103 protein-coding genes (1 of these 103 running past the window's edge) are annotated in these 115343 nt (G+C 68.4%); 67 read left to right on the forward strand and 36 right to left on the reverse strand.

Going from position 1 to position 115343, the window contains the following annotated elements; genetic code table 11:
- Positions 1-377: 377 nt before the first annotated feature.
- On the reverse strand, positions 378-1937 hold the full coding sequence (locus ACFQ9R_RS25555; RefSeq protein WP_378993730.1) for an FAD-dependent oxidoreductase: 1560 nt from the start codon (positions 1935-1937) through the stop codon (positions 378-380).
- Positions 1937-2545 (reverse strand): TetR/AcrR family transcriptional regulator, encoded by a 609-nt coding sequence (locus ACFQ9R_RS25560; protein ID WP_378993732.1) that lies wholly within the window; start codon positions 2543-2545, stop codon positions 1937-1939. Before ACFQ9R_RS25560 ends, ACFQ9R_RS25555 begins: the two co-directional genes overlap by 1 nt.
- A gap of 196 nt (positions 2546-2741) precedes the next feature.
- Here ACFQ9R_RS25560 and ACFQ9R_RS25565 point away from each other — a divergent pair, with 196 nt between their 5' ends.
- Both ACFQ9R_RS25565 and ACFQ9R_RS25570 read left to right on the forward strand, forming a co-directional pair.
- Positions 2742-4370 carry an FAD-binding oxidoreductase gene (locus tag ACFQ9R_RS25565; protein ID WP_378993734.1) on the forward strand — a complete coding sequence of 543 codons (1629 nt, stop codon included), beginning with the start codon at positions 2742-2744 and terminating at the stop codon, positions 4368-4370.
- Positions 4367-5314, forward strand: coding sequence for a YegS/Rv2252/BmrU family lipid kinase (locus tag ACFQ9R_RS25570; RefSeq protein WP_378993736.1), 948 nt, complete (start codon positions 4367-4369; stop codon positions 5312-5314). Before ACFQ9R_RS25565 ends, ACFQ9R_RS25570 begins: the two co-directional genes overlap by 4 nt.
- Here ACFQ9R_RS25570 and ACFQ9R_RS25575 read toward each other — a convergent pair whose 3' ends face one another.
- On the reverse strand, positions 5315-6007 hold the full coding sequence (locus ACFQ9R_RS25575) for an AAA family ATPase (protein WP_378993738.1): 693 nt from the start codon (positions 6005-6007) through the stop codon (positions 5315-5317).
- Positions 6008-6306: 299 nt separating this feature from the next.
- On the opposite strand from ACFQ9R_RS25575, the gene ACFQ9R_RS25580 reads away from it, so the two are divergent.
- The 9 genes from ACFQ9R_RS25580 (at position 6307) to proB (ending at position 18719) form a co-directional block, all read left to right on the forward strand.
- Positions 6307-8985 (forward strand): valine--tRNA ligase, encoded by a 2679-nt coding sequence (locus tag ACFQ9R_RS25580; protein ID WP_378993740.1) that lies wholly within the window; start codon positions 6307-6309, stop codon positions 8983-8985.
- 107 nt (positions 8986-9092) lie between these two features.
- The gene (locus tag ACFQ9R_RS25585) at positions 9093-10463 is read left to right on the forward strand and encodes a bifunctional folylpolyglutamate synthase/dihydrofolate synthase (RefSeq protein ID WP_378664140.1); all 1371 of its coding nucleotides are present in this window, start codon (positions 9093-9095) and stop codon (positions 10461-10463) included.
- A 56-nt stretch (positions 10464-10519) separates the two neighbouring features.
- Positions 10520-10861, forward strand: coding sequence for a DUF4233 domain-containing protein (locus tag ACFQ9R_RS25590; RefSeq protein WP_378994037.1), 342 nt, complete (start codon positions 10520-10522; stop codon positions 10859-10861).
- Positions 10862-10913: 52 nt separating this feature from the next.
- Entirely contained in the window at positions 10914-11330 is a 417-nt protein-coding gene (ndk, locus tag ACFQ9R_RS25595) for a nucleoside-diphosphate kinase (protein ID WP_266298471.1), read from the forward strand.
- 533 nt (positions 11331-11863) lie between these two features.
- Entirely contained in the window at positions 11864-15049 is a 3186-nt protein-coding gene (locus tag ACFQ9R_RS25600; RefSeq protein WP_378993742.1) for a translation initiation factor IF-2 N-terminal domain-containing protein, read from the forward strand.
- 260 nt (positions 15050-15309) lie between these two features.
- Positions 15310-15621 (forward strand): 50S ribosomal protein L21, encoded by a 312-nt coding sequence (gene rplU / locus ACFQ9R_RS25605; RefSeq protein WP_067456085.1) that lies wholly within the window; start codon positions 15310-15312, stop codon positions 15619-15621.
- A 24-nt stretch (positions 15622-15645) separates the two neighbouring features.
- Complete coding sequence (gene rpmA, locus ACFQ9R_RS25610) at positions 15646-15912, forward strand: 50S ribosomal protein L27 (protein ID WP_056821498.1); 267 nt, start codon at positions 15646-15648, stop codon at positions 15910-15912.
- Positions 15913-16034: 122 nt separating this feature from the next.
- The gene (obgE, locus tag ACFQ9R_RS25615; protein WP_378993744.1) at positions 16035-17498 is read left to right on the forward strand and encodes a GTPase ObgE; all 1464 of its coding nucleotides are present in this window, start codon (positions 16035-16037) and stop codon (positions 17496-17498) included.
- Between the two features lie 105 nt (positions 17499-17603).
- Positions 17604-18719 carry a glutamate 5-kinase gene (proB, locus tag ACFQ9R_RS25620; RefSeq protein WP_378993746.1) on the forward strand — a complete coding sequence of 372 codons (1116 nt, stop codon included), beginning with the start codon at positions 17604-17606 and terminating at the stop codon, positions 18717-18719.
- Between the two features lie 106 nt (positions 18720-18825).
- Here the strand turns inward: proB and ACFQ9R_RS25625 are convergent, their stop codons facing one another.
- The 11 genes from ACFQ9R_RS25625 to ACFQ9R_RS25675 form a co-directional block, all read right to left on the reverse strand.
- On the reverse strand, positions 18826-20298 hold the full coding sequence (locus tag ACFQ9R_RS25625; RefSeq protein WP_378993748.1) for a hypothetical protein: 1473 nt from the start codon (positions 20296-20298) through the stop codon (positions 18826-18828).
- Positions 20295-20669 carry a hypothetical protein gene (locus tag ACFQ9R_RS25630; RefSeq protein ID WP_378993750.1) on the reverse strand — a complete coding sequence of 125 codons (375 nt, stop codon included), beginning with the start codon at positions 20667-20669 and terminating at the stop codon, positions 20295-20297. Before ACFQ9R_RS25630 ends, ACFQ9R_RS25625 begins: the two co-directional genes overlap by 4 nt.
- 36 nt (positions 20670-20705) lie before the next feature.
- Positions 20706-21437, reverse strand: coding sequence for an ESX secretion-associated protein EspG (locus ACFQ9R_RS25635; RefSeq protein WP_378993752.1), 732 nt, complete (start codon positions 21435-21437; stop codon positions 20706-20708).
- A gap of 193 nt (positions 21438-21630) precedes the next feature.
- A complete protein-coding gene (locus tag ACFQ9R_RS25640) occupies positions 21631-22581 on the reverse strand; it encodes a D-isomer specific 2-hydroxyacid dehydrogenase family protein (RefSeq protein WP_378993754.1) in 951 nt (316 codons plus the stop codon).
- A 151-nt stretch (positions 22582-22732) separates the two neighbouring features.
- Entirely contained in the window at positions 22733-23692 is a 960-nt protein-coding gene (gene ligD / locus ACFQ9R_RS25645; RefSeq protein WP_378993756.1) for a non-homologous end-joining DNA ligase, read from the reverse strand.
- Between the two features lie 63 nt (positions 23693-23755).
- Positions 23756-25930, reverse strand: coding sequence for an MMPL family transporter (locus tag ACFQ9R_RS25650; RefSeq protein ID WP_378993758.1), 2175 nt, complete (start codon positions 25928-25930; stop codon positions 23756-23758).
- A 29-nt stretch (positions 25931-25959) separates the two neighbouring features.
- Entirely contained in the window at positions 25960-26397 is a 438-nt protein-coding gene (locus ACFQ9R_RS25655) for an EXLDI protein (RefSeq protein WP_378993760.1), read from the reverse strand.
- Positions 26398-26613: 216 nt separating this feature from the next.
- Positions 26614-27003: a hypothetical protein gene (locus ACFQ9R_RS25660; protein ID WP_378637387.1), complete on the reverse strand. Its 390-nt coding sequence runs from the start codon at positions 27001-27003 to the stop codon at positions 26614-26616.
- A gap of 143 nt (positions 27004-27146) precedes the next feature.
- On the reverse strand, positions 27147-29270 hold the full coding sequence (locus tag ACFQ9R_RS25665) for a RecQ family ATP-dependent DNA helicase (protein ID WP_378993762.1): 2124 nt from the start codon (positions 29268-29270) through the stop codon (positions 27147-27149).
- Between the two features lie 62 nt (positions 29271-29332).
- Complete coding sequence (locus ACFQ9R_RS25670) at positions 29333-30556, reverse strand: RtcB family protein (RefSeq protein WP_378993764.1); 1224 nt, start codon at positions 30554-30556, stop codon at positions 29333-29335.
- An 81-nt stretch (positions 30557-30637) separates the two neighbouring features.
- Complete coding sequence (locus tag ACFQ9R_RS25675) at positions 30638-31513, reverse strand: ribokinase (protein WP_378993766.1); 876 nt, start codon at positions 31511-31513, stop codon at positions 30638-30640.
- Between the two features lie 154 nt (positions 31514-31667).
- Here ACFQ9R_RS25675 and ACFQ9R_RS25680 point away from each other — a divergent pair, with 154 nt between their 5' ends.
- The 12 genes from ACFQ9R_RS25680 to lexA all read left to right on the forward strand — a co-directional run bounded on the left by ACFQ9R_RS25680 (position 31668) and on the right by lexA (position 42316).
- Positions 31668-32933, forward strand: a complete 1266-nt coding sequence (locus ACFQ9R_RS25680) for a glutamate-5-semialdehyde dehydrogenase (RefSeq protein WP_378993768.1) — start codon at positions 31668-31670, stop codon at positions 32931-32933.
- Complete coding sequence (locus tag ACFQ9R_RS25685; protein WP_358071885.1) at positions 32930-33808, forward strand: MoxR family ATPase; 879 nt, start codon at positions 32930-32932, stop codon at positions 33806-33808. The genes ACFQ9R_RS25680 and ACFQ9R_RS25685 overlap by 4 nt, the downstream gene beginning before the upstream one ends.
- Positions 33805-35202 (forward strand): VWA domain-containing protein, encoded by a 1398-nt coding sequence (locus ACFQ9R_RS25690; RefSeq protein ID WP_378994039.1) that lies wholly within the window; start codon positions 33805-33807, stop codon positions 35200-35202. Before ACFQ9R_RS25685 ends, ACFQ9R_RS25690 begins: the two co-directional genes overlap by 4 nt.
- An 11-nt stretch (positions 35203-35213) precedes the next feature.
- Positions 35214-35555: an MmcQ/YjbR family DNA-binding protein gene (locus ACFQ9R_RS25695; protein WP_358071889.1), complete on the forward strand. Its 342-nt coding sequence runs from the start codon at positions 35214-35216 to the stop codon at positions 35553-35555.
- 239 nt (positions 35556-35794) lie between these two features.
- Positions 35795-36718, forward strand: a complete 924-nt coding sequence (locus ACFQ9R_RS25700; protein ID WP_378993771.1) for a hypothetical protein — start codon at positions 35795-35797, stop codon at positions 36716-36718.
- A gap of 44 nt (positions 36719-36762) precedes the next feature.
- Positions 36763-37404 (forward strand): nicotinate-nucleotide adenylyltransferase, encoded by a 642-nt coding sequence (gene nadD, locus ACFQ9R_RS25705; RefSeq protein WP_101463962.1) that lies wholly within the window; start codon positions 36763-36765, stop codon positions 37402-37404.
- A gap of 46 nt (positions 37405-37450) precedes the next feature.
- A complete protein-coding gene (gene rsfS, locus ACFQ9R_RS25710; RefSeq protein ID WP_056821472.1) occupies positions 37451-37867 on the forward strand; it encodes a ribosome silencing factor in 417 nt (138 codons plus the stop codon).
- Positions 37864-38523 carry a histidine phosphatase family protein gene (locus ACFQ9R_RS25715; protein WP_101463961.1) on the forward strand — a complete coding sequence of 220 codons (660 nt, stop codon included), beginning with the start codon at positions 37864-37866 and terminating at the stop codon, positions 38521-38523. Before rsfS ends, ACFQ9R_RS25715 begins: the two co-directional genes overlap by 4 nt.
- Entirely contained in the window at positions 38513-40219 is a 1707-nt protein-coding gene (gene octT, locus ACFQ9R_RS25720; protein ID WP_378993773.1) for a diglucosylglycerate octanoyltransferase, read from the forward strand. The genes ACFQ9R_RS25715 and octT overlap by 11 nt, the downstream gene beginning before the upstream one ends.
- A gap of 3 nt (positions 40220-40222) precedes the next feature.
- The gene (locus tag ACFQ9R_RS25725) at positions 40223-41065 is read left to right on the forward strand and encodes a DegV family protein (RefSeq protein WP_378993775.1); all 843 of its coding nucleotides are present in this window, start codon (positions 40223-40225) and stop codon (positions 41063-41065) included.
- A 72-nt stretch (positions 41066-41137) separates the two neighbouring features.
- Positions 41138-41632: a GNAT family N-acetyltransferase gene (locus ACFQ9R_RS25730; RefSeq protein WP_378993777.1), complete on the forward strand. Its 495-nt coding sequence runs from the start codon at positions 41138-41140 to the stop codon at positions 41630-41632.
- A 33-nt stretch (positions 41633-41665) separates the two neighbouring features.
- Complete coding sequence (gene lexA, locus ACFQ9R_RS25735) at positions 41666-42316, forward strand: transcriptional repressor LexA (protein WP_378993779.1); 651 nt, start codon at positions 41666-41668, stop codon at positions 42314-42316.
- Between the two features lie 5 nt (positions 42317-42321).
- Here lexA and ACFQ9R_RS25740 read toward each other — a convergent pair whose 3' ends face one another.
- Positions 42322-43284 carry a DUF2332 domain-containing protein gene (locus ACFQ9R_RS25740; protein ID WP_378993781.1) on the reverse strand — a complete coding sequence of 321 codons (963 nt, stop codon included), beginning with the start codon at positions 43282-43284 and terminating at the stop codon, positions 42322-42324.
- A gap of 180 nt (positions 43285-43464) precedes the next feature.
- Between ACFQ9R_RS25740 and ACFQ9R_RS25745 the strand changes: the two genes are divergently transcribed.
- The 4 genes from ACFQ9R_RS25745 to ACFQ9R_RS25760 all read left to right on the forward strand — a co-directional run bounded on the left by ACFQ9R_RS25745 (position 43465) and on the right by ACFQ9R_RS25760 (position 50456).
- On the forward strand, positions 43465-44490 hold the full coding sequence (locus ACFQ9R_RS25745; protein ID WP_378993783.1) for a ComEA family DNA-binding protein: 1026 nt from the start codon (positions 43465-43467) through the stop codon (positions 44488-44490).
- Positions 44491-45006: 516 nt separating this feature from the next.
- Positions 45007-47895, forward strand: coding sequence for a ComEC/Rec2 family competence protein (locus ACFQ9R_RS25750; protein WP_378993785.1), 2889 nt, complete (start codon positions 45007-45009; stop codon positions 47893-47895).
- 202 nt (positions 47896-48097) lie between these two features.
- Positions 48098-49069 carry a DNA polymerase III subunit delta gene (gene holA / locus ACFQ9R_RS25755; RefSeq protein WP_378993787.1) on the forward strand — a complete coding sequence of 324 codons (972 nt, stop codon included), beginning with the start codon at positions 48098-48100 and terminating at the stop codon, positions 49067-49069.
- Between the two features lie 178 nt (positions 49070-49247).
- A complete protein-coding gene (locus ACFQ9R_RS25760) occupies positions 49248-50456 on the forward strand; it encodes an LCP family protein (RefSeq protein WP_378993789.1) in 1209 nt (402 codons plus the stop codon).
- On the opposite strand, the gene ACFQ9R_RS25765 is transcribed toward ACFQ9R_RS25760, so the two are convergent.
- Positions 50457-50711, reverse strand: a complete 255-nt coding sequence (locus ACFQ9R_RS25765) for a hypothetical protein (protein WP_378637424.1) — start codon at positions 50709-50711, stop codon at positions 50457-50459. It lies immediately after the preceding gene.
- 110 nt (positions 50712-50821) lie between these two features.
- Positions 50822-51082, reverse strand: coding sequence for a 30S ribosomal protein S20 (gene rpsT, locus ACFQ9R_RS25770; protein ID WP_056821462.1), 261 nt, complete (start codon positions 51080-51082; stop codon positions 50822-50824).
- Between the two features lie 310 nt (positions 51083-51392).
- Here rpsT and ACFQ9R_RS25775 point away from each other — a divergent pair, with 310 nt between their 5' ends.
- The 4 genes from ACFQ9R_RS25775 (at position 51393) to ACFQ9R_RS25790 (ending at position 55682) form a co-directional block, all read left to right on the forward strand.
- Entirely contained in the window at positions 51393-53018 is a 1626-nt protein-coding gene (locus tag ACFQ9R_RS25775) for a circularly permuted type 2 ATP-grasp protein (RefSeq protein WP_378994041.1), read from the forward strand.
- A gap of 4 nt (positions 53019-53022) precedes the next feature.
- Positions 53023-54000 (forward strand): alpha-E domain-containing protein, encoded by a 978-nt coding sequence (locus ACFQ9R_RS25780; RefSeq protein WP_101463949.1) that lies wholly within the window; start codon positions 53023-53025, stop codon positions 53998-54000.
- Entirely contained in the window at positions 53997-54839 is an 843-nt protein-coding gene (locus tag ACFQ9R_RS25785) for a transglutaminase domain-containing protein (protein ID WP_378637428.1), read from the forward strand. The genes ACFQ9R_RS25780 and ACFQ9R_RS25785 overlap by 4 nt, the downstream gene beginning before the upstream one ends.
- A gap of 66 nt (positions 54840-54905) precedes the next feature.
- Complete coding sequence (locus ACFQ9R_RS25790; protein ID WP_378993791.1) at positions 54906-55682, forward strand: aquaporin; 777 nt, start codon at positions 54906-54908, stop codon at positions 55680-55682.
- Positions 55683-55737: 55 nt separating this feature from the next.
- On the opposite strand, the gene ACFQ9R_RS25795 is transcribed toward ACFQ9R_RS25790, so the two are convergent.
- A complete protein-coding gene (locus ACFQ9R_RS25795; protein WP_101463946.1) occupies positions 55738-56289 on the reverse strand; it encodes a type II toxin-antitoxin system PemK/MazF family toxin in 552 nt (183 codons plus the stop codon).
- A gap of 114 nt (positions 56290-56403) precedes the next feature.
- Between ACFQ9R_RS25795 and lepA the strand changes: the two genes are divergently transcribed.
- Entirely contained in the window at positions 56404-58278 is a 1875-nt protein-coding gene (lepA, locus tag ACFQ9R_RS25800) for a translation elongation factor 4 (protein WP_378993794.1), read from the forward strand.
- A gap of 21 nt (positions 58279-58299) precedes the next feature.
- On the opposite strand, the gene ACFQ9R_RS25805 is transcribed toward lepA, so the two are convergent.
- The 3 genes from ACFQ9R_RS25805 to ACFQ9R_RS25815 are packed head-to-tail and all read right to left on the reverse strand — an operon-like array spanning position 58300 to position 60679.
- The gene (locus ACFQ9R_RS25805) at positions 58300-59586 is read right to left on the reverse strand and encodes an ATP-binding protein (protein WP_378993796.1); all 1287 of its coding nucleotides are present in this window, start codon (positions 59584-59586) and stop codon (positions 58300-58302) included.
- Positions 59583-60275 carry a response regulator transcription factor gene (locus ACFQ9R_RS25810; RefSeq protein ID WP_378993798.1) on the reverse strand — a complete coding sequence of 231 codons (693 nt, stop codon included), beginning with the start codon at positions 60273-60275 and terminating at the stop codon, positions 59583-59585. The genes ACFQ9R_RS25805 and ACFQ9R_RS25810 overlap by 4 nt, the downstream gene beginning before the upstream one ends.
- 35 nt (positions 60276-60310) lie before the next feature.
- The gene (locus tag ACFQ9R_RS25815) at positions 60311-60679 is read right to left on the reverse strand and encodes a hypothetical protein (RefSeq protein ID WP_378993800.1); all 369 of its coding nucleotides are present in this window, start codon (positions 60677-60679) and stop codon (positions 60311-60313) included.
- Between the two features lie 285 nt (positions 60680-60964).
- Between ACFQ9R_RS25815 and ACFQ9R_RS25820 the strand changes: the two genes are divergently transcribed.
- Together ACFQ9R_RS25820 and ACFQ9R_RS25825 are read left to right on the forward strand one after the other, a co-directional pair.
- A complete protein-coding gene (locus ACFQ9R_RS25820) occupies positions 60965-63043 on the forward strand; it encodes a hypothetical protein (RefSeq protein ID WP_378993802.1) in 2079 nt (692 codons plus the stop codon).
- Between the two features lie 44 nt (positions 63044-63087).
- Positions 63088-64890 (forward strand): hypothetical protein, encoded by a 1803-nt coding sequence (locus tag ACFQ9R_RS25825; RefSeq protein ID WP_378993804.1) that lies wholly within the window; start codon positions 63088-63090, stop codon positions 64888-64890.
- A 64-nt stretch (positions 64891-64954) separates the two neighbouring features.
- Here ACFQ9R_RS25825 and ACFQ9R_RS25830 read toward each other — a convergent pair whose 3' ends face one another.
- Positions 64955-66922, reverse strand: a complete 1968-nt coding sequence (locus ACFQ9R_RS25830) for a glycoside hydrolase family 15 protein (RefSeq protein ID WP_378993806.1) — start codon at positions 66920-66922, stop codon at positions 64955-64957.
- Positions 66923-67062: 140 nt separating this feature from the next.
- Here ACFQ9R_RS25830 and ACFQ9R_RS25835 point away from each other — a divergent pair, with 140 nt between their 5' ends.
- Complete coding sequence (locus ACFQ9R_RS25835) at positions 67063-67299, forward strand: hypothetical protein (RefSeq protein ID WP_378993808.1); 237 nt, start codon at positions 67063-67065, stop codon at positions 67297-67299.
- A gap of 111 nt (positions 67300-67410) precedes the next feature.
- Here the strand turns inward: ACFQ9R_RS25835 and ACFQ9R_RS25840 are convergent, their stop codons facing one another.
- Entirely contained in the window at positions 67411-68460 is a 1050-nt protein-coding gene (locus ACFQ9R_RS25840; RefSeq protein WP_378993810.1) for a M48 family metallopeptidase, read from the reverse strand.
- 74 nt (positions 68461-68534) lie between these two features.
- Here ACFQ9R_RS25840 and ACFQ9R_RS25845 point away from each other — a divergent pair, with 74 nt between their 5' ends.
- The 7 genes from ACFQ9R_RS25845 (at position 68535) to ACFQ9R_RS25875 (ending at position 75599) form a co-directional block, all read left to right on the forward strand.
- A complete protein-coding gene (locus ACFQ9R_RS25845) occupies positions 68535-68624 on the forward strand; it encodes an Ms4533A family Cys-rich leader peptide (RefSeq protein WP_019045829.1) in 90 nt (29 codons plus the stop codon).
- Positions 68625-68834: 210 nt separating this feature from the next.
- Positions 68835-69887, forward strand: a complete 1053-nt coding sequence (locus ACFQ9R_RS25850) for a sulfate ABC transporter substrate-binding protein (RefSeq protein WP_378993812.1) — start codon at positions 68835-68837, stop codon at positions 69885-69887.
- Positions 69888-69979: 92 nt separating this feature from the next.
- Positions 69980-70831, forward strand: coding sequence for a sulfate ABC transporter permease subunit CysT (gene cysT, locus ACFQ9R_RS25855; protein ID WP_378637744.1), 852 nt, complete (start codon positions 69980-69982; stop codon positions 70829-70831).
- Entirely contained in the window at positions 70828-71634 is an 807-nt protein-coding gene (gene cysW, locus ACFQ9R_RS25860; RefSeq protein ID WP_378993813.1) for a sulfate ABC transporter permease subunit CysW, read from the forward strand. Before cysT ends, cysW begins: the two co-directional genes overlap by 4 nt.
- Positions 71631-72626 (forward strand): sulfate/molybdate ABC transporter ATP-binding protein, encoded by a 996-nt coding sequence (locus tag ACFQ9R_RS25865; protein WP_378993816.1) that lies wholly within the window; start codon positions 71631-71633, stop codon positions 72624-72626. The genes cysW and ACFQ9R_RS25865 overlap by 4 nt, the downstream gene beginning before the upstream one ends.
- A 360-nt stretch (positions 72627-72986) precedes the next feature.
- Positions 72987-74000, forward strand: coding sequence for a diiron oxygenase (locus ACFQ9R_RS25870; RefSeq protein WP_378993818.1), 1014 nt, complete (start codon positions 72987-72989; stop codon positions 73998-74000).
- A gap of 12 nt (positions 74001-74012) precedes the next feature.
- Entirely contained in the window at positions 74013-75599 is a 1587-nt protein-coding gene (locus ACFQ9R_RS25875) for an FAD-dependent oxidoreductase (protein ID WP_378657217.1), read from the forward strand.
- 57 nt (positions 75600-75656) lie between these two features.
- Here the strand turns inward: ACFQ9R_RS25875 and ACFQ9R_RS25880 are convergent, their stop codons facing one another.
- Complete coding sequence (locus tag ACFQ9R_RS25880; RefSeq protein WP_378993821.1) at positions 75657-76418, reverse strand: glucose 1-dehydrogenase; 762 nt, start codon at positions 76416-76418, stop codon at positions 75657-75659.
- A gap of 524 nt (positions 76419-76942) precedes the next feature.
- On the opposite strand from ACFQ9R_RS25880, the gene ACFQ9R_RS25885 reads away from it, so the two are divergent.
- The 3 genes from ACFQ9R_RS25885 to ACFQ9R_RS25895 all read left to right on the forward strand — a co-directional run bounded on the left by ACFQ9R_RS25885 (position 76943) and on the right by ACFQ9R_RS25895 (position 80564).
- A complete protein-coding gene (locus ACFQ9R_RS25885) occupies positions 76943-79261 on the forward strand; it encodes an Hsp70 family protein (RefSeq protein WP_378993823.1) in 2319 nt (772 codons plus the stop codon).
- Positions 79262-79433: 172 nt separating this feature from the next.
- On the forward strand, positions 79434-79580 hold the full coding sequence (locus ACFQ9R_RS25890) for a hypothetical protein (RefSeq protein ID WP_378993825.1): 147 nt from the start codon (positions 79434-79436) through the stop codon (positions 79578-79580).
- Positions 79581-79766: 186 nt separating this feature from the next.
- Positions 79767-80564, forward strand: a complete 798-nt coding sequence (locus ACFQ9R_RS25895) for an HAD family hydrolase (RefSeq protein WP_378993827.1) — start codon at positions 79767-79769, stop codon at positions 80562-80564.
- Positions 80565-80607: 43 nt separating this feature from the next.
- Here ACFQ9R_RS25895 and ACFQ9R_RS25900 read toward each other — a convergent pair whose 3' ends face one another.
- Positions 80608-81018, reverse strand: coding sequence for a VOC family protein (locus ACFQ9R_RS25900; protein ID WP_378993829.1), 411 nt, complete (start codon positions 81016-81018; stop codon positions 80608-80610).
- Positions 81019-81112: 94 nt separating this feature from the next.
- Between ACFQ9R_RS25900 and ACFQ9R_RS25905 the strand changes: the two genes are divergently transcribed.
- A complete protein-coding gene (locus ACFQ9R_RS25905) occupies positions 81113-82051 on the forward strand; it encodes a helix-turn-helix transcriptional regulator (RefSeq protein WP_378993831.1) in 939 nt (312 codons plus the stop codon).
- Positions 82052-82126: 75 nt separating this feature from the next.
- Here the strand turns inward: ACFQ9R_RS25905 and ACFQ9R_RS25910 are convergent, their stop codons facing one another.
- The gene (locus ACFQ9R_RS25910) at positions 82127-82822 is read right to left on the reverse strand and encodes an SGNH/GDSL hydrolase family protein (protein ID WP_378993834.1); all 696 of its coding nucleotides are present in this window, start codon (positions 82820-82822) and stop codon (positions 82127-82129) included.
- A gap of 16 nt (positions 82823-82838) precedes the next feature.
- Positions 82839-84257, reverse strand: coding sequence for an MFS transporter (locus ACFQ9R_RS25915; protein ID WP_378993836.1), 1419 nt, complete (start codon positions 84255-84257; stop codon positions 82839-82841).
- Between the two features lie 102 nt (positions 84258-84359).
- Between ACFQ9R_RS25915 and ACFQ9R_RS25920 the strand changes: the two genes are divergently transcribed.
- Positions 84360-84983 (forward strand): TetR/AcrR family transcriptional regulator, encoded by a 624-nt coding sequence (locus ACFQ9R_RS25920; protein WP_378993838.1) that lies wholly within the window; start codon positions 84360-84362, stop codon positions 84981-84983.
- Between the two features lie 51 nt (positions 84984-85034).
- Here the strand turns inward: ACFQ9R_RS25920 and ACFQ9R_RS25925 are convergent, their stop codons facing one another.
- The 6 genes from ACFQ9R_RS25925 to ACFQ9R_RS25950 form a co-directional block, all read right to left on the reverse strand.
- The gene (locus ACFQ9R_RS25925) at positions 85035-85994 is read right to left on the reverse strand and encodes a hypothetical protein (RefSeq protein ID WP_378993840.1); all 960 of its coding nucleotides are present in this window, start codon (positions 85992-85994) and stop codon (positions 85035-85037) included.
- Between the two features lie 339 nt (positions 85995-86333).
- Positions 86334-87191, reverse strand: a complete 858-nt coding sequence (locus ACFQ9R_RS25930; protein ID WP_378993842.1) for a sirohydrochlorin chelatase — start codon at positions 87189-87191, stop codon at positions 86334-86336.
- Positions 87191-88486: a sulfate adenylyltransferase subunit 1 gene (locus ACFQ9R_RS25935; protein WP_378993844.1), complete on the reverse strand. Its 1296-nt coding sequence runs from the start codon at positions 88484-88486 to the stop codon at positions 87191-87193. The genes ACFQ9R_RS25930 and ACFQ9R_RS25935 overlap by 1 nt, the downstream gene beginning before the upstream one ends.
- Positions 88486-89463: a sulfate adenylyltransferase subunit CysD gene (gene cysD, locus ACFQ9R_RS25940; RefSeq protein ID WP_378993846.1), complete on the reverse strand. Its 978-nt coding sequence runs from the start codon at positions 89461-89463 to the stop codon at positions 88486-88488. The genes ACFQ9R_RS25935 and cysD overlap by 1 nt, the downstream gene beginning before the upstream one ends.
- The gene (locus ACFQ9R_RS25945) at positions 89442-90161 is read right to left on the reverse strand and encodes a phosphoadenylyl-sulfate reductase (protein ID WP_378993848.1); all 720 of its coding nucleotides are present in this window, start codon (positions 90159-90161) and stop codon (positions 89442-89444) included. Before ACFQ9R_RS25945 ends, cysD begins: the two co-directional genes overlap by 22 nt.
- A 20-nt stretch (positions 90162-90181) precedes the next feature.
- Positions 90182-91966 (reverse strand): nitrite/sulfite reductase, encoded by a 1785-nt coding sequence (locus tag ACFQ9R_RS25950; RefSeq protein WP_378993850.1) that lies wholly within the window; start codon positions 91964-91966, stop codon positions 90182-90184.
- A 435-nt stretch (positions 91967-92401) separates the two neighbouring features.
- Here ACFQ9R_RS25950 and ACFQ9R_RS25955 point away from each other — a divergent pair, with 435 nt between their 5' ends.
- The 3 genes from ACFQ9R_RS25955 (at position 92402) to ACFQ9R_RS25965 (ending at position 94622) form a co-directional block, all read left to right on the forward strand.
- The gene (locus ACFQ9R_RS25955; RefSeq protein WP_378993852.1) at positions 92402-92830 is read left to right on the forward strand and encodes an SgcJ/EcaC family oxidoreductase; all 429 of its coding nucleotides are present in this window, start codon (positions 92402-92404) and stop codon (positions 92828-92830) included.
- Between the two features lie 84 nt (positions 92831-92914).
- A complete protein-coding gene (hemW, locus tag ACFQ9R_RS25960; protein ID WP_378994043.1) occupies positions 92915-94102 on the forward strand; it encodes a radical SAM family heme chaperone HemW in 1188 nt (395 codons plus the stop codon).
- Positions 94103-94379: 277 nt separating this feature from the next.
- Entirely contained in the window at positions 94380-94622 is a 243-nt protein-coding gene (locus ACFQ9R_RS25965; RefSeq protein ID WP_067456243.1) for a hypothetical protein, read from the forward strand.
- Between the two features lie 66 nt (positions 94623-94688).
- Here ACFQ9R_RS25965 and ACFQ9R_RS25970 read toward each other — a convergent pair whose 3' ends face one another.
- Both ACFQ9R_RS25970 and ACFQ9R_RS25975 read right to left on the reverse strand, forming a co-directional pair.
- Positions 94689-96137 carry a hypothetical protein gene (locus ACFQ9R_RS25970; RefSeq protein WP_378993854.1) on the reverse strand — a complete coding sequence of 483 codons (1449 nt, stop codon included), beginning with the start codon at positions 96135-96137 and terminating at the stop codon, positions 94689-94691.
- Positions 96134-96547 (reverse strand): hypothetical protein, encoded by a 414-nt coding sequence (locus ACFQ9R_RS25975; protein ID WP_378993856.1) that lies wholly within the window; start codon positions 96545-96547, stop codon positions 96134-96136. Before ACFQ9R_RS25975 ends, ACFQ9R_RS25970 begins: the two co-directional genes overlap by 4 nt.
- 356 nt (positions 96548-96903) lie before the next feature.
- Between ACFQ9R_RS25975 and hrcA the strand changes: the two genes are divergently transcribed.
- From hrcA to ACFQ9R_RS26020, 9 genes are all read left to right on the forward strand, one after another.
- On the forward strand, positions 96904-97938 hold the full coding sequence (hrcA, locus tag ACFQ9R_RS25980; RefSeq protein WP_378637503.1) for a heat-inducible transcriptional repressor HrcA: 1035 nt from the start codon (positions 96904-96906) through the stop codon (positions 97936-97938).
- Positions 97939-98068: 130 nt separating this feature from the next.
- Complete coding sequence (gene dnaJ, locus ACFQ9R_RS25985; RefSeq protein WP_378993858.1) at positions 98069-99223, forward strand: molecular chaperone DnaJ; 1155 nt, start codon at positions 98069-98071, stop codon at positions 99221-99223.
- Between the two features lie 4 nt (positions 99224-99227).
- Positions 99228-99968 (forward strand): 16S rRNA (uracil(1498)-N(3))-methyltransferase, encoded by a 741-nt coding sequence (locus ACFQ9R_RS25990; RefSeq protein ID WP_378993860.1) that lies wholly within the window; start codon positions 99228-99230, stop codon positions 99966-99968.
- Between the two features lie 199 nt (positions 99969-100167).
- Positions 100168-101232 carry a PhoH family protein gene (locus ACFQ9R_RS25995; RefSeq protein WP_378637749.1) on the forward strand — a complete coding sequence of 355 codons (1065 nt, stop codon included), beginning with the start codon at positions 100168-100170 and terminating at the stop codon, positions 101230-101232.
- A gap of 63 nt (positions 101233-101295) precedes the next feature.
- Positions 101296-101844 (forward strand): rRNA maturation RNase YbeY, encoded by a 549-nt coding sequence (gene ybeY / locus ACFQ9R_RS26000; RefSeq protein ID WP_364410399.1) that lies wholly within the window; start codon positions 101296-101298, stop codon positions 101842-101844.
- Positions 101841-103211, forward strand: coding sequence for a hemolysin family protein (locus ACFQ9R_RS26005; RefSeq protein WP_378993862.1), 1371 nt, complete (start codon positions 101841-101843; stop codon positions 103209-103211). The genes ybeY and ACFQ9R_RS26005 overlap by 4 nt, the downstream gene beginning before the upstream one ends.
- Positions 103204-103539 (forward strand): cytidine deaminase, encoded by a 336-nt coding sequence (locus ACFQ9R_RS26010; protein ID WP_378993864.1) that lies wholly within the window; start codon positions 103204-103206, stop codon positions 103537-103539. The genes ACFQ9R_RS26005 and ACFQ9R_RS26010 overlap by 8 nt, the downstream gene beginning before the upstream one ends.
- Positions 103532-104443 (forward strand): GTPase Era, encoded by a 912-nt coding sequence (gene era / locus ACFQ9R_RS26015; protein ID WP_358112172.1) that lies wholly within the window; start codon positions 103532-103534, stop codon positions 104441-104443. The genes ACFQ9R_RS26010 and era overlap by 8 nt, the downstream gene beginning before the upstream one ends.
- Before the next feature lie 90 nt (positions 104444-104533).
- Positions 104534-107374, forward strand: a complete 2841-nt coding sequence (locus tag ACFQ9R_RS26020; protein WP_378993866.1) for an ABC transporter substrate-binding protein — start codon at positions 104534-104536, stop codon at positions 107372-107374.
- A gap of 6 nt (positions 107375-107380) precedes the next feature.
- Here ACFQ9R_RS26020 and ACFQ9R_RS26025 read toward each other — a convergent pair whose 3' ends face one another.
- Positions 107381-108808, reverse strand: a complete 1428-nt coding sequence (locus ACFQ9R_RS26025; protein WP_378993868.1) for an amidase — start codon at positions 108806-108808, stop codon at positions 107381-107383.
- A 142-nt stretch (positions 108809-108950) separates the two neighbouring features.
- Here ACFQ9R_RS26025 and ACFQ9R_RS26030 point away from each other — a divergent pair, with 142 nt between their 5' ends.
- From ACFQ9R_RS26030 to ACFQ9R_RS26065, 8 genes are all read left to right on the forward strand, one after another.
- Positions 108951-109817 carry an alpha/beta fold hydrolase gene (locus tag ACFQ9R_RS26030; protein WP_378993870.1) on the forward strand — a complete coding sequence of 289 codons (867 nt, stop codon included), beginning with the start codon at positions 108951-108953 and terminating at the stop codon, positions 109815-109817.
- The gene (locus ACFQ9R_RS26035; protein ID WP_378993872.1) at positions 109804-110403 is read left to right on the forward strand and encodes a TetR/AcrR family transcriptional regulator; all 600 of its coding nucleotides are present in this window, start codon (positions 109804-109806) and stop codon (positions 110401-110403) included. Before ACFQ9R_RS26030 ends, ACFQ9R_RS26035 begins: the two co-directional genes overlap by 14 nt.
- 47 nt (positions 110404-110450) lie before the next feature.
- Entirely contained in the window at positions 110451-111233 is a 783-nt protein-coding gene (gene recO, locus ACFQ9R_RS26040) for a DNA repair protein RecO (RefSeq protein ID WP_101463905.1), read from the forward strand.
- Positions 111234-111286: 53 nt separating this feature from the next.
- A complete protein-coding gene (locus tag ACFQ9R_RS26045) occupies positions 111287-112102 on the forward strand; it encodes an isoprenyl transferase (RefSeq protein ID WP_378637531.1) in 816 nt (271 codons plus the stop codon).
- A 77-nt stretch (positions 112103-112179) separates the two neighbouring features.
- Complete coding sequence (locus tag ACFQ9R_RS26050) at positions 112180-112533, forward strand: YbjN domain-containing protein (protein WP_243655106.1); 354 nt, start codon at positions 112180-112182, stop codon at positions 112531-112533.
- A gap of 75 nt (positions 112534-112608) precedes the next feature.
- Positions 112609-113532 (forward strand): ABC transporter ATP-binding protein, encoded by a 924-nt coding sequence (locus ACFQ9R_RS26055; RefSeq protein ID WP_378993874.1) that lies wholly within the window; start codon positions 112609-112611, stop codon positions 113530-113532.
- 1 nt (position 113533) lies between these two features.
- Entirely contained in the window at positions 113534-114319 is a 786-nt protein-coding gene (locus ACFQ9R_RS26060) for an ABC transporter permease (RefSeq protein ID WP_378993876.1), read from the forward strand.
- Positions 114320-114411: 92 nt separating this feature from the next.
- Positions 114412-115343 carry the 5' portion of a sensor histidine kinase gene (locus tag ACFQ9R_RS26065; protein ID WP_378993878.1) on the forward strand. The gene runs 232 nt beyond the window's last position, so only the first 932 of its 1164 coding nucleotides appear in the window; its start codon is at positions 114412-114414; the stop codon falls past the right edge of the window.

A 115343-nucleotide genomic window follows, 5' to 3' on the forward strand; every position in this document is an offset into this window, starting at 1 on the left:
CCGCGGAATCGCTCCTTCGTCGCATCTCCGCGGCGCCTGACCGGCGACCCGGCCGCGGACCGGCCACTTCGTGGCCGTCCCTCCCTAGGGGTCGGGAGTGCGGTTGCTGGGTTGGGTGGGTTGTTGAAGAGGGGGACAGGCTGGGTTTGCGATGTGGTTGTTGAGGAGGGGGACTGGCTGGTGTGCGCGCAGTGGTTTTGACGAGGGGACAGGCTGGGTGTGTGTGGTGTGGTTGTTGACGAGGGGGACTGGCTGGTGTCCGCGCGGTGGTTTTTGACGAGGGGACTGGCTGGGGTGCGCGCGGTGGTTGTTCGAGACGGGGACGGGGTTGGGTGGACCGTGTGGTTGGGAGTGCGGTCGGGGGAAGGCTTGGTTGATCAGGTGGTGATGGCGGCGTGTCTGGTGAAGGCGGCTTCGGCGGCGGGGGTGGCGGCTTCGCGGTCGGTGGGGACCAGGCCGATGCGGGTGCGGCGGTCCAGGAGGTCGTCGACGGTGAGGGCGGCCTCGTGGGTGATGGCGAAGTCGAATTCGGCGGCGGTGACGTCGATTCCGGGGGCGACCGGTTCGGCGAGGGTGGGATCGGCCAGCCAGGCGGACACGATCTGGCTCGCCTCGCTGCCGTAGCGCTCGATGAGGACCGGTGGGGCATCGATCCGGTCGCGGGCGGCACCGGCGACCGCGCCGACCAGGGGGATCCGGGTGGTGCGGCAAGGGCCGGCCGTGAGGGCGGCCTGGGCGACCGCGGCGTCGACGGCGTCCTGGGCCATCTGGCGGTAGGTGGTGAGCTTGCCGCCGACGACGGTGATCAGGCCGTCGGGAGCGGTGAGGACCGCGTGTTCGCGGGAGATGTCGGCGGTGCTGTCGTCGGCGGTCTTCAGCAGCGGGCGCAGGCCGGCGAACCGGCCGCGGATATCGGCGCGGGTCAACGGTTCGCGCAGCGCGGTGTTGATGGTGTCGAGCAGGAAGTCGATCTCGGCCTCGGTGGGCTGTGGCTCGTCGGGGATCGGGCCCGGCGCGTCCTCGTCGGTGAGACCGAGGTAGACGCGGCCGTGCGCGGCGGGCAGCGCGAAGACGAACCGGCTGATGCTGCCGGGTACCGGCACCGTCAACGCGGCGCTGAGGCCACCGAACGCCGCGGCGTCGAAGACGAGGTGGGTGCCGCGGCTGGGCCGCAGTTCGATGCTGTGGTCGACCTCGCCCGCCCAGACTCCGGTCGCGTTCACGACCGCGCGCGCCCGAACCGTCAAGGTCTCGCCGGTCAGGCTGTCGCGCAGCTGGACCGAATCACCCTTCGCGGCAACCGCCTCCATACGCGTGAGCACTGTCGCGCCGTGCGCGGCCGCCGTGCGAGCCAGCGCGACGACCAGGCGGGCGTCGTCGACGAGTTGACCGTCCCAGGCCTGCAATCCACCGCGCAGCCCGTCGCGCCGCACGGTCGGTGCCAGGCGCAGGGCCTCGGCGGCGGCCACCCGGCGCGAGCGCGGCAACGTGTCGACCGAGGTGTGCGCGGCGATCCGGAGGGCGTCACCGGCGGCGAAGCCCGCGCGGATGAGTGAGCTCTGGCCGAGCTTGATGCCGGGCAGCAAGGGAACGAGCTGGGGGAGTGGGCGCACCAGATGTGGTGCGGTGGTGCGCAACAGGATGCCGCGTTCGACCGCGCTCTCGTGCGCGATCCCGACCCGTCCGCTCGCCAGATACCGCAGCCCACCGTGCACCAGCTTCGAACTCCAGCGGCTGGTGCCGAAGGCGAAGTCGTTGCGCTCCACCAGGATTGTGCGCAGTCCGCGCGCGGCGGCGTCGAGGGCGACGCCGGTTCCGGTCACACCGGCGCCGATCACCACCACGTCGACCTCGGGGTTCTCGCCCAGTGCGGTGAGGTCGGTGGTGCGGCGCGCCGCGTTCAGGGTGGCACCGGAAATGGGGAAGTCAGCAGGCATCAGGAGTCCTTCTCGGGTGGCGGGAGCAGATAACCCTCGATAGCCCTGGACAATTCGGCGTCGAACTCCGCACCGGCCAGCAGCGACTCCACCGTGCCCGCCGACTGCACCGCCGACTGGGTGATGAGCAGCAGCATGGTGGCCATGTGCTCGGCATCACCCGACCGGATCGACCCGTCTCGGTGCCCGAGCTCGATCACGGTCGCGAACAGCCCGATCAGCGTGCGCTGATTGCGGCCGAGCCGGCCGAACACATAGGTGAGCATCAGGTCGGTGTCGGTGCGGAAGATCTTGGCGAACACCGCGTTCGACCGAATCGCCGCCGAGCCCGTCACGATGCCGTGGACCAGCCGATCGCGGCCGAGGCCGGTGTCGGGCATGGTTTCGGCGACGATCGTGCGCAGTTCACGCACCAGCAGTTCGGCGATCAGCGATCCGGTGTCGGGCCAGCGGCGGTAAACCGTCGGCCTGCTCACCCCGGCCCGGCGCGCCACCTCGGTGAGCGTGGTTCGGCGAACCCCGAAGTCGACGACGCAGGCCCGCGTGGCATCGAGAATCGCCACGTCGGTGGGCGAAAGCTGGTCAGCGTGGGTCGCGAGATCGATCATCGTGCTTCACCGCCGGTGGGTTCGGTGGCGCCGGGACAGCTGCGCCGTGGTCGGGCTGGAACCGCCCAAGGGTATCGAGCGGACCAGCGGGGTTTCCGTCGCGAAGGGTCGGTAGTGACATCCGACAGCGGTACGGATGTCGACTCTGGGACATATCGTTGGTTACTGCTTGACACTATATGTCATTATGTAACGCATGGTCGAGACGCAACACGAACAAACCGTGTCCGCCACCGTGGCACCGAGCATGGTGTGGGACGCCTGGGGCGTAGCCGCCGGTCACCAGCCGCTGTCGGCGCAGATCCGTGGCCTGCTCGCGCAGGTGTTCGGGATCTCGGGTGAGCCGGTCGTGCGCCGCGACGAGAACGATGTGCCGCTGATCCCCACCACGCTCACGGCCGCCGATCGGGCAGGCCTGGCGGCGATCGTCGGTGACGAACATCTCACTACCGCCGATCTCGACCGGCTGCGGCACGCGGGCGGCAAGAGCACCCCCGACCTGCTGCGCCGACGCGCGAACACCCCGCAGGACGCCCCCGACGCCGTCGTCTTCCCCGCCGATCACCCGCAGGTCCTGGCGCTGCTGGAGTACTGCGCCGAACACGGCGTCGCCGTCGTACCGTTCGGTGGCGGAACCAGCGTGGTCGGTGGCGTCGATCCCGTGCGCGGGCAGTTCGGCACCGTGATCGCACTCGATCTGCGCAGGCTCGACACGCTCACCGCGGTAGATCCGGCCAGCGGCACCGCCACCCTCGGCGCCGGACTCACCGGCCCGCAGGCCGAGGAGTTGCTCGGTGCGCACGGACTCTCGCTCGGGCACTTTCCGCAGAGCTTCGAATTCGCCAGCATCGGCGGGTTCGCCGCGACCAGGTCGTCGGGTCAGGCGTCGGCGGGCTACGGCCGGTTCGACGACATGGTCGAGCGCCTGGTGATCGCCACCCCGCAGGGCACCCTCGACCTCGGGCGCGCGCCCGCGTCGGCAGCCGGACCCGACCTGCGCGAGTTGTTCGTCGGATCCGAAGGCGCGCTCGGCATCATCACCTCGGTCACCCTGCGGGTGCATCCCGTGCCGGAAACCGTGGGCTACCAAGCCTGGTCGTTCCCCGACTTCGCCACCGGCGCCGCTGCGCTGCGCAGCGTGGCGCAGGCCGGCGCCGCGCCGACGGTGATGCGGCTGTCCGACGAGGCCGAAACGGGTCTGAATCTGGCGCGCTCCGCCGACGTCGGCGGCAATCCGGTATCGGGCTGTCTCGCCATCACCACCTTCGAGGGCAGCCGGGCCCATGTCGCGGCCCGATCCGCCGAGGCGAGCGAGCTGCTCGCTGCCGCGGGCGGCACCGCACTCGGCGAGGCGCCTGCCCAGCAGTGGGAGCACGGCCGGTTCGCCGCGCCCTACATGCGTGACGCGCTGCTCGATGTCGGCGTGCTGTGCGAGACGCTCGAAACCGCTACCAGCTGGGCCAATCTGGCGAATCTCAAAGTGAAGGTCACCGGCGCGCTGATGGACGCGCTCGGTGCGCAGGGCACGCCCGCGCTGGTCATGTGCCACATCTCGCACACCTATCCGACCGGGGCGTCGCTGTATTTCACCGTCGTCGCCAAGCAGCTCGATGATCCGATCGCGCAGTGGTGCATCGCCAAATCCGCCGCGAGCGACGCGATGGTCGCCGCGGGCGGCACCATCACCCACCACCACGCCGTGGGCGCCGACCACCGGCCGTGGATGGGCGCTGAAATCGGTGACCTGGGGGTTCGGGTGTTGCGTGCGGTGAAGCGCGAACTCGACCCCACCGGAGTGCTCAACCCTGGGAAGCTGGTGCCGTGAGCGAACATTCGATGCGGCGCGTTGTCGTCGTCACGAACCCACGTTCCGGGTCGGGCCGGGGCGACGACGTCGCCGAGGCGGTGCTGACCGAACTGCTGGCGCGCGGTGTCGAGGTGGTCGAGGTGCGAGCCCCGAGCGCGGACGAGTCGGTGACACAGGTCAGGACGCTCGTGGCCGGCGAGGACCGGCCGGATGCGGTGATCTGCGTCGGCGGCGACGGGCTGATGAACGTGCTGCTGGCCGCTGTCGCGCACAGCGGGGTGCCGCTCGGGCTGGTGCCCGCGGGCACCGGCAACGACCTGGCGCGCGAATTCGGGATACCGACCGGTGACCCCCGGGCTGCCGTCGAGATCGTGCTGGGCGGTCGAGCCCGGACCATCGATCTGGGGCGGATCGAATCGGCGGACGCCGCACCCACCTGGTTCGCGACCGTGGTCGGCACCGGCTTCGACGCGCGAGTCACGCTGCGCGCCAACAAGATGCGCTATCCCCGTGGCCCGCTGCGCTACACCGCTGCCGCGGTCGTCGAGCTGATGCGTGGCTACACACTGCCGTTCCGGATCGAGCTGTCCGGCCTCGCGCCCGGTGCGCTGGACAATCCGCCCGACTCCCACGTGGTGATCCTGACCGACGCGGTGATGGCGCCGATCGGCAACACCCGCACCTACGGCGGCGGCATGCTGGTGTGTCCGGAAGCACTCGCCGACGACGGGTACCTCGACATCACGGTGGTCGGCGCGGTGTCACGGCTGGAGATGGCGCGGCTGCTGCCCGCGTTGTCGGCGGGCAAACGGATCGACCATCCGGCGACCAAGCGTTATCGGGCCCGGCGGATCACGGTCGGTGCCGAGGGCGGATACGCCACGGCCGATGGTGAGCCCGCGGGGATGTTGCCGGTGACGGTGCAGGCGATGCCCGGGGCGCTGAGCGTGCTGGTGCCCTGATCAGGCCGGGTCGAAGGCGATCCGGGACACCGCGTGCAGTGTCGGGCGGTCGATGATCACCACCGAGGTCGAGGACAGCGGTTGCGGGTCCGGCGCGAGGGCGGTGCCGCGGGCTCCGAGGGAGTCCATCATCGTTTCCCAGCGGCGGCAGTGTCCCGTGAAGGCCAGGCTGTTGACGCTTCTGCCTCGGCTGATCTGACCCGATCTGGCCTGCTCGGCGGGCACATCGATGAGCACCATGTGCAGTTCGCGGCGGCCCTGCTCGGTCCAGCGGGCGATCAGGCGACGGCTCCAGCGGAAGGTGGCGCAGTCGTGGATGGCGACCGGTCCGTCGCTGTCGCGGACCGCGTCGCGGATCGCGCGGTAGTGCGCGAGGTGGACCAGCGGGCGCCACAGGGAATACGGCGCCCAGCCCAACCGGTGACGCAGGCGATTGCGGGTGTGATTCGAGTCGAGGACGAGGGCGCCGGACGCGGTCCGCACCGGTTGCTCGGCATCGGGTCCCGACCCGAAGAAGCGGTGTAGTGCGGTGGACTTTCCCGCGCCGGGGACACCGGCGAAGACCAGAACGGTGGTGCTCGGGTAGCGCAGTTCTTGGACCTCGCTCGCGCGCAGGTCCAGCAGGGCGATCGGGGTGATGATCCTCGGTGCCGACGCGGGAACGGGAGACGAGGATTCGAGCGGGGGCGTCACCCTCTCCAGGGTCCGGTAAAACGGACAAAACGGCAATCGGGGGTTGCCCGGATATTTCGGCTGGAGGGTTGGGAGACAACGGTTTCCGCGTGTCGTCGTGGCGCGTCACAGACCGTGCTGACCAGGGCCGGGTAGAAGCTGAGAATTCCATATGGATTCTGCTGAGTGGGGTCGATCGCCGGTAGTATCAGAGCTGTAGACGGAGTCTTCGGTGTCCCTCATCCACCGAAGATTCCGTCTTTTTTTGTGCTCGGGTAGGCGGGGAAAAAGCTGGTTGCCGCTCCCCTTAGGATTGGGACGTGACCAGCGCAGCCCCTGACAACTCGCGTAATCGTGCCGATGCCCTGCCCAAGAGCTGGAACCCCGGCGAGGTAGAGGCCGACCTGTACGAGGGCTGGGTCAACGCCGGGTACTTCGCCGCCGACGCCTCCTCGAGCAAGCCGCCGTACTCGATCGTGCTGCCGCCGCCCAACGTCACCGGCACCTTGCACATGGGCCACGCGCTCGACCACACGATCATGGACCTGCTCACCCGCCGCAAGCGGATGCAGGGCTACGAGGTGCTGTGGCTGCCGGGCATGGACCATGCGGGTATCGCCACGCAGACGGTGGTGGAGAAGCAGCTCGCCGTCGACGGGAAGTCCAAAGAGGACTTCGGACGTGAGCTGTTCATCGACAAGGTGTGGGACTGGAAGCGCGAGTCCGGCGGGCAGATCCAGGGCCAGATGCGTCGCCTCGGCGACGGCGTCGACTGGAGCCGCGACCGCTTCACCATGGACGACGGCCTCTCGCGCGCCGTGCAGACGATCTTCAAGCGGCTCTACGACTCGGGGCTGATCTACCGCGCCGAGCGCCTGGTGAACTGGTCGCCGGTGCTGCAGACCGGCATCTCCGACCTCGAGGTCGACCACAAGGAGGTCGACGGCGAGCTCGTGAGCATGCGGTTCGGCTCGCTGAACGACGACGAACCGCACGTGATCGTGGCCACCACCCGCGTGGAGACGATGCTCGGTGACACCGCCGTCGCGGTGCACCCGGACGACGAGCGGTACAAGGCGCTGATCGGCACCACGCTGTACCACCCGATCACCGGCCGTCAGATCTCGATCGTCGCCGACGACTACGTCGACCCCGAATTCGGTTCCGGCGCAGTGAAGATCACCCCGGCGCACGACCCCAACGACTTCGAGCTCGGCCTGCGCCACGGCCTGCCGATGCCGACGATCATGGACAAGACCGGCCGGATCGCCGACAGCGGCACCGAATTCGACGGCATGGACCGCTTCGAGGCCCGCGTGAAGATCCGCGAGCGGCTCGAGGCCGAAGGTCGCATCGTCGGCCGCAAGTTCCCCTACAAGCACCAGGTCGGTCACTCGGAGCGCTCCGGCGAGCCGATCGAGCCGCGCCTGTCGATGCAGTGGTGGGTCAAGGTCGACACCCTGGCCAAGGCCGCCGGCGACGCCGTGCGTGAAGGCGACGTGAAGATCCACCCGGCCAGCCAGGAACCGCGCTGGTTCGACTGGGTCGACAACATGCACGACTGGTGCATCTCGCGTCAGCTGTGGTGGGGCCACCGCATCCCGATCTGGTACGGCCCCGAAGGCGAGATCGTGTGCCTCGGCCCCGGCGAGGAAGCGCCCGAGGGCTGGGTGCAGGACCCGGACGTGCTCGACACGTGGTTCTCCTCGGGTCTGTGGCCGTTCTCCACGATGGGGTGGCCCGACTCGACCCCCGAGCTGTCGAAGTTCTATCCGACCAGCGTCCTCGTCACCGGGTACGACATCCTGTTCTTCTGGGTGGCCCGGATGATGATGTTCGGCATGTACGTGAGCGACGATCCGGTGCTCACCGCCGGTAAGGGCGGCCGGAAGCAGGTCCCGTTCGAAGACGTGTTCCTGCACGGCCTCATCCGCGACCAGCACGGCAAGAAGATGTCGAAGTCGCGCGGCAACGGCATCGATCCGCTCGACTGGATCAACTCCTACGGCGCCGACGCGCTGCGCTTCACCCTGGCCCGCGGCGCCCAGCCCGGCGGCGATCTGTCCGTCGGCGACGCGCACGCACTGGCTTCGCGAAGCTTCGTCACCAAACTGTTCAACGCCACCAAGTTCGCCCTGATGAACGGTGCGCGCACCGGTGAGCTGCCCCCGCGCGAGACCCTCACCGACGCCGACCGCTGGATCGTCGACCGGCTCGACGCGGTCCGCGCCGAGGTCGACACCGCCTTCGACGCCTACGAATTCGGCAAGGCCTGCGAGGCGCTCTACCACTTCGCGTGGGACGAGCTGTGCGACTGGTACCTGGAGCTGTCCAAGGTGCAGTTCGCCGAATCCGACGCGCGCGCCGAGAGCACCGCGGTCGTGCTCGGCAGTGTGCTCGACGCGGTGCTGCGCCTGCTGCACCCGGTGATCCCGTTCGTCACCGAGACCCTGTGGCAGGCGCTCACCGGCGGTGAATCGGTGGTGATCGCCGCGTGGCCGCAGGCCAGTGGCGTGGCGACCGACGAACTCGCCGCGCAGCGAGTGGCCGATACGCAGCGGTTGATCACCGAGATCCGCCGGTTCCGCGGCGATCAGGGCCTGGCCGACAAGCAGAAGGTGAAGGCCACGCTCGTCGGGATCGAGGAGGTCGGGCTCGGCGGGTTCGCCGACTCGGTGGCTAATCTGGCCCGGCTCACCGAACCGGGCGAGGACTTCGCCACCACCGCCGAGGTGGAGGTGCGGCTGTCCGGCGGCACTGTCACCGTGCAGCTCGACACCTCCGGCGCGATCGACCTCGACGCCGAGCGTCGCCGGCTGGAGAAGGATCTCGCGGCCGCGCAGAAGGACCTCGACACCACCACGGCCAAGCTCGGCAACGAGGCCTTCCTGGCCAAGGCGCCGCAGCCGGTCGTCGACAAGATCACCGGTCGACGTGATGTGGCCGCGGCCGAAGTCACCCGCATCGGCGCCCGCCTGGCGGAGCTGAGCGCCAAGTGAGCGACATGGGCCCCGGTGACCTCGACCCCGAAGACGCCGACTTCGGCGGCAGCGACTACAGCGCGGCCCAGCTCAGCAAGGGGCCGTCGCCGGTCGACCTCGCCGAGATGGCGCTGGTCGAGGCCGAGCTCGACAAGCGCTGGCCCGAAACCAAGATCGAACCCTCGCTCACCAGGATCGCCACCCTGATGGATCTGCTGGGCAACCCGCAGAACAACTATCCGGCGATCCACGTCGCGGGCACCAACGGCAAGACCTCGGTGACCCGGATGATCGACGCCCTGCTCACCGCCCTGCATCGGCGCACCGGCCGGATCACCAGCCCGCACCTGCAGCTGGCGACCGAGCGGATCAGCATCGACAACGCGCCGATCTCCCCGGCCGGCTATGTGGCGACCTATCACGAGCTCGCGCCCTATATCGGCATGATCGACCAGCGTTCCGCCGAATCCGACGGCCCGGCGATGAGCAAGTTCGAGGTGCTCACCGGCATGGCCTACGCCGCGTTCGCCGAGGCGCCGGTCGATGTGGCCGTCGTGGAAACCGGGATGGGCGGCACCTGGGACGCCACCAATGTGATCCACGCGCAGGTCGCGGTGATCACCCCGATCGGCCTCGACCACACCGAGTACCTCGGTCCCGACCTCGAGTCGATCGCCAAGGAGAAGGCCGGGATCATCAAGCGCGCACCCGAGGCGCTGATCCCGACCGACACCGTCGCGGTGATCGCCGAGCAGGAACCCGAGGTGATGGACGTGCTGCTGCGCCGGGCCGTCGCCGAGGACGCCGCGGTGGCCCGCGAGGGCGCGGAGTTCCGGGTACTGGAACGGGGCGTCGCCGTCGGCGGGCAGCTGCTCACCCTGCAGGGGCTCGGCGGCGTTTACGACGAGATCTTCCTGCCGCTGCACGGCGAGCACCAGGCCCGCAACGCGGCCCTGGCCCTGGCCGCGGTGGAGGCGTTCTTCGGGGCGGGCGCGGATCGTCAGCTCGATATCGAGGCCGTGCGCGCCGGTTTCGCGACGGTGGCCAGCCCGGGGCGGATGGAACGGATGCGCAACGCGCCGACCATCTTCGTCGACGCCGCCCACAACCCGGCGGGTGCGCAGGCGCTGGCCGCGACGCTCACCGGCGAGTTCGACTTCCGCAAGCTGGTCGGGGTGGTCGCGGTGCTCGCCGACAAGGACGCGGCCGGGATCCTCGACGCGCTCGAACCGGTCTTCGACGAAATCGTCGTCACCAGCAACGGCTCGCCGCGGGCCATGGACGTGGACTCGCTGGCCGACCTGGCCGTGCAGCGGTTCGGCGATGAACGCGTGATCACCGCCGAGACCCTGCCCGACGCGCTGGAGTCGGCGATCGCGCTGGCCGAGCAGGCCGGCGACGAGGGCGACGTGATCTCCGGCGCCGGCGTGGTGGTCACCGGGTCGGTCGTCACCGCGGGCGCGGCGCGCGCCCTGTTCGGAAAGGCTCCGGCGTGAGTGAAGAACAAGTGCCTCCTCCCGCCAACGATCCGTGGAAGGGTCTGCGCGGCGTCATGGCGGGGACGTTGATCCTCGAGGCGATCGTGGTGTTGCTGGCTTTGCCGGTGGTCGCCGACGTGGGCGGCGGTGTCACGTGGTTCTCCGGAACCTATCTCGTGGTGCTCTCGGTGCTGATGATCCTGGGCGCGGGTGTACAGCGGAAGCCGTGGGCGATCCCGTTCAACCTGGGCCTGCAGGTGCTGCTGCTCGCGGGCGCCTTCATCCACCTGTCGATCGGCGTGATCGCGGTGGTGTTCATCGCGGTCTGGGCGTTCATCCTCGTCCTGCGCTCGGATGTCCAGCGCCGAATGGACGCGGGACTGCTCCCCAGCCAGCGAATGGGCACCAAGTCCTGACCGCTCGAGGGCCCGATCGGCGTCCTGACACGGCCGACGCTAGGGTTACCCCGTGACTGAGCAGACGTTGGTACTCATCAAGCCGGACGGTGTCTCCCGGGGCCTCACCGGCGAGATCCTCGCGCGCATCGAGCGCAAGGGCCTCACTTTCCAGGCCTTGGAGCTGAAGAACGTGTCCGCGGAACTCGCGGCCGAGCACTACGCCGAACATGCCGAGCGGCCCTTCTTCGGCTCGCTCATCGAATTCATCACCTCCGGCCCGGTCGTCGCGGCCGTGCTCGAAGGCCCGCGCGCGATCGCGGCGTTCCGTCAGCTCGCCGGTGGCACCGACCCGGTAGAGAAGGCCGTGCCCGGCACCATCCGCGGCGACTTCGGCCTCGAGACCCAGTTCAACCTGGTCCACGGATCCGACTCGCCCGAGTCCGCCAAGCGCGAGATCGCCCTCTGGTTCCCCGAATTCCCCGCCTGACCCGCAGCGGTCGGTAGCGCAGCAAAGGTAGCAGGACACCCGGTCAGGCGGTATCGAACTCCGCTCGGCCGGGGCGCCCTCGCTTGCCGGATCCACCGGGTGATACCACCGCCGTGAGCGGGGCGGAGTTCGCGTGAGTTGCGCCGATGGCGATCCCCGCGCGAACCGTATGGGATACTGATTACGGATGTGTTCGACGCCGACCTGTCGCGCAGGTACGTGACGCGGTGTCGGACATGACCGGATGACACCGCGGTTGATGCCGATCATCGCTGCCACGGATGGCCCTGTTGCTGGGGTCGCCCGCGCAGGCACGCTGGATGAGCGCTCGAAAGCGCGGTGCCACGCCGTACAGCCAGGCGCCGTGTGACCGGTTGGCCCGCCAGATGATCGATCAAGGTGCGACCGGACACGCGGGGCGAGACCAGATGACCCTCGTACCATCGGGTACGAGGTGCACGGACGATGCCCCCGCGTCGGCCGCGTCACTCCCGTACCGGGGAAGGACGCGCCCGGGGGCCCGAGGAGACTTCGTGGCCGAAAAAGAGCCGCTGGACACAACACAACAGGATGCCGATCAATTGCCGGAGCGAATTCGAGTTCATGCACTGGCCAAGCGGTTGGGAGTGACCAGCAAACGCATCCTGGCCAAACTGGCCGAGTTGGGCGCCGAGGCGCGCAGCGTTCAATCCAATGTCGACCGTTCGGTCGCCGAAACGGTGCGCGACGCGATCGCCGCCGCTGACGCCGAACCCGGCGAACCTTCAGCACCCGCACCCGCGACGCGCGCGAAGAAGAGCGCCGCGTCCACCCCCGTCGCCGAGCAGCCGGCCGACCCGTCCGCGTCGCTGTTCTCCGCGCCCCACGTCGCGCGCACAGACGAGGTGTTCGCCGCGATGCGCGAGGACGCGCACACGGATCTGTTCACCCACCGGGCGTCGGAATCCCCCGTGCGGGCCGAGCCGGTGACCTTCGAGGCGCCCGCCTCGGTGGATATGCCGTTGTTCCTCCCGCCGGACGCCACCGCCGCCGAGGAGACCCGCAAACGCCGTCGGGCCGAACGGGCCCCCAAGAAGATCGAAGAGCCCGCCGCGCCGCCGGTGGAGGAAACCGTCGCGCCCAAGGCCGAGGAGCTCGACGCCGAGGCCGAGGACGAGTCCGCCGATCAGTCCGGTGACAACGACGCCGACGGCCAGCCGCGCCGCCGCCGTCGTGGCCGTCGTGGCCGGGGCCGTGGTCGTGGCGAGCAGTCCGCCGACGGCGAGGACACCGACTCCGACAGCGATGACGACGACACCGACGAGGCCGAGCAGCCGGCCGAGCAGGTCACCGCCGAAGCCGAGCAGGCCGAGGACACCGAATCCGACACCGATGACGAAGACGGCTCCTCCGATGGCGCGAGCCGTCGTCGCCGTCGTCGCCGTCGCCGCAAGGTCGGTGGTGAGTCCGCCGACGCCGAGTCGGCGACCGAAGACGATCCGCCGAACACCGTGGTGCACGAGCGCGAGCCCCGCAACAAGAGCCGCGGTCGTTCCAGCGCGAGCAACCCCGACGAAGTGCAGGGCATCTCCGGCTCCACCCGGCTGGAAGCGAAGCGTCAGCGTCGGCGTGACGGCCGGGAAGCCGGGCGTCGTCGTCCGCCGATCCTGACCGAGTCGGAGTTCCTGGCTCGCCGCGAGGCGGTCGACCGGGTGATGGTCGTGCGCGAGAAGGCGTTCGACCCCGCCGAGCACGCGCCCGGTCACCAGACCACCACCCAGGTGGCGGTCCTCGAGGACAACATCCTCGTCGAGCACTTCGTCACCAGTTCCGGTCAGGCGTCGATGGTGGGCAATGTCTACCTCGGCAAGGTCCAGAACGTGCTGCCCAGCATGGAGGCGGCGTTCATCGACATCGGCCGCGGCCGCAACGGTGTGCTCTACGCCGGTGAGGTGAACTGGGAAGCCGCCGGTCTCGGGGGTCGTGAGCGCAAGATCGAGCAGGCGCTCAAGCCCGGCGATCAGGTGCTGGTGCAGGTGTCCAAGGACCCGGTGGGTCACAAGGGCGCCCGTCTCACCACCCAGATCTCCCTCGCGGGTCGCTTCCTGGTGTACGTGCCCGGTGGCACGTCCACCGGGATCAGTCGCAAGCTGCCCGATACCGAGCGCAAGCGGCTCAAGGAGATCCTGCGCGAGATCGTCCCGTCCGACGCCGGGGTGATCATCCGGACCGCGTCCGAGGGTGTCAGCGAGCCCGAACTGGCTCGCGACGTCGAGCGGCTGCAGGCCGCCTGGCGCACCATCGAAGACGCCGCCGCCAAGGAGACCAACGCACCGAAGGCCCTCTACGAAGAGCCCGACATGCTGGTCAAGGTCATCCGCGACCTGTTCAACGAGGACTTCGCCAAGCTGGTCATCGAAGGTGACCGCGCGTGGAGCACCGTCGAAACCTATGTCCGCACGGTGGCGCCCGACCTGCTGCCGCGGGTCAACCGGCACGAGAACAACGGTGTCGACGTGTTCGACGCTTTCCGGATCGACGAGCAGCTGGCCAAGGCGCTCGATCGCAAGGTGTGGCTGCCCTCGGGCGGCACCCTGGTGATCGACCGCACCGAGGCGATGACCGTCGTCGACGTCAATACCGGCAAGTTCACCGGCTCGGGCTCGTCGAACCTCGAAGAGACCGTCACCAAGAACAACCTGGAAGCGGCCGAGGAGATCGTGCGCCAGATGCGGCTGCGCGATATCGGCGGCATGATCGTCGTCGACTTCATCGACATGGTTCTCGAATCCAACCGTGACCTGGTGCTCCGTCGTCTCACCGAGGCGCTCGGACGCGACCGCACCCGCCACCAGGTGTCGGAGGTCACCTCGCTGGGCCTGGTCCAGATGACCCGCAAGAAGCTGGGCACCGGACTGGTCGAGGCGTTCTCCACCACCTGTGAGCACTGCCACGGTCGCGGCATTCTCGTGCACTCCTACCCGGTGGATTCCGGGTCCGGGGTCGAGGAGCCGCGGTCGAAGGAGGGCGGTTCGCGTCGTCGTCGCGGTAAGGATCGCGACAAGCCCGCGGCCGCCGCGGCGCCCGCGACCAACGGCACCGCACCGGCCGCCGAGCACGCCGAAGAGGACATCGCGGTGAAGCGGGCCCACCCGGTGGTACTCGCGATGGCAGGTCATCACGACGACGAGTCCAGCGACCAGCCCACCGAGGTCGTCGAGGAGGCGCCCGCCGAGCCGACGAGGTCGCGCTCGCGTTCGCGGTCGCGCCGGGCGGGGCGTGGTGCCGCCGCGGCGAACACCGAGCCGAGTACCGAGGGTCCACTCACCGGGGTCATCTCCGGCGAGGCGGAACCCGAGGCACCCGAGGTCGAGGAGGAAGCGGTGATCTCGGCAGCTGCCGATACCGCCGCTGTCGCCGAGACCCCGGTCGTCGAGACCTCGCAGCCCGAACCGGCCGCGGTCGAGACCGCGCAGCCGGCCCCGGTCGCTGAGCCCGAACCGGTTGCTGCCGCCGCGGAACCCGCACCGCGGGCACCGCGTAGGCGTCGCGTAGCCCGGTCGACCGCAGCGCCCGCGCCGGACAGCGCGGGAGCCGTGTTCGTCCTGTCGGCGAACGAGCAGCCGCCCGCGGCGGCCGTCGTGGACTTCGCGGCGGAGCCGGTGGTCGTCCCGGAGCGCAAGCCGCGTCGTCGCGCCGTGGGTCGTCCCGCGGGCGCGCCGGCCGCCGAATCGAAGTAACCCGATGCTTGCGTGCGCGGATCGCTCCGCGCACGCAAGCCCCGATTCGGCCCCTGACCGGCCGAATTGGGGGAGTGGTTACCATTCTGGTAACCTAGGTCGGTCGCTGCCCAGTGATTGAGCATCCAGCCGAGCAGGCCGGGTGATACCGCAGGCAGCAAACGTTCTTCCCCCGCTCGTGCGGGGATGAGCCCAGGAATACGCGTCGCAGCTGCGGCGTGGACATGTGTAGGACCAATGTGAGTGGAGGAAGCCGACCGATGGCAGCGTACGCAATCGTCAAGACCGGCGGAAAGCAGTACAAGGTCGCGGTCGGTGACCTGGTGAAGGTCGAGAAGATCGAGGGCGCGGTCGGCACCGCCGTGGCGCTGACCCCGGTTCTCGTCGTCGACGGCACCGATCTGACCACCGACGCCGACAAGCTGGCCAAGATCTCCGTGGCCGCTGAGGTCATCGACCAGACCAAGGGCCCGAAGATCCGGATCCACAAGTTCAAGAACAAGACCGGCTACCACAAGCGCCAGGGTCACCGTCAGCCGCTGACGGTCATCAAGGTCACCGGCATCAAGTAAGAATTTTCCCGAGGAGACGAAGCAATGGCACATAAGAAGGGCGCATCCAGCTCCCGGAACGGCCGCGATTCGAACGCCCAGCGCCTCGGCGTGAAGCGTTTCGGCGGCCAGAAGGTCAGCGCGGGCGAGATCCTGGTCCGTCAGCGTGGAACTCACTTCCACCCGGGCGTGAACGTCGGCCGTGGTGGCGACGACACGCTGTTCGCCCTCGAGGCGGGCGCGGTCGAGTTCGGCACCAAGCGTGGCCGCAAGACCGTCAACATCGTCGTTCCGGAGCCGGTCCAGGCCTGACCGCCTGGAGCTTCGCTCCCCACAGACACCAGAGCGGGTCAGGGTTGATTCCCTGACCCGCTCTGTCGTGTTCTCCCCACCCCTTACCGCAAACGACTAGTCAGAAGGAGGAGGATCAACCCATGTCCAAATTCATCGACCGCGTCGTGCTGCATGTTCGTGCCGGTAGAGGTGGACACGGTTGCGCCTCGGTGCATCGTGAGAAGTTCAAGCCGCTCGGCGGGCCCGACGGCGGCAACGGCGGCAGTGGCGGCGACGTGATCCTCGAGGTCGACGCCAACGTCCACACCCTGCTCGATTTCCATTTCCACCCCAACGCCAAGGCCGGCAACGGCAAGCCCGGCGAGGGCAGCAACCGAGAGGGCAAGAACGGCGCCGATCTGGTGCTGCAGGTCCCCGACGGAACGGTCGTCGTCGATGACGACGGCAAGGTGGTCTGCGACCTCGTCGGCGCGGGCAACCGGTTCATCATCGCCCGTGGCGGCCGCGGTGGCCTCGGCAACGCCTCGCTGGCGTCCAAGGCACGCAAGGCGCCCGGTTTCGCGCTGCTCGGCGAAGAGGGCGACGAGGTCGACGTCGTACTCGAGCTGAAGTCGGTCGCCGACGTCGGACTCGTCGGCTTCCCGTCCGCGGGCAAGTCGTCGCTGGTCTCGGTGCTGTCCGCGGCCAAGCCGAAGATCGCCGATTACCCGTTCACCACGCTGGTCCCCAACTTGGGCGTCGTGCTGTCCGGTGACACGACCTTCACCATCGCCGACGTGCCCGGCCTGATCCCCGGTGCCAGCGAAGGCCGCGGCCTCGGCCTTGACTTTCTGCGCCACATCGAACGCTGCGCGGTGCTTGCCCACGTCGTCGACTGCGCGACCCTGGAACCCGGCCGCGACCCGGTCTCCGACGTCGATGCACTCGAGGCCGAGCTCGCTGCATACAAGCCCGCCTTGTCAGGTGACGCCAGCCTCGGTGATCTGGCCGACCGCCCGCGCGTGGTCATCCTCAACAAGACCGACGTGCCCGATGCGGCCGAGCTGGCCGAAATGGTGTCCGCCGAGTTCGCCGAGCGTGGCTGGCCGGTGTTCGAGATCTCCGCCGTGAGCCGCGCGGGCCTACGCCCGTTGACGTTCGCGCTGGCCGACATGGTTCGTCAGTATCGCGAGGATCACCCCAAGGCCGCGCCCAAGCGCACCATCATCCGCCCGATCGCGACCGACGAGACCGGGTTCAGCGTCATCGCCGACCCGGAGGAGGCGGGTGGTTTCATCGTGCGCGGCACTCGCCCCGAGCGCTGGATTCGCCAGACCGACTTCAACAACGACGAAGCCGTCGGCTACCTGGCCGACCGGTTGGCTCGCCTGGGTGTCGAAGCCGCGCTGGTCAAACAGGGTGCGCAACCGGGCTGCCCGGTCACCATCGCCGGTGTGACCTTCGAATGGGAGCCGATGATCTCGGCGGGTGTCGATATGCAGCCGACCGGCCGTGGAACCGACCTCCGGCTCGAGACCAACGACCGTATCGGTGCGGCCGAGCGCAAGCTCGCCTCGCAGGCGCGACGTGGGCTGCTCGACGAAAACGGCGAACGCAAAGAGTGAGGTGGGTCGCGCCCGGCGAAAATCGCTGTCGGGCGCGGCCATTGGATCGGCATACTGCGATGGTTGACGAGGTAGCTCGGTGATCGTGGTGCAGGGAGTTGAACGATGCAGGTGGGTTCGGAGCTGAGTCAGGGACGCGCGGCGATCGTGTCGGCGCGCACCGTGGTGGTGAAGATCGGCTCGTCGGCGTTGACCAGCCTCGAAGGTGGCCTCGACACCGCCCGCCTCGATCTGCTGGCCGACGCGGTCGAGGCGCGGATGCGGGCCGGTTCGGATGTGGTGGTCGTGTCCTCGGGCGCGATCGGCGCGGGACTCGCTCCGCTCGGCCTGTCGAAACGGCCCAAGGATCTCGCGACCAAGCAGGCCGCGGCCAGCGTCGGACAGCTGGCTCTCGCCCACGCGTGGGGCACATCGTTCGCCCGCTATGACCGCACCGTCGGCCAGATCCTGCTCTCCGCCGACGATTTCGCCCGCCGGGAGCATCACCGCAACGCCCAGCGCACGCTGGACCGGTTGCGGTCGCTCGGCGCGATCGCGGTGGTGAACGAGAACGACACGGTCGCGACCGAGGAGATCCGCTTCGGCGACAACGACCGGCTCGCCGCCCTGGTGGCGCACCTGGTGGGCGCCGACGCCCTGATCCTGCTGTCGGACGTGGCGGGGCTCTACGACGGCGACCCGCGTAAGGGCGCCGCCAACTTCATTCCCGAGGTGCGCAGCAGTGCCGACCTCGACGGCGTGATCGCGGGTAGCGGTGGCGCGCTCGGGACCGGCGGGATGGCCTCCAAGCTCTCCGCTGCCCGCCTCGCCGCCGATGCGGGCATTCCTGTCCTGCTGGCTTCGGCCGCTGATGCTGCGGTTGCCCTCACCGGCGGCACCGTGGGTACGGCGTTCGCTGCTCGCCCGATCCGGCTCTCCGGTCGTAAGTTCTGGGTTCGCCATGCCGCTGATCCGCGGGGCGCGGTTCTGCTCGATGCGGGCGCGGTTGATGCGGTGGCTCAACGACACTCGTTGCTGGCGGCGGGTATCACCGGGATTCGTGGTCGCTTCTTCGGGGGGGATGTGGTGGATCTGGTCAGCCCTGATGACGCGGTTGTGGCTCGGGGGGTTATCGAATATGACAGTGCCGAGCTCGTCTCTATGCTCGGCCGGTCTACGACTGATCTCCCCGACACGATGCAACGTCCGGTGATTCACGCGGACGATCTGGTGAAGGTCTGAACGGAGACCTTCGTTCGGGGTGTTCACACGGCTGCGGGGCGTGATGACCTGGGGTTCGAGGTGGGCACTCCGACGAAAGGGCCGTGGACGTATCGCGGTCGATGATCTACCGCGGCGGGACTACTCCTGGCTGATCGGTCTCGGGCGGTGGCGCCTTGGGTGTGGCCGGCTGTGACGGGGACACGTCGGATCCGGGAACCGGGCCGGTGACGCCGGGCTGACCGCCCGGGTCGGACATGTCGGGCATGCCCGGCAGCGGAAGTGGTTGTGGCGCTTGGCGGCCGGGTGGTGCCGGGGAGGCCGGTTGTTCCGAGGTCGGTGCGGGCGCTTCGGTCGGCCGCGGGGTTTCCGTGGTCGGGGGCCTCGGTGCCGGTGGATTCGAATCCTGCTGTGTCGGTAGCTGATTCGGCTGCGTGGGCGGGGGAGCGGGCGCCTCGCTGGGCGAACTCGTCGGCGGAACGGTCGGGCCCTGGCTCTGTGGAGCGGGTTGTTCGGTGGACGGCACGGGCGCTTCGGTGGTGGGTGTGGGCGCTTCGGTAGGCGGCGCGGGTGCTGCGGTAGGCGGCGCTGGCGGTTCGGTGGTGGGTGCGGGCGCTTCGGAAGACGGCGCTGGCGGTTCGGTGGTGGGTGCGGGCGCTTCGGAAGACGGCGCTGGCGCTTCGGTGGTGGGTGCGGGTGCGGGTGCTTCGGAAGACGGCACAGGTGCTTCGGTAGGCGGTGCGGGTGGCGCTGGCGCTTCGGTGGTGGGAGCGGGCGCTTCGGTAGTAGGTGCGGGCGCTTCGGAAGACGGTACGGGCGCTTCGGTTGTGGGCGAGGGGGTCTCGGATGCCGGCGACTGTGGGGTGGAGCTCTGACCTTGGGGTGCAGGGGTTTCCGACGGTGCGGGGGCTTCGCCTGGCGTCACGGTGGCGCCGGGTGCGGGGGCTTCACCGGGCGCCGCGCCGGATTCTGGTTCCTGGGGCGAATTGCCTTGTGGTGCGGAGGGACTCGGAGTCGACCCGTTGCCCGGTGAGGGTGAACCACCTCGGCCCGACGGCGCTTCTGTCTCCCCTGGTGCGGTGGGCAGTGCTGGGACACCGGTTCCGGCAAGCGAATACGCCGGCTTGTAGATCATGTTCATCGCCAGCACAGCTTCTTGGCGTAGCGCCTCGGCCGCCATCTGCGCGTCGATCACCTGCGCACTCTCCAGCAGGCGGGCGATCGCCCCGATCGGGCCTGAACCGCCCGGCGCCACCACGGCCAGCTTCACGGCTTCGGCGGCCGCGGCGACACCGCCGAGGCGGGCGCCGACTTCGGCCATCACCGTGGCCAGTTCGTCGATGGAGGCGGCGAAGCTGCGGGTGCTCGCGGCGGCGGCATCGGCGGCGGCGCCGGACCAGCCGGTGTCGTCGATCACCCGCTCGGCGCCGGATTTGGTCAGCGGCATCGAGGTGGAGAGGGTGGCGGCGGTCTCCAGCCAGGTCATCGACGCGCCGAGAACGGCACCGGCGTCGATCTGCTGGGCGCGCGTGTAGATCTGTTCGTGCGGCATGGATTCGAAATGTTCCATCGCACTGATGTAGGTGGGGTCGGTGCTCATCCGCGCACCCGCGTATCGACGGCGCGCAGGGCGGCGGCCGCGGCGGCGTCGGCTTCCTCGTAGAGGCCCGCGCTGAGCAGGAACGCCTCTTTCATCCGGTAGGCCGCCTCGATGTAGCGATCGAGCAGTTCGGCGGCGTCGCGTGCCTTGTGCGCGAAGCCCGCCTGCAACTGCTGGGCGGAGACGAAGCCGCCGAATCCCGTTGCCTCGGCAGCGTTCTCGAGCCCCTGTCGCAGCTGGGCGAGGTGCTCGGCCTGCTGTTCGTAGAGGTCGGCGCATCGGCGCGCGGCATCGGGGTCGAATGTCAGTGTCCCCGCCACGGCGGCGCTGCGGAACCGGGAGATCTCGGCTCTGCTGCTCTCGATCGTCATCGCGTCTCCCCTCCAGATGATGCGGTGGAGTCCAGGTTAGCCGGACCTTCTGCTGTGCGAACTGTGCGCCGGCACCAATCTGCGCTGCAATTGCGCGGCCAGTTGCCCAGTGGACGCGGGCACCACGTGCACGGTTTCGCCCGCTCGCAGCAGGTAGCGGCCGTCGTTGGCCACGTCGATCCAGCTGTAGTGCACCGGTGGGTTCGGCACCGGACGGTCGAGCCCGGTTTCGATGCGGATGTGGCCCTCGGCGGTGTGCGGCCTGCGTAATAATCGCTGGATGCGGGGCACGGCGGGATGGGTCGCGAGCACGGTTTCCTCGTCGCGCACCGCCTCGGTCGCGGCCTCGCGCGCGGGTTCACGTCCGGGTGGGGTATCGGGCAGGCAGGCGGTGACGCGCGCGCCGATCCCCGCGGTGTGCCCGATCGAAACACGCACGCTGCCACCGTAATCGGGCCGGGTACTCGGTTCCTGCCTTACCAGCACCGCATGGTCGTAGACCGCGCAGGCCAGCAGCCGGATTTCGCTGCCTGGGGTATGGGCGCCGCCGACCAGCACGATCCTGGCGTGTGGTTCGGCGATGATCCGCAGACAGGCGGCGAGGTCGGGGTCACCCCCGCGTAGTCGGTCGTCGAGTCCCGCGCGTAGCCGCGCCGCGTCGTTCTCGGTGTGCGGCGACTCGAGCACGCGCAACGGAAACGGCATGCGATCCTGACCCGATTCCCGCCAGACGTGCGCGAATTCGTCAGCGGTGAAGGTCCATCCCATTGCCGATCCCATCCTTACCGAACCAGGACGGGGACAGCCTAACCCGCGTTGTCCGATTCCGGCGTGCCGATCGAGCCTCATATCTCCGAACGGAATCTTTTCCCGCTCTGAGTACCTCAGCTGACTGTTCCGGCGGACGTTGAGGTCGGCCGACGTTTTTACGATCGCCGTCCGGGTTCAGCGGCCGGACCTCTCAGTAACCGCGCGCAGTGTCGATGATCGCGTCCAACGGCTCGCCCGCGACGAACCGTGCCACATTCGCGCCGACATGATCGGCGAACGCCGCCAACCGCAACTGCGGTGGGTTCGAATCGTGCGGGGTGATGATCGCGTTCGGCAATGTCCACAGCGGGTGCCCGTCGGGCAGCGGTTCCGGGTCGGTGACGTCGAGTCCGGCGCCGCCGATCACCCCGCCGGTCAGCGCGTCCACCAGCGCGTCGGTGTCGATCAGGCTGCCACGGGCCACATTGATCACCCACGACGACGGCTTGAGCCTGGACAGTTCGTCGGCGCCGATGAGGTGGCGCGTCTGCGCCGTCGCGGGTGCCGCGACCACCACATGATCGGTGTGCGACCACACCCGCGCGAGCTGATCGGTCGGCACCGTCTCGACATCGGCGGGTATGCCGGTGCCGGTCACCGGACGTCCCGACCGGTTCACCGCGATCACATGGGCGCCCAGCGGCGCCAGCATCGGGATCAGCGCGCGACCGATCCCGCCGGCACCGACGATCGTCACGGTCTTGCCGCGCAGCGATCCGACGTGCGGGAAGAACTCCCGCTGCTGCCACGACGTCGCCCGCAACTGTTCGGGCAGGTACCGCACCCCGGCCAGCAACAGCATCAGCGCGTGTTCGGCGACACTGTGCGAGAACGCCCCTGCCGCGGAGGTGAACACCACGTCCGGATGCGCGGTGAACACGCCCGCGTCGAAGAAGTCCTCGATCCCCGCGGCGGGCAACTGCGCCCAGCGCACCGACGACGGCAGGGTCGCCGGAAAATCGCTGGGTTTGCCGGTCCAGATCAGTGCGTCGGCCTCCGCCACCTCACCCACCCGAGCGCCCGCTCCGACGACCGCTTTCTCGAGCAAGCGCGGCGCCGGCTGATCCGGGGCGATCGCGATCGTGGTCGCGGATTCCTGCACAGAGACCTCCTGGGTCGATCGGCTGCCGGTGCCGCACTGCGGCTCGAGCGCTGTCCTGGGCACCGCACGCGGTACCGGACCCTGATTCTTCCTCGTCGCTGTCGACGGCGCCCCCGCACCCTCCCGGTCTCGCGAAGTGGTCCGGGACTGCTCACTGTTCGTCGAGGTCGACGAGTTCTTCGACGCCGTGCCGGTCGGCCAGTTCCAGCAGGGGCGCGATGTCGAAGACGGCGTTGTCCATGTCGGCCTGTAGGTCGCCGAGTTCGGCATAGCGGGCAGGCACGGTCTGGATGGTGAAGTCGCGGGGCACGATGTCGTCGATCTCGGTCCAGCGAACCGGTGTCGACACGGTGGCCTCCGGCACGCCACGCACGGAGTAGGCGGCGGCGATGGTGTGGTCGCGCGCGTTCTGGTTGTAGTCGACGAACAGCTGCGCGGGATCGCGGTCCTTGCGCCACCAGGCCGTGGTGACATCCTCGGGCGCACGCCGTTCGATCTCCTGCGCGAACGCGAGCGCGGCCCGGCGAACCTCCTGAAACCCGTACTCCGGCGCGATCCGCACGTACACGTGCAGTCCGGACCCACCGGAGGTCTTCGGCCAGCCGACCGCGTCGAGCTCGTCGAGCACCTCGTGCACCACCCCGGCCACCCGCTGCACCCGCGACCACGGGCAGTCGGGCATCGGATCGAGGTCGATGCGCCATTCGTCGGGCGACTCGGTATCGGAGGCCCGCGAATTCCAGGGATGGAACTCCACGGTGGACATCTGCACAGCCCAGATCACCTCGGCGAGCTCGTGCACGCACAGCTCGTCGGCATGCCTGCCGTAGCGCGGAAAATACACGCGCACGGTCGGTATCCAGTCCGGCGCACCCGCGGGCACCCGCTTCTGGTGCACCTTTCCGCCCGGCAGTCCCTTGGGGAATCGGTGCAGCATGCAGGGCCGATCCCGCAGGGCGTTGACGATCCCGTCCCCGACGCTCAGGTAGTACTGCGCGAGGTCGAGCTTGGTCACGCCGAGCTCGGGAAAATACACCCGGTCGGGATTGCTGACCCGCACGGTGTGCTCACCCACCGGTAGTTCGACCGCAGGCGCCGCAGACTTGGCCACCCGCCCAACGATAGACGAGCAGGCCCGCCCCCGTGGGGGAGCGAGCCTGCGTCGGTGTGGCCGTTACCAGCGGCTGTGCTCCGTCGGCGGGGTGTAGTAGCTCTCGGCGTAGGAGTGCTCTGCCCAGCGGGACTTCGCGTCCGCGTCGCTGTCACCACCGTGGCCGGGCCACCACGCGCGCCGCCCGAGCAGCGCGGTCACCGCGGGGGTGAAGAACAGCGCCATCACGAACGCGGCGATCGCGATGCCCACCGAGATGGCGAAGCCCATCTGTGACAGGGTGCTGTTGCCCGCGAGCATCATCGAGGCGAAGGTGCCCGCCAGGATCAGCCCGGCCGCCGCGACGGTCGGCCCGGTGTGCCGCACGGCCAGCGCCGCCGCTTCGCGTGGCGTGTGTCCCTCGCGGGCTTCCTCGCGCAACCGGGCGACCATCAGGATGTTGTAGTCGGTGCCCAGCGCGACGACGAACAGGTACATGATCACCGGCAGCGTGAAGATCAGGCCGTTCTCGCCCTGGATCTGCTGGAACACCAGCACCGTGGCACCCAAGGTCGCGGCGAAGCCGAGGAACACCGAGGCCATCAGGTACCACGGTGCGACGAGACTGCGCAGCAGCAGCGCCAGCACGAGCATGATCAGGATCGCGGCCACCGGGAAAACGATCGCGTAGTCGTGGTTCATGGCGTCCTTGAAGTCCACGAACACCGCGGTCATGCCGCCGACCGCCGCCGTGGCCCCCGCGGGCGCCGCTTGATGCGCGACCGTACGCAGCGGACCGGCCACCGTGTCGAGCGCCGCATCGGATTCCGGTGCGTCGGCGAGCGTCACCTGGAAGTCGGCGATCGTGCGGTCCGGTGACAATTGCGCCTGCCCGACCTGCCCGACGCCCTCGACCTGGGTCAACGCCGTTCGGTAGGTCGTGAGCTGGTCCTCGCTCAGTGGTCCGCCGGGCGAGTGCAGCAGCACGTCGGAGGGCTGGGTGGCGCCCGCGGGCATTCCCTTGAGCAGCTCGGTGGTGAAGACCACCGACTCGGAGGCGTCGGAGGTGGAACCCGAGCTCAGATCGAAGGTCGGGTTGAAGCCGACCGCGAACACCCCGAGCGCCACCAGCACTCCGCCGGAGGCGACAGCGAATACGCCCGGCCGCCTGCCCATCGCCGCGCCGATCGCGCCGAACCGCGCGCCTCTGGGTTCGACCTGCCACGCCTTCGAGGGCCAGAACACCTTGGTGCCCAGCAGGGAGACGATCGCGGGTACCAGCGTGAGACCGGCCAGCAGCGCCACCGCGACGGCGATCGCCAGCGCGGGACCCATCGCCCGGAACATGCCGAGGCTCGACAGGGTCAGCGCCATGAACGCGATGATCACGGCGGCCGCCGCCGAGGTGATGGCCTCACCGACGCGGGCCACCGCGTTGATCATCGCGGTCTTGGGATCGTCGCCCGCTCGCAGCCGTTCCCGGTAGCGGAACATCAGGAAGAGGATGTAGTCGGTGCCGACGCCGAACAGTACGACCAGCAGGATGGCGCTGATCGAGGTGTCGATATCGAGGTCGAATGCCTTGGCCGCCATGGCGATCAGGCCGCTGACCGTGCTCGAGATCGCGCCGATGGTGATCACCGGCAGCAAGGCGATGACCGGGCTGCGGAAGATGATCAGCAGCAGCACCAGGATCAGCACGATCGTGGCGATGCCGATGATCGCCATGCCCTTCTCGCCCTCCTCGGTCTGATCGAGGGTCTGTGCCGCGGTGCCGGTGATGCCTGCCTTCAACCCGGTGTCACGCACCTGTTCCTTCAGCTGTTCGCGCAGGCTCTTCACCGCCTCGCCCTGCGTCTTGTCGGCGGCGTCGGTGAGTTTGGTCATCTGCACGGCGACGACCTGAACCAGGCGATTCTCCGACGGTGGTGTCACCTGAATGCCGGTGACCCCCTTGATATTGCGTGCGGTGAGCGCTGCCGCTGCTGCGCCGACCGTAGTCGAGTCGTCGTCGGTGAGCGCCGCGCCGTCCGCGCGGACCATCACGATGAGCGCGGCGGGCGCGGAATGCTGCGGAAATGCCTGCTCCTGCAACTTCATCGCCTGGATCGACTCGTAATGCGAAGGCAGGAACTCGGATTGGTCGGTCGTCGCGGTGAGCGTCGGCGCCGTCGACAACACGGCGACGATCGCGAGCACCCACAGCCCGATCACTTTCCAGGGATGGTGGACGACGACGCGTCCCAGTCTGGCGAACATAGTGGTAGGTCCTTTCCCGGCCCGGCTGGTCAGATGTCGAGGTCGTGGTTGCGCGGGTGCTGGACGCGGTCGACGATCATCAGGTGCACCTTCGGGGAGACCAGTGGGCGCACAGCGTCGAGCGAATCGACGACCTCGGTGGTGTAGTCGCCCCAGCTCTGCTCGCCCTTGCCGAGGATCGAGCGCCAGTTCTTCCAGTCCACGGTCCAGTCGCCGAGCTCGTTGTAGTCCGACCATGCCGAGGTCTGCTTGTGCACCAGGAAGTTGCCCTTGCGGGTCAGGTAGACCCGGACTGTTTCGATGGTCTTGCGGGTTACCCGGCGTGACCGGCCGACCTCGCGGCCGGTGAAGCGCTGGGTGCGGCCGCCACCTGGACCGACCTTGACGAGCACCGGGGCGAACCCGTCGTTGTCGGTGTTCGGCTCGGTGGTGTCTACGGCAGTGTCGTATGCGGGTTCGATGGTCATCGATTGCTCCGATTTGATAAGTCAGTGCGCATGTGGGCATGGGTATACGAGCGGCGTGCCCTGCGTTCCGGGCCGTCGTCGTGGGTCTGTGTTCAGTTGTGCGGTAGCGGTACTCGTTCCGTCCGACTCACTATAAGTAGATGTATACGTATAGGGCAAGAGGCAAAAAAAGTCCGCACGGATCGACTCCGTGCGGACCGCTCCGTGCGGGGCGAGCTACAGCTCGTACACGCCGAACGCCCGATTCTGGATGCACATCGGCATCACGTGGACCCGGTCGGTCCATTCGAATCTCGCTGCCGCCTCGACGGTTTCGCGTTCGGCGACGCACACGCTCGCGGTGCCCGGCATCGTCAACGGATTGAGCACCGCCAGGGGGATACCGGCGTGGACGCCGCTGTAGAGCCCGCCGCTGAAGCACAGCGGCGTGATGGCGATGCCGCGGATCGCGCTCTCACGGTCGGCGGCGGCCTGGGCGCCGGGGACGCCGGCGCAGTCGAGCGGGTTCTCGTTCGACGCCTGGGCGGGAACGGTCAAGAGGGTGAATCCGGCCGCACAGCCCGCGGCAACGGCCATCAGGGTTCGAGCAAATGTGGTCCTGGTCATAGGCGCATTCAAGCACTGGTGGTGATGGGTGCCCACAATCTGGGCGGCGTGTTGGGCTGTGTTTTCGGCGCGCCGGGGCACACGTATTCGCGGCTCCGAGGGGCGACCCGGCCGCCCCTCGGGATCGGGGAGCTCGGGCCGGGTCAGGTCGGGGTAGCCAGGGCGAAGGGGAGGACGGCGTCGGCGCCGCTGGTGCGCAGGGCATGGGCGGCGACGGTCATGGTCCAGCCGGTGTCGGTGAGGGTGTCGACGAGCAGGATCGGTCCGTCGACCCCGGAGAGGTCGGGGATCTCCCAGGAGTCGAACAGCCCGGCGACCCGATGGGCGGAGTTCGCCGCCGAGACCGGGGGACGGTCGGGTCTGGTGCGGAGGGTGCCGAGGTTGTCGAGTCGGCCGATCTGGGCCAGGCGTTCGGCGAGACTGGCGGTGAGCTGGGGATATCGGGGGGATTCGAGAGCCAGCACCGAGGTGGGACGGGTGGTCCAGGTCCAGTCACGCAGTACCGCGACGCAGGCGTCGAAGACCGCGTCGGGGACCGGTGCGTCGGTGGCGTCGAGCAGGGCGCGCAGCCGCATTCCCCAGCCCAGGTCGGTGAGTCGGCCGAGGACGCGGCCGGTCTCGGCACCGCCGGAGATCTTGCCCGACAACGGGATTCCCAATTTCGCCATGCCGCTGGGCCACTGTTTGCGGGGGGCGAGGTCGAGGCCGGGACGATCGAGGCGGGCTCGGGTCGCGGCGATCGCGGCGTCGTCGACGGTGGTGTCGGCACGGGTGCCGGTGCAGTTGTCGCAGCGGCCGCAATCCAGCTCCGCTGTCGCGAGCCCGCCCAGGCCGGGGTCGTCGAGTTGGCGGCGCAGGAAGGTCATCCGGCACGACGCCGTCGACTGATAATCGATCATCGCCTGTTGTTCGGCGTCGCGTGCCGCGGCCAGGCCCTCGTAGCGCTCGGTGTCGTAGGTCCAGTCCTGGCCGGTCGAGAGCCACCCGCCGCGCACCCGGCGCACGGCGCCGTCGACGTCGAGCACCTTCAGCACCATCTCGAGACGCGATCGGTTCAGCTCGACGAGCGGTTCGAGCGCCACCGTCGACATCGCCCGGTCGGTGTCCAGCGCGGCGAGCACCGAGCGCACGATGTGTTCACGCGGGAAGGCGACGGAGGCGAAGTAGCTCCAGATCCGCGCGTCCTCGGGGCCGGGCAGCAGGACCACCTCGGCGCGTTCGGTACCGCGCCCCGCGCGACCGACCTGCTGGTAGTAGGCGATCGGCGAGGACGGCGCACCGACGTGCACGACGAATCCGAGATCCGGCTTGTCGAAACCCATGCCCAGTGCCGACGTCGCGATCAACGCCTTCACCTCGTTGTTCAGTAGCGCGGCCTCGAGCACCTCGCGTTCGGCCGGGTCGGTCTGGCCGGTATAGGCGGCGACGGTGTGGCCGTGTGAATTCAGCAGGTCGGCCAGATCGTTGGCCGCCGCGACCGTGAGGCAGTAGATGATGCCCGAGCCCGGCATCCGATGCAGCTGTTCGCCCAGCCACGCCGTGCGCTGCACCGCGTCGTCGAACCGCACCACCGACAGGTGCAGTGATTCGCGATCCAAAGTGCCGCGCAGCACCAACGTATCGGTGCCGATCTGTCCGGCCACGTCGGTGACCACCCGGTCGTTGGCGGTCGCGGTGGTCGCCAGGACCGGCACCTCCGACCCGAGGTCGGCGATCAACGTGCGGATGCGGCGGTAGTCGGGCCGGAAGTCGTGGCCCCAGTCCGATACACAGTGCGCTTCGTCGATGACGACCAGCCCGGCGTCGGCAGCAAGGCGAGGCAGCACCTGATCGCGAAAGTCGGGGTTGTTCAACCGTTCCGGGCTCACCAGCAGCACGTCGACCGCACCGTCGGCCACCTGCTGATGGATCTCGTCCCACTCGGTGACGTTGCCCGAGTTGATCGTGGCCGCCACCACCCCGGCGCGCTCGGCGGCCGCCACCTGGTTGCGCATCAACGCCAGCAACGGCGACACGATCACCGTCGGCCCACGCCCCGCTCCGCGCAGCAACTTGGCCGCGATGAAGTACACCGCCGACTTACCCCACCCGGTCCGTTGCACGACCAGCGCCCGCCTGCGCTGCACCACCAGCGCTTCGATCGCGATCCACTGATCTTCCCGCAGCCGCGCATCGGGTCCGGCGAGCTCACGAAGCAGCTGTTCGGCTCGTTCGCGCAGGTCAGGAGCCGTCAGGTCGAGCACATCGTTGCCTGCGGGTGAGGTCATGCGCCTATCGTGCCGTACACCTCCGACAGGTTCGATGGGCAACACAGACAGCCGACCATGAATCAGCCCTTCACGCACAGCACCTGCCGCAGCGTCGCCACCACCTCGACCAGATCGGCCTGTGCCGCGATCACCTGATCGATGTCCTTGTACGCGGCCGGGATCTCATCGACCACGCCCGCGTCCTTACGCGATTCCACACCCTCGGTCTGCGCGACCAGATCCGCGACCGTGAATTGCCGCTTGGCCGCCGACCGGCTCAACCGCCGCCCCGCACCGTGCGAGGCCGACTGGAACGACGCCGGATTCCCCTTGCCCCGCACCACATACGACCGCGTCCCCATCGAACCCGGAATCAACGCGAGTTCACCGGATCCGGCCCGCACCGCGCCCTTACGGGTCACCAGCATCGGCTCACCGTCGATGATCTCCTCGGCCACATAGTTGTGATGGCAGGAAATGGGCTCGTCGAAACGCACCTCGCGCCCGGCGAATTCATCGCGTACCGCACGGCACACCAGCGACAGCATCACCGCACGATTACGCGCGGCGTATTCCTGCGCCCAGGTGAGGTCACGCCGGTAAGCGTCCATTTCCGCTGTCCCGGAGACGAAGACGGCCAGATCGCGATCCGGCAGCGACTGGTTGTGCGGCAGCGCGCGGGCCACCGCCATGTGCCGCTCGGCGAGCTCCTTGCCGATATTGCGCGAACCGGAGTGCAGCAGAATCCAGACGGCATCGTCCTGGTCGAGGCAGACCTCGATGAAGTGATTGCCCGACCCGAGCGATCCGATCTGCTTGTGCGCCTTGGACTCCAGCTGGGAGACCCCGGGATGCAGCTCGCCGAACGAACGCCAGAACCGCTCCCAGCTGTTGGCCCGCAACGCGGCCTGCCCATGCGACCCCGCGAACTCCGCACCCAGCTTCGTGACGTTCACCGCGTCCTTGTGCGCCTGGAAGCCGACCGGTACCGCGCTCTCGATCCGGCTGCGCAACGAGCGCAGGTCATCCGGCAGGTCGGCGGCGGTGAGATCGGTCTTCACGCTCTCCATCCCGCATCCGATATCCACCCCGACCGCGGCAGGCGCCACCGCATCACGCATCGCGATCACGGACCCGACCGTCGCCCCTTTGCCCAGGTGCACATCGGGCATCACGCGCAGTCCGTGCACCCATTCCAGGTTCGCGATATTGCGAAGCTGGCGCAGCGCTGACTGCTCGATCTCGTGCTCGTCGGCCCACATGAGCGTCTGCGCTCGCGTACCGCGCAGCTCGACGGGAAACATGGTCGGTCCTCTCCTTGATGAAGGACCAACGGTAGGGATGGGGTGGAGGCGGCGCACCTGATTTTCGCCGCGCCCGACAGGTCAGTCGGCGGTGAGGGCCGCCGCGATCCGGTCGCTTCCGGGGATCGCCGAGCTCGCGCCGAGCCGGGTGGTCGTCAGAGCTCCGGCGGTGTTCGCCCAGTTCAGCGCGGTAGACACGCCCTGATTCCAGGTTGCGACCAGTGCGCCGGTGAACGCGTCGCCCGCGCCCGTCGTGTCGAGGACCTCGACGGTGCGACCGCCGACGGATCGCTCGTTTCCGTCGGCGTCGCGATAAACGGCGCCGTCCCCACCGAGCGTGCGCACGAGATGCGCGACGTGCGTCAGCTCGTCCGAATACTGCTCGGACTCCAGGGAATTCACGATCGCGAGATCGACGGCCGCCCATAATTCGTCGGGCAGCGGCTGAACCGGGGACGGATTGAGCGCGACGACGGTGCCCGACGCGCGGGCGTGCTGTGCTGCGGCGAGCACCGTGTGGATCGGAATCTCCAACTGGCACAACAGGATGTCGGCACGTGCGATCGCGGCGAGTTCGGCTGCCGTCAGGTCGGTCACCCGCCCGTTGGCCCCCGCCACCACGATGATGCTGTTCTCGCCTGCCTCGTCGACCACGATCGAGGCGATCCCGCTGGCGCCATCGACCCTGCGGAGCAAAGTGATGTCGACGCCGGCCCCCGACAACGTGGCCGCCAGGTCCGTCCCGAACGCGTCGTCGCCGATCGCCCCGAGAAATCGCACCCGCGCCCCGGATCGCACGGCCGCGATCGCCTGGTTCGCCCCCTTACCGCCGGGCACGGTCGCGAAGTCGCTCCCGAGCACCGTCTCACCCGGCGCGGGCCTGCGTGGGACCGTCGTGACCAGGTCCATATTGACGCTGCCGAGCACGACGACGGTCGGTGAACCGGTGCGATCCATGACGCCGAATCTAGTGGCGACGGCGTTGCTGTGGACAACTTTGTCGACGGCGTCGCCGAACCTGTGCACAACTCGGTCCCGGTGCCGGTCGGAGGGCTATTCCGGGTCCCGGGTGGCGTCGAGCGCGCGAGGCGGCCTGCGTAGGCTGATAGCCATGACGGTAGAAGTGACCCCCGAGCTGGACATCCGCGCAGCGGTGCACGACGCCGCCCGCAGGGCTCGCGTCGCGTCCCGTGTGCTGGCTCAGCTGACCACGGCGCAGAAGAACGACGCCCTGCACGCGGCGGCCGACGCCCTGCTCGCCGCCGCCGATCGCGTACTCGCGGCCAACGCCGAGGACATCGCGACCGCGCAGGCCGCCGGTACCGAGGAGAATCTGCTCGATCGGCTGCGGCTCACCAAGGCCCGCATCGACGGCATCGCCTCGGGGCTGCGGCAGGTCGCCACTCTGCCCGACCCGGTGGGTGTCATCGTGCGCGGTTCCACGTTGCCCAACGGCCTCGAGATCCGCCAGACCCGCGTCCCCCTCGGTGTGGTCGGCATGGTCTACGAGGCGCGGCCCAATGTCACCGTCGACGCGTTCGGTCTCGCTCTCAAATCGGGCAACGCGGCGCTGCTGCGCGGGTCGTCCTCGGCGGCGAACTCCAACGCCGCACTGGTCGAGGTCTTGCGCGAGGCCCTTGTCGCCCAGGATGTTCCGGCCGACGCCGTGCAACTGCTGCCGAGCAACGACCGCTCCAGCGTCACCCACCTGATCCAGGCCCGCGGCCTCGTCGACGTGGTGATCCCGCGCGGCGGTGCGGGCCTGATCAACGCCGTCGTCCGCGACGCGCAGGTGCCCACCATCGAGACCGGCACCGGCAACTGCCACGTCTACGTGCACTCGGCCGCCGATCTGGACATGGCCGAGGCCATCGTGCTCAATGCCAAGACCCGCCGACCCAGCGTCTGCAACGCCGCCGAGACCGTACTCATCGACGCCGCCGTCGCCGAGACCGCGCTGCCGCGGCTCAGCAAGGCGCTCGACGACGCGGGCGTCACCATCCACGGCGACCTGCCCGGTCAGGTCCCGGCCACCGATGCCGACTGGGGTGAGGAGTACCTCACCCTCGATATCGCGCTGAAGGTGGTCGACGACCTCGATGCCGCCGTCGACCACATCAACACCTGGGGGACCGGCCACACCGAGGCCATCGTCACCGCCGATCTGGCCGCCGCTCGCGAGTTCACGGCCCGCGTGGACGCCGCCGCGGTGATGGTGAACGCGTCCACCGCGTTCACCGACGGTGAGCAGTTCGGGTTCGGCGCCGAGATCGGCATCTCCACCCAGAAACTGCACGCCCGCGGCCCGATGGCACTGCCCGAACTCACCTCCACGAAGTGGATCGTGTGGGGCGACGGCCAGACTCGGCCGGTGTGATCGTGACTCTCGTACAGGAACCGATCTTCACGTCGGTAGACGATGTCATCTCCCGTCTCGCCACCACCGGCTACCTGGCCGACAAAGCAACGGCCACTTCGGTCTTCCTTGCCGACCGGCTGGGCAAACCGCTGCTCATCGAGGGCCCGGCCGGTGTCGGCAAGACCGAACTCTCGCGGGCGGTAGCCCAGGTCGCCGATGCCGAACTGGTCCGCCTGCAGTGCTACGAAGGCGTCGACGAGGCTCGCGCGCTCTACGAGTGGAATCACGCCAAGCAGATCCTGCGGATCCAGGCGTCGAGTGAAAATGATTGGGCCGAAACCAAAGCCGACGTCTTCACCGAGGAGTTCCTGCTCTCGCGCCCGTTGCTCACCGCCATCCGCCGCACCGAGCCGACGGTGTTGCTGATCGACGAGACCGACAAGGCCGACGTCGAGATCGAGGGTCTGCTGCTCGAAGTGCTCAGCGATTTCGCGGTGACCGTGCCCGAGCTGGGCACCATCACCGCCACACGCAAGCCGTTCGTGGTGCTCACCTCGAACGCCACCAGGGAACTGTCGGAGGCGCTCAAGCGCCGCTGCCTGTACCTGCACCTCGACTTCCCCGACGAAGATCTCGAGCGCCGCATCCTGGCCAGCCGTGTGCCGGAACTCCCGAGCACCGTGGCCGAGCAACTGGTACGGGTCGTGCACGTGTTGCGCGGTATGCAACTCAAGAAGCTGCCCTCGGTCGCCGAAACGATCGACTGGGGCAACACCTTGCTCGCGTTGGGCGCCGCCGACCTCGACGACGCGACCGTGCGCGCCACGCTCGGCGTGGTGCTCAAGCACCGCAGCGATCACCAGCGCGCGCTGGCCGAGCTGAAACTGGCCTGATCGTGACTGCGCCAGCACCCCACGGAATCGGCGGCCACGTCGCCGGTTTCGTCGGTGCGCTCCGCGCCCGTGGCGTGCCGGTGGGACCCTCGGAAACCGTCGATGCGGGCCGGGTACTGACCGTGCTGGATCTGCTCGATCGCGAAGCGGTGCGCGAAGGGCTGGCCTGTGCGCTGCTGCGCAGGCCCACCCACCGCGCCACCTTCGACGGCCTGTTCGATCTGTGGTTCCCCGTTGCCGTGGGGGATCGCACCGCTGAGACTCCGGACCTGCCACGCACTCCCGACGGCCAGATCGACCTGGCCGCCCTCCGTGAGCAGCTCGCCGAACTGCTCGCCGCCGACGGCGGTGGCGAGCAGTTGCAGATGCTGGCCGGGCAGGTGGTCGAACAGCTGGGGCAGTACCAGTCCGCGCGTGGACCGTCGTTCTCCGCGTACCAGGCTCTCAAAGATCTCGCGCCCCAGTCCTTGCTGGCCAAGGTGCTCGCGGGTCTCGCTCTCCCGCCGGACGCGAGCGAGCGCGACACCGAGGTTGCCCGCCGCGTCGCACGGGAACGCATCGCGGGGTTCCGCGCCAGCGTGGAAGCCGAGACCAATCGGCGCGTGGCAGAGCAGATCGGGCGCGAACGCGTCGCGACCTACGGTGTCGCGCGCCAGGCCGAGGACGCCGACTTCCTGCGCGCGTCCGAACGCGAGCTCACCGAACTGCGGCGCGGCACCCAGCGACTGGCCCGGATCCTGGCCTCGCGGCTGGCGGTGCGGCGCAAACGAGCGCGGCGCGGCGAAATCGATCTGCGCAAGACCCTGCGTGCCTCGATGTCCACCGGCGGGGTGCCGATCGATCTGGTGAACCGCAAGCCGCGTCCCGGTCGACCGGAACTGGTGCTGCTGTGCGATATCTCGGGCTCGGTGGCCGGGTTCAGCAACTTCACACTGCTGCTGGTGAGCGCGCTGCGGGAGCAGTTCTCCCGGGTGCGGATCTTCGCGTTCGTCGACCGCACCGACGAGGTGACGAGCTTCTTCGAGCCGTACGCGGGTCTCGACGATGTGATGACCCGGATCTTCACCGAGTCGCGCATCATCGACGCCGACGGGCACTCCGACTACGGCTACGCGCTGACCAGCTTCGCCGAGAACTTCGGTGAGGCCGTCACCAGCCGCAGCTCGCTGCTGGTTCTCGGCGACGGCCGCACCAACTACCGCAACCCGCAGCTGGACACCCTGCGCGAACTGGTCGGCACCGCCCGGCACGCGCACTGGCTGAATCCGGAACCCCAGAACCTGTGGGGGACAGGCGATTCAGCGGCCCGCGACTACGGTTCGGTGATCGAGATGCACGAATGCCGATCAGCTCGGCAGCTGACCGAGGTGGTCTCCCGACTGTTGCCCGTCTGAAGGAGCTGACGATGAGTGTCGACGTCCTGGCTTACTGCCTGGCCAAACCGGGCGCCTGGGAGGACGAGCCGTGGGAGGGCGACACCGTCGCCAAGGTCGGCGACAAAGTCTTCGCGTTCCTCGGCGCGGGCACGTCGATCGGGCTCAAGTGCGGGCGTGACCGCACCGAAGCCGACGAGCTGGTCGACATCTACCCCGACGACGTCACCGTGTCGGCCTACATCGGCCGCTACGGCTGGAACAGCATCCGCGTCGGTGGCGCGGTGCCGGACGACGAACTACGCGAACTGATCGACGCCTCCTACGACGCGGTCGTCGCCAAGCTCCCGAAGTCGAAGCGCCCCACCGCCTGAGTACTTCAGCCGACGTTAAGCGGCTCACATGGCACGGCTACCAAGATCACGCCCATGCTGGCAGGGGCGTCGCGCGACGACGAGCGATCCGATCGACGGATATCGGATGCAGTGGTGGTTCTGCCGGGCTGTGCGCTCGCGCGGTCGGCGAGCTCCGCCCGGTGAACGATGCGTTCGCGAACGAGAACGATTCGCTTCGAGAAGAAGAACCTCACCTTCGGCCTGCCGGTGGCCGCGAGGTGGGTTCGGCCGGCGCAGGGCAGGCCACGGCGCTCGCGGCAGGTTCGTTCGGTGCGGATGCCGGTCCGCTGGCGCCGGGTTCAGGGGCGCGGGCGGCGCGGCGACTGGCCGGTATCGCCGCCGCTCGGCTGGCAGACGCTCCCGCGGCGGCGGAGGAGCAACTGCGTCGGGCCCTGGTTGTCGGTGCGGGTGAGCTGGCCGGGCGCGAACTCGCCGCGATGCGCACGCAGCTGGTGACCGCGGTCGCCGCCCAGCCGGGCCGTGACCGCGACGTAGCCCGCGCCGCGGCCTCGGCTGCTGCCTGCTGGCAGCCGATCTCGTGTGCGGACGCGGTCCACCTGTGGCTGGTCGCGGGTCGTGCCTGGCATCGTGCGGGTCGGCACGGCGAAGCGGTGGTCGCCTTCGACCGCCCACTGCTCACCGGCCCCGTCGGCTATCCACCTGCCGAGCTCGCGCTGGTACGTGCCCAGTTCGCTGAATCGCTGAACCACGTCGGTCGCTACCGCCAGGCCGCCTGGCAGTTCACCGAGGCGGCACGGCTGATCGGCGGTACGCCCTCGTTGCGCCGCCGCCATGCCGATCTGGTCTGGTCGGCCGCGGTCGCCCGGGAGTGCTGTGGACAGGAGACCGAGGCGCTCGGTGGCTACCTGCGCGCCGCGGGCCTGTGGGGCGAACAGGACAAGATCGTGCCGCGGGCCCGCTGCCTGCGTGCCGCCGCCTGGTTGCAACTGCGCGGACCGCAGGGGCGTGTGCGTGGGCCCTGGTGGGTAACGATCGATGTGTTGTTGACCGAGCTGGACCGCCGGGTAGCCGCCGAGCCGGCCGCACACCTCGTCGAGGAGCTGAAACGCACCCGTGCCCAGTTCGCGCAGATGTGCGCCCAGGCGTCGGGACCTCGCGAGCGTCGCGATGGCGCGGAGTAGTCCGGTCCGCCCCGATCTCATGGGCCGGATTAAGCTCAGACCTCATGCACGAAACAGCTCGGCCGCGCCGCAAGCTCGGCGTCATGGGCGGCACCTTCGACCCGATCCACCACGGCCACCTGGTCGCGGCGAGCGAGGTCGCGAACCGGTTCGAGCTCGACGAAGTGATCTTCGTGCCGACCGGCCAGCCGTGGCAGAAGGTCAACAAGCAGGTCAGTCCCGCCGAGGATCGCTATTTGATGACGGTCATCGCCACCGCGTCCAACCCGAGGTTTTCCGTCAGCCGGGCCGACATCGAACGCAACAAGGTCACCTACACGGTGGACACCCTGCGCGAGATGCAAAACGCGCATCCCGACGCGGAGCTGTACTTCATCACCGGTGCGGACGCGCTGGCCAACATCCTGACATGGCAGGATTGGACCGAACTGTTCGAACTGGCGAAGTTCGTCGGGGTGAGCCGACCGGGTTACGAACTGAACACCGATCATCTCGAGGAGCATTTGCGGGACCTTCCCGCCGACGCCGTGACGATGGTCGAGATCCCCGCGCTGGCCATCTCGTCGAGCGAATGCCGCCGCCGCGCCGCGGAGGGTCGGCCGGTCTGGTACCTCGTCCCCGACGGCGTGGTGCAGTACATATCGAAGCGGCACCTCTACGTGCCCGCAGGAACGGAAGGTAGCTGACGTTGAGCCACATGAGCGAGGGTCTGACCCCGCAGGAGGAGACCGTATGAGTGCCTCTACCGAAGCGATCGAGATGGCCACGGTCGCCGCACTCGCCGCCGACGACAAGCTGGCCACCGATGTCGTCGTCCTCGACGTCTCCGAGCAGCTGGTGATCACCGACTGCTTCGTCATCGCGTCGGCGCCCAACGAGCGCCAGGTCAACGCGATCGTCGACAACATCGAGGACAAGCTGCGCGAAGCCGGCCACAAGCCGGTCCGTCGCGAAGGCACCCGTGAGGGTCGCTGGGCGCTGCTCGACTACGTCGATATCGTCGTGCACGTCCAGCACAACGACGAGCGCAACTTCTACGCACTCGAGCGCCTGTGGCGTGACTGCCCGGCGGTTCCCGTCGAAGGCATCGCCGCACTCCCGACTCCGGCCGCGGACGACGACGCGCAGGTAGAGGGAATCAACGAGTGAGCAAGTACGCCCATGTGCGCAACCTGATCCTGTTGCGGCACGGGCAGACCGAATGGAACGCGGCCGACCGGATGCAGGGTCAGATCGACACCGATCTCACCGAACTCGGTCGCCAGCAGGCCAAAGAGGCCGCGCGCGAACTGGGTTCACGCAACGCCATCGCGATCCACGCCTCCGATCTGCGTCGCGCCAAGGAAACCGCCCAGGCACTCGGTGACATCAGCGATCTGCCTGTCATCACCGATCCGCGACTGCGCGAAACCAACCTGGGCGACTGGGAAGGCCTGACCCACCTCGAAGTCGACGCCGATTACCCCGGCGCGCGCGTGCAGTGGCGTCTCGATGCGACCTACACACCGCCCGGCGGCGAGAGCAAGCTCGAGGTGGGTGCCCGGTCCCTGCCTGTGGTGCGCGAACTGTACAACGAGCGGCAGGATTGGCCCGGTCGGACTATCATCCTGGTTGCGCACGGCGGGCTGATCGCTGCTCTGACGGCCGCGTTGCTGGAACTGCCACCGGAGAACTGGCCTGCCCTGGGTGGGCTGGCCAATACCAGCTGGGTGCAGCTTTCCAGCCACGGCCCGGACATCGATCGACCCGGCTGGCGCCTCGATGTGTGGAACGCAGCGGCGAAGGTAGCTCCCGATGTCCAATGAAGAGCCCGACCGATCAGTACCTGATGAGATGTTCCAGCAGGTGACGGCCAAAGCCGGACGGCAATTGCCGGACGCGCTATTCGGTCCGCCACCCGCTCGGCCCGCGCGCGCAGAGCGTGAGGAGCCGATCCGTTCGGTACCGGACGAGCTCTTCAAGCAGGTCACCGCACGCAGCGCGCGATCGCTGCCCGATGCCCTGTTCGGCCCGGTGCCCCCGCCGGTTGTCGCGGAACCCGAGCCGGTCGACTCGGCGGCAGACGTCGTCGAGTCCGGCTCGGGGACAGCGGATTCCGGGTCCCCGACCGCCGATGTTTCCCCAGACGGCAGTGTCGACGGCGATAGTGCGGTGACCTCGATCGGTGACGATGCCGAGGCCGCACGCGGCGCTGTCGACGTCGCATCCAGTTCCGCTGTGCAGGAAGCGGACAGCGAGACTTCCGGTGCCACGGCATCGGTGGATGTTGTCGCAGATGACGGTTCGACAGACGAACTCGGCGATGTGGATTCCGGTGCTGCACAGACCGATACCGCCCAGTCCACTGCGGATATAGCCGCTGCTGCGGATGCGGTATCGGCTGCCGGCAGTGAGAAGCCCACGGAGCAGTCCGTCGATGACCCGGCAGTCGCCGAGTCGATCGTGGATGCCGCCGGATCTACGGATACGGCTGCGCCGCAACCACTCCGGCCGGAGGCGAGCGATCCGGTTCGGGTCGATGCCGCTACCTCGTCCGAAGTTTCTTCGGCTGAGGTGGCGACCGCCGTCGAAACCGGTTCTGCTGATGCGCAGGTCGATCCTCCCGCCGCACTTCCGGACGTGGACCTCGATATCGCGGACAGCTTGCTGACATCCTCGGCAACCCCTGTCGCGGATCCCGCGGTCGAGGTGTCCGCGAAACCTGCTGTCTCGCCCGGTGAATCGGGCGCTGCGGAGATCTCCGGTTCGCTGCTCGTAGAGGAAGCCGTGTCGCCCAGGCCGGTCGAGTCGGCAGCACCGCGTCCAGTGCTGCTCGTAATCGCCGACTCGCTCGCCTACTACGGGCCGAAGGGCGGGCTGCCTGCCGATGATCCACGGATCTGGCCGAATATGGTTGCCGCGGAACTGGATTGGGATGTCGAACTGATCGCCCGGATCGGCTGGACCTGTCGCGATGCCTACTGGGCGCTGATCGGAGATCCGCGCGTGTGGGCCGCGGTGCCGCGCGCTGGGGCGGTCGTATTCGCCGTCGGCGGCATGGACACGTTGCCGTCCCCGCTGCCCACCGCGCTGCGAGAGATGATTCGCTATATCCGTCCGCCGCGTCTGCGCCGTGGCGTGCGGGCGTCCTACAACTGGCTGCAGCCGAAGCTGTCGAAACTCGGTCGCCCGGTTGCCCTTCCGCCCAAGGTGAGCGTGGACTACCTGGAGCAGTCGCGGACCGCGCTGAATCATCTGCGTCCGGAGTTGCCTGTCGTGGCGGTGCTGCCGTCGGTCCACAAGTGCGACGCCTACGGGCGCGTCCACCGGGGCAGGGCGCGGGCGGTCAAAGCATTGCAGGCGTGGTCGGGCCGTACGTCGGTGCCGCTCGTCGACCTCGGCGAGGCCGTGCGCGACGACATCGAGTCGGGATCGGCGAACCCGGATGGCATCCACTGGGGCTGGGCCGGGCACGCGGCGGTGGCGACGGCGATGACGAAGGCGCTGCAGGAGGTCCGGTAGTCCGTGGCCGTTGTGGTGGTGACCGATTCGGCGGCGGGGTTGTCCGCCGATCTCGTCGCCGAGCTCGGTATCGAAGTGGTGCCGTTGCATGTGCTCGTCGGTGAGCACGAGATCCGGGAAGGCGTCGACCCGATCGAGATCGACTACACCGCCGACTCGGTCACCACGTCGGCCGCCTCGCCCGGAGAACTGCGCGAAGCCTACGAACGAGCGCTGAGCCTCAGCGACGGCGACGGTGTCGTGGCCGTCCATCTGTCGCGCCGATTGTCGGCGACGTGGGAGTCGGGCCGCCAGGCGGTGCGCGACATGGGCGCCGAAGATCGTGTGCGCGTTGTCGATTCGCTCGGGGCCGGCCTGGCGACCGGTCTGCCCGTGCTGGCCGCCGCGCGTAAGGCGAGGGCAGGCGAGGCGTTGAACGATGTCTACGAGCGCGCAGTGTCGGCCGCGACCCGTTCGCGCACGTTCATCCTGGTCAACCGCACCGAGCAACTCCGCAAGGGTGGCAGGCTGAGCAGCGCCGCAGCGTTCTTCGGCAGTGAACTGGTGACGAAACCACTGCTGCAGCTGGTGGAGGGCAAGCTCGAAATGCGCGAGAAGGTGCGAACCAGATCGCGTGCCTACGCCAAGCTGGTGGCTGCCGCAGTGGAGGCGGCCGCATCCGATGGTGCGGCGCTCGGCATCCAGCATCTCGGTGCCCCCGAGGCCGCCGAAAACATCGCGGCGCAATTGCGTGAGCAGCTGCCGGAGGTGCAAGAGCTCTACGTCGCCGAGTTCGGTCCCGCACTCGGTGTGCACCTCGGTGTCGGCGCACTCGGTGTCGCGGTGTTGCCCGGCGGATGCGTCTGATCGCTGCCGGTTCAGAATCTCGCTGAGGGCAAACAGTCCGGTGACGATGATCCGGTGCCTACCGTGGTTGTCATGGTTGGCCACACTTCCCCACAGACCGACGTTTCGCCACGAGTGCTCGTGGTCGACTGGGACGACCGGGATGCCGAGTCGCTGCGCGCGGAGATGTCGGCCGAGGTCCGTCCCCGCTACGCCCACCTCGAGCTCGCCCTGCGCGGTCCCTCGCCGATCGCGGTCGATCACGCGACCGTGCACCAGACGTTCGTCGCGTACGTGGGCGCGGAGCCTGTCGGGCACGCCGCGGTGCGCTGGAACGCCGGTGACCTCGAACTCAAGCGGATGTTCGTGCGTCCCGCCTACCGTGGCACCGGAACCGCGACCGCGCTGTTGCACGCCGCCGAAGCATCCGTGCGCGCGGCCGGCCGGCCCCGGATGATCCTGCAGACCGGGCATCTGCAGCCGGAAGCGGTGCGCTTCTACGAGCGCAGTGGCTATCACCGGATTCCGCTGTTCGCGCCGTATCACGTCCTGCCGCAGTCGAACTGTTTCGCGAGGAACCTGGACTGAAGTGATGATCGCGGGGGGATCTACGATTCCCCGATGACCGGATACGACGACTTCGACCACCTCGACGCCGCGAGCCTGCCTCCCCGCAGACAACACATCCTCGCCGTGATCAGGGATTCGGTGCTCGCCCACGGCTACGCGCCGAGCACGCGGGAGATCGCCGACGCGGTGGGCCTGCGCTCCACATCCACGGTCTCCCAACACCTGAAGGCGTTGGAGGAGGACGGGTTCCTGCGCCGTGCCGCCACCATGACCCGACCCATCGACGTGCGCCTGTTCCTGCGTGGCGTCTCCGCCGCCGACTCCGACGCCTCGGTGTCGGTGCCCGTCGTCGGCGACATCGCGGCGGGCACTCCGATCCTGGCCGAGCACAACCCCGACGACGTCATGACCCTCCCGCGTGAACTGGTCGGCCGTGGTGAGGTATTCGGCTTGCGGGTGCGTGGCGACTCCATGATCGATGCCGCGATCTGCGACGGCGACCTCGTGGTGGTCCGTAGCCAGCGCGAGGCCAACTCCGGCGATATCGTCGCGGCGATGATCGGCGAGGAAGCCACGGTCAAGGTGTACCGCCGCCGCAACGGGCACGTGCAGCTCGAACCGCGCAACCCCGCCTACTCCGTGATCGACGGTGACGAAGCCGTCGTCCTGGGCCGCGTCGTGTCGGTGATGCGCCGACTCTGAGGTCGCTACGCCGGGCCGAACCAGTCCAGCGACTGGCCGTGCGGCCCGGCGAAAGCCAACGGCTCGTCGTCGAGGGCGAGCACCAATCGGGCCGCTGTGCTCTCGCGCGGGGGCAACCGGTCGGCCAGCGTGCTGAGAACCCCGGTGCCCTCTTGCGACACCCAGTGGCAGGGCAGGTCCCGCACCGTCGCCCGGAAGTCCGCCCGCGCCTGAGGGGAGAGGTAGCTCAGCACAGCACTGTGGAAAACCACTACGGTGCTGGCGCGTGGCGCCGCGAGTACCAGCTCGGTGACCTGCTCGTTCAGGTCGCCGGTGACGATGGCCGGTGGGTCCGCCGCCGCGATCGCGCAGGCCGAACGCAAGCGCGACAGCCGCTCGTCCTGTCCCGGCCAGACCAGCGCGGACAGCCACTGCCGGTCGTCGCTGTTCCCGGCATCGAGCGGGTTCAGATCTACTCCAGCCCGATGGACGACCCGGGGGAGCCGGTCCGGGATCGGCACCGCTCCGGTTGTCTTGCAGGTCAACACAACCGATGACGGACCGTCTGCCGGATCCAGCGCGGCGGTGTTGTAGCGATAACTGAAACGGTCCGGGTACAGGCACAGTCCGGCCGATGCTCCGACCTCGATGAGCGACAGGGGTCCGGGCAGGCGGGCCAGCACCGGCAGCAGGGTGGCCGCCCGGCCCGCCTCGTTCGTCTGTGTACGTCTGCGCAGCGCGGTCGCGGAGATCGCCGACCAGTTCTCGCGCAGTTGGTCGCGGAACTCGTGATAGGGAACCGCGGTCGCGCCGTGCACTCGCGCGGCGGCCAGGATCAGGTTGGGTTGCTGTTTGTCCGTGGGCAATTGGGCGATCAGCGCCAGTACCTCCGCGTCCACGCTGATATCCAGCGCTCGCCGGTGATAGAGCGGGGAATTTCCGCGCGCTTCGAGAAGTGCGAAGTCGCGGAATCGTTGTGCGAGTTCCATGGGTTCCTGGGTACGTCGAATCGGCCATGAGCGCACGGTATCCACTCGGGCAGACGAGATTCCGGGTGCGAAGCCACGCTGACCGGTGAGTTGTCCACAGGTTCGGAGTTATCCACAGGTTTCCTCGAAGCCCAGGTCGGCGCGGGTTCGTCAGGTCGGCGTCGACCTAGCGTCGCTGCCATGTCACGACACGAAGAGCACGAGCGAGTACGGCAGCGGCTGGGCGGGCTGGCGGTCCGCGAGCGAGCGCGACCGAGTAGTCAGCCGCTGCGCGCGTCCGGGTTGGAGGCCGGGAACAGTGCTGCGCGCCCTGACGACGGCGAAGGACAGTGGGACGATGACGAACTCGCGCCGTCGGCCGGACCGCCAGGCCCAGTGGGGACACCCGGGTGGCTCGACGATGGTGGATCGGGCAGGCGAAACCGCCTGGTGCCGGCGCGCTTCCAACACGCACGGCTGGATCCGGGTCGTCGCGGCGCGCTGGTACTCGGGCTGGTCGGGGTCATCGCTGTGGTGCTCACCGGTGTGATGGTGCTACGCGATCAGCCGGTGGCGCGGGCGGTTCCGCCGGTACCTGTACTGCGGGCGGAAAGCGTTGCGGTACAGCCCGGCCCGACCACGGTGGTCGCGGCCGTGTCCGGTCCAGGTCCGACCTCGAGTGCCGATGTCGTCGTCAGCGTGGTCGGTTTGGTCGAACGAGCCGGGCTGCACCGATTGCCGGACGGTTCCCGGATCGCCGACGCCTTGGAGAAGGCAGGAGGGATTCGTGACGGTGCCGACCTGGCAGGCCTGAACCTGGCTCAACGACTGGTGGACGGGGACCAGGTCATAGTCGGAGCCACGGATCCTCAAACCGGTCAACCACGCCTCGGCAGCATCACGATCGGTGCTGGTCGCGCACCTGTGACCACGCCCGGCACCGGCGGCTCGAACACCGCGAGCTCGAAACCAGGAGGTTCGAGCACCGCAGGTTCGAGCACCGCCGGCCTCAGTGGCGGTGTCTCGTCCGGCAATTCGCGCATCGATCTGAACACCGCGACCGAAGCCGAGTTGGACGCACTGCCCGGCGTAGGACCGGTCACCGCCAAGGCAATTCTCGCGTGGCGCACCACCAACGGACGCTTCACCGATGTCGCTCAACTCGGCGAGGTAGACGGCATCGGTCCCGCCCGGCTGGCTCGACTCCGTGACCTGGTGACGGCATGATCCACGCGAAGACGTCCCGCGCGGAGGTGATCGCGTGACCTGCCCGGTGTGGCCCTGCGCACGGCTCGGTACCGGACCCGCCACAGCTCAACCCATCGAAACAGTGGAGGACTGCGCGCCGGGATCAGGCGATCTCCGCCGCCTCGCATGTCCACTCGGATCGGGCGAAAAACCTCGTTCTGCGAACGATGTGGTTGACCTGGGCATCGGTACGCCCCGACCTGACGACACGGCAGGCGGATGAGACACGAGCCGGGCGAGGGAGCGGTTCGGGAGGAACCGCGCCGGCGACCGAGAGTCGTACAGCACGGGGGAACGATTCCGGGAGATTCGGACCGGCGTGGGCGGCTGGGAACGGCTGAACGCGGGGGCGCTTCGCAGGAAAGGTCGGGTCGGCGTCGGTGGACGCGAGCAGCAGAGCTCTGGGAGTCGGCGGGGCGGGGGCCGGGACGCCGGGTTGGCCTGGGACAACAAGGAGTGACGGGCAAGGGGGAACCGGAGCTACAGGTACTCGATATGCGGTTGGTTCCTGCGGCGTTCGGTTGCTGGGTGGCGACGATTGTCGCGGTGACTGTGGGGTGGGTCGCGGGATTGGTGCTGGCTGCTGCGTCGGTCGTGGTCGCGATCGGGTTGTGGGTGGTGCTGCTGTGGGCGATGGCGCATCGGCGGGAGCGGTGGCGGGTTGTCGCGGTGACCGGGTTGGCGACGATGCTGCTCGGTGCGGGGTTCGCGGCGGCCGGTGCTTGGCAGGAGCACCATGTCCAGGCACATCCGTTGCGAGAATCGTTCGGCCGGTCGGTGAACGTGCTCGCGGTGGTCACCGATGACGCGAAGCCCCTGCGCGCCGGTGGGTTCGGCGGTGAGCGGCGGTGGATTGTTCGTGCGGGTCTGCGCGAGTTCGGTCATGGCCCGACATGGACGCAGGCAGGCGGTTCGATTGTGGTGCTCGCGCAGGGCAGTGAGTGGGCTGAGCTGTCGCCTGGGCAAGTGGTGCGATTCCGGGCTGAGGTCAGCGAGCCGAACCGCGCCGATCTGACGGTTGCCACCCTGCACGCCGCCGACGCACCGAAGCGGATCGGTGAGCCGCCGTGGTGGCAGCGGGTCGCGGCGAGCGTGCGAACGGATCTGGTGGACGCGTCCGCCGAGGCACTGCCACCTGCTGCGGCGGGGTTGCTGCCCGCGCTCGTTGTCGGTGACACTGTCGCGCTGCCGGAACAAGTGCGTGACGCATTCGAAATTGCTGGATTGCAGCACCTCTGTGTGGTCAGTGGAGCCAATTTCACCATCCTGCTGACGGCCCTGTTGGCACTCACCCGCCTGCTCACGGCCGGCCCGCGGACCAGTGCTGCTGCGGCGGCGGTGGCCGTCGCGGTGTTCGTCGTGATCGCCCGCCCCGACCCGAGTGTGCTGCGTGCGGCAGCGATGGGCTCGGTGACAGTGCTCGCCCTGCTCACCGGCAGACGCAAGCAGGCGCTGCCGGCGTTGTGTGCGGCGGTGATCGGATTGCTAGCCGTTGCACCGCAATTGGCGGTGAGCGCGGGATTCGCGCTGTCGGTGCTCGCGACCGCGGGGCTGATCTTGCTCGCGCCCAGCTGGGCGGACTGGTTGCGGGCGCATGGTTGGTGGCGCGCACCCGCGGAGATCGTCGCGGTGTCGGCGGCCGCGTTCGTGGTCACCGTGCCGCTGATGGTTGCCCTGTCGGGGCGGGTGAGCCTGGTGGCGATCGTGGCCAACGCGCTCGTCGCACCGGTGGTCGGGCTGATCACGGTGATCGGCGCGGTGGGCGCGGTCGTGGCCTGCGTATGGGGTGATGCCGCAGTATGGGTGCTGTGGTGCGCGCGGCCACCGATGTGGTGGTTGCTCGGCGTCGCCGATCGCGCGGCCGCGGTGCCGGGCGCCACGATCACGGTGCCTGGCGGCGTGGTCGCAGGATCGGTCGCGGCGGTGATCGTCGTCGTGGTCGTGGCGGCACTGCGCTGGTCGCACACCCGCAGACTCCTCGCGGTAGTGGTGCTGGGAGTGTCGATTGTGCTGCTCCCGGTGCGCTTCTTGCAGCCAGGATGGCCACCATCGGGCTGGGTGCTCGCGATGTGTGACGTTGGGCAGGGCGACGGCCTGGCTCTGTCTGTTGCTCCCGGTGCCGCGGTCGTCGTAGACGTCGGCCCGGACCCACGCCCGATCCGGGCCTGCCTGGATCGCCTGAAAATCACCCACATCCCGCTACTGGTCCTCACTCATCCCCATGCCGATCACATCAACGGACTCGCCGGCGCTCTCCGAGGCCGCACTGTCGACGCTATAGCTACCGCCCCGGGCGAACTCCGCTCAGCGATCGCCGAAACCTGTGCCGCCGCGGACCGCACCACAACGCCGACACCGACCACAGCGCCGACGCCGAGCACTGCGCTGACGCCGAGCACTGCGCCGACACCGCCGAACCTCACCCCGTCGACCGGAACTCTCTCGCATCCCACAGAAATCGAGAGATACCCATCGCGAACAGCGGAATCGTCACCACCTGCACAGGGGGTAGTCGCCGTGCGGGTGCCCCCTGTGGATTCGGCTGTCCCACCGTTGCATCCGGACGACTCGGGCGGACCGCCGTCGCGCTCGACGACGCCGACCATCCCAGGGCGACCGCAGCCGACCGCAACCTCACATCCGATGGAGCGAGCGTCGACGGTGGTCACCGCGGTGCGGCAGACGGGAGACGATCATGTCGTGTGCCCGCGTGGGACGCCGGGGGAGAGGCCGGCGAAAAGTGGTCGCCGTTCCGCGGAACAGACTGTTTCCCAACGAGAATCGCATGGCCACGGTGACGACACCGAGGGAGTGGAGCGGGTGACGGAACTGGCTGGTGCGGCTGATATTCCGTTGATGGAACTGCACGCGGGGCACGAAATGACCTTCGGCGCAGTCGGATTGCGTGTGCTGGCACCGAGCCGGGACCTGCCGACGTCGCTGTCGGCCGATGCGGCCAACGATCGGTCACTGGTGATGCGAGCACGGACGCCGGCCGGAACGATCCTGTTCACCGGCGACATCGAGGCCGAGGCACAGGCCCGGATCATGCGCGGTGAGGATGTCCGGGCGGACGTCCTCAAGGTGCCCCATCACGGATCACGCACCACCACACCGGCATTCCTGCGTGCCGTCGGACCACGCCTGGCGTTGGTCAGTGCCGGGTCGGACAACACCTTCGGGCATCCGCACCCCACGGTGACCTCGACCCTCGCCGCGCTCGGCGCAACCGTCGCTCGGACCGACCTCGAGGGTGACGTCGTGATCGTGGGTACCGCCGCCGATCTGCGGACCGTCACGTCTCGTCGACGAGCACCGCAGACGCGGCACGGCCCCACGCCTGGATGGCGTCGAGGATCTCGATCCGGTCGGTGGGCACGCTGATACCCGTCACGACTGACGTCTCGGACCGATGCTCGAAGGTCACCGTGAAGAACGAGCAGCACGTCGATTCCCGGTGGTCGAGTCGCGTCCGGCCGCCTCGGGAGCTGGTCGAACTCGGCCGGGCGCAGCGGGACGACGGTGCTCGGCAACATGCCCGAGGTCGGCGCCAAGGGATGTCGGTAGGCGTACGTAGGATCGCCTGGTGAGCGAACGCCCTGCCTCGGTGCATCTGGTCCTCGGCGACGAGGAACTGCTGGTCGAACGTGCGGTTGCGATGGTGACCGCGCAGGTGCGGGCCTGTGCGCCCGATCCGGATTCGGTACCCGTCGACCGATTGCGCGCCGGTGACGCCAGCACGGCGGAACTGGCCGAGTTGCTCAGCCCCTCGCTGTTCGCCGAAGACCGGGTGATCGTGCTCGAGTCGGCAGCGGAAGCGGGCAAGGACGCGGTCGCGGTGATCACCGAGGCTGCGGCCGATCCGCCCGACGGTGTGGTGCTCATGGTTCTGCACTCGGGCGGCGGACGGGCCAAAGCGCTGGCACCCGCACTGCAGAAGAAGGGTGCGACGGTCCACGAGTGCACCAAACTCAACAAGGGCGCCGAGCGCGTGGAGTTCGTGCGAGGCGAGTTCCGGGCCCTCGGGGTCAAGGTCTCGACCGAAGTCGTGCAAGCCTTGCTCGAATCGGTCGGTTCGGAGCTGCGTGAATTGGCCGCCGCCTGTTCACAATTGGTGTCCGATACCGGTGGCAAGGTCGACGCGAACGCGGTCCGCCGCTACTACTCCGGCCGGGCCGAGGTCACCGGCTTCGACGTCGCCGACCTCGCGGTCGCCGGCGACCGTCCCGGCGCGATGGAAGCCCTGCGCTGGGCCACCGACCGCGGCGTTCCCCACGTTTTGCTCGCCGACGCGCTCGCCGACTCGGTCCACACCATCGCCAAAGTCGGCTCGGCAGGCCGCGGCGACCCGTTCGCCCTCGCCCAGAAGCTGGGTATGCCCCCCTGGAAGATCAAGAAAGCCCAAGCCCAAGCCCGCGGCTGGAACCCCACCACCATCGGCACCGCCCTACAGGTGGTAGCCACCCTCAATGCCGACGTCAAAGGCGGCGCCGCCGACGCCACCTACGCGGTGGAACACGCCCTCGCCCGCATCCTCGACCTCCGCGCCACTGGCTGACCAGCGCGGCTGAGCAGGCGCGCCGCACCGCCATCCAATCGGGATCCAATCGCGATGTCCGGTCGCTCTCGCGGCTGGCACAGTTGATCATGAGATGGTTGAGCCGAGTGGTAGCCGGGATGGACGAGGCGGGCGCGGTCGACGCGGTCGGGGATCGGCGGGGCGGGTAGCTCGGCGGGTGGTGCAGGTGGTCGCGGCGGTGTTGTCGGCCACGGTGGTGGTGGTCACGGCATATGGGTGGTCGACGGCGGGGAGTTTCGATGCGGGGTTCCTGCGGTCGCGGGCGATCGGTGACGACGCCCCGCACTCACTCGGGGGCGATCTCAACATCCTGCTGATCGGGTTGGATACCCGCCGCGATCAGAACGGCAACGAGCTACCGGCCGAGGTCCTCGAGCAACTGCACGCCGGCGACGGTGACGAAGGCGGATACAACGCCAATACCCTGATCCTGGTGCATATTCCGGCGTCGATGGACAAGATCGTCGCGGTGTCGATACCGCGCGACGACTATGTGCCGGTCACCGGGATCCCGGGCTACACCCACGCCAAGATCAAGGAGGCGTACGGGTTGAAGAAGGCGGCCGTGCAGGACCGGCTGATCGCGCAGGGCATCACCGATCAGCGGAAGCTGGAACAGGCGGGCAGGGAGGCGGGGCGGGCCGCTACCGTGGCCGCGGTCCGGGATCTGACAGGCGTGCCGATCGACAGGTTCGCCGAGGTGACCCTGGCGGGCTTCTACGAGCTGGCCGCCGCGCTGGGCGGCGTGGAAGTGTGTTTGAACAAGCCGGTCCAGGACTCCGAGTTCTCCGGCGCCGATTTTCCCGCCGGCCGCCAGCAGCTGAATCCCGCACAGGCGCTGGCTTTCGTCCGGCAGCGGCACGGGCTGGAGAACGGCGACCTGGACCGAACCCACCGCCAGCAGGCGTTCCTGACCTCGGTGGCCCGCCAGCTTCGCAGCGCGGGCACCCTCACCGACCCGCGCAAGCTCTCGGCACTGATGGATGTGGCGCATCGCAATATCGTGCTGTCGGACGGCTGGAACATGACCGAATTCGTCCGCACCCTGGGCGCCGCCGACGATCCCGAGGTCGAGTTCCGCACCTTGCCGGTGCTGCGCTACGACGTGATCAACGGCCAGGACGTGAACATCGTCGACCGGTCGGCGATCCGCCGCGAGATGGCCGCGGCCTTCGGTATGCCGGTCCCGGCCTCCACCACGGCCAGGCGCACCGGACAACGCACCGAACCACCTGCCGCCTGGTCGTCGGAGTCGACAGCGGGCGCTTGGCAGACCAGCACGACCACGTCGGCGCCACAGACTCCCGACGCGGGCAGGCCGGTCCGCAGCGACATCACCTCGGGCCAGGTGCCCTGCGTGAACTGACTACTCGCCGGCGACGACCAGCGAGACGTCCACATCCTCGTCGTCGTCGAGGTCGTCGTAGCGTCCCTCCCACTCGTCGTAGAGGGGAACCTCGTCCTCACGGGTGACGATCCACGCGGCGCCGTAGCCACCGTCCTCGTCGGGCACCATCACATTTTCGACCTTGAGACCGATGCCCAGGATCTCCGCCGCGCGGATCACCTCGGCCAGGTCATCGCCTCGTACCACCGTCTGATTCGCGTACACCGTCAGCATGGCGCGAATGGTAGCCGGTGGAAGGGAACGACAAAAGCCGCCGTGGTCATCGAGGCCACGGCGGCTGCGTCTTGCGAAGTATTGCCAGCGAGCACCAGGCTCGCCGTCGATCAGATCTTGTTCAGAGCCAGCGCGAGCGCGGACTTCTTGTTGGCCGCCTGGTTGGCGTGGATGACGCCCTTGGACGCGGCCTTGTCGAGCTTGCGGCTCGCGAACTGCAGCTGCTCAGCAGCCTTTTCCTTGTCACCGCTGGAGGCAGCTTCACGGAAGTTGCGGATCGCGGTGCGCAGCGCGGACTTGACCGACTGGTTGCGCTTGCGCGCTTCCTCGTTGGTACGGATCCGCTTCATCTGGGACTTGATGTTGGCCACGCCTGTATCCTCTGGTTTCCTGTCGCTGGGTGGTATTCCTTGAAAGCTCGTCGGGCGCGCGCCCACGATGCAGCAGATGGTGCTGAACTACGGGTAACACCGCGCCGAAGATCGAGGTTACCAGCTCGGCATCCCCCGGCGAAATCGGCCCTCGATCCACTCGGCCGGGCGAGCGGGCGCCGATTTCACCCGTTTCAGGTGATGCAAAGAATTTACCTGTGTCACACACGACCCTGCCGCCGGGTGATGCACAGTTTTTGTCATGACCTCCACCACTGCGCCGAGTACGGCTCGATCTGCATCACCGGCGATGGTGAGAACGAACGGCCATCCGGCAGCCACCCACACCGGATTGTTCGAGGGATATGGCCCCGGCCGCTTCGCCGACGCGTTCGACGAGATGTTCGACGCATCGGGGAAGGTACGGGCGCCCTACAAGGGCATCCACGCCGCGATGGCCGCCAATGATGTCGATGACCTGGCCAAACGATCGGACGCGCTGGACCGTGCGTTCATCGACCAGGGCATCACCTTCTCGCTGTCGGGCCAGGAGCGCCCGTTCCCGCTGGATCTGGTGCCGCGGGTGATCGCCGCCGCGGAGTGGGCCAAGCTCGAACGCGGCATCAAACAGCGGGTCACCGCGATGGAACTGTTCCTGGCCGACGTCTACGGCGAGCAGAACATCCTGCGTGATCAGGTGATCCCGAAGCGTCTGGTCACCTCGTGCGAGCACTTCCACCGCGAGGCCGCCGGGCTGGTCCCGCCCAACGGCGTGCGCATCCACGTCTCGGGCATCGACCTGGTCCGCGACGAAAAGGGCGACTTCCGGGTGCTGGAGGACAATCTGCGCTCGCCGTCGGGGGTGTCCTATGTGATGGAGAACCGGCGCACGATGGCCCGGGTCTTCCCCGATCTGTTCTCCTCGCACCGGGTGCGCGCGGTGGGCGACTATCCGGGCCACCTGCTGCGCGCGCTGCGGGCCTCCGCGGCGCCCAACGAGGTCGACCCGACCGTGGTGGTGCTCACGCCGGGCGTGCACAACTCCGCCTACTTCGAGCATTCGCTGCTGGCCCGGCAGATGGGTGTGGAGCTGGTGGAAGGTCGCGACCTGTTCTGCCGCGACAATGTCGTCTACATGCGCACGACGGCGGGGGAGCGTCAGGTCGACGTGATCTACCGGCGCATCGACGACACCTTCCTCGACCCGATGCACTTCCGCCCCGATTCCGTGCTCGGCGTCGCCGGCGTGCTCAACGCCGCCCGCGCGGGCAATGTGGTGATCTCGAGCGCGGTGGGCAACGGTGTCGGCGACGACAAGCTCATCTACACCTACGTGCCCAAGATCATCGAGTACTACCTCGGCGAGAAGCCGATCCTGCCCAATGTCGACACCTTCCGCTGCTGGCTGGACGACGAACGCGAGGAGGTGCTCGACCGGGTCGGCGAACTGGTGGTCAAACCGGTCGAGGGTTCCGGTGGCTACGGCATCGTGATCGGGCCCGACGCCTCGCCGCGCGAGCTGGAGACGATCAAGCGCAAGATCAAGGCCGACCCGCGTGGCTGGATCGCCCAGCCGGTGGTGCAGCTCTCGACGGTGCCGACCAAGATCGGTGACGATCTCGCGCCCCGGCACGTGGACCTGCGCCCGTTCGCGGTCAACGACGGGGACGACATCTGGGTGCTGCCCGGCGGTCTCACCCGGGTCGCGCTGCCGGAGGGCTCACTGGTGGTGAACTCGAGTCAGGGCGGCGGCAGCAAGGACACCTGGGTGCTGGCCGGGCGCTCGGGGACCGAAGACCGGGAACTGGCCGGACCCGAGCTCGTCAGCGAACCGCCGCAAGCGGATTCGTTCGAGCTGGGTCGCGAACTCAGCACCCCGCAGGCCAATCAGCAACAGCAGCAACAGCAGCAGACACAGCGGTTGATCGGGGAATAGAGACATGCTTGCTCGAAACGCCGAATCCCTCTACTGGATCGGCCGATACGTCGAGCGCGCCGACGACACAGCGCGCATCCTGGACGTGGCGGTGCACCAACTGCTCGAAGACGCCACTGTCGACGCGGACCGCACGTCTCGCGTGCTGCTGAAGGTGCTCGGGATCGAACCACCCGAGGGCCTTCGCCTCGACGTGTGGTCGGTCACCGATCTCGTCGCCTACAGCCACGATCACGGCGTCTCGATCAGTGACTCCATCACCAAAGCCCGCGAGAACGCCCGCGGCGCACGCGAAGTCACCTCGAGTGAGATGTGGGAGTGCCTCAATGCCACCTACAACGGCATGGCCGCGGCGGAGCGGGCGGCGCGTGGCCTCGGTCCGCACGAGTTCTTCTCCTACATCAAGGGCAGGGCGGCGATGTTCACCGGACTGACCGACTCGACCCTGAGTCGTGACGACGGCTACCGCTTCCTGCTGCTCGGGCGTTCCATCGAACGCGTGGACATGATGGTGCGCCTGCTGCTCTCACGCGCCGGTGACAAGACCTCCTCGCCCGCCTGGGTGACGGTGCTGCGCTCGGCGGGCGCGCACGACACCTACCTGCGCACCCATCGCGGCGCCCTCGACGCGGCCAGAGTCGCCGAGTTCATCCTGATCGACCGCCTGTTCCCGCGTTCGGTGTTCCACACGCTGCGCGTCGCCGAGGCCTGCCTGACCGAGCTGGATCAGCGGCCGGGCAGTCGCGTCGGCGCGCGGCACGAGGCGCAACGGGTGCTCGGACGCGCGCGCAGCGAACTCGAGTTCCTGCCGCCGGGAGTGTTGTTGGAAGATCTGCAGAGCCGCCTGCTCGCCCTGCAGAAATCGTGCCGTGAGCTCAGTGAAGCCGTGTCACGCCAGTACTTCCATGCCGCCCCGTGGGTGGCGTGGACCGACGTGCGCAGCAAGCAGGACAGCCGCGTGCAGGTAGAGGGAGAGCTATGAGTTGGCGGATCAGGGTGGTGCACACCACCGGTTATGTCTACGACGCGCCCGTGACGCGCTCGTTCAACGAGGCCAGGCTCACCCCGCGCGCCGACAGCAGGCAGAACGTGATCCTCAATCGCGTCGAAACCGTGCCCGCCACCAGGGCTTATCGCTACACCGACTACTGGGGCACCGCCGTCACGGCCTTCGACCTGCACGCACCGCACACCGAACTCGAGGTGACCGGGTCCTCGGTGGTCGAGACCGAACCGTTCGCCGAACCCACCGAGGAACTGAGCTGGGACGAACTGCAGGGCGGGCGGGTCGTCGACCGGTTCGACGAAATGCTCAGTCCCACCGCCTATGTGCCGCGCGATCGCAAACTGTCGACGGTGGCGCGTCAGCTCTCGCGCGGTGAGGAGCCGGCCAAGGCGGTGGTGCGCGCGGCCGAGTGGGTGCACAAGGAGATGGACTACATCGCGGGCACGACCTCGGTGCACACCTCGGCGCTGCAGGCCTTCGCCGAGCGTCGCGGCGTATGCCAGGACTACGCCCACCTGACACTGGTGTTGTTGCGCAGCATGGGAATTCCCAGTCGCTACGTGTCCGGGTACTTGCATCCGAAGCCGGGTGCGGCGATCGGCGAAACGGTGGCGGGCCAGTCGCACGCGTGGATCGAGGCGTGGACCGGGCAGTGGTGGGGCTACGACCCGACCAACAATCTCGCCGTCAACGAGCAGCACGTGTCGGTCGGCGTCGGTCGTGACTACGCCGATGTGCCGCCGTTGAAAGGCGTGTTCTCCGGCGGCGGCTCGACAGACCTGGAGGTCGTTGTGGAGGTCACCCGGCTCGCGTAGTGTCCGAGAGGCTCGTGCGGACCCCGCTCGCCGCGGGGTTTATTCCTCCCGGAGAGGTGGCGGCCGATGTCTCCCACTGCACAGGAACTCGTCGAAATCGAAGTCGTCCCGGAGCCGAAGAAGTGGGTGGCCGAGGCGCTCGGCACCTTCGTCCTCGTGGTCTGTGGCGTCGGCACGATGGTGCTGGCGGGTGATCGGGTGGGCCCGCTCGGTGTCGCCTTCGCCTTCGGACTGTCGCTGCTGTTCCTGGTCTACGCGATCGGGCCGATCTCGGGCTGCCATGTCAACCCGGCTGTCACGCTCGGGCACATGTTGCTCGGGCGGATCAGTGCGATCGGTGCGGTCGGCTATGTGATCGCCCAGGTGGTCGGCGCGTTCCTCGCCGGACTGGTGGTGTTCGCGTTGGCCAACAATCTGCCCGCCTACGACCGGCCGGTCGACGGTCTGGGCGCCAACGGCTGGGGTGCGCACAGTCCGTCGGCGGTGACCGGTCCGCTCGGTGATGTGGTGGTGCAGAACGGGTACGGCTTGGCGGCCACCATCATCATCGAGGTGATGCTCACCGCGCTGCTGGTGTTCGTGGTGCTGGCCTCGACCGATCAGATCTCCGACGTGCCACTGGCCGGGCTCTCGATCGGCGTCACGCTCACGGTGATCTACCTGGTCTCGCTGCCGATCGACAACACCTCGGTGAACCCGGCGCGCAGCCTGGGCGTCGCGCCGTATCAGGACGGGGCGATGGGGCAGATATGGGCGTTCATCGTGTTCCCGCTGATCGGCGGGGCGCTGGGCGCACTGCTCTACGGCCTGATCTTCGGCCGATCCAAGGACCTGCACTCCTAGCTACCAACCGTCGAACCCCGATCCGGATGTCTCCGGGTCGGGGTTCGATTGTCGTTCAGCTCCAGCTGTATTCGGCTACCAACCGATGCGCGACCAGATCGAAGGTCTTGCGCTCGACGATCGCGCCCTCGCGCCGGATACCGTCCTCCGGCACGTCGAGTACCCGGTCCAGCCGTACCCAGCTCGGCCTGCCGTCGTGATCCCATGGGCCGGTGCCGATGCCCACCCAGTTGTGGTCGTGGGCGCGGTCGGCCTTCGACGACAGCATCAGTCCGAGCAGAGTCTTGCGGTCGCGCCCGACCACCAGCACGGGCCGGTCCTTGCCATTGGTCGGGTCTTCCTCGAACGGCACCCAGGTCCACACGATCTCCCCGGGGTCGGCGCGCCCGTCGAGCTGCGGGCAGTAGACGATCTGGCGGGCGCGATGCGCCGTCGGCACGGGGGTCGAGGCCGTCGGGCGCACCGCGACGGCGGGTCCCGGCTTGGTCGCCAGTGCGTCCACCAGCTTCTCGAGCAGTCGTGGCCCCTGCTTGCGCACGATTTTGGGCCCCTGCTCCTTGGCGATGACGCCGAGCTGCTTGCCGAGACTGTTCCAACTGCTGGCCATCTGTGAAATATAACGCCGACTCGCACTTCGGTGCACCGGTGACAGGGCCCGGGCTCGCAGGAATGACGCGGTCGGGTGCACCGGTGCGAGTGGAGTAGCTGGGCGCATGGGACGATGGGCGCAGTTCGCCTATACCCCGCGAGGAGTGGAGTGGCTTCCAGTTTTGCCGATACGACGTTCACCGATCCGTCCCGGATCCGGAACTTCTGCATCATCGCCCACATCGACCATGGCAAGTCGACCCTGGCCGATCGGATGTTGCAGCTGACCGGTGTGGTCGAGGAGCGGGCCATGCGTGCCCAGTACCTGGACAGGATGGACATCGAGCGTGAGCGCGGCATCACGATCAAGGCGCAGAACGTGCGGTTGCCGTGGCAGGTCGACGGCACCGACTACGTCCTGCACCTGATCGACACCCCGGGCCACGTCGACTTCACCTACGAGGTCTCGCGCGCGCTCGAGGCCTGTGAGGGCGCGATCCTGCTGGTCGACGCCGCCCAGGGCATCGAGGCGCAGACTCTCGCGAACCTGTATCTGGCGCTGGAGAAGGATCTCACGATCATTCCGGTGCTCAACAAGATCGACCTGCCCGCCGCGGACCCCGATCGCTACGCCGCCGAGCTGGCCCACATCGTCGGCTGCGAGCCGGGCGACGTGCTGCGGGTCTCGGGCAAGACCGGTGTCGGCGTGACCGAGCTGCTGGACAAGGTGATCGAGGCCGTCCCCGCTCCGGTGGGCGACGCCGACGCACCGGCCCGCGCGATGATCTTCGACTCGGTCTACGACACCTACCGGGGTGTGGTCACCTACATCCGCGTGGTCGACGGCAAGATCTCCCCACGCGAGAAGATCAAGATGATGTCGACCGGCGCGACCCACGAGCTGCTGGAAGTCGGCATCGTCTCGCCCGAACCCAAGCCCACCCAGGGGCTGGGCGTCGGCGAGGTCGGCTATCTGATCACCGGCGTGAAAGACGTGCGCCAGTCGAAGGTCGGCGATACCGTCACCAGCGCCCGCAACGGCGCCACCGAAGCACTCACCGGCTACCGCGAGCCGCGACCGATGGTCTACTCCGGTCTGTACCCGGTCGACGGCTCCGACTATCCGGATCTGCGTGACGCGCTGGACAAGCTGCAGCTCAACGATGCCGCGCTCACCTACGAGCCGGAGACCTCGGTGGCGCTGGGCTTCGGCTTCCGCTGTGGCTTCCTCGGTCTGCTGCACATGGAGATCACCCGCGAGCGGTTGCAGCGCGAGTTCGGTCTCGAGCTCATCTCCACCGCACCCAACGTGGTGTACCGGGTGGAGATGGAGGACGGCACCGAACACGTTGTCACCAACCCGTCGTACTGGCCGGAGGGCAAGTCGCGGCACGTGTACGAACCCATCGTGAAGTGCACCGTCATCTCGCCGAGTGAGTTCATCGGCTCGATCATGGAGCTGTGCCAGCAGCGTCGCGGCGAACTGGGCGGCATGGACTACCTGTCCGAGACCCGCGTCGAGCTGCGCTACACCATGCCGATGGCCGAGATCATCTTCGACTTCTTCGACCTGCTGAAGTCGCGCACTCGCGGCTACGCCAGCCTCGACTACGAAGAGGCGGGCGAGCAGGAAGCCGATCTGGTGAAGGTCGACATCCTGCTCCAGGGTGAGGCCGTCGACGCGTTCAGCGCGATCGTGCACCGCGATGCCGCGCAGGGCTACGGGCACAAGATGACGACCAAGCTGCGCGAACTGATCCCGCGTCAGCAGTTCGAGGTGCCGATCCAGGCGGCGATCGGCGCGAAGATCATTGCCCGCGAGAACATTCGGGCGATCCGCAAGGACGTCCTCGCCAAGTGCTACGGCGGCGACATCAGCCGCAAGCGCAAGCTCCTCGAGAAGCAGAAGGAGGGCAAGAAGCGCATGAAGACCATCGGTCGCGTGGAGGTCCCTCAGGAAGCCTTCGTGGCGGCGCTGTCCTCGGATTCGGACAAGCCCAAGAAGTAGGCAAGCTCTCAGAACGACCGCTCAGGCGCCGGTGCTCACCGGCGCCTGAGCTATTTCCACCCGCAGGCGCACGCCGCCGAGCGGGCTGGGGGCGAGTTCGGCGGTACCGGAATGCAACTCGGCCTGCTGGCGGACCAGTGCGAGGCCGAGACCCGAGCCGGGAGAGCCGGGGCGTTTGGCGAAGCGGTCGAAAGCGGTGGGGGACAGGTGTTCCGGTATGCCCGTGCCGTTGTCGTCGATGGTGATCTCGGCGCCGTTGCCGGTGGACCGTGCGGCGACGGCGACCTCGGTGGCCCGGCCGTGCAGGACCGCGTTGGCGACCGCGTTGGTCACGATCAGCATGATCCCGCCGGGCAGTCCGTGTACCGGGACCGGATCGCAGGCGGTGAGCGAGATGTCGACGCCGGGATTCGCGCGGCGAGCGTTCTGCACCGTGCGATCGAGGGTCTCGCACAGTTCGAACGGTTCGAACGCACCGTGATCGGTGAGATCGCCGACGGCGAGGCGTTCCAGATCGGTGAGGGTGCGCTCGATCTGACCCTCGGCGGCCAGCACATCGGCGAGGACGGCGCCGCGCTGGTCGGCGGGCAGTTCGGTGCCGGACAGCACCTGCAGGTCGGTACGCATGGCGGTGAGCGGAGTGCGGAGCTCGTGGGCGCAGACGGCAGCGAAGTCGCGGGCACTGGCCAGTGCCTGGCGGGTCTGGCCGTGTGCGGTCTCGAGGCGTGCCAGCATCCGGTTGATCGCGTCGGACAGTTCCTCGGCCTCCTTGGCGCCGCGCCCCGACAGTGGTGGCAACTCGTCGAGTGTGTCGATCTCGTGGGTGGCGGTGGCGAGTCTGCGCAGCGGGCGTGCGGCGAATCCGGCCAGCACCCAACCCAATACGGCGGCGACGATCACCCCGGCCACCCCGATGCCGAGGCCGATCAGCTGGCTGCGGGTGATGGCGGCGTCGACGAGTTCGCGATCGGGATCGAGCCGCACCAGCAACCCCGGGGCGCCCTGGACCTGGGCGAGCGCCTCATCGGGTGGGGTGCCGGGGACCACGATGGTGCGCTCACGCGCTATCCCGGTGGTGGGCAACGGAACCGGGGCCGAGGGAGCCTGAAGTTCGGGTGGTTCCCCGGGCACGCCGTCGTAGCGCTGCGCGATCTGTACCCGCATGCTCGACACGGTCTGATCGAGCTGGCTCGTCCCCGTCACCTTCAGCAGCGCGGCGTAGGTCAGCCCGAGCGTGACCGCGACCAGCGCGGCCACCGCCGCCGACACCAACGCGACCCGGACCCGCAACGACCACGAGGCCCTCACGGCTGATCCCGCAGCACGAACCCGACCCCGCGCACGGTGTGCACCACCCGCGCGACACCCTCGGCCTCCAGTTTGCGCCGCAGATACGAGACGAACACATCGACCACATTGGTGTCGGTGCTGAAGTCGTACCCCCAGACGGTCGACAGGATCTGCTCGCGCCCGAGCACGATCCCGGCATTGCGTGCCAGCATCGCGAGCAGCTCGAACTCCCGTTTGGTGAGGTCGATCGGGGCCGGCCCCGCGTGCACCCGATGTCCGGTCAGATCGATCATCACCTCGCCGACCTGGATCGTGTCGGCCGGCGGGGCGGCGGTGACCGGTCTGCGTCGCAACAGCGCGCGCAGCCGCGCGACCAGCTCGCCCAGATCGAACGGCTTGGTCAGATAGTCGTCGGCACCACGCTCGAGCGCGGCGATCCGGTCGGTGACCGCGCTGCGCGCGCTGAGCACACAGATGGGGATGTCGTTGCCCATCGCACGCAGGGCGGTGACCACCCCGACGCCGTCGAGTTCGGGCATGTTCACGTCGAGCACCATGGCGTCGGGAGCAGCGGTCCCCACCAGGGAGAGTGCGCGAGCGCCGTCGGGCGCGGTGATCACCTCGAAGCCCGAGAGCTCGAGGCCGCGCCGCAGCGACGCGAGCACGCGGACCTCGTCGTCGACGACCAAGATCTGCTGTCCCGTCATGCACTCACCCTAGTGTTTTCCGCTGTTCATGCTGGTCAGAACGGTCGCGCGGGGACGATGGCGCGCTCACCATCGGGGTGGATCCGCTGACATTCCACGGGACCGTCCATCGATGGTGCGGGGGTGCCCGGGGTCGCGCGCTCGATGTGGATCCGGCCGGGTTCCTGGCCGGGCACACCGGGAACGATGCGTTCGAAACGGACTCCGGGCCCGGCGGGCAGCGGGGGGAGACCGGGGGCGTGCCCGCCGCCCGGCGCGGTGCAGATGATCGTGGTTGCCCGGCCGTCGTCGGGGCGCTCGCCCGGATCGGCGGACGCGACGCCCGCCGCAGTGGCGGTGATCACGGCGGCACCGCCGAGTAGTGCGGCGGCCTTGACGCGGTGACGGGTGGAGAGTGCGGTCATGATCGGGCTCCTGACTGTGCGTTTCACCGACCTTCTCGGTGGACCGCACCGACGCTAGGGCTCCGATCTTCACGCTCCGTTGAGCATTCGTTAGAGTTCTCTTGGGATCGTGCGCGCCCCTGATTCCCCGGGCTCGCCGAAAGATGTTGCTCGCCATAAGGTGAGCGGGGTACCAACCGGCCTGCACGAAATGACAGGCCGATGTCCGGGAAATAGTGTTGGATGGGCCTCACTTCGCCGCTGTTTGTGGTGGGGAACCACAGCGATGCGAGTGTTGGAGCTTTGATGACGCGTGATCTGCCTTTCGATGACGGTGCCGCGCGCGCAGAGGGGTCGGAGGGGTCGGACACGGCCTACCGGATCGCCAACGGCGTAGCCCGGGTGGCCAGGGCCGGCGCCTATGTCACCGGTGGCGCGTTGGTCGCGGCCAACGGGACCACGCGCGAGCCGGGCACCAGCAATGCCGACAGCAGGTACGCGGGCTGGTCGCAGCAGACCGTTTCCACTGATCCGAGCCCGGACGCACCGAGTCCGATCGTGACCTTCCCCGACCTGGCCGTCGAGCCCCCGCCTGCCCCGGTGATTCCGCACACGGCCTTCGCCGCGCCGCCCAAGCCCGACGTGTCGATGGTCGCGGCGACGGACGAATCCCCCCGGCGCCCAGAGGTTCCCGGCTCCGACGGTGATCGTGAATTCCGGATCCCCGGCAGCGACGAGCCGTCCAGCGGTATCGGCATACCGGGCTACGGGCACACGCCCGCCGGACCGGGGTACCACGACACCCCGAACCCGCTGCCCGGCACCACCCCGGACCCCGGCTTCGATCTGCCCGGTTTCGAAGGTCTTCCGGGCCACGGCAACCTTCCCGGTTTCGAGCTACCCGGCACCGGCCACGGTCTGCCCGGTTTCGACGGTCTGCCCGGCGGCGGTATCGGCATTCCGGGCTACGACGGTCTGCCCGGCAACGGGTTCGGCCTCCCCGGCTACGACAGCGTCGGGTTGCCCGGTGGCGGTTCGGCCGGTGCCAACGCGCCCGGCGGCATGTTCGACGGGATCGGCAACCTCGACGGCGCATTCGACGGTATCGGTGGCATGTTCGACGGTGTCGGCGCGATGGTGACCACCGACTGGCAGGTCGACGTCCACGTCGGGCTCGACGGCGTGTGGGCCACGTCGCAGATGAAGGTCGACGTGCAGGTCGGCCAGGTCGGCGATCAGCTCGACGACTACGGCCAGTGGCTCGGTGACGGACTGAAGGTCCCCGGCGACACGGCAGGCACCACGCCGGCCGGATCCGGCCTCGGCACTTCCGCGTCCGGCGGAACCGGTCTGGGCAACTCGTCGTCGGGCGCTCCCGGCCTGCCCGGTTCGTCCTCGTCGGGCATCGGCCTGCCCGGCACGACGGCACCCGCCGCGCCCGCCCCGGCGCTCGCGGCACCCGCGCCGGCCATCGCGGCTCCCGCACCCGCCCCGGCGACACCGTTCGCCGCGGCTCCCGCGCACGCGCCGGCCCCGATCGCTCCCGCGCCCGTGCCTGTCGCCCCCGCAGCGCCCGCGCCGGTGGCGGTCAACCCCGTGGTCAGCACGCCGTTGCAGACCACCATCCAGCCCGACGCGGCCTCCACCCCGATCGCGAATGTGTTCGGTCACCAAGCCGTGTCGCCGCTGACCGCGCCCGCGGCCTCGGTGCCCGCGCTGTTCACCCCACCCACCCCCACGAAACCCGTTGTGCTGCCCGAAGTCTCCGGTGGCGGCCACACCCCGACGACCGTGCCGGTGACGGTTCCCTCCAAGGTCCCGACGGTCGACCTCGACACCCCGACGACGGTGAAGGTGCCCACGGTCACGGCGCCGACCGCGCCCGACGTCACCAAGGTGCCGATCACCGTGCCGCCGACCGGCCACACCGGCTCGACCGTTCCGACCATGCCGACCACTCCCGACGACGACCTCACCACCAAGCCGGGGACCAGCACCGGCGGCGTGACGACTCCCTCGACCGGTGGGAGTACGCCGACCGTCGATGTGCCCAGCCAGACCACCCCGCACACGAGTGCGACGGTGCCCACCCAGCAGCCGACGGCGCCGACCAAGCAGCCGACCATCGATCCGCCGACCAAGCAGCCCACCGTCGACATCGACCCGCCGACGGTGGTCACCCCGCCGCCGGTCACCGTGCAGCCGACCGTCGCGCCGGTAAAACCCCCGGTCATCGAGACCAAGCCGATCGCCGCCGAGTTCGACCAGCACGACAGCGGTTACCATGGCGTCTCGGCCGGATTGTTCGATACGGGCTTGGGTGGCGGTGATTTGCACGCAGCCGCGTTTCCCATCGAGCACCACGGGTATGACTTCGTGGTCTGACACGACGATTTCGGCCGTGTCGATGCGACGAGAGTGAGGAACAGGTGTCTGCCGCAGCCGGACTGCAGACCGCGACGGTGAAGCATCCGGATGTGATGGCTCCCGTTGTCGCGCTGGTCGACGAACTGCGGGAACTGGTCCGCTCGGGCGGCCGCAACGACCTCGATGCCCGGCTGGGCATGGTGCGGGCCAGGCTCAGCGATCCGCGGGTCCGGATCGTCGTCGTCGGCGAACCGCAGGCGGGGATGAGCACGCTGGTCAACAGCATGGTCGGGTCGCCGGTCAGTGCCACCGAGGGCAAGCCGAGCGTTCCGGTGATCGTCGAATACGGCCAGGCACCGAAGGCGACGCTGGTGAAGTCGGCGCCGGGTGGCCGGGTCGAACGGGTGCCCGTCGATCCGCTGAATCCGCTTCCCGCCCTGACCTCGCTCGGTGTGTTGCGCGCCGAGTTCGCCGAGCCGAGTGGGCTGCTGGCCGACGGGCTCGTCGTGATGGACGCGCCCGGCTCGACCGCGCACGAGGCGGCCGCCTGGTCGATGATCGCCGCCGCCGATGTCGTGCTCTATGCCGCCGACTCCGCCGCCGAGCTCACCGAGGCGCAGCTGGACTACTTGCGCCGGGTCGAGCAGGTGTGCCCGTCGGTGGTCTGCGTACTCACCAAGATCGACCGCAACCCGCACTGGTCGCTCACCCAGCGACGCAATCGCGCGCTGCTCGACGGTGCCGGGCTGAACTTCGCGGTGGCTCCCGTCTCGGGTCTGCTGCACCGAGAGGCCGCCGAGCGCGGCGACCAGCAGCGTGATGCCGAGTCGGGCGTGCCCCAGCTCATCGATCACCTGCGGGAATATGTTGTCGCCCAGGCCGATTCGGTGGCCGTGGCGGCCGCGGTGCGCGATATCGCGCTGATCACCGATCAGCTCACCGTCACCCTGCGGGCCGAGTCGGACACACTGCGCGACCCGCGCAGGCGCGCCGAGATCACCCAGCGCCTCGCCGCCGCGCGCACCACCGCCGATCAGCTGCGACAGCGCACCGCCACCTGGCAGGTCACCCTCGTCGACGGCAGTTCCGAGCTCAGCGCCGACATCGAACACGATCTGCGGCACCGGTTGCGCACGCTGGTCCGCGAGGCCGAGGCCGAGATCACCCGCACCGACCCTGCCCGCAAGTGGTCCGATTTCGCCTCCGAACTGGACGCGCGGATCTGTGAGGCGGTCGAGGAGAACTTCGTGATGGCGCATTACCGTGCCGTCGAGCTCACCGAGCAGGTGGCCTCGAAGTTCCCGCCCGACAACCGAACCCCGCCGCTGCCCGAACTGCGGCTGACCAACCCCGGCGAGGTTCTCGAGCCGGTGCAGCCGCTGGAACCCCTCGAAAGTGCCAAAGCCGGAGTGGGACAGCAGCTGCTCACCGCGCTGCGTGGCTCCTACGGCGGCATCCTGATGGTCGGTCTGGCCACCAGCCTGCTCGGGATGTCGCTGGTGAACTGGTATTCCGCCGGCGCGGGTGTGCTGCTCGGTGTGAACGCGCTGTGGGACGACCGCAAGAACCGCAAGCATCGCAGGCAGGCAGAGGCCAAGGTGGCCGTCGCCCGGCTGGCCGACGACGTGATCTTCCAGGTGGGCAAGGAATCACGCAACCGCCTTCGCTCCCTGCAACGTGTGCTGCGCGACCATTACACCGAGATCGCCGCCGAAGTGGGCCGTACCGCCGACGAGGCCCTGCGCGCCGCCGAGGAGACAGGCCTGCGCTACGGCGACCATCGGGAACTGCGTATCACCGAGATCGACGCGGGCCTGCGCACGGTGGCGGGGCTACGCGCCCGCGCCGAACGCCTCGCCTACTGAGCGGGCGCCGGGGTGGGCCGAACACTGTGTTCGGCAACGGGCGAAGGCGTCGGACGCCCCGGTCTCATGAGCGGTGCGAAGGTGAGTGCGCGGGCTGGAACTGACCCGCGTTGCGCTGGTCCTCGGCCCGGATCACGTGGGTCACGGCGTTGATCAGCGCCAAGTGAGTGAAGGCCTGCGGGAAGTTGCCCAGGTGCCGCCCGGTGCGTGAGTCGATCTCCTCGGCGTAGAGGCGCAGCGGGCTGGCCAGTCCGAGCAGCCGCTCACACAGATTGGTGGCCCGTTCGAGTTCGCCGATCTCCACCAGCGCCGAGACCAGCCAGAACGAACAGATCGTGAAGGTGCCCTCCTCGCCTTCCAGACCGTCGTCGGTGGTCTCGGTGCGGTAGCGCAGCACCAGTCCGTTGACGGTGAGGCGATCGGCGATGGCGAGCACCGTCGCGCGGATGCGCGGATCGTCGGGCGGCAGGAATCGGGTCAGCACCACCAGCAGCAGCGAGGCGTCGAGCGTGTTGCCACCATAGGTCTGAGTGAAGATGCCCTCCGGGCTGACACCGAATTCGAGGACGTCGTCGCGGATCTCCTCGGCGATCTCGAACCACTCGGCCGCGCGCTCGTGCTGGCCGTGCAACTCCGCCAGCCGGGCGCCGCGATCCAGTGCCACCCAGCACATCACCTTCGACGAGGTGAAGTCCTGCGGTTCGCCGCGGACCTCCCAGATCCCGCGATCGGGTTTGCGCCAGTTCGCGATCGCCGCGTGCACGGTGCGTTCGAGCAGCGGCCACAGCGATTCCGGCACCTGCCCGCGCGATTTCACATGCAGGTACACCGCGTCGAGCATGGTGCCCCAGATGTCGTGCTGGTCCTGGTCGTAGGCGGCGTTGCCGACGCGGACCGGGCGCGCGCCGTCGTAGCCGGACAGATTCGGCAGCTCGTATTCGGTGATCTGCCGTTCGCCGCCGATTCCGTAGAGCACCTGCAGGGGGACCGCGTCCCCGTTCTCGCCGGTGGTGACGTCGTCGAGGAAGGCGAAGAAGTCGTTGGCCTCGCGGTCGAGTCCGAGGGTGTACAGGCCCCACAGCGCGAAACTCGCGTCGCGCACCCACGTGTAGCGGTAGTCCCAGTTACGTTCTCCACCAGGGGTTTCCGGAAGTGAGGTGGTGGCGGCGGCGAGGAGTGCGCCCGTCGGCGCGTAGGTGAGCCCCTTGAGCGTGAGTGCGCTGCGCTGCAGGTAGCTGCGCCACGGATGGTCGGGGAAATCACCCTGGGTGATCCAGCGCCGCCAGCACTCGGTGGTCGCCCACATCTTCTGCGCGGCCTCGTCGTAGGTGGCGGGCGCGGGTAGCTCCGACCAGGTGAGCGCGACGAACACCTGGTCGCCCTCGGCCATCCTGGTGCGGGCGCGTGCCTCCCTCCCCTCCAGACCGAGGCGCAGATCGGTGGTGAGAATCAGCGACGGCCCACTCTCGGGATCGCTCGACGCCCGCGCGGTCGCCTGCTCGTAGACCTTGCCGGTGTACTCCCACTTGGCTCCGCGCTGGTGATAGTCGAACGAGGGCTGGCAGCTCATTTCGAGTTCGACGGTGCCGCTCACACACTTGACCGTGCGCAGCAGGATGTGTTCGGCGTCCCAGTCCATCGGGGTGCGCCGGTGGGTCTTGGACCGGGCGTTGTTGTTGTGCCACGGGCCGAGTACCAGGGTGTCGCGCACGATCAGCCAGCCGGTTTCGGTCTGCCAGGTGGTTTCCAGGATCATCCCGCCCGGCAGGTAGCGCCGCGCCGCGGGCACGTTCGTTCCGTAGGGGCCGATCCGGAAATGCCCGGCGCTGCGGTCGAGGATCGCGCCGAAAATGCTGGGGGAGTCCGGGCGTGGCACGCACATCCACTCCACCGAACCGCTGCTGGCGATCAGGCAGCTGGTTTCACAGTCGGACAGGAAGGCATAGTCGTCGATCGGGGGAAACGCGCCGCGACGGCCGCTGGAGGACACCGGACTCAGAATCGGCAGGCTGTCAGCGCTGGAAGACTCCATACCCCATCATCACGGCGGTGTGGGCGCGCGTCCACCGCTGGGGGCGGCGATCTCGGCGTATCGGCCGGTCGCGGCCGGGAATTCGCCCGCGGCCATGCGGACGGCGAGGGCGTTCACGGCGACCGACTAGGCTGGACGGCGTGCAACGCATCGCAGGTTGGTGGGACGGGTTCGAACTCTGGGTAGCCGGGCTGCCCTTCATTCCGCAGTTTCTCGTGGTGCTGGTCGGCATGGTCCCGATCAGCTTCGCCATCGCCTTCCTGCTCGACCGAAGCCTGCGTATGGCCTTCCGCCTGCTGCGCCGCGACGATCGCACCGAACCGCCGATGCCGGTCGCCCTCGCCGAACGCCCGACCGTCGGCAGCGGTGCCCGCTGATGCCACGTTCTCGCGTCCAGCTCGCGCTCATCGCCCTACTGGTCCTGGTCGTCATCGCGTGGTTCTTCACGCGCTAGTCGGCGCGAGCACCAGCCCGCGCCGACACTGCGGCTAGTTCTTGCGCCAGTCGTCGAAACGTTTGCCCAGGTCGGATACCGTGCGGCCGACTTCCTGACCCACCGTGTTCACCGCCGAGCCCACGTCGCGGCCGAGGTCGCGCACTGTGCGGACCAGCAGGTCCTCGGACTGGTCGAACGACTCGCGGTAGTGCCGGGTCGCCTCCTTGACCTCCTCGCTGATCCGCGCGTTCTTGTCCTGCTCGCGACGCGGATAGCTGCCGCCGAGCACCCGCTCGTACTCGCCGGACTGGATCCAGCGGCGCAGCTCGGCCGCGCGCAGCACCGAGAACGGATGCGACTGCAGTTCCAGGTTGAGCAGCTTGAGCACGCCGTCGCGCAGGTCGCCCGAGCGCAGGTAGTCATCGGCCTGGTCGAGGAACGCGCCGTGGTTCATCTCGTGCAGCCAGGCGCCGCCCGCGGTCTTCATGTGCACGCGCACCGAAGCCTCCACGTCCTGGCAGCACAGCAGCCCGGCCCGGTCGCCGGACAGCTCCGACTTGCGGCTCCACTCCATCAGCGCTGCCACGATCGCGCGCAACGCCCAGCCGCCCACCGGCATCCAGCCGACCGAGGCCGACAGCCGCATCAGGTGCATGAGCATCGTGCGATACACCGCGTGCCCGGACAGTGCGTGGCCCAGTTCGTGGCCGACCACGAACCGCAGTTCCTCGGTGTCCATCAGTTCGAGCAGGCCGGTGGTGAGCACGATGAACGGCTTGTCCATCCCGATGGTGAACGCGTTCACCGAGGGGTCCTGGAGCACGAACATCTCCGGTGTGGATTGCGCGTCGAGCACGCCGACGCAGTCCGCGCGCAACTGGTGCAGGGTGCGGAACTGCCGATCGTCGACCCGCACGGCGGTCGCCAGGTACATCAACCGGTGCTGGCGCTCCCGCAACAATCCCGACAGTGCCCGCAGCACCGTGTCGAAGCCGCTCAGCGAGCGCAGCGCCACGAGCGCGGTGCGGTCGGCCGGGTGTTCCCAAGTGCGCGTGCTGATCTCCGGAAAACTCGTGCGAACCCGGTCTGGAGCCATGGTCATAGGATGAAATCCCCCCTGGTTAGAGAACTCTCGTCGATTGCGATCATCATGGCGCAATCTGCTACAGTCTGCCTGTGTCGTCGAGTGTCGCCCCGCAGATCCGCCATGAGTTGGCGTTGATCGCTGTCGGCAACCTCGCGGTCGCAGACATTCTCTGTCGATGATCGGCCACCGGACCCGGCTGCGCGTTCTTGCCCAGTAGACTGGCGCGCGCTTTCCTTTCGCAGTCGTAGTCCGTCACTCCGGGGGCCGTTGGGCCCGAGTCGCGCCAACTGTCGTATATCCACGTACGACAGGTCTACCGATCGACACGATCTTCCCTGCCGCCACGAAAATCGTTGCGCCGCAGGTCCTTTCCCGAAAGGTACACCCCGATGTCTCGCAACACCTGGATCGGCTCGCGCCGCCGCGCCGCCGCCATCGCTCTCACTGCTGTCGCCGCGGTCGCCCTGACCGCCTGCGGCGGTGGCGCCAGCGACTCGACCGACGGCGGCGCTACCGTGGCCGACGGCAGCGGGGGCACCCTCAATCTCTACGCCTACGCGGTCCCGAAGCCGGGCTTCGACAAGGTCGTGCCCGAGTTCAACAAGACCGACGCGGGTAAGGGTGTGCAGGTCCAGGCCTCGTACGGCGCCTCGGGCGACCAGTCGCGCAAGGTCAAGGACGGCGCAGAGGCCGACGTCGTGAACTTCTCCGTCGAACCCGACATCACCCGCCTGGTCGACGCCGGTCTGGTCGAGTCCACCTGGAACGCCGACGCCACCAAGGGCATCCCCTTCGGTTCGGTCGTCACCCTGGTGGTGCGCAAGGGCAACCCCAAGGGCATCAAGGACTGGGACGACCTGCTGAAGCCGGGTGTCGAGGTCGTCACCCCGAACCCGTTCAGCTCGGGCTCGGCCAAGTGGAACCTGCTCGCGCCCTACGCCGCCAAGAGCGACGGCGGCAAGAACCAGCAGGCCGGTCTGGACTACCTGTCGCAGCTGGTCTCGCCCGAGCACGTGAAGGTGCAGCCCAAGTCGGGCCGTGAAGCCACCGAGACCTTCTTGCAGGGCACCGGCGACGTGCTGTTGAGCTACGAGAACGAGGCCATCTTCTCCGAGCGCAACGGCGACCCGATCGAGCACATCAACCCGCCGACCACCTTCAAGATCGAGAACCCGGTCGCGGTGCTGAAGAACTCGAAGAACCTGGCCAAGGCCACCGCGTTCCGCGACTTCCTGTTCACCGCCGAGGGCCAGAAGGCGTGGGCGAAGGCCGGCTTCCGTCCGGTCGACCCGAAGGTCGCGGCCGAGTTCGCCAAGGACTTCCCGACCCCGGCCAAGCTGTGGACCATCGATGACCTCGGTGGCTGGAAGGCCGTCGACAAGGATCTGTTCGCGCAGGGCACCGGCAAGGTCGCCGTCATCTACGACAAGGCCACCAAGTAGGCCGTGACCCGGCTCACACGCGATACTGGACAACTGTGACTGACAGCAGTGGGCCCGCCGGGACCGGGGATACCTCCGATCCCGGCGGCGCCGTGAAACTGGACAAAAAGCCGCCGACCTCGCGCGGACCTCGCTGGGCCTGGCTGCGCGTCACCGGGTCGGTGGGCCCGTTCGGCATCGGTGTCGCCGTGCTGTGGCTCAGCCTCATCGTGCTGCTGCCGCTGGCGGCGCTCACCGTCAGCTCCTTCGAAGACGGCTGGTCCGGCTTCTGGGACGCGGTCACCGCGCCCTCGGCGCTCGACTCGCTGAAGGTGACGATCGGCGTCTCGGTGATCGTCGCCGTGATCAATGTCGTGATGGGCACGCTGATCGCCTGGGTGCTGGTTCGTGACGAGTTCCCGGGCAAGGGCATCGTCAACGCGCTGATCGACCTTCCGTTCGCGCTGCCCACGATCGTCGCCTCGATCGTGTTGCTCTCGCTCTACGGCCCGAACAGCCCGGTCGACATCCACCTCAACGCCACCCAGCCCGGTCTGGTGGTGGCGCTGGCCTTCGTCACGCTGCCGTTCGTGGTGCGCTCGGTGCAGCCGGTGCTGATCGAGGTCGACAAGGAAGTGGAGCAGGCGTCGCTGTCACTCGGCGCGAGCAACTGGATCACCTTCCGGCGCATCGTGCTACCCACCCTGGCGCCGGCGATCATCTCCGGCGGCGGCCTCGCCTTCGCCAGGGCGATCGGTGAGTACGGGTCGGTGGTGCTGATCGGCGGCAATATTCCGCGCGAGACGCAGATGACCTCGCAGTACATCCAGCAGCAGATCGAGGTCGACCGGCCGGTCAACGCGGCCGCGGTGTCGGTGGCGCTGCTGGTGATCTCGTTCGTCAGCCTGCTCGTGCTGCGGATCCTGGCCGAACGCACCTCGCGCAAAGAAGAGGCGGCCCGATGAAACTGTCCGCGTTCACCAGGATCTCGCTGCGCACGGTCGCGCTGGGCTACCTGCTGATCCTGCTGGTGCTGCCGTTGGTGATCATTTTGCTGCGCACGTTCGAGCGGGGGATCGGCGCGTTCATCGAGTCGATCACCACGCCCGCGGCCATCTCGGCGTTCCAGCTGTCGATGATCATCGTGGTCATCGTGGTGCCGCTGAACGTGGTGTTCGGTGTGGTCACGGCGCTGGCGCTGGTCCGGAGCAAGTTCCCGGGCCGCAGTCTGATGCAGGGCATCGTCGACCTGCCGTTCGCGGTGTCGCCGGTGGTCGTCGGTGTGTCACTGATCCTGCTGTGGGGCGCGGGCGGCTGGTTCGGCGGGCTGGAATCACTCGGATTCAAGGTGATCTTCAGCCTGCCCGGCATGGTGATCGCGACCATCTTCGTCACGCTGCCGTTCGTGGTGCGTGAGGTGGAGCCGGTGCTGCACGAGATCGGTGACGATCAGGAGCAGGCCGCGGCCACCCTCGGCGCCTCGCGCTGGCAGACGTTCTGGCGCATCACCCTGCCCGCCATCCGCTGGGGCCTGACCTACGGCGTCGTGCTCACCGTGGCCCGCGCGCTGGGCGAGTTCGGCGCGGTGATCATGGTCTCCACGGCGCTTCCCGGCAAGTCCCAGACGCTCACCCTGCTGGTGCACGGCCGCTATATCAACGACCACAACACCTTCGGCGCCTACAGCGCGGCCACCCTGCTCATGGGTATGGCGCTGATCGTCCTTCTCCTGATGACTCTCCTCGAACGCAAGCGGGGCACCGAATGATCACCGTGACCAACGCGCGCAAGAACTACGGTTCCTTCGCCGCCCTCGACGATGTCAGCATCGATATTCCCGCAGGCCAGCTCACCGCCCTGCTCGGCCCGTCGGGCTCGGGCAAGTCGACGCTGCTGCGCTCGATCGCCGGCCTCGAGTCCCTCGACTCGGGCGTGGTGGTGATCGCGGGCAACGACGTCACCCACGTGGCGCCGCAGAAGCGCGATATCGGCTTCGTGTTCCAGCACTACGCCGCGTTCAAGCACATGACCGTGCGCGACAACGTCGCCTTCGGCCTGACCATCCGCAAGCGGCCGAAGAAGGAGATCGACAAGCGCGTCGACGAGCTGCTCGGCATCGTCGGACTCGACGGTTTCCAGCACCGCTATCCCGCGCAGCTCTCCGGCGGTCAGCGTCAGCGCATGGCGCTGGCCCGCGCGCTGGCCGTCGACCCGCAGGTGCTGCTCCTGGACGAGCCGTTCGGCGCGCTCGACGCGAAGGTGCGCACCGATCTGCGGCAGTGGCTGCGCAGGCTGCACGACGAGGTCCACGTGACCACCGTCCTGGTCACCCACGACCAGGAGGAAGCCCTGGATGTGGCCGACCGGATCGCGGTGATGAACAAGGGCCGCATCGAGCAGGTCGGTTCGCCCGAGGAGGTCTACGACCGGCCCGCCAACGAGTTCGTGATGTCGTTCCTCGGCGCGGTCGCCCGGCTCAACGGCCACCTGGTCCGCCCGCACGACATCCGCGTCGGGCGCGATCCGAGCATGGCGATGGCCGAACACGAGGGCACCGCCGAATCGGCGGGCGTCACCAGGGCCACGGTGGAGCGGATCGTGCGCCTCGGTTTCGAGGTGCGCCTGGAACTGCGCAATGCCGCGACCGGTGACCAGTTCGCCGCCCAGGTCACCCGCGGTGATGCCGCGGCGCTGCACCTGACCGAGGGCGAGACGGTGTACGCCCGTGCCACCCGGATCCCGGACCTTCCCCTGGCCTGATCCTCCAGCAACGACCGGGGCCCCGCGACACCTGTCGCGGGGCCCCGGTGCGTTGTCGAGGGGTTCGCCGGCGGTCCGTGCGCGGTCCGACTGATGGGGATCGGCGCAGGTTAGCCGGTACCGGCGGTCCGTCAGCCGGTTCGACGCGCTCGCCGGACAACTTTTTTTCGTGTCTCACCGCGGACCCTCGAAGACTGTGCATGACGCAGTGTCACAGGTAGAGGCATTTTTACTGGTGAGTAGCTTCCTCAACAGGGCTTTCGCCACGCCGAACACGAGAAATTCGGCATGGCATGGAGTTGACGTGACTCGGTGTAGGTGTAACCATTGGAAACAGTAAACGTCCCTAGAGGAGAGGCAGTGACGACGATGTCTGCGCCCACCACCCCTGACGTCGATCCTGTAGTCGCGGAGGCTCAGGCGTACGCCGAGAAGTTGCTGATGCTGTCCGAGGCATCGGTCGATCGCCACTTCGACCCGTTCGAGGACATCGACTGGGACGCCCCCGACTTCGATCCGAACTGCAAGCCCGAGCGCTGGGTCCTGGTCACCTCGGCCGACCCCATCGGTCGCCACCCCTGGTACCAGGCGCTGCCGCTGGACACCAAGATCGAGATCGGCAAGGTCCGTCAGGCCAACGTGGCCAAGGTCGGCCTGCAGTTCGAGGCGATCCTGATCGTCGGCATGATGCAGCACATCTTCAACCTGAAGAACAACGACCCGGAATTCCGGTACTGCTCGCACGAGATGATCGAAGAGCACAACCACACCCTGATGTTCCAGGAGATGGTGAACCGCGTCGCCGACGTGCCGGGCATGAACCCGCTCGTGCGTCAGCTGCGCCACCTGGTCTCCCCGGTCGGCGCGCTGATGCCGAACCTGTTCTTCATGGCCGTACTCGCCGGCGAAGAGCCGATCGACCACATCCAGAAGGACATCCTGCGCTCGGGTGACGACATTCACCCGATCATGCGCGGCGTGATGGCGATCCACGTGGCCGAGGAAGCTCGCCACATCTCCTTCGCGCACGAGTTCCTGAAGAAGAACGTGCCCGCGCAGCGCTCGTTCAACAAGTTCGTGCTGTCGCTGGCCATGCCGACCATCATGTTCATCCTCGGCCGGGCCATCGCGACCCCGCCGAAGACCTTCTTCAAGCAGTTCGACATGCCCGCCGACGTGCGCAAGGAGCTGTTCTACGGCTCCAAGGAGGCCAAGCAGGTCTTCGCCGATTACTTCATCGACGTGCGCGCGCTCGCCGAGGAGATCGGTCTGATGAACCCGGTCGCCCGCAAGGTGTGGAAGATGTTCGGCATCGACGGCCCGTCCAGCCGGTACCGCTCGGAGCCCAAGCGCTCCGCTAAGCACGCCGCCTGAGACGATAGCAATATGCCATATGTCGTTACCCAGTCATGCTGTAGTGACGCCTCGTGCGTCTACGCATGCCCGGTCAACTGTATTCATCCCACCCCGGATGAGCCGGATTTCCGTACCGCAGAGATGCTCTACGTCGATCCGGCGGCCTGCGTGGACTGTGGTGCCTGTGCCACCGCATGCCCCGTCGATGCCATCACCTCGTCGAAGAAGCTGACCGACGAGCAGAAGCCGTTCATCGAGATCAACGCCGACTTCTACCGTGTGCAGCGGGATCGGCCGACGTTGGCCGCGCCGGTGATGCCGCCCGCGATCGACACGCAGCGCTCCCCGCTGCGCGTCGCCATCGTGGGATCGGGTCCCTCGGCGATGTACGCCGCCGACGAGCTGCTCACCCAGCCCGGTGTCGCGGTCACGATGTTCGACCGCCTGCCGCAGGCCTACGGGCTGGCGCGCCTGGGCGTCGCGCCCGATCACAAGCACACCCGTAAGGTCGCCGACCTGTTCGACATCATGTCGAAGCAGGACGACTTCGGTACCTACCTCGATGTCGAGATCGGCAAGCACATCAGCCATGCCGAGCTGCTCGAGCACTTCCACGGCGTGATCTACGCCGTGGGCGCGTCCTCGGATCGCAAGCTGGACATTCCTGGCGAAGGCTTGGCGGGCAATGTGTCGGCCACCGACTTCGTCGCCTGGTACAACGGCCATCCCGACCACGCCGAGGACCGGTTCGACCTGAACCAGAAGCGGGTCGTGATCGTCGGCAACGGCAACGTCGCGCTCGACGTCGCCCGCATCCTGACCGTGAATCCGGCGCTGCTCGCCGACACCGATATCGCGCCGTACGCGCTGAAGGCATTGCGCGAGAGCAAGATCGAAGAGGTTGTGATCCTGGGCCGTCGTGGTCCGGCCGAGTCGGCGTTCACGGTGCCCGAGTTCGTCGGCCTGCTGGCCGCCGATATCGACATCGCGATCGACGGCGAGCTGCCCGCGATCACGCCGGATCTGCCCTACAAGGTGGAGCAGAAGCTGCGCCTGCTGCACAGCGTCGCGAATCGCCCGTTCGGTGAGCGTAAGCGCATCGTGTTCCGCTACCTGTCCTCGCCGGTGGAGATCGTCGGCACCGACACGGTGACCGGGGTACGGGTGGAGCGCAACGAGCTCGTCGCCGATGCCGAAGGTCGCGTGGCCGCCACGCCGACCGGTGATACGACACTGCTCGAGGCCGGTGTCGTGCTCACCTCGGTCGGCTACCGAGGGGTGCCGACTGTGGATCTGCCGTTCGACGACGCTCGCGCGGTGATCCCGAACGACGCGGGCCGGGTGCTCACCGCACCCGGTGGTGAGGTCTTCCCCGGTACATATGTGACCGGCTGGATCAAGCGCGGCCCGACCGGTTTCATCGGGACCAACAAGTCGTGTGCGCAGGAGACCGTGCAGCAGCTCGCCGACGATTTCAACGGCGGCAAGTTGCGCGAGCCCACCCGTGACGCGGCCGAGTTCGACCGACTCGTTCGTGCCCGTCGCCCGCAGGCGGTTGCCCGCGGCGCCGCGGTGCAGCGGGAACGTTCGGTGAAGCGGCTGTTCGCTCGCAGCTGATCGAAAAGCGAAGGCCCGCAACGTCACTGGGAGACGTTGCGGGCCTTTCGTATGCGCCTACTGCGCGGTGAAGCCGCCGTCCGCGGCGATGGCCGCACCGGTGACGAACGACGCCTCGCGGCTGAGCAGGAAGGCGCACACCGCGGCGACCTCGTCGGGCTGGGAGATCCGGCCCATCGGGTGCAGCGCCGCGATGGCCGCCTCCGCCTCGGGAGTCGCGCCCATCGAGGCGCGGAACGCCGGGGTGTCGACCGCACCGGAGATCAGCGCGTTGACCCGCACACCCGTCGCCGCGGTCTCGAGCGCCACCGACCGGGTGAGTCCGACGACGGCGTGCTTGGCGGCCACATACGGCGCCACGTGCGCCATGCCGACCACTCCGAGGTTGGAGGCGTTGTTCAGGATCGCGCCGCCGCCGGAGGCGGTGATGGCCGGAACCTGGTGGCGCAGACCGTAGAAGACGCCGTCGAGGTTCAGATCCAGGTCGGCGCGCCAGGACGTGGTATCGATCTCGGCGATCGGCCCGAAGGCGTTCACCGCGCCCGCGTTGTTGAACGCCGCGTCGAGGCGGCCGTACTCGGTGAGCGCGGCCTGGGTGAGTCGTTCGACATCGGCATCGACGGTGACATCGGTCGCGACGAACAGCGCGCGGCCGCCCGCCGCCCTGATCTGCTCGGCGACCTGCTCGCCCTGGTCCTTGCCGCGGGAGCCGAGAACCACGGCGGCTCCCTCGGACGCGACTCGCAGTGCGACCGCCTTGCCGATGCCGGAGCCGGCGCCGGTGATGAGTACGACCTGGTCGGCGAATCGAGTGGACATGCGTAGTGCCTTCTTTCCCTTGGTTTTTCGAACATCGGGTCGGTGTCTCTCCGTCCTTTCAGTCAACCGGCGCGCGCAGGGTCGTGCTGGCGGGATTCGGTCGCTGCATTGACGTGTCACTGAAAGTGGGCCGACTTCGAAATGGGGGAATGTAATTTGCCGCCAGTGAAATCGCGTTGGTAGTAAATGAATTGGTTACCGGTCGGTAAGTGTGCTGAATGTGCGGGATAACAAACTTGAAGAATGTATTCAATGGGCGCTCTGTCCGATTACTCGCAGGTAGCTGCTTCTCGGAGTCTGTGAATCGCGGGGAGGGCGTTCAGGGGGGTGGATATATTGGCTTCAACGATCTCACCTGCATGAATCGCCTTGTGGTGACGCATGGTTGCGGTTTCCGTATCAATCCGGCAGCAATTCGCGGACGTGCCAGTTAATCTAGGCGAGCTGTTTGGAAGACGACCGCGGCCACATGGTGCGCTCGCGTGCTGGACGTGGTCACGGTGCGTTGACGGGATAGCAAAAACATGACCAGAGGTCTGGGCTTGAGTATCGGTGCGGTCAATGCGATTTCGGCGGTAGTCGCCGACGATCCGGCCAAACCGGCGGTGCGAACACGACGCACCGCACTGACATTCGACGACGCGGGCAGGCCCCGTATCGGCGCGATCAACGAATTCGCCTCGGCGATCACGGATTTCGCGGATCTCACGCGCGAGCCCGAGCCGATGGTGATGGGTGGACGGTTCTACTCGGCGACCAACCTGATCGCCGCGGTGGTCACCGGTCTGATCGAGCTGGCCGAACCGCCCGCCGGGATCGTGTTGACCTATCCGGCGGTCTATACCGACAAACAGGTCTCGTTACTCGGCCAGGCGCTGCATCTCGCGGGCGCCGGTGAGGTCCTGTTGGTGCCGGAACCGGTCGCCGCCGCGGAATGGCTCGAGGTCGATCGCGGCCCACTGGAGCCGGGCTTCGTGCTCGTCTACGACCTGGGCGCCACCAGCCTCGACCTCACCGTCCTGCGTGTCGGTCCCGACTGGCCGCACCACCCGATGGTCGGGACTCCCACGCGGTCCATCGATTTCGGTGGCAAGCCGCTCGGCGAGATGGTCGCTCGCTACGCGGGCGACCCGGGTCCGGGCCGCGCGACCCAGACCCTCACCTCCATGGTGAACATCGACGCGCTGCGCGCCGAGCACATCCGCGACACCTTCCCGCTGGTCAGCAAGAGCGTATCCGCGGCGGGGCTGCGGCTCGCGGACCTGTCGCGCATTCTCGTGGTCGGCGGTGCCTCGCGTCCGCCCGAAGTCGCCCGCACCCTCGCCGAACTCGGCGTTCCGCTCGTCACCGTCGCCGACCCCGGCCAGGTGATCGCCTCGGGTGCGGCGGGTTTGGCGGCTCGCACCTTCGCGCCGGAGCAGCAAACCGGTGGCCCGGTGCCGCACGTGGCGGTGTTCTCCAGCGCGGCAGTCGTTTCCGCGCTCGCCATGTCGGCGATGACCGTGTTCGGCAGCCCCTTCGACCCCGGCCTGATGCCGGTACTCGACCGGTTCCCGGTGCTGGGCGCTCCCGCCGACGCGTTGCTCTACGACATGAGCGCCGACCTCCTCGCCGCCCGAACCGCAGGTCTGGTCAGCGATGTCGACCCGCTCAACGGCCGCATCCGGGTGGCGGGCATAGCCGCGGCCCGCAGCGCCTACGAGAACTTCATCTCTCCCGCGACCGCGCCCGGCGGCACATCACGCCCCGGCGGCAGCGCCGACCGCGGCGCCCCCGGCCGCCCGGACGTCAGCAACGACTGCAAGTCGCCGGTCCTCGCCCGTACCACCTACGGTGACCCGGCCCGCTTCATCAACCCCTTACCCTTCGGCCAACAGGCCGCCCAGCCCCAGAACACGCCGACCAACCCCGGCACCCCCGAACTTCCCCACGGCGGCCCGGTCTCGAGCCCTGGCACTCCTGCAGTGCCGGGCACTCCGACCTCGCCCGGCACTGTTCCCGCGGTAGGTACCGCGCCGTCGCCGGGTACGGCATCGACGGACGGCACGTCCACACCGACCGGTGGCACATCCACGCCGAGTACGGGTGGCGTGACGGTCGATGTCGGGGGATCGACCCCGACCGGTGGAACCGGCACCGGCACAACACCTTCCAGCCCCGGCACCTCGACCGGCGGGACCGGTGGCACCACCTCGGGCGGAACGCCGACCGGCGGTACGACCGACGGGGATACCACAGGCGGCGCGACCGGTGGCGGAACATCGAGCGGCACAGGAACTTCCGGTGGCTCGACCGGCGGCGGGGCGTCTGATGGCGGTGCATCGAACGGCGGCGGCACCGGCGGTGGTGGTGCATCTGGTGGTGGATCCGACGGTGGTGCGTCCGGTGGCGGTGCCTCAGGCGGCGGTGCCTCAGGCGGTGGTGCGTCCGGTGGTGGTGCGTCCAGTGGTGGTGGATCCGACGGTGGTGCGTCCGGTGGCGGCGCGTCCGGTGGTGGTGCGTCAGGCGGTGGTGCGTCCGGTGGTGGTGCGTCCGGTGGCGGTGCGTCAGGCGGTGGTGCGTCCGGTGGTGGCGCGTCAGGCGGTGGTGCGTCCGGTGGTGGTGCGTCCAGTGGTGGTGCGTCCGGTGGTGGTGCGTCCGGTGGTGGCGTGTCAGGTGGTGCGTCCTCCGGCGGCGGATCCGACAGCGGTGTGTCCTCCGGTGGTGCGGCATCAGGTGGTGCGTCTTCAGGGGGTGCGTCCTCCGGCGGCGCTTCCTCGGGAGGCTCCAAAGGTGGCGCATCGGCAGGTGGCTCCACCGGTGGCGGCGGTGGCGGCGGTGGCGGTGGCGGCTCACGCCGCTGACCATGGGTCACGCCCGTTGCAGCCGCCGCGGCATCAATGTTCTTGCTACTGACAGGTCGGCCTTGCCTCGCCGGTGGGATGAACATCCGATCGGCGAACGAGGTCGGGCGCGAGAACGGGAACTCTAGGGCTTCGTTGTAGGCGACATCGACGTTGTAGGCGACATCGACGAATGCACTCCGCACGTGAAGAGTTCGACGTCATCATCGCTGGAGAACGCCCGGGAGTGCTGAGTGTCCTCGAACACGCAGTGCACGAGCGCGCCACCGCCGACGAGCTCTTCCTCCGACGGCTCCGGCTCTCGCTGCTGATCGGCTGACGCGCCTGCGTAGCCCGGCCGCGGTATCACGTCCATGTCGCGGGGCTCGCTGCGACATGGACGGGTGTGCCACGAGAGTCGATCTCGCGGTCCGCAGCCACGGCGATGCGGTTCGCGCGGCCGGTCGTCGGAGCGCTGGTAGTGAAACCGGGGTGGGCTGTCGGTGGGTGCGGGCACAATAGGGCGGTGGGTTTAGCTGGGGGAGCGCCGAAGCTGATTGCGCTCGATGTGGATGGGACCCTGCTGGCGAAGGGGGTCGATATCAGCGCGCGGGTGGGGGCGGTGGTGCGAGCGGCGGTGTCGGCCGGCGCGCATGTGGTGGTGACCACCGGGCGAACGGTGCTCACCACACGTCCGGTGCTGAGCGAGCTCGGGCTCGCCGAGGGGCATGCGTTGTGTTCCAACGGTGCTGTGCACATCGATGTGGCGCGTGGCGAGCCGGTCGCGGTCCAGTCGTTCGATCCGGGACCTGCCGTACTCGCGCTGCGCGCACTGTTCCCAGCGATGATCTTCGCCGCGGAACAGGTGGGCGTCGGTACCTGGGCGACGGGGCACGGGCCGGGGGAGTTCTCGATCGGCGACTTCCGATTGGTCGACCACCGCACACTGAGCAGTGTGCCGACCCCGCGCCTCAACGGCTGGTGGCCCGACGGCAGCCCCGACGAAATGCTGCGCCTCCTACAAGAATTCGATGTGCCCGATGCCTCCTGGGTGCACGGCGAGTACGGTCCGTGGCTCACGGTCTCCCGGCGCGGCGTATCCAAAGGCTGGGCACTGGAACGACTTCGGATCCTCCTCGGCGTAGAGGCCGATGCGACCCTGGCCATCGGCGACGGTTTCAACGACCGGGAGATGTTGCGCTGGGCGGCACATTCGGTAGCGATGGCAGGCTCGCCCGACGCGGTGCTCGCCCTCGCCGACGAGGTGACCGGAGACGTCAGCGAGGACGGAGTGGCCACCGTCCTCGAGCGCTGGTTCGCCTGAGCACCGCGGTTGTCGCCACCGGCGCCACAGCCTGACGCGGGACCTAGGTCGGCATCGACGCGGTCATCGCCACATAGTGGGGGTTCGCCATGATCCCGAGCACATTGCCGAACGGATCCAGCACCGCCGCGGTCGCGAACCCGGCTCCTTCGCCGCGTTCGGTGATCGGCTCGTACTCGGTGGCGCCGAGCTCGAGCAACCGGGCGAAGGTGGCCGCGAGGTCGTCGACCTGCCAGAACACGACTCCGCCTCCACCCGGTGCATTGCGTGCGCCTGCCGGGGCATACGCGCGGTTGATGATGCCCAGCTCGGCTTGCAACGGCCCGAGCCGAAACTCGTAGTACCCGCCGGGTACCTCGTAATACGGCGCGATGCCGAGGAATTCGCTGTACCAGTCCTTGGCGGCGGTGAGGTCGTCGGCGTAGTAGGTGGTGGTGGCCATTCCGCGCAGCATGTCTGCTCCATTCGGTTGTCGCTTCGGTGTGACAACGACCTTGCCAGCCAAAGTGCTCACCGAATGAGCACTTTGTTCGGCAGAATTGCCGAGTATGCGAGCGGACAGATTGGTAGCCACCCTGTTGTTGATGCAGGCACGCGGGCGGGTGACGGCCGCGGAGGTCGCGGCCGAGCTCGAAGTCTCGGTGGCGACGGCCCGCCGTGACCTGGAGGCTTTGTCGGCCGCGGGCATCCCGGTCTATCCGCAATCGGGTCGCGGGGGCGGTTGGTCGCTGATCGGCGGCGCCCGCACAGACCTGTCCGGGCTGACGGCGGGGGAGACCAGGGCGCTGTTCCTGCTCGCGGGTCCGGCGGCCCAGGCCGCCCCCGAACTGAAGTCGGCCCTTCGTAAACTGGTCCGCGCCCTGCCGCACACTTTCCGCGCCGATGCGGCCGCCGCAGCCGACGCGGTTGTGGTCGATCCGGCGCGGTGGGGTCGTCCCGATCCTCGAGCACCCGCGGTGCTCGATACGCTGCGCCGCTCGGTGGTGGATCGCCGCCGCGTGCGCATCGAATACCTGCGCAAGGGGGAACGCACGGTCCGCACGATCGATCCGTGGGGCTTGGTCGAGAAGGAGACGGTCTGGTATCTCATCGCGGGCACCGACCGCGGGCAGCGAACCTTCCGCCTCGACCGGATCGCCGAGGCCATCACGCTCGACGAAACAGCCGACCGACCAGCGGATTTCGATCTCCACGCGGAATGGGCGCAGGTCGTCGAGCAGATGGAGGGGCGGCGCGCCGCCGTTTCCGCGACGGTTCTCGTCTCCACCGAGCTCGCCCCCATCCTGGCCGATCAGCAGGGCCGCAACTGCACTCTGCTCGGCCCGGCACCCGACGGTCGGGTGCGAGCACAGATCTCCGCCGATACCGCGAACATGGTCGCCCGGCAGCTGGCGGGCTGGGGCGGCGACGTGGAGGTGGTCGGTCCTGCCGAGGTGAGATCCGAACTGGTCGCACTCGGTACTCGATTGGTGCACGACAACAGGTGAGCGACGCATCGGCGCACAGGCCGTTGCCGGCTGAGGTCTGTGCGGGGCGATCCTGCTGCGACCGCCCCGCCCCCACTACGACCTGTCGATGAGCGAGGCCAGCGACCTGACCACCTCACCGGCCACCACCGCGTGCCCACTCGTGGTGAAGTGGATGAGGTCCGCGCTCATCAACTCGGGTCTCGACCGCAGCGGATGGTTCCAGAATTCGGTGAGCACCGCATCGAATTCGGCGGCCACCGCCCGCACCACCTCGTTGAACGCGATCATCTGCGGCCGCATGGCTCGCATCGGGGCCATCCGCTCGACCGACCACACGTCGGCCACGGTGAAAATCGACAGCTGTGCCCCGGTGGCGGCCAGCGCGGTGAGGATCGTCGACAGATTCGTGTGCAGTTGATCGACGTTACCGCCTGCGGTGAACAGGTCGTTGCCGCCGCAGCTGAGGTGCACGAGATCCGGTGCGAACTCCAGGATTTCGGCGAGCTGCCGGTCGATGACCTGACCGCTGGTCGCGCCGATCCGGCCCGTATTGCGATAGGCCAGTGCGGGATTCACCGAGGTGAGGTGTGCCGCGACCCGATCGGCCCAGCCGGTGGGAGCGTATCCGGGACTGGGGTCACCCGTCCCCGCGGCGATCGAATCGCCGAGCACCGCGAAACGCTGCCACGGCGCCCCCGCGAGCAGTGCGGCGGCCTGCTCCGGTGCCAGTACGAGTGGATCATCGGCCTCGGCGGAGAACTGCACGGATAGCGGTGTGCTGGAAGACATGTCGATCTCCTCTGGTTCAGTCGGTCGAACGAGCCCGCGACGGCGCGGCGAGCAGCAGGGCGACGGCGAGGTTGATGGCCGCGCACACGGCGAACAGCAGGTGGAAGCCGCGAAGGGGGTCGTCGGAGGTCGCCGAGAAGATGGCCGCCAGGACGGCGATGCCGAGTGCTCCGCCCACCTGCCGGGCGGTGACGTTCATTCCGATACCCGCCGCGAACTGCTGCGGTGGAACAGAACTCGCTGCCGCGGTGCCGAACACCGTGACGACGATGCCGATCCCGCCGCCGCCGAGCACGCCCGCCGGAATCCACGCTGTCCACAGCGCGGGTTCGGGCCCGAAGGCGTCGGTGCTCATCCAGACCAGCGCGGCTGTCGACATCAGCGCCCCGAGCACACCTACCCACCGCTGGCCTGCCGGTGCCGTAATCCGCCCGGTGACAACGGCGGTCACCATCGAGGCCACCGCGCCGACGGTCAGCGCCGCCGCCGATTCGAGGACGGAGTAGCCCCAGATGGCATCGAGGAACAGCGGACCGGCCAGCAGCCAGGCGAACATCGAGGCGCCGAACAGGAACGAACCCGCATTCGCCACGGCGAATTGCCGATCACGCCACAGTGCCACGGCGACAGCGGGATTGGCGTGCCGACGGGAGCGAAGCAGCGCGAACGTGGTCAGCGCGAGACCGCCGAGCAAGGCGACGAGCGTGCCGGGTGCGGTCCACCCCCACGACTGGCCTTCGGTGACGGCCGCGACGATCGCACCGAGCCCGATCGCGACGGCGAGCGTGCCGAGCGGATCGGGCAGCGTCGTCTCGCGGGAGCCCTGGTCGCCGCCGGGCAGCCGCAGCCCCGGCACGATCAGCGCCAACGCGATCGGCACATTGATCAGGAACACCGCGCGCCAGCCGAACGCCTCGACCAACGCGCCACCCAGCGCCGGGCCGACCACCGCCGCGAAACCACCGGCGGCCGACCAGGCGCCGATGGCGGCGCCGATCTTCGCTCGTGGCGTGGCCTCCAGGACCAGCCCGAGTGCCGCGGGCACCATGAACGCCGCCGCGATGCCCTGCAGGACCCGTCCGGCGATGAGCCAGCCCGCGCCGGGCGCCAGCCCGCACAGCAGCGAGGTGATGGCGAATCCGGCCAGTGCCAGCGCGAACAGGCGACGGCGACCCAGTGCGTCGGCGATGCGCCCGGCCGGGGTGAGCAGCGCCGCGAACGCGATCGCGTAGCCGCTGACGATCCAGGTCAGCGTCCCGGTGGGGGTGCCGGGATAGCTCAGGGCGATCGTCGGGAACGCGATGTTGACGACCGAGAGGTCGAGGAAGGCGATGAATGCCGCGCCCGAGGCGACGGCGAGGGTGCGGCCTGCGGCGCTGCTGTCGGGAGTAGCTGTGCTGAGCGGATCTTCGGGCCGAGCTGTCACGTCGGTCATGCGGAGTCCTTCGAGGGGGAGAATAAGAACGTACGATCGTTCGTAAATAAAAGTACGACCGATCGTTCGCCTTCGCAACCCCGCAGTGGAACAATGATGCACATGACCCAGTTGTCGGAACCGAGCGATCAGCGGTTGGCCAAGGGCGCCCGTGCGCGCGCCACCATCGCCCGGCGCGCCGCCGAACTCGCCTCTGTCGAGGGTCTCGACGGCCTCAGCATCGGCCGGCTCGCCACCGACCTCGGCATCAGCAAGAGCGGCATCGCCACCCTCTTCGGTACCAAAGAGGCGCTCCAACTCGCCGCCGTTCAGGCGGGCCGTGACATCTTCATCGAACGAGTCATCGCCCCCGGCCTGCGCGCGCCACGCGGTGGAACCCGGGTTCGCGCGCTGATCGACGGCTGGTTCGCGCACATCGAGAATCCGCCCTTCCCCGGCGGCTGCTTCCGGGTGGCCACCCTCACCGAATTCAGCAGCAAGCCCGGTCCCGTGCGCGACGCCGTCGTCGCCGACCACGACTACTGGCTGTCCTTCCTGGCCGGTGAGGTCCGGAAGGCTCAGGCCATGGGCGAACTCGTCGACGTCGACCCCGATCTGCTGGTCTTCGAACTGGACGCGATCGTGAGCGCCGCCAATGTCGCTCGCCAGACCGGTGATTCGGCTCGTGTGGAAGCGGCCCGCACCATCGCGACCCGCTTGTTGTCGGACGCGCCGAGTCGAACGTAGCCGACCGGGTTCGCGGATGCGCTCTGGCCTGACACGGCAACAGTCGCCGTGTCAGGGAGCCGGGATCTCCAGAGTGGTGAGGGTGAATGCGGCTGTCCGGACGACATCGTTGTGCTGGAAGTCCAGGAACAGGCGGTAGGTCCCGGGGCCCGGAACCGCCGTGTGGAAGGTGACTTCGGGACCCGAAGGCGTGACTCCGTCGCCGGGTTCGCCGTTGGGGTGGACGTGGACGTACGCGAGGTCTCCCGCGCGCAGGATGACGAGGTGGCCGAAAGCCGCCAGGTACGGCTGCAGATCTGTCACCGGCTCGCCGTCTTTGCGCACGGTGAGCGTCAGTAGATCGCCCTCGGTGCGCAACTCACCGGCCACTGTCACCTGATAGCCGTCGACCTCGGTGGTGCGGTTCACCACCGGAACCGGCTGTGGCGCATAGTGTCCCGCGATCGCCAGATCGGCGCCGAGGGTGATGGTGCGGCCGAGTGCGCGCGGTGCGATATCGGTGAACACCCGATAAGCCCCGGCTTCGGGGAGGTCCAGCTGGATCACCCAGGTGCCGTCCGCTTCCCGTCGCGGGTGTACATGCCAGAACCCGGTCAGCTCGCGACGCGCCACGATCAGGTGCAGTTCGCGATCGTGAATCGCGTCGAACTCGGTCACTGCCGACCCGTCCGGGCCGAGAATCCGGAATCGGAAGTCGATCTTGCCGGGCTCGGCGATCGTGGTGTCGAGGTCGAGGGTGTACCCGTCCTGCGTAATCCGCAGGCCCCCGGGCAGGCCCGCATCGTGCCCGGCTGCGTGTGTGCCGTGTCCGGCGTGAGTGCCACCGCCGTGCTCGGAGTGGGCCTCGTGTCCTTCATGGGCGCCACCCTGCGGCGCGTGACCGTTGTGCGGGGCGTGCGCACCGCCGCCGTGTTCGGCGTGTCCGCCGTGCGCGGTGCTCTGTTCGACGTGGCCGGGCTGGGCTGCGGCGTTGACGTGTGCGGTGTGTCCGGCGTGGGCGTTGGTGGTCATCGTTTCGCCTCTCTCAGTTCGCTGTGCGTTGATACGAACATATACCCCTGGGGGGTATATCGTAAAGAGTGGAATGCGTGTGAGCTGCGCCACCGTGGATGCCGAGTCCGGTTGTGCCGAGAGCCGCACCAGTAGACGCGATACAGGCGAACTTCTGGCCGTAGAGGTGATGGCGACGTCGATCCGAAGTGAAGGCGCGGATCGTCGCGGGTGCGGATGTGGGCAGCGCGAACCTCCCGCTCGCGTCCCGAACCGGTCGGAGTGGGCTCGGCCGAATCGAGGGCAGCGCGAGGGGTTACCCCATTCGGGGCGGGACCAAGCGGCCCGGATCTGCTGGGATCAGGCCGAGAGTACGAGCTCGGTGGCGACGGAAGTGTCGTATCGAGCCCAGATCACGTCGACCAGCGCGGAGTGTGCTCCGATCACGTCGGCATGCACGACCTCGGGCGCGGCCGCGACCAGCCGGTCGGTGAGCAGCCCCGGCGCCAGAAACCACGGCGCGACGACGATGCGTTCGGCGCCGCGGGCGCGCAGCTGATCCACCGCCAGATCGACACTGGGTTCGACTGTCGCGAAGCACATTTCAGTAGGGCAGCCGGTCACCGCCGCCAGTCGTCGAGATACCACCGCGGTCCGCCGATTGGCCGCGGCGTCGCGCGAACCGACCGCGGCGACGGCGATTCCGACCGGAGCATCACTCAACGGATCTGTTGTGGCAGCGAGCGCACCCGGAAAGGCTGGGACCAACGGTGTGACCAGGGTGGGGAGCGGGGGGACGCGGCAGGAGAGTGCGACTCGGTCGGCTACCGCGGCGATGAGCAGCGGATCGGGGCCGAGTACCGCCGCCTGGGTGAGTTGCAGCCGGGGATGACGGCGGCCTGCCTCGGCCAGTAGCGCCGGAAGGTCGACCCGCGCGTGAAAAGCGTTGCCCAGCAGGAGCGGAACGACGATCACGTCGGTGTGCCCCTGGGTGGCGAGGTCGTCGACCACCTCGTCCACCGAGGGCGTGCTGAGATCCAGAAAAGCCAGCCGGACCGGGATGTCGGGCCGGGCAGCGGCAACGTCGGCGACCACGGCCGCCATGGTCGCCGCCGAACGCGGATCGCGGCTGCCATGGGCAACCGCGATCAACGCGGGCCCGCCCGCGCCGCGCGGCACCGCAACGGCACCACGCGGCGGAGCGGGCAGGCGATACATCAGACCGCGGTACCGACCTCGACCGAGGTCAGCACGTCGCCGACCAGGCCGGCCGCGAGCGTGTTGCCACCGGCGGGGTCGATCAGCAGGAACGACCCGGTGTGCCGGTTGGTGCGGTAGTCGTCGGCCGGGATCGGCTCGGCCAAGCGCAGCGAGACGCGACCGATGTCGTTGAGCTCCAACGACTCCGGGCCGGCCTGTGCGGTGAGCGTCTGCTCGTCGAACCGCTCCACGAGCGCGCCGACGATGGCCTGGGTGGTCTTGGCGCCGTGCTTGAGCAGCAGCCGGGCGCCGGGACGCAGACCCTTGTCGCCGAGCCAGCACACGGTCGCGTCGAAGGTGTCGATCGACTCCGGCGCGTCGTGCACCGAGGCGATGATGTCGCCGCGTGAGATGTCGACCTCGTCGGCCAGGATCAGCGTCACGCTGCGCCCGACCTGCGCCACGGCCAGTTCGCCGTCCGGGGTGTCGATGCGCTCGACGGTGGTCTTCTTACCCGAGGGCAGCACCACGATCTCGTCGCCGGGTGACACCGAACCGGCCGCGATCTGACCCGCGTAACCCCGGTAGTCGGGGTATTCGGCCGTGCGCGGACGGATCACGTACTGCACCGGGAAACGCAGACCCAGCGCGTGCGTACCAGTCGAATCAGCGTCCACCGGAACGGACTCCAGGTGCTCGATCAGCGACGGGCCGTTGTAGTACGGGGTGTTCTCGGAGCGGCTGGCGATGTTGTCGCCGTGCAGCGCCGAGACCGGGATCTCGATGACGTCCTCGGTGGCCCAGCCCAGCTTCGAGGTGAGCTCGTTGAACTCGGCGGAGATCTCGGCGAACACCTCGGCCGGGTTGTCGACGAGGTCGATCTTGTTCACCGCGAGCACCAGACGCGGCACACCGAGCAGTGCCAGCACGGCCGCATGGCGACGGGTCTGCTCGATGACGCCCTTGCGTGCGTCGGTCAGCAGGATCACCAGCTGCGCCGTGGACGCGCCCGACACCGTGTTGCGGGTGTACTGCACGTGCCCCGGCGTATCGGCCAGCACGAAAGACCGCTTGGGCGTGGCGAAGTAGCGGTACGCCACGTCGATGGTGATGCCCTGCTCACGCTCGGCGCGCAGGCCGTCGACGAGCAGCGACAGGTCCGGCGTGGACAGTCCACGGTCGACCGAGGCGCGGGTGACCGCGTCGATCTGATCGGCCAGCACGGACTTCGTGTCGTAGAGCAGCCGTCCGACCAGCGTGGACTTGCCATCGTCGACAGAACCGGCGGTGGCCAGCCTCAATAGGTCGGACATCAGAAATAACCCTCTCGCTTGCGGTCTTCCATGGCGGCTTCGGACACACGGTCGTCGCCACGCGTAGCGCCACGTTCGGTCAGTCGTGACGCCGCGACCTCGGCCAGGATGGCCTGGTTGTCGGCGGCGTCGGAGATGATGGCGCCGGTGGTGGAGCCGTCGCCGACGGTGCGGTAGCGCACCGAACGGGTCTCGAGGACCTCGTTCTCGTTCGGGCCGCCCCACACGCCGGGCGTCATCCACATGCCGTCACGGGAGTACACCGGACGCTCGTGCGCGTAGTAGATCGACGCCAGGTCGATGTCCTCGCGGGCGATGTAGCGCCAGATATCGAGCTCGGTCCAGTTGCTCAGCGGGAACACGCGCACGTGCTCACCCGGCGCGTGCTTGCCGTTGTAGAGGTTCCACAGCTCGGGGCGCTGACGCTTCGGATCCCACTGCCCGAAGGCGTTGCGCAGCGAGAAGATCCGCTCCTTGGCGCGCGAGCGCTCCTCGTCGCGACGACCGCCGCCGAAGACCGCGTCGAAGCGGTGCTCGGTGATGGCGTCGAGCAGCGGCACGGTCTGCAACGGGTTGCGGATACCGTCGGGACGCTCGGTCAGGCGGCCGTCGGCCAGGTACTCCTCGACCGAGGCCACGTGCAGGCGAAGGCCGTAGCGCTCGACCACTTTGTCGCGGAACTCGAGCACCTCGTCGAGGTTGTGGCCGGTGTCCACGTGCAGCAGCGTGAACGGCAGCGGCGCGGGCCAGAAGGCCTTGAGCGCCAGGTGCAGCAGGACGGTGGAGTCCTTGCCGCCGGAGAACAGGATCACGGGACGCTCGAATTCGCCCGCGACCTCACGGAAGATGTGGATCGCCTCGGATTCCAGCGCCGCGAGGGTGTCGAACTCGGACAGGCCGAGTTCGCGTTCGGTGGTGTTGGTACTCACAGGCTCACTCCCAGTGGTGGTGATGGTCATGATTGGTGCAATCCGCATTCGGTCTTGGCGATACCGGCCCAGCGGCCGCTGCGCGGATCGGACCCCGGCTCGGGCTTGCGCGTGCACGGCGCGCAGCCGATGGACGGGTAGCCCTCCTCCACCAGGGGATTGACGAGAATGCCGTTGGCCTCGATGTAGGCCTGCATCTCGTCGTCGGACCACGGTGCGATCGGGTTGATCTTCACCAGGCCGAAGGCTTCGTCGAACGAGATCAGTGGCGCGTTGGCGCGGGTGGGCGCCTCGACGCGGCGGATGCCGGTGATCCACGCGTTGTAGCCGTTCAGCGACTTCTTCAGCGGGACCACCTTGCGCAGCCGGCAGCATTCGGCGGCGTCGCGGGCGAACAGATCCTTGCCGAGCAGTTCGTCCTGCTCGGTGACGCTCGCCTCGGGGCGCACGTTCACCACATTCACCCCGTACACGGCCTCGACCGCGTCGCGGGTGCCGATGGTCTCGGCGAAGTGGTAGCCGGTGTCGAGGAACAGCACGTCCACACCGGGACGGGTCTGCGCGGCCAGGTGGACCAGCACACCGTCCTGCATGTTCGAGGCGACGATGTAGCCGTTCCCGAAGTTGCGGTCGGTCCAGGCGATCAGGTCGGCGGGCGAGGCGTCGGGGCCCAGCTCCGCCGCGCCCTGCTCGGCGAGCGCGCGCAATTCGGCTTCGGACAGTTTGGCCGCGAGATTCGTTGTCACAGTGGGGATCTCCTCATCGACTATCGGAGGTCGGCCTCGTCGGCGCGCACAGCCCACACCGCGAAGCGTTCCCCGGATTCCCGGTTCTTGACGAAGTTGCGGACGACGCGATCGATGTAGTCACCGAGCTCGACGCTGGTCACCTTGTGCTGACGCAACTTCCGGCCGAACGCGCTGTCCAGGCCGAGGCTGCCACCGAGATGAACCTGGAAACCCTCCACCTGATTCCCGGTGCCGTCGTCGACGAGCTGGCCCTTGAAGCCGATGTCGGCGATCTGGGACCGGCCGCACGAGTTCGGGCACCCGTTGATGTTGATGGTGATCGGCACGTCGAGTTCGGCGTTGATGTCGGCCAGGCGCTGCTCGAGTTCGGGTGCGAGCACCTGCGAACGCTTGCGGGTCTCGACGAAGGACAGCTTGCAGAACTCGATGCCGCTGCAGGCGAGGAGGTTTCGACGCCAGACCGAGGGGCGGGCCTGCAGGCCGAGCGGTTCGAGTTCGTCGATCAGCGCGTCGACCTGGTCGTCGGGGATGTCGAGGACGATCAGCTTCTGGTACGGGGTGAAGCGGATGCGATCCGAGCCGTACTTCTCGGCGGCGTCGGCGACCTTGCTCAGGATGGTGCCCGAGACGCGACCGGCGATGGGGGAGAAGCCGACGGAGTTCAGGCCGTTGCGCAGCTTCTGGACACCGACGTGGTCGATGGGCTTGGCCGGCTGCACGGGTGCCGGACCGTCGATGAGCTTGCGCTTCAGGTACTCGTCCTCGAGTACCTGACGGAACTTCTCGATGCCCCAGTCCTTGATCAGGAACTTCAGGCGGGCCTTGGTGCGCAGGCGGCGGTAGCCGTAGTCGCGGTAGAGCGAGACGACCGCTTCCCACACGTCGGGGACCTCTTCGAGGGGCACGAAAGCGCCGACGCGCTGCGCCAGCATCGGGTTGGTGGACAGACCGCCGCCGACCCAGAGATCGAGGCCGGGGCCGTGCTCGGGGTGGTTCACGCCGACGAAGGCGATGTCGTTGATCTCGTGCACCACGTCCTGCTGGCCCGAGATCGCGGTCTTGAACTTGCGGGGAAGGTTCGAGTACTCCTTCTTCCCGATGTAGCGCTTGACGATCTCGTCGATCGCCCAGGTGGGGTCGATGATCTCGTCGAGCGACTCGCCCGCGAGCGGCGAACCGAGGACCACGCGCGGGCAGTCGCCGCACGCCTCGGTGGTGTGCAGACCGACCGACTCGAGCCGGCGCCAGATCTCCGGGACGTTCTCGACCTCGATCCAGTGGTACTGGACGTTCTCGCGGTCGGACAGGTCGGCGGTGTCGCGGCCGAACTCGGTGGAGATCTGGCCGATCGTGCGCAGCTGGGCGGCGGAAAGCGCACCGCCGTCGCACCGCACCCGCATCATGAAGTACTTGGCTTCGAGCAGGTCGATGTTGTCGTCGTCGGTGAAGGTGCCGTCGTAGCCCTCTTCACGCTGGGTATAGAGACCCCACCAGCGGAAACGGCCACGCAGGTCGGCTTTGTCGATCGAGTCGAAGCCGCCCTTGGCGTAGATGTTCTCGATGCGCGAACGCACGTTGAGCGGGTTGTCGTCCTTCTTGGACTGCTCGTTCGGGTTCAGCGGCTCGCGGTAACCGAGGGCCCACTGGCCTTCGGACCGGCGGCGGACCGGCTTGCCGGTGCGGGCGCGCGGTGCGACCGGGGCATCGGTGCTCGGGCGGGCCGGGCGCTGGGCAGCTGAACGCTCAGTGCGGGCCTGCGCCGTCGACTGTTCGGTCGAACCGGCGTCGGTGCTCGACGTCATGGGTGGTCGCTCCTGCGGGGGTGTTGGGACATCCGTGCTGAAGGCGCGAGGGGCTGGCTCGCGTCAGGGGAGTCAGCGGGCCGATGAAAGTCGAAGGCACCGGGGGATACCCGGGCGTGGACGCCGCTGCGCTACCGGTGGAAACCGGGCCGACAACAGGCGCTGCAGACACGCTGGAAGTCGACGTGGCGACGGGCCACGAGTCGTACTCCAGTTGCGTGCATGTGGCTATTGTGCCACGTCAGCCTGGTCGTTCCGACCGCAAGGAGATATTTCCCGCACTTTTGGGGGAAATTCCCTGGACGGCCGTCCTGTTCTGTGACGGGGGTCATAGGCCGCCGCCCGGAACCGGGCTGTGATACCCCGCGCGGGCATGTGTGCGGTGCCGCACAGCGCGGTTGACCTGGATCGCACTCGAGGTTGCACAGTAGTGCCATGAGCAATGACGCCACCGCCGCCGGTCAGACCCCCGCCGATCTCGGCACCGAACTCGCGGCCATCCGCGCCGTCGTCGACACCATCGCGCATGCCCAGGCCAACGAACTGGCCGAGGAGTTCGTCGCCGTCTTCCGGGAAGACGCGATCTGGACCACCGGTCACGGCAAGCGGCTGTTCGGGCGCCCGGCCATCGCCGAGTTCACGGCGCAGGTGCTGCCAGGGGCCACGACGCACGGCACCGCGACCTACGAGATCGAGCACGTGCTGTTCCTGCGGCCCGATGTCGCCGCCGTCAAGATCCGCCAGAGCTACTGCACCCTCGACGGCGAGTTGTCCGGGCAGGGCACGCCGATGTATGTGATGACCAAGGAAGACGGCGCCTGGGTGCTCACCGCCAACCAGAACACGCCCGTCGTGACGGACTGACGTGCGAGGGGCCGGGCGGAGCGCGCTACCAGGGCCCGGCAGACTGGAGGGGTGACTACCAGCGCTGCTTCCGGGGTTCCCGGCGTGACACCGGCCGATGCCGATCGACCGGTGCTGCGCGATTTCGGGAGCGGCGCGTTCGGGGTGTACGTGCACGTGCCCTTCTGCGCCACGCGCTGCGGGTACTGCGACTTCAACACCTATACGGCGGGGGAGCTGGGTACTTCGGCGTCGCCGCAGTCGTGGCTGGAGGCGTTGCGCGGCGAGCTCGCGACCGCCGCGGCCGAGTTCGGTGCCCTGCCGAGCGCGACGCCCGCGGTGTCGACGATCTTCGTCGGCGGCGGGACACCGTCGCTGCTCGGTGGTGACGGGCTGGCGTCGGTTCTCGATGCCGTGCGGGCGAACTTCACCCTGGCCGCCGACGCCGAGGTGACCACCGAATCCAACCCGGAATCCACCTCGCCCGAGTTCTTCGAGCGGCTCCGCGTGGCGGGCTACACCCGGATCTCGCTCGGCATGCAGTCCGCCGCACAGCACGTGCTGAAGGTGCTCGATCGCACGCATACGCCGGGCCGCGCGGTCGCCGCGGCTAAAGAGGCGCGCGCGGCCGGGTTCGACCACGTGAACCTCGATCTGATCTACGGCACCCCGGGCGAGACCGATGCCGATCTGGATCTGAGTCTGGACGCGGTGCTGGCCGCCGGTGTCGATCATGTCTCCGCCTACTCCCTGATCGTCGAGGACGGAACCGCGCTGGCACGCAAGGTCCGCCGTGGTGAACTGCCCGCACCCGACGACGATGTCCTCGCCGCCCGCTACGAACGCATCGATGCCCGCCTCGCCGACGCCGGTCTGACGTGGTACGAGGTCTCCAATTGGGCCGCGAGCGATGCCGCCCGCTGTCAGCACAACCTGGGCTACTGGGACGGTGGCGACTGGCTCGGCGCCGGCCCCGGCGCACACAGCCATGTCGGCGGCGTTCGCTGGTGGAACGTCAAGCACCCCGCCCGCTACGCCGACCGTGTCGCCCTGGGTGGTCTCCCCGCCGCGGGCTGGGAGGCCCTCACCGACGACGAGCGCTACACCGAACACCTCATGCTCACCGTCCGCCTCCGGACCGGCCTGCCTCTCGCGGATCTAGCCCCCTCGGCAAGCTCGGCCCTCGACCGCATTCTGGCCGACGGCCTGGCCCGCGTCACCGGCGACAATCTGGTCCTCACCGACCGTGGCCGCCTCCTCGCCGACGGCATCGTTCGCGACCTCCTCACCTGACCGCGCGAGGGGGCGCGGGAGCCGTTCTCGGCTGATCGACGGGCTGCTGAACCAGTCGAAGAATCGCGCGAGTGGTGATGTCATCGTGATCTGAATTTCGAGATTTCTCAGGCTTGGGATCGCATCCAAAGATTGCCCGGTCATCCTGGTGTAATCCACCAATGCACACCTGGCGAGAGGCCTCGAACAGCGGGGTGCTCTAAGGGTATGTTCGGTGGGTTCGGGGTGGAAGATAACGATTAGGGGCGTAGGCTTCGGCTCGATCCTAGGGAGTTATATGTCCACCGAACGGCACATCACCCTCGTCCACGAGCAGAGCGAATTCGCTGAAGCGCGCTCCGCGGAGAAGGCGGAGAACGCTCGTCAATGCGCGGTCGCCGCGCGGACGGTCGCTTCGCACTCGAACGACGCCGAAGATTGCACGTCGCTGCTGGCGATGTTGGGTCTCGACGCCCTCGCGGGCAAGCAGGTCGGCGCCCCCGACTCCGCCGCTCGCTGCGGCGCTGCTGCCCGAGTCTGATCCGGCACCGGCCGCCCGAATCGGGCGGCCACTGCCGACGCCTTCGCCGACGCGCTGACATCGCCGTCAGCCCCGAGTCGCCGTTGAGCGTTGCTCGACCGGCGAGAAGTCATCGCCACCACCGATCACCCCACCGGCTATCGCCGGTCGTGGCGCACCGAGTAGTTCCGCGGTGTTCGCGAGCGTGATCAAGTACTCCGGCAGTCCGCGCACGGCGTCGACGCCCGGCGCGGGCGCCGTCGGCGGTCCTCCTCCGCAATGGAAGTAGCGATCGACCGACCTGGTTGTGGCGTGCCCCGACGGCGGGTTGACGCCGATAGCCGGGCCTGTCGATCCGGGAACGCTGTGCCCGATACCCGGCCTCGACACATCGTGCTGGCCGGGCGGTCGATACCGCGGTGCCCTACCCCATGTCCGGTCATCGCCTCCGCTCGTGCTGACGCTCGGACCCATACGCCCAGCCGCTGAGCCTGCAGCGGGAACACGGCCCGCCGAAACCACCCCGGGGTCGACAGCCGCCGCGGAAGTCCCCGCGGGCGCTGTGAGCAACCCTGCGCCGACAGGTGCCGTCAACGTAGCCGTACCGCTCGGCGGTGCCGCGCCAGTGACACCCGACGACGCCGAGGTCACCGTCGTAGCGTTGCCTGGGCGTGCCGATCGGTCATCGGATTCCACCGATCTGCCGTCGACCAGTTCGTGACCGTCGACCAGCACTCCCGTGCCGCGATCAGCACTCCTCACCTGCTCCGAGTCTCCGACCGTCACCTGCTGGGCCGAACTCTCCCCGGACGCGACGGACAAGTTCTGCCCGCCATCTGCGGAAACCTCGACCGGCGACACCTTGCGCCGCTCGCCTCGCGATTGCCCCACGGTGCCGATCAGTAATTGCCGATCGCTCAGTTCGCCGGAGTCGAACGACCGAAGTGGCATGGGCAGCACCGGAATGCGAGCGACCAACTCCGCGATCGGCAACACGTATCGCTGCCGCATCGCCGTCCGCGCATCCTCCTCCGCGGCCGAAGCCGCACCGTGCGCCGATGCTGAGCCCATGGTGTGTACCGCCCCACTCGCCGACCATGCCGCGGCGCCGATCTCCTCGGCAACGGGTGACCCGACCGCGTACTTGGTCGCCACGATCGCCTCGGCAGCCGCTCGAACCACGCCCGGCAAATCCTCCAGCGCGACAGTCAGATCGTGCGCTCGGGCGACATAGTCGTCGACCGCGGATCCGGCCGCGGCGGCACCCACGCCCGACCAAGCCGACGCCAGCGACCCATCCACTGCGTGCCGGAATGCGCGTAGACCCTCGTCCCACCACCGCGCGATCTGCTCGAACCTGTCCGCTTGCGCCAACGCGTCGGTCACCTCGAGTGCCCCGAATGCCGCGACGATCTCCCGATGTCGCCAACAATGCGTGTTCTCCCCGCCGCCGGGAACACCCGATTTCGTGACGTCGCTCGAATAGTCCGGATATGTGTTCTCGCCGCGAATACCGCTCGGCTCGGGGCCTGTCACGCTGACACCGAAGAAATATGTTGTCCCGCAGAGGGTTCCGGCATCCGAAGTCGATCAGCCCACGCTTCGTCAGCAACCACCATCAGATCGCGCGCAGCCCGGAAAGATTGCCGAATATCGGCCACGATCTGTGAATGCGCGTCCAATACGGCAGTGACGCTGTTCTCGTTCGCCGCCGCGAGGGAACGCAATCGCGCGACCAATGTGCGACCGGATACCAACCGCGCTTCTCCCTCGCCGAGCCCCCAGCGCTCCTGATCGCCGATTTCCACGGCAAGTGCCCGTATCCGCGCGATCGCGCGGAGAAATTCCACGCACGCACCGTCGATCCGGGCGAACTCCGCCGGCCGCACCGCGACCGCGCTCGAACCGACTTGCCCCGCTTCGCCGACCCCACCCGGATACACCACAGTTCCCTCCCCGTGCACTCTGTAGTCAGCTGAAAATAGCTGGTAGGCCCCCTGATTCAGTCCGAAATCTACGCCCGCTGCCCGAGCCCGGCAACCCGCGAAACCGCAACTGTGGATAACTCGGGTCTGTGGATAACCCTGGCGTGGGGCTCGACCGAGCCGACAAACCGAACACCGCCCCCGACGCCGGATATCCCCGCATGACGGTTCGATGCCGGACCGCCGTGCGATCCAGGGATCGGCAACAAGACAATTAGACTGGACAACAAGACGCTGCGAGCGTCGGCGTGCGACCCTGTGCGAACGCAGCACGGGTAGGCGTGACGTACCAGGCACGAGCGAGGAAGGTGGGGTCGATGGCGTCGAGTACCGAGGATCGACGTTTCGAGGTCCTGCGAGCGATCGTCGCGGACTACGTCGCCACCAAGGAACCGATCGGCTCCAAGTCCCTCGTGGAACGGCATCACCTCGGCGTTTCCAGCGCCACCATCCGCAACGACATGGCGGTGCTGGAGGCCGAGGGCTACATCACGCAGCCGCACACGAGCTCGGGCCGCATCCCCACCGACAAGGGCTATCGCGAGTTCGTCGACCGGATCGCCGAGGTGAAACCGCTCTCGGGCGCCGAACGCCGGGCGATCATGGAATTCCTCGAATCCGGGGTCGACCTCGACGACGTTCTGCGCCGCGGCGTGCGCCTGCTGGCCCAGCTCACCCGCCAGGTCGCTGTGGTGCAGTACCCCACCGTCTCGGCCTCGATCGTGCGCCACATCGAGGTCGTCGCGCTCAACCCGGCCCGGCTGTTACTCGTGGTGATCACCGACACCGGCCGCGTCGACCAGCGCATCGTCGACCTGGGCGCGGTGATCTCCGACGAGGACCTGGCCGCCGTGCGCGGCCTGCTCGGCGGGGCTATGGACGGCAAGCTGCTGTCGGTGGCGAGTGCGTCGGTAGCCGGTGTGCCCGAACGCGCACCGGCCAAGATCCGCGACGTGCTGGTCCGGGTCTCGACCGTCCTGGTGGAGACGCTGGTCGAGCACCCCGAAGAACGCCTGGTCCTCGGCGGCACGGCCAATCTCACCCGCAATGTCGCCGATTTCGGCTTCCCCGGCTCCCTGCGCACCGTGCTGGAAGCCCTGGAAGAACAGGTCATCGTGCTCAAATTGCTCGCCGCCGCCCAGCAGCCGGGCCAGGTGATGGTGCAGATCGGCGAGGAGACCCAGGTCGAGCAGATGCGTGGCACCTCTGTCGTCTCCACCGGTTACGGTGCGGCGGGCGCCGTGCTGGGCGGTATGGGTGTGCTCGGCCCGACCCGCATGGACTACCCCGGCACCATGGCATCCGTCGCGACGGTCGCCCGCTACATCGGCGAGGTGCTCGCCGAAAGGTGAAGCCAGCTCGGGATCCACGACAACCGGACTGTTAAGGTCGATACTTCGGCCGGTAAAGTTGAGTGGATTCGACTAAAGGATGCGCCCGGCGCTCGGCCGGCCCACACCGACCAAGGACTAGAGAACTCACGTGGCACGGGATTACTACGGACTGCTCGGCGTCGGCAAGAACGCCACCGACCAGGAGCTCAAGCGCGCTTACCGCAAGCTGGCCCGCGAACTGCACCCCGATGTGAACCCGGACGAGGGCGCGCAGGCCCGCTTCAAGGACGTCTCCACCGCCTACGAGGTGCTGACCGACCCCGAGAAGCGCCGGATCGTCGACCTCGGCGGTGACCCGCTCGAAAACGGCGGCGGCGGAGCAGGATTCAACGGTGCGGGCTTCGGCGGCCTCGGCGATGTCTTCGAGGCGTTCTTCGGCGGGATGAGCGGCCAGGGCGGTGGCCAGCGCAAGCCGCGCGGCCGCGTGCAGCCCGGCGCCGACTCGCTGATCCGCACTCGGCTGAGCCTGGCCGAATGCGCGGTCGGCGTCACCAAGCATCTGACCGTCGACACCGCGATCCTCTGCGATGTCTGCGTGGGCTCTGGCACCAACGGCAACTCCAAGCCGGTGCGCTGTGAGACCTGCGACGGCGCGGGCGAGGTGCAGTCGGTGCAGCGCTCGTTCCTCGGTCAGGTGCTCACCTCGCGGCCCTGCCCCACCTGCCGTGGCGCGGGCGAGACCATCCCCGACCCCTGCAACAAGTGCGGTGGCGACGGCCGCGTGCGCGCCCGTCGCGAGATCGCCGCGCCCATCCCGGCCGGTGTCGCCAGCGGCATGCGGGTTCGCCTCGCGGCGCAGGGCGAGGTGGGCCCCGGCGGCGGCCATGCCGGCGACCTCTACGTCGAGGTGGTCGAGCAGCCGCACGACACCTTCGTGCGCGACGGCGACGACCTGCACTGCACGGTCCGGGTGCCGATGGTCGACGCGATCCTCGGGACCACCGTGGTCGTCGACACCATCCTCGACGGCCCCACCGAACTCACCATCGCGGCGGGCACCCAGCCCGGCGAGGTCATCCAGCTGCGGGCGCACGGCATGCCGCGCCTGCGTTCGGGTGCGCGCGGCGACCTGCTCGCCCACCTCGACATCGTCGTGCCGAACAAGCTCGACGGCAGGCAGACCGATCTGTTGCGCAAGTTCAAGGGCATGCGGGACAAGGATCGCGCCGAGGTGATGTCGACCCAGTCCGAGCACAACAGCGGTCTGTTCGCCCGGCTGCGCGCGTCGTTCAGCGGGCGCTGAGCCCGTGGCCGCAACGGTCTTCTACCTCGACGAGGTCCCCGAGCCGGGCGCTGTCGCGGTGCTGGACGGCCCCGAAGGCCGCCATGCCGCGACCGTGCGCCGGATCAAGGTCGGCGAACCGATCACCCTGTCCGATGGGCACGGTGTGCTGGCCGACTCGGAAGTCGTTGCGGCCCAGAAGGACCGGCTCGAACTGGCGGTCCGTGGCCGTCGGATCGCCGCGCCGCCCACTCCGGCGGTGACCGTGGTGCAGGCGCTGCCCAAGTCGGATCGCTCCGAGCTGGCCGTGGAATTGATGACCGAGGCCGGCGCGGACCTGATCGTCCCGTGGCAGGCCGCGCGCTGCGTCGCGAACTGGGAAGCCAAGGCCGCCAAGGGCATCGAGAAGTGGCGTGCGGCGGCGAAGTCTGCGGCCCGCCAATCCCGTCGCGCCTACATTCCCGAGATCGCCGCCCTGCACCGCACCCGAGACCTGGTGGAACTGGTGCGAAAAGCCAAGGCGGACGGCGCGATCGTCGCGGCCCTGCACGAATCCGGCGCGGGTAGATTCACCGAACTGCCGCTGGCCGCGGCGAGCGAAGTGGTGCTGATCGTCGGCCCCGAAGGCGGCCTCGACGACGCCGAGCTGGCCGCGCTCGCGGAGGCGGGAGCCGACATCGTGCTCCTCGGCCCGACCGTGCTGCGCACCTCCACCGCGGCGGCCGTCGCGCTCGGCGCGCTGGGGGCGTTGACCTCGCGCTGGTGAGGCAGGAGTGGACCGTCCGGAACCGGGTATTTCACGGGGACGCGAACGGCATACCACGGGCGCATTTTATCCACTGTGCGGTGTCAGTGCTCGGCGGTAAACTGATCTCATCGAACACCAGGTCGAAACCGGAAGCAGGCTGTAGCCACTTTTGAAGAACTCAGGCGAGATCGGCAACCCCACCAACCCCGTATCAGACATCGGCGCAGGCGGTAACAATGCTGGTCCCGCCGCGCGGACCGTGCGTTCCAGCATCGAGCTCGCCCCGGAGTCGGTTTTCGGTTTCCTCGGCTCGGCCGACCAGAACCTGCGGCAGCTGGAGAAACTCCTCCCGGCCGACATCCATGTCCGCGGCAACACCGTCACCATCACCGGTAAGGCAGGCGATGTGGCGCTGGCCGAGCGGGTCATCGAGCAGCTCGTGGCGCTGACCGGCCGCAACCGGGTGATCACGCCCGAGGCGGTTCGCCACACCATCTCGATGCTCACCGACGAGGGCGTGTCCGAATCGCCCGCCGAGGTGCTGAGCCTGGATATCCTGTCGCGGCGGGGCAAGATCATCCGCCCCAAGACGCTGAACCAGAAGCGCTATGTCGACGCGATCGATGACAACACGATCGTGTTCGGCATCGGCCCCGCGGGCACCGGTAAGACCTACCTGGCCATGGCCAAGGCGGTGCAGGCCCTGCAGTCCAAGCAGGTCACCCGCATCATCCTGACCAGGCCCGCGGTCGAGGCGGGTGAACGGCTCGGCTTCCTGCCCGGCACCCTCAACGACAAGATCGACCCGTACCTGCGCCCGCTCTACGACGCCCTGCACGACATGATGGACCCCGAAGCCATTCCGAAGCTGATGGCCTCCGGTGTCATCGAGGTCGCGCCGCTGGCGTACATGCGTGGTCGCAGCCTCAACGATTCGTTCATCATTCTCGACGAGGCGCAGAACACCACGGCCGAGCAGATGAAGATGTTCCTCACCCGCCTCGGCTTCGGTTCGCGGATGGTGGTCACCGGCGACATCTCGCAGGTCGACCTGCCCAACGGTCAGCGCTCGGGCCTGCGTGCGGCCGCGGAGATCCTCACCGATATCGACGACATCCACTTCTCGGAGCTCACCAGCGCCGACGTGGTCCGTCACCGGCTGGTCTCCGACATCGTCGACGCCTACGACCGCTTCGAATCCGAGACCCGCGCGGTGCCGGGCCCGCACTACCCGGGCAATCGCGCCCAGCGCAGGGCCGCGGGTCGCAGCGACCGGCGCTGAGGTGCGCCACGCTGGCCCGATGCCGCTCCCGGCGGCGTCGGGCCAGCACCGTACCCTGAACAGGTGAGCATCGAGATCGCCAACGAATCGGGCATGGACGTTCCCGAAGAAGACCTGGTCAGCGTCGCGCGTTTCGTGATCGGCCGGATGGACGTCCATCCTGCCGCCGAACTGTCGATGGTGCTCGTCGATCTCGACACCATGGCCGACCTGCACGTGCGCTGGATGGACCTGCCCGGCCCCACCGACGTGATGTCGTTCCCGATGGACGAACTCGAGCCCGGCGGTCGTCCCGACAGCCCGGAGCCCGGCCCGTCCATGCTCGGTGACATCGTGCTGTGCCCGGAGTTCGCGATGGGTCAGGCGCAGAAGGCAGACCATTCGCTCGATCACGAGCTGGCCCTGCTCACCGTGCACGGCGTGCTCCACCTGCTCGGCTACGACCATGCCGAGCCGGAGGAGGAGAAGGAGATGTTCGCGCTGCAGGCCCAGCTGCTCGAGGAGTGGTACGTGAGCCTGCGCGAGGAGCAGCGCCGCGCCGAGCTGGCCGAGCGTGACGACCGTCTACTCGGCAAGGCAGGTTTCACCGCACCCGGTGAAGGCCCCGCGTGACAGCACTGACCCTGATCCTGCTGGCAATCGTGTTGATCGGTATCGGCGGGGTGTTCGCGGGCGTGGACTCGGCACTGAACACGGTGTCACGGGCCAGGCTCGACGACATGGTCCGCGAGGAGCGCCCCGGCGCCGCACGACTGCGCAAGATCGTCGACGACCGTCCGCGCTATGTGAATCTCGTTGTCCTGCTGCGTATCCTGTGCGAGATCACTGCCACGGTGCTGCTGGCGGCGGCGACGCTGGACCTGTGGAACGAGAGCACGGCGCTGCTGGTCACCGCCGCGCTGATGGTTGTTGTCTCCTATGTCGTGATCGGCGTCGGTCCGCGTACCCTCGGCCGTCAGCACGCCTACTCGATCGCGTTGGCCGCCGCCGTGCCGCTGCAGATCATCGGCGCGGTGCTCAGCCCGGTCAGCCGCCTGCTGATTCTGCTCGGCAACGCGATCACCCCCGGTAAGGGATTTCGCAACGGCCCCTTCGCTTCCGAGATCGAGCTGCGCGAGGTGGTCGACATGGCCCGCGAGCGCGGCGTGGTGGCCGACGATGAACGCCGGATGATCCAGTCGGTCTTCGAGCTCGGCGACACTCCGGCTCGCGCGGTGATGGTGCCGCGCACCGAGATGGTGTGGATCGAGGACGACAAGACCGCCGCCCAGGCGATGTCACTGGCGGTGCGATCGGGCCATTCCCGGATTCCGGTGATCGGCGAGAACGTCGACGACATCCGCGGCGTGGTCTACCTGAAAGACCTTGTGCCCTACGCCGATCGCGCCCGCAAGGTGTCGGTGGGCGATGTCATGCGGCCCGCGAACTTCGTCCCCGATTCCAAGCCGCTCGACGAACTGCTCGACGAGATGCAGCGCCGCCGCAATCACATGGCGCTGCTGGTCGACGAGTACGGCGGTATCGCGGGCCTGGTGACCATCGAGGACGTGCTCGAGGAGATCGTCGGTGAGATCGCCGACGAATACGACACCGACGAAACCCCGCCCGTGGAGGACCTCGGCGACGGGCGCTACCGCGTCTCGTCGCGGCTGTCGGTGGAAGACCTGGGGGAGCTGTACGGCCTCGACATCGAGGACGACGACGTGGACACGGTGGGCGGGCTGCTCGCTCACGAGCTGGGCCGCGTGCCGCTGCCCGGCTCCAAGGTGACCGTCTACGGGCTGGTGCTGCGCGGCGAGGGTGGCGCCGACGCGCGCGGGCGCATGCGAGTCAACACCGTGCTGGTGCGCCGGGCCGCGGACAAGGCCGACAAGGCGGAGAAGAAGACCGACAAGCCCCGCAAGGGCACGACCGACGAGGCAACCGCCGACACCGACACGGTGCGCGTGCCCGACGACAACGGAGAGCACCATGAGTGAACTGAACGCAGAGGACAACAAACTGCTGGTACTGGCGCGTGGCGCGCTGGGCCGCACCGGGGGTGCGAGCGGCGCCGCGGTGCGCGATACCGATGGCCGCACCTACGCCGCGGGCGAGGTCGGGCTGACCGCACTGCGCCTGACCGCGTTGCAGGCCGCCGTGGCCGCCGCGATCTCGAGCGGCGCCGAGGGGTTCGAGGCGGCGGTCGTCGTCGGGGGTGACGCCGAGGACGCGGGCATCGACGCCGTGCGCGAGGTCTCGCCGTCGGCTTCGGTGATCCGCACCGACCGCACCGGCGCCGTGCTGAGCGAGGTGCACGGTGGCTGACTCCGGCAAGGAATTCCGTTCCGGCTTCGTCTGTTTCGTCGGCCGCCCCAACACCGGTAAGTCGACGCTCACCAACGCCCTGGTCGGCACCAAGATCGCGATCACCTCCTCGCGCCCGCAGACCACCCGCCACACCATCCGCGGCATCGTGCACCGCGAGAACGCCCAGCTGATCCTGGTCGACACCCCCGGCCTGCACCGTCCGCGCACCCTGCTCGGCCAGCGTCTCAACGACCTGGTCCGCGACACCTATTCCGAGGTCGACCTGATCGCGTTGTGCATCCCGGCCGACGAGAAGATCGGCCCCGGTGACCGCTGGATCGTCGAGCAGATCAGGATGATGGCGCCCAAGACCAAGATCCTCGGCGTGGTCACCAAGATCGACAAGGTGGGTCGCGACGAGATCGCGCACCAGCTGATGGCGCTGTCGAAGCTGCTCGGCCCCGAAGCCGAGGTCGTTCCGGTCTCGGCCGTGAAGGGCGAACAGGTCGAGGTGCTCGTCGACGTGATCGCCTCGCAGATGCAAGAGGGTCCGGCGTTCTATCCCGACGGGGAGATCACCGACGAGCCGGAGGAAACCCTCATGGCCGAGCTGATCCGCGAGGCCGCTCTGGAAGGCGTGCGCGACGAACTACCGCACTCGCTGGCCGTGGTGATCGAGGACATCGAGCCGTACGAGGCGAACGAGGACATGCTCGAAGTGCATGCCCTGCTGTACGTCGAACGGCCGAGTCAGAAGGCGATCATCATCGGTAAGAACGGTGCCCGCCTCAAGGAGGTCGGCACCAATGCCCGCAAGCAGATCGAGCACATTCTGGGCACCCGCATCTACCTGAACCTGCACGTGAAGGTCGCCAAGGATTGGCAGCGCGATCCGAAACAGCTGGGGAAGCTGGGCTTTTGACCGTTTGACTGTCGGCGGTTCGGGGTATCGTTCGGCGAACACGCCGGTTCGTTCGGCGTGTGTCGCTGATCGTCCGGGGAGGCCGTGGAAGTGCCCGATGCCAATGATGTCGGCAAGCTGCTGGAGCTGCTGCGGGCGCTCGAGATTCCCGACGCCCGCCCGCGCGTGCTGCGCACATTGGTTCACGGGCGGCGCGCGCTGCCGCGGCCGATCATCGAAGTCGTCGGCGTTGCCGGGCACACCGCGCTGGTCGGCGAAATCTACAGTTGGCTCAGCGAATCCGGGGGCAGGCGGGCGACGCCGCGCGTCAAGATCGACCTGCACGCGCCCGACCTGCCGCGCACGCTGCTCACCCCCGACCTCAACGCGATCGACGCGGGTCCGCACGCCAATGACCAGGAGATCCCCGGCCACTGCCTGCCGATCGTCCAGCAGCTGGTGGCGGGTTTCGCCGCCGACGACACCGCGATGGGCGCGATCAAGTTCCCGCGCTACCGCACCGCCGACTGGCTGACCCGCCAGCGGGTGACTTCCGACGAATCCGAGGCACCCGACGAGCTGCGTCGCAGACTGCCCAAACTGCTGCGTAGCGGTTCACCGACGAGCCGTTCCGACACCGCCGAAGGTGTTGCGGGCGACACGATTTCGCGAGTGGTCTTCGGTGTGCTGGCGCTGTGGCCGGTGCTGCGGTTGTGGCTGTGGGTGTCGGGGCGCATTCCCGGCATGTCGAAGGTGACGCGGTGGTTCCTGCACCAGCGCTACCTGGCGCCTGAATTGTCAGGCAGCTTCCTCGGTTTCGCGTCCCGGCTCACCGCGTCACATCGGGTCGACGAGAACGAGGAGCAGGTTGCCAAGCTCCTCGTGCACGCGTTTCTCGAGGACCTGCGCGATGCCTACCGACGCCGGATCTGGCGACCGTCGAGCTGGCGGCGCACCGCGTACCCGGTGGCGTTGCTCGGTGGTCTGGCCGAGGGCAGCGACGGTGCGCGCATCCTCACCTGGATCAACGAAATCAGGAACGAGACCGGCCTTTTCGATCCGCTGGTCGTGGTGGCGCTGCGCGACGAAGGGCCCAGCCGTGAGGTCGGCGAGCTCTCGCACATCAGCGACCTCCGCCCGCTGCGCACCCTGGAAAGTCTCGCCGACGCGCCGACCCCGCAACCGCCCGATCCACTGCAGGAGTGGGTGCGCGAGATCGACAACCGGCGCACCCATCGTCAGGCCGACGCCTGGTTCCTCCCGTTGCGCGCGATCCTGCCGCCCGACACGACCCCGCGCGTCAGCGATGGCCGCTTTCGCGGTCTCGCACTGCCGCCCGCGCCGCCGCTCGCCGCGCGCAGCTGGTTCGTCGGTCTGTGTGTGCTGATCCCGATCGTGCTGGCCGTGGCCGCGACCCTGGTCTACTTCCCGCCGCTGCGTGGCGCCGAATGCTCGCACTGGCCGTGGACCGACGGTGTCTCGGTGAGTTTGCGCGACGGTGAATGCGTCGGCTACAGCGACAACCCCCGCCAGACCTTCGCCGACGACCCCGAGCTGTCGGCGATGCAGCGAGAAGTGTTCCGGCTCAATGTCGCCGCGGCCGACGCGCGCGCGAACAACCCGAACAGACCCTTGATCTCGCTGGTGTACTTCGCCGGCCTCAGCTACGTCGACACCAATGTGCGCTACCCGCACGCCCAGGTCGAGGAGCTGGCCGGACTGGCGGTGCAGCAGCGTCGCGCATTGCTGGCCTCCGATGAATCGGAACCGTTGCTGCGCATCATCATCGCCAACGGCGGCTCCGATATGCGCCAGGCCGGGTGGGTGGTCGACAATCCGCTGCGCGAGCTCGTGGCCGACGATCCCAGCGTGCTCGGGGTGGTGGGAATCGATCGCAGCAACGACGAAACCCGCAAGGCCATCACGCGTCTCGGTGAACTCGGGGTGCCCGCGGTGGCCACGACCCTGTCCGCCGATGGTCTGGAGCAGGCATCGCCGCTGTATTTCCAAGCGGCACCGAGCAATACCGTGCAGGCCCGTCTGGTCGCCGACTATGTGCAGGGTGCGCGTGACCTCAACGGCGCATCGCGCTACGACAAGGTGGCGATCTATCACCCCGAGGCCGCCGGTGATCTGTACGTGACCACCCTGGTGGAAGATCTGCAGAAGGAGCTCACCAAACGCGGTGTGGCCCAACAGAGTATGAGCTGGCGCGAACAGCAGCAGCTCTACCGTTTCCCCGCACCGTGCGAGACCGCCGGATTCGACCGTCGCACCCTGCTGTTCTTCGCGGGCCGCAACGACGACTTCCCGACCTTCGCCAAATCGGTGAGTCGCGGCTGCCTCAGCGGCGCGGGCCCGGCGATCCTCGGCAACGACGCGGTGACCAGGCTGATCACTGATCCGAAGGCCACCGCCGCGCTTCCCGCCAACCTCACCGTGCGCTATGTGTCCAAGGCCTCGCCGGTCATGCTCGGCGGCGCCGATTGTGTCGGCGGCATCGGCAAGCTCGGCGACCAGCCGGTGCCGTTCGAACACGAGCAGCTGTGTACCGAACTGGCGGGGTTGATCGGGGACCTCCGTGGCTATCCCGACCTCACCGACTACCGGCCCACCTGGGCGGGTGACCGTACCGGTCTGGCCTTCGACGTGAGCGGCCTGTTCGTTCAAGCGGTGCGCAACAGCCGTGGCGTGCTGGCCGACCTCCCGCCGAACCGAACCGCCATCGCGGTCCAGCTGCGCGAGTCCGACTATCGCGGCGTCACCGGCACTCTCGGTTTCTCGACCAGCCGTGTCGCCGACGGCTCGTCGATCGCGGTGCTGGTCACCACCGCGGTCGGCGGCGCGGGACCACAGCGCTGCCTGATGATGTTTCCCCGGCAGACCGGCCAGGACGGTTGTCCGTCGGGTACCAAGAGCGACCTCGAAGGGTGGTCGGAACCGGGCCGATAGGAACGGTCACCACCACTGCGTGGGGCGGTGACGCTCCCAGTGCAGTTCCGATTCCAGCTGGGCCGCCAGCGAGATCAGCAGTGGTTCGCTGTCGGCGGTGCCCATCAGTTGCGCACCGATCGGCAGTCCGGCGTCGGTGAAGCCGGCGGGCACGTTCACGCTCGGCCAGCCGAGCACGTTCCACGGCCAGGTGTACGGGCATGCGGCGGTGATCAGATTGTTCGTCGCACCGAAGCCGATGCCATCGATCTCCTCCACCTGCGGGGGAGGGGTCGCGGTGGTCGGCGCCAGCACCAGGTCGTAGTCGTCGAAGAACGAGCCGATGCGCTTGTGCAGCAGGGGTTCCGCGAGACGCGCGGCGGTGAGTGCGGGTCCGCTGAGCACGCGTCCGATGCGCGCATTGGTGGTGGTCCTCGGGTCGACGACCGCGCCCGGCATGTCCCGGTGCACCCGGCTGATCCCCGCCAGTGATCGTGGCAGGAAGGACGCGCCGATCATCAACCCGTAGTGCAGGTCTGTCACGGTGACGGTATGGCCGAGCGTGCGCAGGGTGGCGGCCAGCGCGTGCACGGCGGCCGCGATCTGTGGATCGAGCGCGGTGGTGGTCGCGGTGTACGGAATGCTCAGGGAGAGCGCAATTCTGAGCTTGCCGGGATCGCGCCCGACGGCCGCGCTCGCCTCGATGGGCGCGGGCTTGTGCCGGTCGCCCTCGTGCGGTCCGGCGGCGATGTCGAGCAGCAGCGCCGCGTCCCGCACAGTGCGCGCGAGCGGTCCGTTGACGGTGAGCCCGTTGAACGCCTCCGCCAGCGGCCAGGTGGAGATGCGCCCTCGCTGCGGCTTGATCCCGATCAGGTTGGTCCACGAGGCCGGGATACGCACCGACCCCGCGCCGTCGGAACCCAGCGCGGCGGGGACCAATCCGGCCGCGACCGCCGCCGCGGACCCGCCCGATGACCCACCCGGCGTGCGCGTGCGATCCCACGGATTGCGGGTGTGGCCGAACGCGTCACCGCTGGTGAACGGCAGCTGTCCCAGCTCGCAGGTATTGGCCTTGCCGACGATCACCGCACCCGCCGCGCGCAACCGGCGCACCGATTCGGCGTCCGCGGATTTCGGCGTGAACTCCCCACCACACCCGAAGGCGGTGACTTCGCCGCTGATGTCGGTGTCGTCCTTGACCGCGATCGGCACACCCAGCAGCGGCAGCCGCACACCCGCCGCCAACCGCGCGTCCGCCTCGGCCGCCTCCTTCAGCGCGGCGTCGCGACGGACGACCCGGAACGCGTTGAGCGACGGCTGCGACGCCTCGATCCGGTCGAGCGCGTCGGCGACGGCGACGACCGAGGAAATACTGCCGTCGGCCACGGCCGAGGACAGCTCGGTGAGGCCGAGATCGGCCGAGGAATTCGGTGCGATGTGGTCGGGCGCGGACATGTGAGCTCCGTCTCTGCAGGTGCGTGGCTCGACCGTAACGCGAACCTGGTCACCCGTCCACATCCCCTAGGGTGGGTATAGACATACATACGGTATGTATGTAACAGTGGACGTGCCCAGTATTCGACCAGGGGAGGACCCCATGGGAATCAGCTCAGCACTCGGCCCGGCACGCGAGATCGCCCTCTCATCCGGCCGCATCCGCTATCACGACACCGGCTCCGGATCGCCGGTCGTCTTCGTCCACGGACTGCTCGTCAACGCCGATATCTGGCGCGGGGTCGTGCCCGGTCTGGCCGCCGCAGGCCACCGCTGCCTCACGCCCGACTGGCCGCTCGGATCCCACACCATCCCGATGCCCGACGCCGATCTCGGTCCCACCGGCATCGCGGACCTGATCGCCGAGTTCCTCGACGCGCTCGACCTCACCGATGTCACGATCGTCGCCAACGACACCGGTGGTGCGCTCACCCAGATCCTGATGACCCGCCGACCGGAACGGATCGGCCGCGTCGTCCTGGCCGCCGTCGACTGCTACGAAGTGTTCCCGCCGCAGCCTTTCGCGGGCTTGCTGAAGGTGGCGAAGATTCCCGGCGTGATCCGGCCGCTGCTGGCGCCGATGCGCTTCGGGTTCATGCAGCGCCTGCCACTCGGATTCGGGCTGGTCACCAAACATGCCCTGCCGCAAGAGATCGCGCAGTCCTATTTGGGGTCTGCCCGGCGCAACGCCGCCATCCGTGATGATCTGCGCCGCTTCGCCGCCGGTGTCGACAATCGATGCACCGTGGCTGCCGCCGAACGCTTCGGCACGGTCGATGTGCCGGTGCTGGTGGTCTGGTCGACCGAGGACAAACTGTTCCCGATGGCGCTGGCCGAACGGCTGGTCGCCGATCTCCCGCGGGCGAGCCTGCGCACCCTCGACAATTCCTACACTTTCATCCCCGAGGACCGGCCGGAGTTGCTCACCGAACTGATCGTGGAGTTCACTCGGCTGCATGCAGCGCCGTAGTCAGGAGGATCGCTCCCGGGTCACCCGAGCCGCGCTCGAGCAGGCAGGCCGTCGCCTGTTCGCCGAGCGCGGCTTCGCCGGTACGTCGGCCGAGCAGTTGGTGGCCGCCGCCGGTGTCACCCGCGGCGCCCTGCACCACCACTACGGCGACAAGCGCGGACTGTTCCTCGCGGTCCTCGAACAGGTCGAGACCGAGGCCACCGAGGAGATCGCGAGCGCTGTCGCCGCTGTCGACCGCGCCGACATCATCGGTGGCATGACCGCGGGTCTGGCGCGTTTTCTCGACATCTGCGCCCGCCCGGAAATGCTGCGCATCGTGTTGATGGACGCCCCGACCGTCCTCGGCTGGCCCGCTTTCCGCGAATTCGAAGCTCGTCACGGACTCGGCCTCATCACCGACGAACTGCAACGCGCCACCGACGCGGGCCTGATCCCGGTCGCCCCCGTTCCGGTACTCGCGCAACTCTTGCTCAGCGCCATCACCGAAGCCTCGCTCATCGTCGCCCACGCCGATGACCCCGACCGTGCTCGCATCGAAACCCAGCAATCGCTGCTGCTCCTCATCGCCGGTCTGCTCCAGTCCTGATCCGTGTCCGTGACCGCGGTGTCGGGCGCACATGGAAGACTGGGCGCGTGCGGTTGTATCGGGATGAGGCGGTAGTGGTTCGCCAGCACAAGCTGGGCGAGGCCGATCGCATCGTCACGCTCCTGACCAGGCAACACGGGCTCGTCCGGGCGGTGGCGAAGGGGGTGCGGCGCACCAAATCGAAGTTCGGGGCGCGGCTCGAGCCGTTCTCCTACATCGATGTGCAGTTGCACCCCGGGCGCACGCTCGACATCGTCACCCAGGTCATCACCGTGGAGGCGTTCGCCGCCGACATCATCGACGACTACGGCCGCTACACCACCGCGTGCGCGATCCTCGAAACCGCTGAGCGTCTCGCGGGTGAAGAACGCGCACCCGCCCCGAAACTGCACGTACTCACCGCGGGTGCCCTGCGCGCGATCGCCGCCAAACAGCGACCCCACGAACTGATCCTGGACGCGTACCTGTTGCGCGCCATGGGTTTCGCCGGGTGGGCGCCCGCGCTCGACGAATGCGCCCGCTGCGCGACCCCCGGCCCGCACCGCGCCTTCCATGTGGCAGCGGGCGGCGCGGTCTGTGTGCACTGTCGTCCGCCGGGCGCGAGCACGCCCATCACCGGGGTGCTCGATCTGCTCGTCGCCCTGTTGAAGGGGGAGTGGGCCTACATCGACAGCGTTCCCGACAACGTCCGCCGCCAGGCCAGCGGTCTCGTCGCCGCCCACCTGCAGTGGCATCTGGAGCGCCAGTTGCGCACGTTGCCGCTGATCGAGCGATCCCGCATCGAACCCGCGGACCGGCCCGACGCCGCAGTCGTGGGCCGGGTCGGCTGAGCAAACGGCGCGAAGCCGGAGCCCGTGCAGCCCGTACCCGGCGATCAGGCAGGATGGATGCCGTGATCCTGCGTCGTGACTCCTCTCCCGCGAGCAAGGACGGCACCCGCACCGTGCGGCCGCCGTCCCAGCATCCCTCCGGCGCGCGTCCGCCCGCGATCCCGCCCGAGCTCGTCCCCAACCACGTCGCGCTGGTGATGGACGGCAACGGCCGCTGGGCCCAGGAGCGTGGCCTGCCGCGCACCGCCGGACACGAACGCGGCGAGGCCGTGCTGATGGACTCCGTCGAAGGGTGCATCGAGATCGGCGTGAAGTGGCTCTCGGCCTACGCCTTCTCCACCGAGAACTGGCGACGCAGCCCCGACGAGGTGCGTTTTTTGATGGGCTTCAACCGCGACGTGATCCGCCGCCGCCGCGACGAGATGCACGAGATGGGTGTGCGGGTGCGCTGGGCCGGGCGCCGGCCCCGCCTGTGGCGCAGCGTGATCAAGGAACTCGAGGTGGCCGAAGAGCTCACCAAGGACAACGACGTGATGACGCTGACCATGTGCGTCAACTACGGTGGTCGTGCCGAAATCGCTGACGCCGCAAGGGAAATCGCGCGCCGGGTGGCTGCGGGCGAGATCGACCCGGAGAAGGTCGACGAGGCCACCGTCGCGAAGTACCTCGACGAACCCGATATGCCCGACGTCGATCTGTTCCTTCGCCCCTCCGGCGAGTTCCGCAGCTCGAACTTCCTGATCTGGCAGGCGGCCTACGCCGAATTCGTGTACCAGGACACGCTTTTCCCCGACTTCGACCGGCGTAACCTGTGGGACGCGTGCCTGGAATACGCCAAGCGCGATCGCCGCTTCGGTGGCGCCAAATGAGTGACGACGGAGCCGAGATGGATACCACGGTCTCACCCGAAATCGACCTGCAGGCGCGCACCGGCGCGTGCCTGCAGATGCAGGACGTCGATGTCCGGGTGGACGCGGACGGGTCGCTGGGCTTCGAATACGACGGCGCCCTGTGCTCGATCCGCGCCGTCACCCTCGCGCCCGGCCTCACCGTGCTGTCGCTGACCAGCGTGCTGGCCTGGGATCGTCCGCTCAAGGCGGCCCTGCACAAGCGCGTCGCCGAACGCAACAACGAGATCCAGTTCGGGTCGGTCACGCTGATCGCCCGTGGCCAGCTGGGCGACGTTATTCTGCGCTACACCTTCCCCGCCGAAGGCCTGGACGACGGGGCACTCACCACCATGCTGCTGCTCGCGCTGTCCGGCGCGAGCCGAGCCCGGCAGGGGTTGCTCGCGCCGTAACCCGTGACACCTGTCATGGGCGAATGGTGACAGTCGGCTCAGGTTTCGCGGCCTCGTCCGCGCGAATCTTGAACCATGCCTTCACCACGAACAACCAGCGCGGCCATCGAGCTGCGCGACCTGCGCAAATCCTTTCCCGGGACCACGGGTCCGGTCCGCGCCGTCGACGGTCTCGACCTGACCGTGGCGCCGGGCGAGATCGTCGCCTTCCTCGGCCCCAACGGCGCGGGTAAGTCGACCACGATCGACCTGCTCCTCGGCCTGACCGCTCCCGATTCGGGCACGGTCGCGGTCTTCGGCCAAGCGCCGGAGGATGCCGTGCGGGCCGGGCGGGTGGCCGCGGTGCTGCAGTCGGGTGGGCTGCTGCCCGACCTCACCGTCGGCGAAACCGTTCGCTTGGTCGCCGCCCTGCACGCCCGGCCGCGGCCGGCGCCGGAAGTCCTCGAGCGGTCGGGCATCGCCGATATCGCCGACCGCCTCGTCGGAAAGTGCTCGGGCGGCCAGCAGCAGCGGCTGCGGTTCGCGCTGGCACTGCTGCCCGATCCGGACCTGATCGTGCTGGACGAACCCACCACCGGCATGGACGTGTCGGGCAGACGCGATTTCTGGGCGGCCATGCGCGAAGACGCCGTGAGTGGCCGCACCGTGCTGTTCGCCACCCACTATCTCGACGAAGCCGACGCCTACGCCGACCGGATCGTGCTGATGCGTGCCGGTCGTATCGTCGCCGACGGCAGCGCCGCCCAGATCAAGAACCTGACCGTCGGCCGGACCGTGGCGGCCACCCTGCCCGGTGCCGACCCGGCCCACCTGTCCGCGCTGCCCGGTGTCGAGCAGGTGGAGCTGCGCGGCGATCGAATCCTGTTGCAGGCCAGAGACTCCGATGATATCGCCCGTTTCCTGCTCACCCACACCGCGGCCCACGACATCGAAATCACCACCCACAACCTGGAATCGGCGTTCCTCGCGCTGACCTCCGCACCCGAAGGCGAGCGCTGACATGATCGAGACAACCCGCACCGCGACGAAACCGGTGCGCACACCTCGCCTCGGCGGCCTCAGCCCGGCCTTTCTCTCGCTCGAACTTCGCCGCATGCTCCGCAACCGGCGCACCCTGATCTTCACCCTGATCATGCCGCCGGTGTTCTTCGTGATCTTCGGTCTCCAGGGTGGAAACCGGGACGAGTCCTTCGGTTCGGGCAACGTCACCGGCTACATCATGGTGTCGATGGCGCTCTACGGCGCTCTGCTCGCGACTACCAGCGGCGGCGCGATGGTGGCGGTCGAACGTGCCCACGGCTGGACCCGCCAGCTGCGGCTGACACCGCTGCGGCCGGTGGCCTACGTGGCGACGAAGATCGCGGTCGCGATGTCGCTGGGGCTGGTGGCGGTGACGACGGTGTTCGTCGTCGGCGCGTTCTGCGGTGCGAGCCTGACGCCGGTGGCCTGGGTGGCCTGCTTCCTGCTCGCCTGGGTGTGCTCGCTGGTGTTCGCGGCCTTCGGTCTGCTCATGGGCTACCTGTTGCCCTCCGAGAACGTCATGCAACTGCTCGGCCCCGGACTGGCGATGCTGTCGTTCGCGGGCGGGCTGTTCTTCCCGATCCACGGGTGGTTCGCCGCGGTGTCGAAGGTGCTGCCGACCTACGGGGTCGCCACCCTGGTGCGTACCCCGTTCGGTGACACCGGTGCGGGCACCGTCGCGCTGGCCGTGGTGAATGTCGTCGCGTGGACCGCGGTGTTCGTGGTGGGCGCGGCCGCGCTGTTCCGCCGGGACACCGCTCGTTGAACGAACGATCACCCGGGCCGATTCGTGGGTACCGTCGGTACTCGCCGGGTCGGCCCGCGTGGCTGCGCAAGTGCTGTGAGAAGGGATTGCTCGTGAGTTCGGGTGACTTCGTCGACCGGGTGTTCGGCACCGGGGCGACCGATACCAGCGGCATGCGCCGCGGGTGGTTCGGTGCCGCGCTCGCGGCGGGATGGTTGCTGTACCTGGTACCGCAGATCTACGACAGCTGGGTCGAGCACGGCACGGTGCGGTCGGTCGGTGCGACGGCAGCCGTACTGGCGTTCGGCGGGCTGATCGTGACGGCGTTCGTCGTCTTCCGCCGACTCGACTGGGAGGAGCAGGACGATCCGCGGTCTGTCGATCCGCGGATCTGGCCGTTGCTCGCAGGCATGGCCGCGTTGTCGGTGGTGATGATGGCGCTGCTCGGCGCGGCCGCGCTCCCGACCGTGCTCTACATCGCCGCGGTCGCGATCTTCTCGCTGCCCACCCGGCTCTCGTTGGTCGTGGTGGTGGCGGTATCGGCGACGATGGTGGCGATGCCCGTGTTCGCGCCGGGTCGGTGGCTCGGTGGCACGGCGCTGGTGCTCGCGGTGATTCCACCGGTGATCTGGCTCGCCAGAGAGATCGGCTTGCGCGGCAGGCGACTCCAGGCGATCACCCGCCGTCAGCGCGCCGACCTGGCGATCGAGGCCGAGCGCAATCGGGTCGCCCGCGATGTGCACGACATCCTCGGCCATTCTCTCACGGTGATCACTATCAAAACCGAACTCGCGCAGCGTCTTATCGATGTCGACGTGGCGCGCGCCAAGACCGAGCTCGCCGATGTGGAACGCTTGGCCCGCGAGGCGCTCGCCGGGGTGCGCGACACCGTGGGTGGTCTGCGTGAGGTGAGCTTGCGCCGAGAACTCGCCACCGCGCACACCGCGCTGACCGCAGCCGAGATCGTTGCTGTACTGCCCGATTCGACGATGGTGGACACTCGGCACAGTGAACTGTTCGGCTGGGTACTGCGCGAGGCGGTGAC

It is taken from the genome of Nocardia sp. NPDC056541 (assembly GCF_042794235.1).
Taxonomy (GTDB): domain Bacteria; phylum Actinomycetota; class Actinomycetes; order Mycobacteriales; family Mycobacteriaceae; genus Nocardia.

What these genes read in the sequence shown, in the direction of transcription:
- ACFQ9R_RS25950 (WP_378993850.1), bottom strand. Translation starts at nt 91,966, where the DNA reads ATGACGTCGAGCACCGACGCCGGTTCGACCGAACAGTCGACGGCGCAG.
- ACFQ9R_RS26030 (WP_378993870.1), top strand. Translation starts at nt 108,951, where the DNA reads ATGGGAATCAGCTCAGCACTCGGCCCGGCACGCGAGATCGCCCTCTCA.
- obgE (WP_378993744.1), top strand. Translation starts at nt 16,035, where the DNA reads ATGTCCAAATTCATCGACCGCGTCGTGCTGCATGTTCGTGCCGGTAGA.
- cysW (WP_378993813.1), top strand. Translation starts at nt 70,828, where the DNA reads ATGAAACTGTCCGCGTTCACCAGGATCTCGCTGCGCACGGTCGCGCTG.
- ACFQ9R_RS25840 (WP_378993810.1), bottom strand. Translation starts at nt 68,460, where the DNA reads ATGACCATGGCTCCAGACCGGGTTCGCACGAGTTTTCCGGAGATCAGC.
- rpmA (WP_056821498.1), top strand. Translation starts at nt 15,646, where the DNA reads ATGGCACATAAGAAGGGCGCATCCAGCTCCCGGAACGGCCGCGATTCG.
- ACFQ9R_RS25665 (WP_378993762.1), bottom strand. Translation starts at nt 29,270, where the DNA reads ATGACCTCACCCGCAGGCAACGATGTGCTCGACCTGACGGCTCCTGAC.
- ACFQ9R_RS25910 (WP_378993834.1), bottom strand. Translation starts at nt 82,822, where the DNA reads ATGTCTTCCAGCACACCGCTATCCGTGCAGTTCTCCGCCGAGGCCGAT.
- ACFQ9R_RS25775 (WP_378994041.1), top strand. Translation starts at nt 51,393, where the DNA reads ATGGTGAGAACGAACGGCCATCCGGCAGCCACCCACACCGGATTGTTC.
- ACFQ9R_RS26045 (WP_378637531.1), top strand. Translation starts at nt 111,287, where the DNA reads ATGGATGCCGTGATCCTGCGTCGTGACTCCTCTCCCGCGAGCAAGGAC.
- ACFQ9R_RS25820 (WP_378993802.1), top strand. Translation starts at nt 60,965, where the DNA reads ATGACGCGTGATCTGCCTTTCGATGACGGTGCCGCGCGCGCAGAGGGG.
- ACFQ9R_RS25930 (WP_378993842.1), bottom strand. Translation starts at nt 87,191, where the DNA reads ATGTATCGCCTGCCCGCTCCGCCGCGTGGTGCCGTTGCGGTGCCGCGC.
- nadD (WP_101463962.1), top strand. Translation starts at nt 36,763, where the DNA reads ATGCACGAAACAGCTCGGCCGCGCCGCAAGCTCGGCGTCATGGGCGGC.
- ACFQ9R_RS25560 (WP_378993732.1), bottom strand. Translation starts at nt 2,545, where the DNA reads ATGATCGATCTCGCGACCCACGCTGACCAGCTTTCGCCCACCGACGTG.
- ACFQ9R_RS25740 (WP_378993781.1), bottom strand. Translation starts at nt 43,284, where the DNA reads ATGGAACTCGCACAACGATTCCGCGACTTCGCACTTCTCGAAGCGCGC.
- lexA (WP_378993779.1), top strand. Translation starts at nt 41,666, where the DNA reads ATGACCGGATACGACGACTTCGACCACCTCGACGCCGCGAGCCTGCCT.
- ACFQ9R_RS25765 (WP_378637424.1), bottom strand. Translation starts at nt 50,711, where the DNA reads ATGCTGACGGTGTACGCGAATCAGACGGTGGTACGAGGCGATGACCTG.
- ACFQ9R_RS25790 (WP_378993791.1), top strand. Translation starts at nt 54,906, where the DNA reads ATGTCTCCCACTGCACAGGAACTCGTCGAAATCGAAGTCGTCCCGGAG.
- ACFQ9R_RS25555 (WP_378993730.1), bottom strand. Translation starts at nt 1,937, where the DNA reads ATGCCTGCTGACTTCCCCATTTCCGGTGCCACCCTGAACGCGGCGCGC.
- ACFQ9R_RS25745 (WP_378993783.1), top strand. Translation starts at nt 43,465, where the DNA reads ATGTCACGACACGAAGAGCACGAGCGAGTACGGCAGCGGCTGGGCGGG.
- proB (WP_378993746.1), top strand. Translation starts at nt 17,604, where the DNA reads ATGCAGGTGGGTTCGGAGCTGAGTCAGGGACGCGCGGCGATCGTGTCG.
- ACFQ9R_RS26035 (WP_378993872.1), top strand. Translation starts at nt 109,804, where the DNA reads ATGCAGCGCCGTAGTCAGGAGGATCGCTCCCGGGTCACCCGAGCCGCG.
- ACFQ9R_RS25865 (WP_378993816.1), top strand. Translation starts at nt 71,631, where the DNA reads ATGATCACCGTGACCAACGCGCGCAAGAACTACGGTTCCTTCGCCGCC.
- ACFQ9R_RS26060 (WP_378993876.1), top strand. Translation starts at nt 113,534, where the DNA reads ATGATCGAGACAACCCGCACCGCGACGAAACCGGTGCGCACACCTCGC.
- ACFQ9R_RS25650 (WP_378993758.1), bottom strand. Translation starts at nt 25,930, where the DNA reads ATGTTCGCCAGACTGGGACGCGTCGTCGTCCACCATCCCTGGAAAGTG.
- ACFQ9R_RS26025 (WP_378993868.1), bottom strand. Translation starts at nt 108,808, where the DNA reads ATGTCCGCGCCCGACCACATCGCACCGAATTCCTCGGCCGATCTCGGC.
- ACFQ9R_RS25965 (WP_067456243.1), top strand. Translation starts at nt 94,380, where the DNA reads ATGTCCACCGAACGGCACATCACCCTCGTCCACGAGCAGAGCGAATTC.
- ACFQ9R_RS25750 (WP_378993785.1), top strand. Translation starts at nt 45,007, where the DNA reads ATGCGGTTGGTTCCTGCGGCGTTCGGTTGCTGGGTGGCGACGATTGTC.
- ACFQ9R_RS25900 (WP_378993829.1), bottom strand. Translation starts at nt 81,018, where the DNA reads ATGCTGCGCGGAATGGCCACCACCACCTACTACGCCGACGACCTCACC.
- ACFQ9R_RS25680 (WP_378993768.1), top strand. Translation starts at nt 31,668, where the DNA reads ATGACGGTAGAAGTGACCCCCGAGCTGGACATCCGCGCAGCGGTGCAC.
- ACFQ9R_RS25885 (WP_378993823.1), top strand. Translation starts at nt 76,943, where the DNA reads ATGACCAGAGGTCTGGGCTTGAGTATCGGTGCGGTCAATGCGATTTCG.
- ACFQ9R_RS25625 (WP_378993748.1), bottom strand. Translation starts at nt 20,298, where the DNA reads ATGAGCACCGACCCCACCTACATCAGTGCGATGGAACATTTCGAATCC.
- ACFQ9R_RS25880 (WP_378993821.1), bottom strand. Translation starts at nt 76,418, where the DNA reads ATGTCCACTCGATTCGCCGACCAGGTCGTACTCATCACCGGCGCCGGC.
- lepA (WP_378993794.1), top strand. Translation starts at nt 56,404, where the DNA reads ATGGGCGCAGTTCGCCTATACCCCGCGAGGAGTGGAGTGGCTTCCAGT.
- ACFQ9R_RS25730 (WP_378993777.1), top strand. Translation starts at nt 41,138, where the DNA reads ATGGTTGGCCACACTTCCCCACAGACCGACGTTTCGCCACGAGTGCTC.
- ACFQ9R_RS25850 (WP_378993812.1), top strand. Translation starts at nt 68,835, where the DNA reads ATGTCTCGCAACACCTGGATCGGCTCGCGCCGCCGCGCCGCCGCCATC.
- ACFQ9R_RS25675 (WP_378993766.1), bottom strand. Translation starts at nt 31,513, where the DNA reads ATGGATCGCACCGGTTCACCGACCGTCGTCGTGCTCGGCAGCGTCAAT.
- ACFQ9R_RS25670 (WP_378993764.1), bottom strand. Translation starts at nt 30,556, where the DNA reads ATGTTTCCCGTCGAGCTGCGCGGTACGCGAGCGCAGACGCTCATGTGG.
- ACFQ9R_RS25660 (WP_378637387.1), bottom strand. Translation starts at nt 27,003, where the DNA reads ATGACCAGGACCACATTTGCTCGAACCCTGATGGCCGTTGCCGCGGGC.
- ACFQ9R_RS25890 (WP_378993825.1), top strand. Translation starts at nt 79,434, where the DNA reads ATGCACTCCGCACGTGAAGAGTTCGACGTCATCATCGCTGGAGAACGC.
- ACFQ9R_RS25925 (WP_378993840.1), bottom strand. Translation starts at nt 85,994, where the DNA reads ATGACCACCAACGCCCACGCCGGACACACCGCACACGTCAACGCCGCA.
- rsfS (WP_056821472.1), top strand. Translation starts at nt 37,451, where the DNA reads ATGAGTGCCTCTACCGAAGCGATCGAGATGGCCACGGTCGCCGCACTC.
- ACFQ9R_RS25955 (WP_378993852.1), top strand. Translation starts at nt 92,402, where the DNA reads ATGAGCAATGACGCCACCGCCGCCGGTCAGACCCCCGCCGATCTCGGC.
- ACFQ9R_RS25630 (WP_378993750.1), bottom strand. Translation starts at nt 20,669, where the DNA reads ATGACGATCGAGAGCAGCAGAGCCGAGATCTCCCGGTTCCGCAGCGCC.
- ACFQ9R_RS25830 (WP_378993806.1), bottom strand. Translation starts at nt 66,922, where the DNA reads ATGGAGTCTTCCAGCGCTGACAGCCTGCCGATTCTGAGTCCGGTGTCC.
- ACFQ9R_RS25935 (WP_378993844.1), bottom strand. Translation starts at nt 88,486, where the DNA reads ATGTCCGACCTATTGAGGCTGGCCACCGCCGGTTCTGTCGACGATGGC.
- ACFQ9R_RS26050 (WP_243655106.1), top strand. Translation starts at nt 112,180, where the DNA reads ATGCAGGACGTCGATGTCCGGGTGGACGCGGACGGGTCGCTGGGCTTC.
- ACFQ9R_RS26055 (WP_378993874.1), top strand. Translation starts at nt 112,609, where the DNA reads ATGCCTTCACCACGAACAACCAGCGCGGCCATCGAGCTGCGCGACCTG.
- ACFQ9R_RS25635 (WP_378993752.1), bottom strand. Translation starts at nt 21,437, where the DNA reads ATGGGATGGACCTTCACCGCTGACGAATTCGCGCACGTCTGGCGGGAA.
- ACFQ9R_RS25810 (WP_378993798.1), bottom strand. Translation starts at nt 60,275, where the DNA reads ATGACGGGACAGCAGATCTTGGTCGTCGACGACGAGGTCCGCGTGCTC.
- ACFQ9R_RS26010 (WP_378993864.1), top strand. Translation starts at nt 103,204, where the DNA reads ATGAGTGAACTGAACGCAGAGGACAACAAACTGCTGGTACTGGCGCGT.
- ACFQ9R_RS25785 (WP_378637428.1), top strand. Translation starts at nt 53,997, where the DNA reads ATGAGTTGGCGGATCAGGGTGGTGCACACCACCGGTTATGTCTACGAC.
- ACFQ9R_RS25795 (WP_101463946.1), bottom strand. Translation starts at nt 56,289, where the DNA reads ATGGCCAGCAGTTGGAACAGTCTCGGCAAGCAGCTCGGCGTCATCGCC.
- ACFQ9R_RS25565 (WP_378993734.1), top strand. Translation starts at nt 2,742, where the DNA reads ATGGTCGAGACGCAACACGAACAAACCGTGTCCGCCACCGTGGCACCG.
- ACFQ9R_RS25920 (WP_378993838.1), top strand. Translation starts at nt 84,360, where the DNA reads ATGACCCAGTTGTCGGAACCGAGCGATCAGCGGTTGGCCAAGGGCGCC.
- ACFQ9R_RS25585 (WP_378664140.1), top strand. Translation starts at nt 9,093, where the DNA reads ATGGCGCTGGTCGAGGCCGAGCTCGACAAGCGCTGGCCCGAAACCAAG.
- ACFQ9R_RS25655 (WP_378993760.1), bottom strand. Translation starts at nt 26,397, where the DNA reads ATGACCATCGAACCCGCATACGACACTGCCGTAGACACCACCGAGCCG.
- ACFQ9R_RS25815 (WP_378993800.1), bottom strand. Translation starts at nt 60,679, where the DNA reads ATGACCGCACTCTCCACCCGTCACCGCGTCAAGGCCGCCGCACTACTC.
- ACFQ9R_RS25590 (WP_378994037.1), top strand. Translation starts at nt 10,520, where the DNA reads ATGGCGGGGACGTTGATCCTCGAGGCGATCGTGGTGTTGCTGGCTTTG.
- ACFQ9R_RS25905 (WP_378993831.1), top strand. Translation starts at nt 81,113, where the DNA reads ATGCGAGCGGACAGATTGGTAGCCACCCTGTTGTTGATGCAGGCACGC.
- hrcA (WP_378637503.1), top strand. Translation starts at nt 96,904, where the DNA reads ATGGCGTCGAGTACCGAGGATCGACGTTTCGAGGTCCTGCGAGCGATC.
- ACFQ9R_RS25915 (WP_378993836.1), bottom strand. Translation starts at nt 84,257, where the DNA reads ATGACCGACGTGACAGCTCGGCCCGAAGATCCGCTCAGCACAGCTACT.
- octT (WP_378993773.1), top strand. Translation starts at nt 38,513, where the DNA reads ATGTCCAATGAAGAGCCCGACCGATCAGTACCTGATGAGATGTTCCAG.
- rplU (WP_067456085.1), top strand. Translation starts at nt 15,310, where the DNA reads ATGGCAGCGTACGCAATCGTCAAGACCGGCGGAAAGCAGTACAAGGTC.
- ACFQ9R_RS25780 (WP_101463949.1), top strand. Translation starts at nt 53,023, where the DNA reads ATGCTTGCTCGAAACGCCGAATCCCTCTACTGGATCGGCCGATACGTC.
- ACFQ9R_RS25875 (WP_378657217.1), top strand. Translation starts at nt 74,013, where the DNA reads ATGCCATATGTCGTTACCCAGTCATGCTGTAGTGACGCCTCGTGCGTC.
- ACFQ9R_RS25695 (WP_358071889.1), top strand. Translation starts at nt 35,214, where the DNA reads ATGAGTGTCGACGTCCTGGCTTACTGCCTGGCCAAACCGGGCGCCTGG.
- cysD (WP_378993846.1), bottom strand. Translation starts at nt 89,463, where the DNA reads ATGCGGATTGCACCAATCATGACCATCACCACCACTGGGAGTGAGCCT.